The sequence below is a fragment of the Enterobacter cloacae complex sp. AR_0002 genome, assembly GCF_001922365.1.
GTDB classification, from domain to species: domain Bacteria; phylum Pseudomonadota; class Gammaproteobacteria; order Enterobacterales; family Enterobacteriaceae; genus Enterobacter; species Enterobacter hormaechei_C.
Genome location: NZ_CP018814.1, coordinates 4,703,834 through 4,818,390, shown reverse-complemented (window position 1 = coordinate 4,818,390; position 114,557 = coordinate 4,703,834). Strand labels below are relative to the sequence as shown.

The window sequence follows — 114,557 nt, the reverse complement described above, 5'->3', positions numbered from 1 at the left end:
CTGGAAAACCAGCCGGCGGTGAAACAGGCGGCGACCGAAGTGCGTAACGCATGGCTTGCCCTGCAACGTACCAAAATCGTCAGCCCGATGACCGGCTACGTTTCCCGTCGTTCCGTACAGCCAGGGGCGCAGATTAGCACCACCACGCCGCTGATGGCGGTCGTTCCGGCGAACAATCTGTGGGTCGATGCGAACTTCAAAGAGACCCAGCTGGCGCATATGCGTATCGGCCAAACCGCAACTGTGGTCAGCGATATTTACGGCGATGACATCAAGTACACCGGGAAAGTGGTCGGTCTGGACATGGGGACCGGCAGCGCGTTTAGCCTGCTGCCTGCACAGAACGCCACCGGCAACTGGATCAAAGTGGTACAGCGCTTGCCTGTGCGTATCGAACTGGATCCTAAGCAGCTGGCAGACCATCCGCTGCGAATTGGCCTTTCCACGCTGGTGACGGTCGATACCGCCAACCGCGACGGTCAGATCCTCGCAAGCCAGGTGCGCAGTACGCCAGCTTATGAAAGTAACGCCCGTGAAATTAGCCTCGATCCGGTCAATAAGCTGATCGATGACATCGTGAAGGCAAACGCCGGTTAAGCCGAAGGTGAGCGTTATGCAACAGCAAAAGCCGCAAAAACCGCTGGAGGGGGCGCAACTGGTCATTATGACCATTGCGCTGTCGCTGGCGACATTCATGCAGGTGCTGGACTCCACCATCGCAAACGTGGCGATCCCTACGATCGCCGGGAACCTTGGCTCATCGCTGAGCCAAGGGACCTGGGTCATTACCTCGTTCGGGGTGGCGAACGCCATCTCCATTCCCATCACCGGCTGGCTGGCGAAGCGCGTCGGTGAAGTGAAGCTGTTCCTTTGGTCGACGATCCTGTTCGTGCTGGCCTCCTGGGCCTGCGGCATGTCCAGTAGCCTGACGATGCTGATTTTCTTCCGCGTCATCCAGGGGATTGTCGCCGGGCCGTTGATTCCGCTGTCGCAGAGTTTGCTGCTGAACAACTATCCGCCCGCCAAACGCTCCATCGCGCTCGCGCTGTGGTCGATGACGGTGATTGTCGCCCCAATTTGCGGGCCAATCCTCGGCGGCTATATCAGCGATAACTATCACTGGGGCTGGATCTTCTTCATCAACGTGCCCATCGGTGCGCTGGTGGTACTGATGACGCTACAGTCTTTGCGTGGTCGCGAAACGCGGACTGAACAGCGGCGGATCGACGGCATCGGGCTGGCACTGCTGGTTGTCGGCATCGGCAGCCTGCAAATCATGCTCGACCGCGGCAAAGAGCTGGACTGGTTCGCCTCTACGGAAATCATCGTGCTGACGGTGGTCGCTGTGGTGGCCATCAGCTTCCTGATTGTCTGGGAGCTGACGGACGATAACCCGATAGTCGACCTCTCGTTGTTTAAATCGCGAAACTTCACCATCGGCTGCCTGTGTATCAGCCTCGCCTATATGCTCTACTTCGGCGCGATTGTTCTGCTGCCGCAGCTGTTGCAGGAGGTGTACGGCTATACCGCAACCTGGGCGGGGCTGGCCTCCGCGCCGGTGGGGTTAATTCCGGTTCTGCTGTCGCCGATTATTGGCCGTTTCGCCCATAAGCTCGACATGCGCAGGCTGGTGACGTTCAGCTTCATCATGTACGCCGTGTGCTTCTACTGGCGCGCGTATACGTTTGAACCGGGAATGGACTTTGGCGCCTCCGCGTGGCCACAGTTTATTCAGGGCTTCGCCGTAGCGTGCTTCTTCATGCCGCTGACCACCATTACGCTTTCCGGCTTGCCGCCTGAGCGGATGGCGGCGGCATCGAGCCTGTCGAACTTCACCCGTACGCTGGCGGGCTCCATCGGGACATCGATCACCACCACGCTGTGGACCAACCGGGAATCGATGCACCATGCTCAACTCACCGAAGCGGTGAACCCGTTCAACCCTAACGCTCAGCAGATGTATAGCCAGCTTGAGGGGATGGGGATGACGGAGCAGCAGGCGTCCGGCTGGCTTGCCCAGCAGATCACCAACCAGGGGCTGATTATCTCGGCAAACGAGATTTTCTGGATATCGGCGGGGATCTTTATCGTCCTGCTGGGGCTGGTGTGGTTTGCCAAACCACCGTTTGGGGCCGGTAGCGGGGGCGGTGGGGCGCATTAGCCCTCATTACAGGACGCCTTACCCGGCCTACGATCGTAGGCCCGGTAAGCGCAGCGCCACCGGGCAACTTCTACGGTTGTCCAAAACGCGACAGCGATTGTCAGTTCCGATAAAGCAGCGCGCCTGAAATCGATTCACGATAGTGAAAAGACAACAGGAGCGCACCATGCTGAACACACCCGCCGACAAATACCAGCCTTACCCCACCCTTTCGTTGCCCGACCGCCGCTGGCCGGAGCAGATTATCACCTGCGCCCCGCGTTGGCTCTCGACCGACTTACGCGACGGTAACCAGGCGCTGGCCGAGCCGATGGACAGCGCGCGCAAGCTGCAATTCTGGGATCTGCTGCTGACCTGCGGGTTTAAAGAAATAGAAGTCGCCTTCCCGTCCGCCTCGCAGACGGACTTTAATTTTGTACGTCAGCTGATTGAGGAGAACCGCATCCCGGATGACGTCACCATTCAGGTGTTAACGCAGGCGCGGGACGATCTTATCCATCGCACTTTCGACTCCCTGCGCGGCGCGAAGCAGGCCACCGTTCACCTGTATAACGCTACCGCCCCGCTGTTCCGCCGTCTGGTATTCGGCATGGAGAAAGCGCAAATCGTCGAGCTGGCGACGCGCGCGACGCGCCTGATTCGTCAGCTGTGTGAAGAGAACCCTGACACCCGCTGGCAGTACGAATACTCCCCGGAAACCTTCTGCTTTACCGAACCGGAGTTTGCGCTGGAGATTTGTGAAGCCGTGGCGGAGATCTGGCAGCCGTGCGCGGCGCGTCCGATGATCGTCAACCTGCCCGCTACCGTCGAAGTGAGCACGCCGAACGTCTATGCTGACCAGATCGAGTATTTCTGCCGCCACTTCAGCCGCCGCAGTGACGTCTGTATCAGCGTACATCCGCATAACGATCGCGGAACGGGCGTCGCCAGCGCGGAGCTGGCCGTCATGGCCGGGGCTGACCGCGTGGAGGGCTGCCTGTTTGGCAACGGTGAGCGCACGGGCAACGTCTGCCTGGTGACGCTGGCGATGAACCTCTACAGCCAGGGCATTAGCCCGAATCTGGATTTCAGCGATATGAATCGGGTGGTTGAAACGGTAGAAACCTGCAACCAGCTGCCCGTCCATCCGCGCCATCCGTGGGCGGGTCGTCTGGCTTACACCGCCTTCTCCGGCTCGCACCAGGATGCCATCAAGAAAGGTTTCGATGCCCGTAAGCCTGGCGAACGTTGGGAGATGCCCTATCTGCCCGTCGACCCGCAGGATATTGGCTGTACCTATGAAGCGGTGATCCGCGTGAACAGCCAGTCAGGAAAAAGCGGAAGCGCCTGGCTTATTGAGCAAAACCACGGCCTGAAATTGCCTCGCGCCCTGCAACAGGATTTTAGCCAGCACGTGCAGCAGGAAACGGATAACCATGGAAAAGAGATGACGCAGAATGCGCTCTGGCAGCTGTTCCGCGCCCGTTACGGCCTGGTGGCGAGCCCGCCATTAGCGCTGCAATCGTACCGCAGCGACAGCCAGCAGGACGGCCAGCTGCGGCTGACGGCAAGCGTCGCCACGCATGGGGGCACCCGCCAGCTGGAAGGCCAGGGAAACGGTTTGCTCTCCGCCGCCGCTCACGGCTTAAGCCGCTGGATCAACGCGTCGTTTGTGATCAAGGATTATCACGAACATACGTTAGGCGAACGCAGCGACAGCCGCTCGGTGGCCTATATCCGCTGCCTGTTCCAGGATGGGACCAGCCGCTGGGGCGTGGGCATCGACAGCGACGTGGCACGCGCGTCGATTCAGGCGCTTTTTAACGCGGTCAGTCGTTCCTGAAGTAATCGCTGGGTGAGAGACCCATTACCCGGCGAAACATTGCCGTAAAGGCGCTGTGGCTGCCATACCCCAGATCCAGCGCCACGCGTAATACCGGCTGGCCCTGCGCCAGCCGCACTAAGGCTTCCAGCAGTCGCGCCCTTCTCACCCATTCGCCGTAGCTCAGGCCTGTCTGCTGCTGAAAATGACGGTTCAGCGTGCGTTCGCTCATCCCCACAATACCTGCGGCCTGGGCGCTGCTCCAGCTTTCTCCCGGGGCCATTCGAATCTGCTGGCAGAGATGGCGCAGCGCTTCGCTTTCCGGCTCGGGCAGGTGAAACGGCAGCACCGGCATGAGACGAATTTCATCGAGGATCAGCTCATAAACACGTTCATCGCGGCTTCCGGGTGCGTAAGATTCAGGAAGCGTGAGGGAGGTCAGGATCAGCTCGCGCAGCAGGGGCGAGATCTGCACGATCTGGCAGGTCGCCGGGAGATCGGCGCGCGCCAGCGGGTCGATAAACAGCGTGCGGGCGGCAACGTTGCCGGTGATGCGCAGGGCGTGCTGCGTACCCGCAGGTAGCCAGACGCCGCGACCGGGCGGCACCACCCAGCAGCCGGATGCGGTATCCACCCGCACGACGCCGGTGAGGCTGTGCAGGAGCTGCGCGCAGTCGTGCTGATGCCACGGCTCGCTGTCGCCATGAGCATAATCATGCGAAAACGGCACAAGCGGGCGATGGGTAAAGGAGAAGGTGGTGGTTGTCGTCATCAGGATTGTAGGCCCGGTCAGCGAAGCGCCACCGGGCATCCACAGGCACGATACTAAATGTGCAGTTCCTGAAGTTTTTCTTTTGGCAGGGCCAGCTCGTCGTTGCTGTTTACACGAACATCACGTTCGATGATATGACGGGCAATCTCCTGAGCTTCTTCCAGAGAGTGCATCTGGTAAGTGCCGCACTGGTAAACGTTCAGCTCAGGGATCTGGTTCTGCTCTTTCACCTTCAGCACGTCTTCCATCGCCGCTTTCCACGCATCCGCGACGCGTTTCTCTTCAGGCTGACCAATCAGGCTCATGTAGAAACCGGTTCGGCAGCCCATCGGAGAGATATCGATGATCTCCACGCCGTTGCCGTTCAGGTGGTCGCGCATGAATCCGGCGAACAGGTGTTCCAGCGTGTGAATGCCTTTCTCTGGCATCACTTCTTTATTCGGCACGCAGAAGCGCAGGTCGAAAACGGTGATCGTGTCGCCGTGCGGCGTGTTCATGGTCTTCGCCACGCGGACTGCTGGTGCTTCCATACGGGTATGGTCGACAGTAAAGCTATCTAATAACGGCATACGTCACCTCCGATAGTGATTTTTTTTAAAATAAACTGAACTCTTCTACAGAATGCGCGTCTGAGTATATGAAAGACGCGCATTTGTTATCATCATCCCTGAATTCAGAGATGTATATTTTGGCCACAGCGATGTGGCCTTTTTCTTTTGGTTCAGGCCTGCTTCGCCAGAAACGCCTCAAACGACTCCGTATCCGCCGCTTCGACCTCTTTCTGACGCACAACGGACGCATCGCGCTCTGCCACAAAATCCGCTTCGCTCAGGATCTCTAACGGCTCCTGCATCAGCATCTCACGGTACTCCGCTGAGAGTGAACGCCCTGTGCCACCAATTCCCTGCTCAATCATAGAACGCAGAATACGTGCTGAGAATGTCAGTTCCGGGTTATCAAAGCTTTCAACCAGTTCGTCGCAGACCTTCTGGTAAGCTTCGCCGCCGTACACGCTATCCAGCGTCTGGGCTACGCGCTTCAGGTCATGGAACAGATCCTTCCCTACCTTAGACAGTGGGAACTGAGCCGTTTCACAGCCAATACCTAACGTCAGGCCCGGCTTGCGCCCTTCCAGAATCACGCGATTCCAGTTGGCACGGGTACACAGCAGTTCGTCGGAACTCATTTCCGGCGCATCCGCCAGTACGCACCAGACCATAAACAGGTCAAGGAAACGAACCTGCTGCTCGTCAACGCCAATCGGTGAGAACGGGTTGATATCCAGCGAGCGCACTTCAATGTATTCGATCCCGCCGCGCTGTAGCGCATCCGACGGCGTTTCACCGCTGCGCGTCACGCGCTTCGGACGAATCGGCGCATACAGTTCATTTTCAATCTGCAACACGTTGGTGTTAATTTGCAGGCGTTTGCCGTCTTTTTCGAGGCCGATTTTTTCGTACTCTTCCGACGGGGTTTTTATCGCCCGCTTCAAGCCTGCCACATATTCGTGCAGATCGTTAAACGTAATTCCGAGATTGCTTTGCGATTTATTGGTATAGCCAAGGTCGCTCAGGCGCAGGGAGGTCGCGTATGGCAGGTAATACATGCCACATTCGGTCTTCTCGAACGGTAGCGTGGTCGGTTTCCCTTGCAAGAACGATGAACAGATAGCCGGGGACGCGCCGAACAGATACGGAATAACCCAGCCAAAACGGTAGTAGTTGCGGATCAGGCGGAAGTAGCCCGCGGAGATCGCTTCTTTATCCGTTTCACCGCACTTCGCCTGCCAGAACGCCATCGGCAGAGAAAAGTTGTAGTGCACGCCAGAGATCGTCTGCATCAATGCGCCGTAGCGGTTTTTCAGTCCTTCGCGATACAGCGTTTTCAGCCGACCAATATTCGAGGTGCCGTACTGCGCCAGCTCGATATCCTGCCCCTGCTCGATATAGCACGGCATGCTGAGCGGCCACATACGCTCGTCGCCGAGGTTGCGGGCGGTGAAGCGATGCACGTCGCGCATGATCGTCAGCATATGATCAATATCACCGTCTACTGGCGTGATGAACTCCAGCAGCGCTTCGGCGAAATCGGTTGTGATCCATTTATGTGTCAGCGCCGAGCCTAACGCCTTCGGGTGTCCCGTAGTCGCTAAGCTACCATCCGCATTTACGCGCAGCGTTTCGCGCTCAAGCCCACGCTGAATCCCCTTCAGTGCCTGAGGGTGATTTTCCAGCCAGGCCAGCGCCTGTGATACGTCCGGGATCAATTTGACCTCCCGCCTGTCAAAAAATTGTCACTCAGCATAATTGTAATGGTTGACGATTGAAGGTCGCGAATTCATTCCACCAATTAGTGCCACCACGTCATACCCTGTAGTGTTACCCATGCCAGTAAAACATAGCGTAACGCCTTGCCAAGGCACAAAAAAAAGAGCACCGGTCCCCAGGAGATGCGCATCCATCCCGCCAGCAGACACAGTAAATCGCCTATTACAGGCATCCAGCTTAATAACAGCGTGGCAGCGCCATAGCGTTTTAGCCAGCCCACTGCCTTTTCCTGCCAGCGAGATTTTTCGCGTAGCGGAAAGAAACGTCCAAGAATAACGTTAGTCAGCCCTCCAAGGCTATTACCCATTGTTGCTATTAAGACCAGCAACCAGGGCTGACTTACGCCGGACAACAGCATCGCCACCAGCACCACTTCCGAATTCCCCGGTAAGAGGGTGGAGCTTAAAAAACTGCTGGCGAATAATGAAGCGAGTGACAGCGCGTCACTCACAGTAAGCGAACGTCCACCGCCGCCATTCCGGCATCACGTGCGGCCTGAATACCAAAATCAGCATCTTCAAACACCACGCATTTTGCAGGTGGAACACCCATTAATTCTGCACAGAGCAGGAAGGTATCCGGTGCGGGTTTGTGATGCTTAACATGATCGGCGGCAACGACGGCAGAAAAATAGTGGCGCAGGCCAAGGTGATTGAGTAGCGCTTCAGCAATCGCGCTCTCGCTGCCCGTACCGACAGACATAGGACGACGGCCGTGCCACTCCTTGACGACGTCAATGAGTGGTAAAGGCTGCACGGTGTCTAACAGTATGGCTTTTACCGCGTCGGTTTTTTCACGCGCGAGCTGATGAGGGTCGAGATCGGCCTGATTCAGCTCAATCACGGCCTGTGCGATACGCCAGGTGGGCGATCCGTTGAGGGCAATCATCGCCTGTAAATCGAAACGCATACCGTAACGGCCCAGGACTTCGGTCCAGGCCTGACGATGCGTGGGTTCGGTATCCAGGAGGGTGCCGTCCATATCGAAGATCAGACCGTCATACTGTGCGTACATCGTGCTCTCGCTAAACGATTAACAAAGCATTACTTTATCGTAAAAGGGGATTTTTGTCGCTGACAGAGAGCGTGATTGCTGACGAAACGTCGAAGGAATGAACAAAGAAGGAGAAGATGGTGCATCCGGGAGGATTACTCGGCTTACGCCTCGCCCTGCGGGCCGTTGCTAAAGCAACGTTATCCTCCCTGGTGCTTGCGATTAACTCGCAGACCTTAAAACAACAGCATCGCTGTTATCCAGGAGAATATGGTGCATCCGGGAGGATTCGAACCTCCGACCGCTCGGTTCGTAGCCGAGTACTCTATCCAGCTGAGCTACGGATGCATCGGGATTTACTACTGTTACTGCTGATACTCGGTATCGCTTCAAAAGCAACACAAAGTAAAATATGGTGCATCCGGGAGGATTCGAACCTCCGACCGCTCGGTTCGTAGCCGAGTACTCTATCCAGCTGAGCTACGGATGCATCGGGATTTACTGCTGTACTTCTCGATACTCATATCACTTCAAAAGCAATATGAAGTAAAAAATGGTGCATCCGGGAGGATTCGAACCTCCGACCGCTCGGTTCGTAGCCGAGTACTCTATCCAGCTGAGCTACGGATGCATCGGGATTTACTACTGTACTGCTCGATATTCATATCACTTCGAAAGCAATATGAAGTAATAGATGGTGCATCCGGGAGGATTCGAACCTCCGACCGCTCGGTTCGTAGCCGAGTACTCTATCCAGCTGAGCTACGGATGCAAAATGGCGGTGAGGCGGGGATTCGAACCCCGGATGCAGCTTTTGACCGCATACTCCCTTAGCAGGGGAGCGCCTTCAGCCTCTCGGCCACCTCACCACACAACGCCTCTTTCGAGTGCTTCGAGCAACTCGTTAAGAGCTTCTCGTCGCTGCGTGGCGCATATATTACTTTCTGGGACTTATAAGTCAAACAATTTTCCACATGCTTTTTTCGTTTGCACAATTCGCACGCAATTCGCATGTAAAAGCCGCAAAGAGAGTGTTTTATAAGCGGATTTTGCAGGCATCTTCACAGAATTCTGTTGAGAGAAGCGCGTCATTTGGATGAGATAAGGTTATGAGAGTGGTCAAAAACGAAGCGTTTGAAATAGAACGGTAACTTTATGCAGGAAAAATAACAGGAGGGTTGCGTCTCGCCCGACAGCGAGACGCGACAATATCAGTAACTGGACTGCTGGGATTTTTCAGCCTGGATACGCTGGTAGATCTCTTCACGGTGGACAGATACTTCTTTAGGAGCGTTAACACCAATACGTACCTGGTTACCCTTTACCCCTAAAACTGTCACGGTGACCTCATCCCCAATCATGAGGGTCTCACCAACTCGACGAGTCAGAATCAGCATTCTTTGCTCCTTGAAAGATTAAAAGAGTCGGGTCTCTTGTATCCCGGCATTATCCATCATATAACGCCAAAAAGTAAGCGATGACAAACACGTAAAGTGTAAGCAGTCACGGCATCACATTCTGTTAAACGTAAGTTTAGCCGATATACACAAACTCAACCTGACTTTATCGTTATCGATAGCGCAGTGAGCAAGACGCCATAACGTTACCGCTATGGCGTCTGCTTGTGCTTTGTAGTTATTACAGTTTCGCGCTTACCCAGCTTTCAACGCTGGCTAATGCCGCGGGAAGTGCCGCCGCATCCGTACCACCGGCTTGCGCCATGTCCGGACGACCGCCACCTTTGCCACCCACCTGCTGGGCGACCATGCCAATCAGTTCCCCTGCTTTGACACGATCCGTCACATCCTTAGAGACGCCCGCAATCAGAGAAACCTTACCCTCTGCGACCGTTGCCAGCACGATAACCGTCGAACCAAGCTGGTTCTTCAGATCGTCGACCATGGTACGCAGCATCTTAGGCTCAACGCCCGCCAGATCGCTGACCAGCAGTTTGACGCCCTTAATGTCTACCGCTTTGCTGGAGAGGTTTGCGCTCTCCTGCGCCGCAGCCTGTTCTTTCAGCTGCTGGAGTTCTTTTTCCAGCTGACGGGTACGATCCAGCGCGACACGCACTTTTTCGCCCAGGTTCTGGCTATCGCCTTTCAGCAGCTGCGCGATCTCGTGTAGCTGGTCGCTCTGCGCATGCAGGCTGGCAATTGCGCCTTCCCCGGTCACCGCCTCAATACGACGCACGCCTGCCGCCGTCCCCGACTCGGAAACGATGCGGAACAAGCCGATGTCACCGGTGCGGGATGCGTGAGTACCGCCACACAGTTCGGTAGAGAAGTCGCCCATGCTCAGCACGCGAACGCGGTCGTCATATTTCTCGCCAAACAGCGCCATCGCACCTTTCTTCTTCGCTGCCTCGAGATCCATGATGTGGGTTTCGATTGGCAGGTTACGGCGGATCTGGGCATTCACCAGGTCTTCCACCGCACGAATTTCAGATGGCTTCATCGCTTCAAAATGTGAGAAGTCGAAACGCAGCACTTTGTCATTAACCAGAGAACCTTTCTGTGCAACGTGCGTACCCAGCACTTCGCGCAGGGCTGCGTGCATCAGGTGGGTTGCCGAGTGGTTCAGACGAATGCGCGCGCGGCGAGCTTCGTCAACGTTGGCCTGAACGCCCTCGCCCACTTTCAGAGAACCGGAAACCAGTTTGCCCTGGTGACCAATCGCCTGACCGTATTTCTGGGTATCGCTTACGCTGAAGCTGAAGCCATTGCCTTTCAGTTCGCCTTTATCGCCAACCTGACCGCCCGATTCCGCATAGAACGGCGTTTTATCCAGGATAACAACCGCGTCCTGACCCGCGCTAATGCTGTCTACGGCTTTACCGTCAACAAACAGCGCGGTTACGTTGCTGGTCAGGGCCAGCTCTTCGTAGCCTTTAAATTCAGACGCGCTATCAACGCGGATCATCGCGTTGTAGTCTGCGCCAAAACCGCTGGATTCACGCGCACGACGACGCTGCTCTTCCATTGCGGCTTCAAAGCCTGCTTCGTCAACTTTGATGTTGCGCTCGCGGCAAACGTCCGCCGTCAGGTCAACCGGGAAGCCGTAGGTGTCGTACAGGCGGAAAGCGGTTTCGCCATCCAGCGTGTCGCCCTTGAGTTTCGCCAGCTCGTCGTCCAGCAGCGCCAGACCGCGCTCCAGCGTACGGGCAAACTGCTCTTCTTCGGTTTTCAGAACCTGTTCAACCTGCGCCTGCTGGCGTTTCAGCTCGTCGCCGGCAGAGCCCATCACGCCAATCAGTGGCCCAACGAGTTTATAGAAGAAGGTGTCCTTCGCGCCCAGCATGTTGCCATGGCGGATCGCACGACGAATGATACGACGCAGCACATAGCCACGGTTTTCATTTGACGGGATAACGCCGTCAGCAATCAGGAACGCACAGGAACGAATATGGTCTGCGATAACGCGCAGTGATTTGTTGCTCAGATCGGTTGCGCCCGTTACCTCAGCAACGGCTTTGATCAGGGTGCTGAACAGGTCAATCTCATAGTTGGAGTTAACGTGTTGCAGAACGGCCGCGATACGCTCAAGGCCCATACCGGTATCTACGGACGGTTTTGGCAGCGGCTCCATGGTGCCGTCGGCCTGACGGTTGAACTGCATGAAGACGATGTTCCAGATCTCAATATAGCGATCGCCATCTTCTTCCGCGCTTCCCGGAGGGCCGCCCCAGATGTGGTCGCCATGATCGTAGAAGATCTCGGTGCACGGACCGCAAGGGCCGGTGTCGCCCATCTGCCAGAAGTTATCAGACGCGTAAGGCGCGCCTTTGTTGTCACCGATACGGATGATACGTTCGCGAGGGATACCCACTTCTTTTTCCCAGATGTCGAACGCTTCGTCATCGGTCTCATACACGGTCACCCACAGACGCTCTTTCGGCAGATTGAACCAGTTTTCACCGGTCAGCAGTTCCCACGCGTATTGAATGGCGTCGTGTTTGAAGTAGTCGCCGAAGCTGAAGTTACCCAGCATTTCGAAGAAGGTGTGGTGGCGCGCGGTGTAACCGACGTTTTCCAGATCGTTGTGTTTACCGCCCGCACGCACGCAACGCTGTGAGGTTGTGGCGCGGGAATAATTACGCTTGTCGAGACCAAGGAACACATCCTTGAACTGGTTCATCCCGGCGTTGGTAAACAGCAGAGTCGGGTCATTGTTCGGTACCAGGGAGCTGCTGGCAACAACCTGGTGTCCCTTACTATGGAAAAAATCGAGAAACGCCTGACGGATCTCAGCGGTGCTCTTGCTCATAATTATCCTGAAATCAAGCTAACGAAATGTCGCAGCAGATCTGTATCTGTAAACAGTTGGACGGACCAGCTACTGGAAAAAGTGGGAATAAGATAAGTTTTCTTTAGTGGGAAGTAAAATCCCGCATGCGTTCAATCGGTAAAATTACGCCAGATATCCTGAATATCTTCCATCAGGAAGCCGCGGTAGAGCAAAAAGCGCTGGATTTTAACTTTTTCTGAAAATTCACGCGGCAGCGGCTCACCGTACTTTCGTACCGCCTGCTCACGCGCCAGTTCGCACCAGTCAATTTCACTTTCGCGCATGGCTTTTTCAATCGATTCACGGGCAACGCCTTTCTGGTTCAGCTCCTGGCGGATACGCGCTGGCCCATAGCCTTTACGACCACGGCTGGCAAGAAAGCGAGCGGCAAAACGGCCGTCATCCAGATAGTGATGCTCGTAGCACCAGGCAACCACGCGGTCATAATCTTCCGCGGTGGCATCAATGTCTTCCGGACCGTTTTTGCTCATGACGGGCGCTGACAGTTTCCGCCGCAGCTCCTGTTCGCTATGGTCACGCACGGCAAGAATACGCACGGCCCGATCCAGCAAGCGTGAGTAGGCTGGTCGGCGTGATGTCGGTTCACTCATAAAAAACCTGTCGATTCAGAAATGCAAAAAGGGCCGCATCAGCAGCCCTTCATTTTTATCCGAGAGGATTAAAAGTCTTCGTTGGTTTCTTCAGCATCCGCGCCGTCGACCACGAAATCAGGTTTAGAGTCCTGGTTGTTCAGCAGGAGTTCACGCACCTTCTTCTCAATCTCTTTCGCCGCCGCCGGGTTCTCTTTCAGCCAGGAGATAGCATTAGCTTTACCCTGACCAATCTTGTCACCGTTGTAGCTGTACCATGCGCCCGCTTTTTCAATCAGCTTCTCTTTCACGCCCAGGTCAACCAGCTCGCCGAGGAAGTTGATACCTTCGCCGTAGAGGATCTGGAACTCAGCCTGTTTGAACGGTGCTGCGATTTTGTTCTTCACAACCTTCACGCGGGTTTCGCTACCGACTACGTTATCCCCCTCTTTCACCGCGCCGATACGGCGGATATCCAGACGGACAGAAGCGTAGAATTTCAGAGCGTTACCGCCGGTGGTAGTTTCCGGGTTACCGAACATTACACCAATTTTCATACGGATCTGGTTGATGAAGATCAGCAGCGTATTGGACTGCTTAAGGTTACCCGCCAGCTTACGCATCGCCTGGCTCATCATACGTGCCGCGAGGCCCATGTGAGAGTCACCGATTTCACCTTCAATTTCCGCTTTTGGCGTCAGCGCCGCAACGGAGTCGACGATGATCACATCAACCGCACCTGAGCGCGCCAGCGCGTCACAAATTTCCAGTGCCTGCTCGCCGGTGTCCGGCTGGGAGCACAGCAGGTTGTCGATATCAACGCCCAGTTTACGGGCATAGACCGGGTCCAGCGCGTGCTCGGCATCGATAAACGCACAGGTTTTACCTTCGCGCTGTGCCGCCGCAACAACCTGCAACGTCAGGGTGGTTTTACCCGAGGATTCCGGACCGTAGATTTCTACGATACGGCCCATCGGCAAACCGCCAGCGCCCAGTGCGATATCAAGAGAAAGCGAACCAGTGGAGATAGTTTCCACATCCATGGAACGGTCTTCACCCAGGCGCATGATGGAGCCTTTACCGAATTGCTTTTCGATCTGGCCCAGTGCTGCCGCCAACGCTTTCTGTTTGTTTTCGTCGATAGCCATTATTACTCCTGTCATGCCGGGAGAAGCAACTGCGCTTCACCATGGACTTCTGTTCTGTTGAGGCAATTATACTGTATAGTCATACAGTATCAAGTGTTTTGTAGAAATTGTTGCCAGAGCGTTTTTAACGCGTATTCCGTTGCCTGACGACGCACGCTTTCGCGATCGCCGCTGAAGCATTCCCGGCGGGTGATCCCTTCACCTTTTGAGGTGGCAAAGCCAAACCAGACGGTGCCGACAGGCTTCACGTCGCTGCCGCCGTCCGGCCCCGCGATACCGCTGATGGAGATAGCGTAATCTGCGCGCGCCTCTTTCAGCGCGCCAATCGCCATCTCGATCACCACCGGTTCGCTGACCGCGCCATGCTGCTCAAGCGTAGCTTCACGCACGCCAATCATCTGCGCTTTAGCCTCGTTACTGTAGGTCACAAAGCCGCGTTCAAACCAGGCGGAACTGCCAGCAATATCGGTAATTGCTTTCGCCACCCAGCCGCCGGTGCAGGATTCTGCGGTCGTGAGAGTCGCGCCGCGCTGTTTCAGCGCCAGCCCCACCACTTCGCTTAGCTGCATCAATTCATGGTCAGTCATTCTCGCTCCAGGCCTTAGAAAAACATGCAGCACAAGATAGCACTTTCTCATCAAATATGGGGATGCGCGTCGGGTTTTACGAGGGGGCTTCAGAAAAAAGCCGATGCGGGCGCACCGGCCAGAGAGACGCTTATTTCATGCTGTTAGCGAGGGTGTCCACATTGTGGCGAAACGCCTTGACGTAGGTGTCCGCCACGCCGCCCTTCGCGGACAGCGCTTCCGGGTAAAGTTCACCGCCCGGCTGGGCGCCCGTGGCGGTCGCAATCTGCTTCACCAGACGCGGGTCAAGCTGGTTTTCCATGAACCAGGTTTTCACGCCGTCAGCTTTAATCTGGTTGATGATCTCCGCTACCTGCGCCGCGCTGGCTTCACCCTCAGACGACAGCCCCTGCGGCGCCATAAACGTCACGCCGTAGGCGCGGCTGAAATAGCCGAAGGCGTCGTGGCTGGTCAGCACTTTGCGCTTCGCCTGTGGGATGTCGCTGAAACGCTTTTTAGCCCAACCGTCCAGCTGAGAGAGCTGCGCAATATAGGGTTTACCGGTAGCTTCAAGCGCCGCCGTATCTTCAGGATCGGCCTTCACCAGCCCTGAGAGAATATTTTGCGCATACAGCGCGCCGTTCGCCGCGCTGTTCCACGCGTGCGGATCGGTCACGGTTTTACCGCCCTCTTCCAGCGTGTGCGTTTTCACGCCGTCCGAGGCAACCACCAGCTGGCCTTTGAATCCAGAAGCTTTTACCAGACGGTCGAGCCAACCCTCCAGCCCCAGCCCATTGACCACCACCACGTCAGCTTTACTCAGCGCCGCGCTGTCTTTGGGCGAGGGTTCGAAAGTATGGGGATCACCGTCCGGCCCCACCAGCGTCGTCACCTTCACACGATCGCCGCCAACCTGCTGCGTGATGTCTCCCAGGATGGAAAAGCTGGTCACCACATTAAGCGTTTTCGCCATTACGCCGTGCGTCATCATGCCGAGCGCGAGCGCCACGGCTAACCCTGTACGTTTCATCGTTTCCCCTTGCGTTAAAAAAGCGCCCGCAGGCTATCCGCCAGCCTGCTGCGCGTGCCAAATAAAACTGAAATAAAGAACAATGCGCTGGCGGTCAGCACAATGGAGGGCCCGGCGGGCAGACTCACTGCCCAGGAAAGACTTAAGCCCAGCCACGCGCAAAAAATACCGCTGATACCCGCCATCAAAAGTAACCCTGGCAGTGTGCGCACCCAGCAGAGTGCCGCCACGGCGGGTAACATCATCAGCCCGACGGCCATCAACGTGCCGAGTACCTGAAAACCGGCCACCAGGTTGAGCACCAGCAGCGCCAGAAACAGACCGTGTAACATCCCGGGCAGCCAGCGCGCGTTCACCTGCAACCACGCAGTATCGAACGCTTCGCTGACCAGCCCACGATAAAAAATCGCCAGCGTGAGGAGCGTGAACATGCAAACGCCCGTCACGAACAGGGCTGACGCGCTATCCACGGCGAGAATGGAGCCAAACAGAAGATGAAGCAGATCGACATTTGAACCGCGCAGCGACACCAGCGTGACGCCCAGCGCCAGGGAACCCAGGTAAAACCCCGCGAAGCTGGCATCCTCTTTAAGAGGTGTACGGCGGCTGACCAGCCCGGCCACCAGCGCAACGGCGATACCGGCAATAAACCCGCCGACAGTCATTGCCAGCAGCGACATTCCGCTGAGCAGATAGCCCACCGCGACACCCGGCAAAATGGCGTGAGAAAGGGCGTCCCCCATCAGGCTCATCCGACGCAGCTGAAGGAATACACCCAGCGCAGTGGTACTGACGGAGAGCGCCAGGCAAACCACCAGCGCGCGCCGCATAAAGCCGTACTCAATAAACGGCTGGAAGAAGAGATGCCAGATCATGCCACCCTCACCCGCTCGGTTTTCCAGTGCGGCGTATCAGCGTCCAGCCGCAACGTTTGTGGGAAGTGGCGCGAGACGCGTTCGCTGTCGTGCAGTACCGCCAGCAGGGTCTGCCCCTGCATATACATCTCCAGCATCAGATCCATCAGCACGTTGCAGGTCGCTTCATCGACGCCAGTGAAGGGTTCGTCCAGCATCACCAGCGGTGCCTGCTGCACTAAAACGCGGGCAAACAGCATGCGCTGGAATTGCCCGCCGGAAAGTTCATCAATAGTGGAGAACGCCATGGACTCCAGCCCCACGCGCTCCAGCGCGCCTGCAATGCGCATGCGGGCATCCCGACGAAAACCGGCAAACAGAGAGATTGCTGGCCAGCAGCCCATGCTCACCACGTCCTGCACGGTCAGAGGAAATTGCGCCTCCAGCGCGTGACGCTGCGCCAGCCAGCCCACCACCGGACGTCTCCCCTGCCAGCGAAACGTACCGCTGACGGGCGGAAGAAAGCCGGCGAGCGTTTTCAGCAGCGTGGATTTGCCGCAGCCGTTGGCCCCGACGATGGCGGTCATGCTCCCGCGTTCAATCACGCCGGACAGCGCGCGCGTAACGGGCTGGCGATCGTAACCCGCCACCAGGTCGTTCATCACGATCATGGCAACGCCACCGCCCAGCGCACGGCCAGGCCGAGAAACAGAATGAGCACCAGCGCCAGCAGCAGCCGAAGCGAGGATGAGAGAGAAAACAGGGACATGGATATCTCATTTCAATAATGTTATAACATAACAATAATGAAAGGCGATTGAGATGTAAACGGCGTAAGTAAAATGGGAGTGTGGCGAAATGTTTCTGCGGGAAACAGGTGCGGGCGGGTGCCCTCACCCCAGCCCTCTCCCACAGGGAGAGGGAGGCATAAAGGGACTTACTGGCTAAACGGTGACGCTGCTGGCACACGCGCCTGAGACACCGCCAGCCCCAGCTGCCACACCGCCATCGCATAGTGCGTGCTGTGGTTGTAGCGGGTAATGGTGTAGAAGTTCGGCAGCCCGAACCAGTACTGATAACCGGTTCCGACATCCAGGCGCAGCAGGCTCACCTGGTCAACATTGCCCAGCGGCTGAGACGGCGTTAAGCCTGCCGCTGCCAGCTGCGCCACGCTGTATTTGGTTTTAAATCCGTTTTCCAGACCAAACGCTTCGCCGTTCGCCTGTACCGCCACCTGGCCGCCCGGCGTCCAGCCATGCGCTTTGAAGTAGTTGGCCACGCTGCCAATAGCGTCTTCGGGATCCCACAGGTTGATGTGACCATCCCCGTTAAAATCTACCGCGTACTGCTTATAGGAGGACGGCATAAACTGGCCGTAGCCCATCGCACCGGCGAACGACCCTTTCAGATCTAACGGATCGTCCTGTTCGTCTCGCGCCATCAGCAGGAAGGTTTCCAGCTCGGAAGAGAAATACTCCGCGCGACGCGGGTAGTTGAAGGAGAGCGTCGCCAGCGCATCGAGGATGCGGGTTTTACCCATAATGCGTCCCCAGCGGGTCTCAACCCCAATAATACCGACGATGATCTCCGGCGGCACGCCATAGACCTGCCACGCGCGGTTCAGGGCGTCTTCATACTGATTCCAGAACACCACGCCATTTTGCACGTTGTCCGGGGTAATAAACTGTTTGCGATAACGCAGCCACGCCCCGTTTGGCCCGGTCGGCACCTGGGCCGTCGGCGCCTGCCTGTCCATCAGGCGCAGCACGTAGTCCAGACGCTTCGCCTGAGACAAAATGGCATGAAGCTGCTGGCGATCAAAACCGTGCTTGCTCACCATTTTATCGATGAACTGTTCGGCCGCAGGGTTATTCGCGAAGTCGCCGCCCATCTGCATCATATTGTGCTGCGGCTCCAGCAGGAATCCTCCGGAAGGCGCGCCCGCCGTTGGCTGAACGGCTTCGGTCTTGGGTTTGCTACTACAGGCGGACAGGAGAATAAGCGCAGGCAACAGCGCTGCATAACGACGCTTGAACATGTGGCATCCATTTAACGAGTTCGGTAAGAACCCAGTATGGTAAAGCATCCCCAACTCCTCAAGGAAGCGGTACGCACCTCCCCAACGCAAATCCGTGCCTTTTTCCACCAAAAATTATTCACCTCACCAATAAACTTTCAAAATAATACATTTTTCTTTCATTGCGAGATCTAACTAACACTTTAAAACCTTTCAAAGTGATTATTATTAGCCGCAGATAGACAAAAACAAACGCCCTACAGGAGAGAAGAATGATAGAAACCATCACCCATGGCGCCGAGTGGTTCATCGGGCTGTTTCAGAAAGGCGGAGAAGTGTTCACTGGCATGGTGACCGGGATCCTGCCCCTGCTGATCAGCCTGCTGGTGATCATGAACGCGCTGATTAACTTTATCGGCCAGCAGCGCATTGAGCGCTTCGCCCAGCGCTGCGCCGGAAACCCGCTGTCCCGCTACCTGATACTGCCCTTCATCGGCACCTTTGTGTTCTGCAACCCGATGACCTTAAGCCTCGGCCGCTTTATGCCAGAGAAGTACAAGCCGAGCTATTACGCCGCCGCCTCCTACAGCTGCCATTCCATGAACGGCCTGTTCCCGCACATCAACCCCGGCGAACTGTTTGTCTATCTCGGGATCGCCAGCGGCCTTACCACGCTTGGCCTGCCGCTCGGCCCGCTGGCGGTGAGCTACCTGCTGGTCGGTCTGGTCACCAACTTCTTCCGCGGCTGGGTGACAGATCTCACCACCGCCATTTTTGAGAAAAAAATGGGCATCCAGCTTGAACAGAAAGTCCATCTTTCAGGAGCCACAGCATGAACCGGATCCGCATTGAGAAAGGCACGGGCGGCTGGGGCGGCCCGCTGGAGTTCGACGCCACCGAAGGCAAAAAGATTGTGTACATCACCGCGGGCACGCGCCCGGCGATCGTCGACAAGTTGCGCGAGCTGACCGGCTGGGAAGCGGTCGACGGCTTCAAGGAAGGCGAACCGCCGGAAGCGGAAATCGGCGTGGCGGTGATCGACTGCGGCGGCACGCTGCGCTGCGGCATCTATCCGAAGCGCCGCATTCCGACGGTAAATATTCACTCCACCGGGAAATCCGGCCCGCTGGCGCAGTACATCGTTGAAGATATTTATGTGTCAGGCGTGAAGGAAGACAACATCACGCTGGTGAATGGCACATCTGCGCCGCAAAAAGCGGCCCCGCGCGAGTACGACACCAGCAAAAAAATCACCGAGCAGAGCGATGGCCTGCTGGCGAAGGTCGGGATGGGGATGGGGTCCGCCGTGGCGGTGCTGTTCCAGTCCGGGCGCGACACCATCGACACGGTGCTGAAGACCATTCTGCCGTTTATGGCATTCGTCTCGGCGCTGATCGGCATCATCATGGCCTCAGGCCTGGGCGACTGGATTGCCCACGGCCTCGCCCCGCTTGCCAGCCACCCGCTCGGCCTGGTGACGCTGGCGCTGATCTGCTCCTTCCCGCTGCTGTCGCCGTTCCTCGGCCCGGGCGCGGTGATTGCTCAGGTTATCGGCGTGCTGATTGGCGTGCAGATTGGTCTGGGGAATATTCCTCCGCACCTCGCCCTGCCCGCCCTGTTTGCCATTAACGCCCAGGCAGCGTGCGACTTTATCCCCGTGGGGCTGTCGCTGGCGGAAGCACGCCAGGAGACCGTGCGCGTGGGCGTGCCGTCCGTGCTGGTCAGCCGCTTCCTGACGGGCGCGCCGACGGTGCTGATTGCCTGGTTTGTTTCCGGCTTTATTTATCAATAAGAGGTGCCTGCCATGACTGTGATTTACCAGACAACCATTACCCGCATCGGCCAGAGCGCGGCGGATGCGCTGAGCGACCAAATGCTGATCACCTTCCGCGAAGGCGCCCCGGCAGATATCGAAGAGTTTTGCTTTATCCACTGCCACGGCGAGCTGAACGGCGAGCTGAAGGCAGGGAGCCAGCTACAGCTGGGCGAGGCGCGCTATGCCGTGACCGCCGTCGGCGACGTCGCTGAACAAAACCTGCGCGAGCTGGGGCACATCACCTTGCGTTTCGACGGCCAGCCGCAGGCGGAATATCCCGGTACGGTTCACGTAGTGGGCCCGGTTCCGCAGGCTGTGACCCCAGGCTGCACGTTAAAATTTATTTCGTAATAAAGGAGAGACACATGAGTCAGGTTGCCGTTGTCATTGGTGGGGGACAAACCTTAGGCGAGTTCCTCTGCCATGGGCTTGCCGCAGAGGGCTACCGCGTGGCGGTCGTGGATATTCAGAGTGAGAAAGCCGCCCGCGTAGCGGACGCCATCAACACCGAGTTTGGCGAAGGGATGGCGTACGGATTTGGTGCGGACGCCACCAGCGAGCAGAGCGTGATGGCGCTGGCCCGCGGCGTGGACGAGATATTTGGGCATATCGACCTGCTGGTCTACAGCGCGGGGATTGCGAAAGCGGCGTTTATCAGCGATTTCGAGCTGGGGGATTTTGACCGCTCGTTGCAGGTGAATCTGGTGGGCTATTTCCTCTGCGCCCGCGAATTTTCCCGTCTGATGATCCGCGACGGTATTCAGGGTCGCATCATTCAGATCAACTCAAAATCGGGGAAAGTGGGCAGCAAGCACAACTCCGGCTACAGCGCGGCGAAGTTTGGCGGCGTCGGGCTGACGCAGTCTCTGGCGCTGGATCTGGCCGAATACGGCATTACCGTTCACGCGCTGATGCTGGGTAACCTGCTGAAATCCCCGATGTTCCAGTCCCTGCTGCCACAGTACGCCGCCAAACTTGGCATCAAAGCTGAAGAAGTGGAGCAGTACTACATCGACAAAGTGCCGCTCAAGCGCGGGTGCGACTATCAGGACGTGCTGAACATGCTGCTGTTTTACGCCAGCCCGAAAGCCTCGTACTGCACCGGACAGTCGATTAACGTCACCGGTGGGCAGGTGATGTTCTGATCGAGCAGGGTGATGCCCTCACCCTCCCCCTCTCCCACCGGGAGAGGGAATATAACAAGGAGCCGATATGGTAACCGCACTCATCACCGTCGCCGCCCTCGCCTGGATCTGCCAGATGGCGTTTGGCGGCTGGCAGATCTACCAGTTTAACCGCGCCTTTGATGCGTTGTGTCAGAAGGGACGCGTCGGCGTCGGGCGTTCCGGGGGGCGCTTTAAGCCGCGCGTGGTGGTTGCCGTTGCGCTGGATGAACACAACCGGGTGAGCGATTCCCTCATCATGCGCGGCGTAACGGTGTTTGCCCGTCCGACCAAAATTCAGGCGATCAACGGCATTTCGCTGCATGAATTACAACCTGATGTGATCTTCCCCCATGATTCACTCTGTCAGAATGCACTATCATTAGCGCTTAATCTGAAACATGGATAATTTCGTTGTGAAAGTTATAAACTTGCGGAATTATCATTTCGCAACGTAAGGAACGAAGCGCCTATGAAACCACGTCAGCGGCAGGCGGCCATACTTGAGCATCTGCAAAAGCAGGGAAAGTGCTCGGTAGAGGATCTGGCCCACTACTTTGACACCACCGGCACGACAATACGCAAGGACCTGGTGTTGCTCGAAAACTCCGGCGCCGTCATTCGTACCTACGGCGGCGTGGTGCTCAATAAAGACGAAGCCGACCCGCCTATCGACCACAAAACGCTGATCAATACTCACCAGAAAGCGCTGATTGCCGAAGCCGCCGTCAAATTTATCCATGACGGCGATTCCATTATCCTCGACGCAGGCAGTACTGTCCTACAGATGATCCCGCTGCTCAGCCGCTTTAATAACATCACCGTGATGACCAACAGCCTGCACATCGTCAATGCCCTGTCAGAGTTCGACAGCGAGCAGACCATCCTGATGCCCGGTGGCACCTTCCGTAAAAAATCGGCGTCGTTTCACGGGCAGCTGGCGGAGAATGCCTTCGACCACTTCAGCTTCGATAAGCTGTTTATGGGCACCGACGGCATCGACCTCAACGCGGGCGTGACTACCTTCAACGAGGTGTTCAGCGTCAGCAAAGCGATGTGCAACGCCGCACGGGAAGTAATTTTGATGGCGGACTCGTCGAAGTTTGGCCGTAAAAGCCCCAACATTGTCTGTAGCCTTGAAAGCGTCGATAAGCTGATTACCGACGCAGGTATCGATCCGGCATTTAAAAAAGCGCTGGAAGCGAAGGGCATCGACGTGATCGTAACCGGAGAGAAAAATGAGTGATTTTCTGTTAAACGCAGGCCGTCAGACCCTGCTGCTGGAGCTACAGGAAGCCAGCCGCCTGCCGGAGCGTCTGGGTGAGGATTTTGTTCGTGCAGCCAACACCATTATCCACTGCGAGGGTAAAGTGATCGTGGCGGGTATCGGTAAATCCGGTCATATCGGCAAGAAGATTGCCGCGACGCTTGCCAGCACCGGCACCCCGGCGTTCTTTGTGCATCCTGCCGAAGCGCTGCACGGCGATCTGGGGATGATCGAAAGCCGCGACGTGATGCTGTTTATCTCCTACTCCGGTTCAGCCAAAGAGCTGGATCTCATCATCCCTCGCCTGCAAGAAAAATCGGTGGCCCTGTTAGCGATGACCGGCAAATCCCGATCGCCGCTGGCGCTGGCCGCGAAAGCAACGCTGGATATTTCCGTTGAGCGCGAAGCCTGTCCGATGCACCTGGCACCGACCTCCAGCACCGTCAACACCCTGATGATGGGCGACGCGCTGGCAATGGCGGTGATGCAGGCGCGCGGTTTTAATGAGGAAGATTTCGCCCGCTCCCATCCTGCGGGCGCGCTTGGGGCACGTCTGCTCAACAAGGTTCACCACCTGATGCGCACCGACGATGCCATTCCTCAGGTCAAACTCGACACCAGCGTGATGGACGCCATGCTGGAGCTGAGCCGCACCGGGCTGGGGCTGGTTGCGGTATGCGACAATGACCGCCAGGTGAAGGGCGTCTTCACCGACGGCGACCTGCGCCGCTGGCTGGTGGGCGGCGGCAAGCTGGAGGCGCGGGTATCCGAAGCAATGACCCAGGGCGGACTGACGCTGAATGCCGACAGCCGCGCCATTGAAGCCAAAGAGGTGCTGATGAAGCGCAAAATCACCGCCGCGCCGGTGGTGGACGAGCACGGCAGGCTGTGCGGCGCGATCAACCTGCAAGACTTCTACCAGGCGGGGATTATTTAACCCTTCAGCCCCAGACGTTTCGCCAGCCTGTGGAGGTTGGCGACGTCCATCTCCAGCGCCCGCGCGCACGCCGCCCAGCTGCGGTTATTCTGCTCCAGCGCGCGGGTGATCATCTGACGCTGGAACGCATTCGTCGCCTCGCGCAGGTTTTCGTTCACGCTCTCAGGTATCACCGGCTTCACGGACGGCGTCGTTTCCTCATGCAGCGCGAAATGGCGCGCATGAATTACCACTTCATCCCCCGAACGCGTAGCCCGCGCCAGCACCACCGCGCGGTGAATCGCATGTTCCAGTTCACGCACGTTACCCGGCCAGCCGTAGCTCAGCAGGTGCGTCCTCGCACCGGGGCTTAGCACCACGCGGGAAAGCCCCATTTTGAGCCGACACTGTTCGCAGAAAAAGCCCGCCAGCAGCACCACATCCTCGCCCCGCTCGCGCAGCGGCGGCACCGTGAGCGGGAACACGCTCAGACGGTGGAACAGATCGGCGCGGAAATTCCCCGCCAGCACCTCTTCGCGCAGATCGCGGTTCGTCGCCGCCAGCACGCGCACATCCACGCGTAAGCTGCGATCGTCTCCCACGCGTTGAATATCGCCATACTGCAACACCCGCAGCAGTTTGGCCTGGAGCGAAAGGGAGAGTTCGCCAATTTCATCGAGGAACAGCGTGCCGTTATCGGCCATTTCGAACTTGCCGCTGCGGTTGCTGATCGCCCCGGTAAAGGCCCCTTTGACGTGTCCGAACAGCTCACTTTCCGCCACGCTTTCCGGCAGCGCCGCGCAGTTGAGATAGACCAGCGGATTCACCGCACGGGGCGAGGCTTCGTGGATCGCTTTCGCCACCAGCTCTTTACCGGTGCCGGTCTCCCCGAAGATCAGTACGTTCAAATCAGACGCGGCGACAATCTCAATCTCTTTTTTGAGCTGCGCCATGCCTGGCGAAAGGCCGATCATTTCGGTGTGCGCCACCTGCTCAAACGCCGTCGGGCTACCCGGAAGAATATTCTGGCTCTCCAGCTGTTCTATCAGCAGGGCGTTGTTCAGCGCCCCGGCCGCCAGCGCAGCAATCAGCCGTAGCTCTTCGTCGCTGAAGGTATCGAACTGATCCGGCGACATGCCGTCGAGGGTTAACGCACCAATCAGGTTCTGCCCGGCAAACAGCGGCAGGCCGATACAGGCGTGCACCTTCAGGCTCTCCTGCCCGGGGATCAGGCCGTCGTAAGGGTCGGGCAGATCGCTGTCCGCCGGGAAACGCACCACGTCACCCGCACGGGCGATGGTTTCCAGACGCGGGTGGCCCTCCAGGGTAAAGCGCCGCCCGAGTACGTCCTTCGCCAGACCGTCGATAGCCAGCGGAATAAACTGCCGCCCTTCGTAACGCAGCAGCGCCGAGGCATCGCAATCCAGCACGTGACGCAACGTGGAGATCAGCCGCTGAAAGCGGTCCTGATGACCAATACCGGTTTGCAGTTCTATGGCGATCTTCGCCAGCACATCTACGGAAAAGCTCATCTCTGCCTCACTGTCATTTTGACAATACATAGTGTCATATTGACAATTTTTAAGATAGTCAAAATGACTACCTATTTGGGAGCATCAAAATATAAATACATTATTTTCAATAATTTAAAAAGTTGGCACGCAACTTGATATATGACAGTCATCTTATTTGAAAACGCCGTATTAAGTTGAGGTTGCTATGTCTATTCTGGTTAAAAATAACATTCATTGGGTGGGTCAACGTGACTGGGAAGTACGTGATTTTCACGGGACGGAATACAAAACGCTGCGCGGTAGCAGCTACAACAGCTATCTCATTCGTGAAGGTAAAAACGTCCTGATCGATACCGTCGATCACAAATTCAGCCGCGAGTTCGTGCAGAACCTGCGCAGCGAAATCGATCTGAATGAGATCGACTACATTATCATCAACCACGCGGAAGAGGATCATGCCGGGGCGCTGACCGAGCTGATGTCCCACATTCCGGATACCCCGATCTACTGCACCACTAACGCCATTGACTCCATCAACGGCCACCACCACCATCCGGAGTGGAACTTCCACACTGTGAAAACCGGCGACACGCTGGATATCGGCAACGGCAAACAGCTGATCTTCGTGGAAACCCCAATGCTGCACTGGCCGGACAGCATGATGACCTACATGACCGGTGACGCGGTGCTGTTCAGTAACGACGCCTTCGGCCAGCACTACTGCGACGAACGTCTGTTCAACGACGAAGTGGATCAGACCGAGCTGTTCGAACAGTGCCAACGCTACTACGCCAACATCCTGACCCCGTTCAGCCGTCTGGTCACGCCAAAAATCACCGAGATCCTCGGCTTCAACCTGCCGGTGGATATGATTGCCACCTCCCACGGCGTGGTATGGCGTGAAAATCCAACCCAGATTGTCGAACTGTACCTGAAGTGGGCGGCGGACTATCAGGAAGACCGCATTACGATCTTCTACGACACCATGTCCAACAACACCCGCATGATGGCGGACGCCATTGCCCAGGGCATCAACGAAGTTGACCCGAACGTGGCGGTGAAAATCTTCAACGTGGCGCGCAGCGATAAGAATGAGGTATTGACCAACGTCTTCCGCTCCAAAGGCGTGCTGGTGGGTACCTCCACCATGAATAACGTGATGATGCCGAAAATTGCCGGACTGGTGGAAGAGATGACCGGCCTGCGCTTCCGTAACAAACGCGCCAGCGCCTTTGGTTCACACGGCTGGAGCGGCGGCGCGGTAGACCGTCTCTCCACCCGTTTACAGGATGCCGGTTTTGAGATGTCCCTGAGCCTGAAGGCGAAATGGCGTCCGGATCTCGACGCGCTGGAAATCTGTCGCCAGCACGGTCGCGACATTGCCCGCCAGTGGGCGCTTGCGCCACTGCCGGAAACCGCACCCGCCGCGGCTGTTGCGCCGGAAGCCGTAGCAGAAGCCGCTCCTGCCGCTGCCGACCTCGGCCCTTGCATGCAGTGCAGCGTCTGCCAGTGGATTTACGATCCTGAGCTGGGCGAGCCGTTGCAGGATGTCGCGCCGGGTACGCCATGGAGCGAGGTGCCGGACAACTTCCTCTGCCCGGAATGTTCCCTCGGGAAAGACGTCTTTGATGAACTGGCAACGGAGGCAAAATGAGCCACGGCATCGTCATTATCGGCTCGGGCTTTGCCGCCCGCCAGCTGGTGAAAAATATCCGCAAACAGGATGCTAACGTGCCGTTGACGGTAATCGCCGCCGACAGCATGGATGAGTACAACAAGCCTGATTTAAGCCACGTCATTAGCCAGAATCAGCGCGCCGACGATCTCACCCGCCAGACGGCGGGGGAGTTTGCAGAACAGTTTAACCTGCGTCTGTTTCCGTACACCTGGGTGACCGATATCGACGCCGACGCCCACGTGGTGAACGCGAAAGATAAAACCTGGCACTACGACAAGCTGGTGCTGGCGACGGGGGCATCGGCGTTTGTGCCGCCGGTTGAGGGCCGCGAACTAATGGTCACGCTCAACAGCCAGCAGGAGTATCAGGCCAGCGAGACCCTGTTACGCGACGCCACGCGGGTGATGATTGTCGGCGGCGGGCTGATTGGCACTGAGCTGGCGATGGACTTCTGCCGGGCGGGAAAATCCGTCACCCTGGTTGACCACGCGGCCAGCATTCTGTCAGCGCTGATGCCAGCAGAAGTAAGCAGTCGCTTACAGCATCGTCTGACCGACATGGGCGTGCATCTGCTGCTGAAATCGCAGTTGCAGAGCCTGAGCAAAACCGAAACCGGCATTTGTGCGACGCTCGACTGCAACCGCAGCGTGGAAGTGGATGTGGTAATTGCGGCGACGGGGTTGCGCCCGGAAACCGCGCTGGCGCACCGCGCGGGCGCAGAGATCAATCGCGGCGTGAAGGTGGACAGCTACCTGCAAACCACCCAGCCGGATATTTATGCCCTGGGCGACTGCGCGGAAATTAACGGCCAGGTGCTGCCGTTCCTGCAACCGATTCAGTTAAGCGCCATGTTCCTGGCGAAAAACCTGCTCGGCGGCAACGCCCCGGTGAAATTACCCGCCATGCTGGTGAAGGTAAAAACGCCGGAACTACCGCTGCATCTCGCAGGTGAAACGCAGCGTCAGGATCTGGACTGGCAGATTGCCCTTTCGCCTCAGGGCATGGTGGCGCGCGGCACCGATACTGCCGGTCAGATGCGCGCCTTTGTGGTCAGCGAAGACAGAATGAAGGAGGCCTTCGCGCTGCTGAAATCGTTACCTGCTTAACCCTCGTCATGCCGGGCGGCGCTCCGCTTACCCGGCCTACAGTACTGCCACGCTTACTTAACCTTTGGATTTTATTGTCCACCGCCCCGATGTCCCGGGGCTTTTTTTATGGCTACCCTTTCAGCGTCAGGAGCGCACCACCAGCGCGTCATAACCGCGCCAGCGGTAGTTCGCCATCGAGATCAGCCAGCAGGCGACAAACAGCCCGACCACCACAAATCCGGCATCGCCCAGGTTATCGTTCACCGCGCCAATCAGATCCCACACGCCGCCGCTGAGGGAGAACTTGTCCATCAGCAGACCCAGCGCTTCCAGGCCGCCGATAAACAGCGCCACTACCACCGAAGTGCCGGTGATGGTCATGTTGTAGTACAGCTTGCGCTGCGGCTTGTTAAACGCCCAGCCGTAGGCACCCACCATCAGCAGGTTATCGAGCGTATCCACCAGCGCCATGCCGCTGGCGAAGAGCGCCGGGAAGATCATGATCGACCACACCGACATCCCGCTGGAGGCGCTGGCGGCGGAGATCCCCAGCACGCCGATTTCGGTGGCCGTGTCAAAGCCGAGGCCAAACAGGAAACCGACCAGGTACATCTGCCAGCTTTTATTGACGAGGCGGAAGGTTTTGCCGAACAGCCAGTTCATGACGCCACCCTGTGCAGGCAGCGTGATGTCGCCCTGCACCGGCTTGCCGTGTTTCAGTGCCTGAAAACTGCGCCAGACGCCGCGCAGGATCACCATATTCACCAGCGCCATCGCCAGCAGGAAGGTGGCGGAGACGGCGGTGCCAATCAGGCTGCCGGTTTCGTGGAACCATGCCATGTTTTTCTGAAACGCCGTGGCGGTAGCGGCGATAGCAATGGAGGCCAGCACCACGATGGTGGAGTGTCCGAGGGAAAACCATGCGCCCACGCCGGACGGGCGCTTGCCCTGCTGCATCATCTTACGCGTCACGGTATCAATCGCGGCGATATGGTCGGCATCCACCGCATGACGCAGTCCGTAACACCAGGCCAGCAGGCTGGCCGCCATCAGCGCCGTAATGTCGCTAAAGGTGTGCCACGCCAGCCCCCAGGCCAGCAGGTTAGCCATCCCGAGAGCCAGCAGCAGGCACGCTGCACGAGGTTCATTGCGTAACAGTCGTAACATTTTAAGTCCTTTGTAAACATGATCGGGCGGCAGCAACCACCGCCTGCCCGAAGGAGATCGCTCCGTCACCTGCGGGCAGGCGCGAAGGAAAAAGAAGCGTGAAATCAGAAAGGTAATGACGAAGGCGCGCGCGCAGCAGGCGGTTGTGAAGGACGCCGCCGCTGAAGCACACCGTAGAGAGCGACCGTCGGCGGGCATGCGTTGCCGCCAGTTCGCTCAGCCCTTTTGCCAGCGCATCGTGAAAGGCCCAGGCGCGCTCGCCGGGCTCCGCCCGCCAGGCCAGCCACTGCTGCCAGAACAGCGCAAGGTTATCCGTCTGGAGCGTCACCGGATGATCAACCCCTGCACAGCGTTCGGCCAGCGCCTCCAGCCGGCACGCGGCTTCGCCCTCATAGCGTTGCGTTTCAATGCCCAGCGCACAGGCCACGGCGTCGAACAGACGACCACAGGAGGAGGCCCGCGGCGCATTGATACCGCGCGACACCGCCGTTGCCAGCAGCGGCCAGTTTTGACGCTGTACCGCCTCCGTTTCCGGGTACTGCTGCCAGTCAGGTACGAACGCCAGACAGTGGGCGAGCAAATTGCGCCACGGCTGTTTTGCCGCCAGATCGCCACCCGGTAGCGCAACGGCTGGCAGACCGCCCAGCCGTTCGCAGTCGCGATAGTTCACCCGCAGGCACTCGCCGCCCCACAGCGCGCCGTTCTCGCCCATGCCGATCCCGTCCAGCGTCAGGGCAATAACATCCCCGCCGTCGAGCGGCCAGCCGTTCTCCGCCAGACACGCTACCGCATGCGCATGATGATGCAGCACGGTCTCAACGGGCAGCGCTTGCGTCCGGGCCCACTGTCGGGCGTGATATCCCGGATGGGCATCGCACACCACACGCTCTGGCTGGAAAGCGTAGATCTCCTGCATCGTCGAGAGCGCACTGCGCCACTGCGCCTCTACGCCCTCGTCGCTCAGATCGCCAAAATGCTGGCTCAGCACCGCCTGGTTGCCACGTACCAGGCAGAAGGTATTTTTCATCTCCGCGCCGGTGCATAACATGGGCGGGATGTCGCGGAATCCGGCGGGCAATGTGATGGCATCCGGCACAAAACCGCGTGCGCGACGCAACATCGTGCCCTCCTGGTCCATCACTGAATCATCCATCCGTTGCAGGATGTCGCGGTTGTGCAGCAGGAAGCCGTCAGCGATGTCACTGAGTTCTTCCAGCGCCTGCTGGTTGCTTATGGCGGGTGGATGGCCACTGAGGTTGGCGGAGGTCATCACCAGCGGACGCTGACAGTCCAACATCAGCAAATGCTGGAGCGGGTTCGCAGGCAACATCACACCAACCGTATTCAGCCCCGGCGCAATCTCCTCAGGAAACGCAGGAAGGCAGGCTTTTGGCGTCAGCACAATCGGCGCAGCGGGTGAACGTAACAGCGTCTGGATGGCCTTCGGCAGATCGTTCGCATGCGGGATCATCACCGCCAGCGGCCTGGTCGGGCGCTGCTTGCGTGCCCGTAATTTCCGAACCGCCTGCGGGTTAAGCGCGTCGCAGACCAAGTGAAAACCGCCCAGCCCTTTGACCGCCACAATCCCGCCGCCTTCCAGCATCGCCACCGCCGCGCTTAACGCCGATTCGCGGGCAGCAGCAGCCTCCCCGGCTCGCCACTCCAGCTGCGGCCCGCAGTCCGGGCAGGCCACTGGCTGGGCGTGAAAACGCCGATCAGCCGGGTTGCGGTACTCCGTTTCACAGGGCACACAGAGCGGGAATGGCGCCATTGACGTGGCCGGGCGATCATAGGGCATGGCGCGGATAATGGTAAACCGCGGCCCGCAGTGGGTGCAGTTGATAAACGGGTAGCGGTAGCGACGTTCGCGGGGATCGCGCATCTCCGCCAGGCACGCGGGACAGGTGGCGGCATCCGGGACGATTTGCGTGTCCATCGCCCCGCGATCGCTGTGGCGGATGGTAAAGTCCTCAGGCATGTCCGCCCAGGTGAACGGCTGCGTTTCAACGCGATCGATGCGCGCCAGCGGTGGGCAGTCCTGATGCAGCCTCGCGGTAAAGTCCCCCCCATTACCCGCGAGACGCACCAGGACACCCTCTCCGTCGTTGCAGACATCGCCCACAAGCTTCAGCCGGTGCGCCAGCTGCCAGACGAAGGGCCGAAACCCCACGCCCTGCACCTTGCCGCGCACCCGCAGCTGAACGCCGTTGCTGCTCATACGGTTCAGAACAGCAGTGATGACGAGGTGTCGAACGCCGCGCGGCGACGTTTTTCGGCACTCATCTGTTCGAGCTTGCCTCGATCGACGCAAACCAGCGCATGCGTCGGACAGGCTTCCATACACGCCGGACCGGCGTCGCGGTGGTAGCAGAGGTCACATTTATTGGCTTCGGCTTTCTCCGCGCGCACGCTCAGCCCGATACCGCTGTTGCGAACCACCGGGCGAACCACCACCTCCATCGCGCCATACGGACACGCCACCACACAGGTTTTGCACCCGATGCAGCGCTCCTGCATCACATGCACGAAGCCTTTCTCGCGCTTAATCGCCCCGTTCGGACAGACGTTGGCGCACGGCGCGTCTTCACACTGGCGACAGATAGCGGCGGTAGAAATATTCACGCCTTTAATGACGTGGATGCGCGGCAGAAAGGTATCAGGGGTGAGAGAGGCGCAATCCTGCTCTGCCTGATGGGACACCACGCACGCCACTTCACAGGTACGGCAACCAATGCATTTGCTGGCATCGGCCATAATAAAACGGTTCATCTGCTTCTCCGGCATAACTGTTATGCGCGAAGCTATTCATAAACCGTGCCAATATTTAATTCGTTGATTTTAAAGCGAAATAAAAAGAAGTAGTTCTGTCATCGTCATTAGTGACGATGACAGATGTCGACGTCAGCGATGCGGGCCGTCAATAACGGAGTCGCGCAGGATAAGCTCGCCGGAGAAGGTTTGCTGAAGCTTAAACTCACCGCCGTCGAGCATGAAAATCAGGCGGCTGATGGTCTCCTGGATCATCTCCGTTACCGGAATACGCACGCTGGAGAGGGACGGCACGATATAGGGCGCGATTGCCACGTCGTCAAAGCCGATGACGGACACCGCGCCCGGTGTGGCGACGCCGCTCTCGTGCAACTGCCTGATGGCGCCAATCGCCATATCGTCGTTACTCGCCACCAGCGCGGTAAACGCTTCGCCGCGGGTGAGCAGCTGAGAGACCGCCGTCGCGCCGCTGGCCGGGCTCCACTTCCCTTCGGCGATCAGCGCGTCACGAACTGCAATCCCGTGCTGCGCCAGCGCGTCCCTGTAACCGGAAAGACGCTCCACCCCGGTGGGTGAATCCAGCGAACCGGTGATAAACGCAATCTCCCGGTGGCCTTTCGCGATGAGCTGCGATACCGCGTCCTGACACGACGCTTTATGATCGGACCAGACGCTGTGGCTGCTGTTTTTCCGCAAACGGCGGTTGAGCACCATGATCGGCTGCTCGCATTTCTCAATGATCTCGTCCAGCGCTTCCACGCTCAGAAAACGCGGGTAGATGATCACCGCGTCGCAGCGCATGTCGAGCAGGTACTGGATCGCCTCGCGCTCCTCTTCGGCGCTGTGCTTGCCGTCCGCCAGGATCAGCTGGCGCCCCTTCTCTTCCGTCATCCGCGCGGCGTTAAACAGCAGCTCGCTAAAGTAGACCCCATGGTACAGGGTGTTCGTCACCACCAGCCCCAGGGTCTGGGTGCGTTTGGTCGCCAGGTTTCGCGCCAGCAGATTGGGGCGATACCCGCTTTCTTCGATGGCCTGAAACACGCGGTCTTTCGTCTCCTGGCTGACGTAACCGTTCCCCGACAGCACCCGGGAGACCGTCGCTTTCGACACGCCTGCCCGCTTCGCCACTTCCAGCATGGTGGTCATAGTGTTATTCCATTCAAAACCGATGAGCCGCAGTGTACTTCACCGCAGAAAAATTGTCGCAGCGACGTTATCACGCTTTTTACGGCCACGAGTGATCGTCATCACGAAACGAAAAAATGCATAAAAAGTGGTCTTGTTTCGTTAAAAGAAACTCATGATGATTATGTGAAACCGGTTTCCTACACTTCTCACAACGATAACAGGATCACATCCGATGGCAAAAAATTACGCTGCGCTGGCAAACGACGTTGTTAGCGCGCTGGGCGGTAAAGAGAACATCGTCGCCGTCACCCACTGCATGACGCGCCTGCGCTTCGTTCTGAAAGACGAAAGCCTTACCGACACCGCGCGCCTGAAAAGCATCAGCGGCGTGCTCGGCGTGGTGCGCAACGACAACCAGTGCCAGGTGATCATCGGCAACACCGTGTCCCAGGCATACCGTGAAGTGGTGAGCCTGCTGCCCGCCAACCTGCAACCTGCCGTAGCGGAAGGTCCACAGAAGCTCACGCTGCGCCGGATTGGCGCCGGGATCCTCGACGCGCTGATCGGCACTATGTCTCCGCTGATCCCGGCGATCATCGGCGGGTCGATGGTCAAGCTGCTGGCGATGATCCTTGAGATGACCGGCGTGCTGGGCAAAGGTGACCCGACGCTGACGATCCTGACCGTTATCGGCGACGGCGCGTTCTTCTTCCTGCCGCTGATGGTGGCGGCTTCCGCAGCGGTGAAGTTCAAAACCAACATGTCCCTGGCAATCGCCATCGCGGGCGTGCTGGTTCACCCGAGCTTTATCGAGCTGATGGCCAAGGCCGCGCAGGGCGAGCACGTTGAGTTCGCGTTCATTCCGGTGACGGCGGTGAAATACACCTATACCGTTATCCCGGCGCTGGTGATGACCTGGTGCCTGTCGTACATCGAACGCTGGGTGGATCGCATTACCCCGGCGGTGACGAAAAACTTCCTCAAGCCGATGCTGATCGTGCTGATTGCCGCCCCGCTCGCCATCGTGCTGATTGGCCCGCTGGGGATCTGGATCGGCAGCGCCATCTCCGCGCTGGTCTACACCATTCACGGCTATCTGGGCTGGCTCTCCGTTGCCATTATGGGCGCGCTGTGGCCGCTGCTGGTGATGACCGGGATGCACCGCGTGTTTACGCCGACTATCATCCAGACCATTGCCGAAACGGGCAAAGAAGGGATGGTGATGCCGTCGGAAATCGGCGCCAACCTGTCGCTCGGCGGTTCATCGCTGGCGGTAGCGTGGAAAACCAAAAACCCGGAGCTGCGCCAGACGGCGCTGGCCGCGGCGGCCTCCGCCATCATGGCGGGGATCTCTGAACCGGCCCTGTACGGCGTGGCGGTACGCCTGAAGCGTCCGCTGATTGCGAGTCTGATCAGCGGCTTTATCTGCGGCGCGGTGGCAGGAATGGCCGGTCTTGCCAGCCATTCGATGGCGGCGCCGGGGCTGTTTACCAGCGTGCAGTTCTTCGACCCGGCCAACCCGATGACCATCGTCTGGGTGTTTGGCGTGATGGGTCTGGCAGTGGTGCTGTCGTTTGTGCTGACCCTGCTGTTAGGGTTTGAGGATATCCCGGTAGAAGACGAAGCCGAAAAAGCACGCGCCCTGCAAACCGCACCGGTACAGAACAAAGCAGCAGAAGCATAAACTGAAAGCGAGGTAAGAATGTCTGTTTTTCCACAAGGATTTTTATGGGGCGGCGCGCTTGCCGCCAACCAGAGTGAAGGGGCTTACCGTGAAGGCGGCAAAGGACTGACGACGGTCGATATGATCCCCCACGGCGCAAACCGCCTGGCGGTAAAAGTCGGCAAGGAAAAACGGTTTTCGTTGCGGGACGACGAATTCTACCCGAGCCACGAGGCGATTGATTTTTACCATCGCTACAAAGAAGACATCGCCCTGATGGCGGAGATGGGCTTTACGGTGTTCCGCACCTCGATTGCCTGGAGCCGCCTCTACCCGAACGGCGACGAACCGCTGCCGAATCAGGAAGGCATTGCCTTCTACCGCGCGGTGTTCGAGGAGTGTAAAAAGTACAACATCGAGCCGCTGGTCACGCTCTGCCATTTCGACGTGCCGATGCACCTGGTGACGGAGTACGGCTCCTGGCGCAACCGTAAGATGGTGGATTTCTTCGCCCGCTACGCCCGCACCTGCTTTGAAGAATTTAACGGGCTGGTGAAATACTGGCTGACCTTCAACGAAATCAACATCATGCTGCACAGCCCGTTCTCCGGCGCGGGGCTGGTGTTTGAGGAAGGTGAAAACGAAGATCAGGTGAAATACCAGGCTGCGCACCACGAGCTGGTGGCGAGCGCGCTGGCGACCAAAATTGCCCACGAGGTAAACCCGGAAAACCAGGTCGGCTGCATGCTGGCGGGCGGCAATTTTTACCCCTGGTCCTGCAAGCCGGAAGACGTGTGGATGGCGCTGGAGAAAGACCGCGAGAACCTGTTCTTTATCGACGTGCAGGCGCGCGGCAGCTATCCGGCCTACTCCGCCCGCGTGTTCCGCGAGAAAGGCGTGGTGATTGTCAAAGACCCGGGCGACGATGAACTGCTGAAAAACACCGTCGACTTTGTCTCGTTCAGCTATTACGCCTCGCGCTGCGCGTCGGCGGACATGAACGCGGGCAACACCAGCGCGGCGAACATCGTGAAGTCCCTGCGTAACCCACACATTCAGGTGAGCGAGTGGGGCTGGGGCATCGACCCGCTCGGCCTGCGCATCACCATGAACATGATGTACGACCGCTACCAGAAGCCGCTGTTCCTGGTGGAAAACGGCCTCGGGGCGAAGGACGTCATTGATGAAAACGGCGAGATCAACGACGACTACCGCATCAGCTACCTGCGCGAGCACATCCGCGCGATGGGCGACGCGATTGAGGACGGCGTTCCGCTGCTGGGCTACACCACCTGGGGCTGCATCGACCTGGTCTCGGCCTCAACCGGGGAGATGAGCAAGCGCTATGGATTTGTCTACGTCGACCGCGACGACGCCGGGAACGGCACGCTGGAACGGAAACGCAAGAAATCGTTCGGATGGTATAAGAAGGTGATTGCGAGTAACGGGGGGGATCTCGAGTAGCCTGTTGCCCTCACTCCAGCCCTCTCCCACAGGGAGAGGGAGATGGGTTTGGTAGGCCGGGTAAGGCGAAGCCGCCACCCGGCACTGCTCAGAGCGGAGAAAAACCTCCATCTCCAACCCACCCGGCAAGCCGTGAATACACCCCCTCCACCGCCTCTTTCACCGGCGGCGTCATCGGGTAATAAAACCCGACAATATCCGGCTGAATGCCCAAAAACAGCACCTCGCCCACGTCGTCTTTGATCTGATCCACCAGGTAGTTCAGCGGCATATTGTGGGTGGTCATCATAAACATCTCGGCGATGTCGTCCGGGTCAATCAGGCGGATCTCGCCGGGGTTAAGCCCCATATCGGTGGCATCGACGATTAACAGCCTGTCCGGATGCAGTTCACGGATGGCGACCACGTCGTTTTCCGGCGCGCTGCCGCCGTCAATCACCACCCAGTTGCCCGGCGGGTTTGCGGCGCACAGTTCCGCCAGCAGCGGACCCGCGCCGTCGTCGCCCATCATGCTGTTGCCGACACACAGTAAAACGTCAGTCACGTAATCTCCTCACCATCAGGTAGATGGCGCTCTCCTGATGAATATCGTGCAGCATGCCGAGCAGCGTTTTGCTCCACGCCTGCTGCGCCGGGGTTTGTACGCTCAGCGCCGCGTCAAAGGCGTTAGCGAGCATCGCAATGTGGTTGGCGTCGATGACGATCTCGCCATACTTCGGCACGCCCTCCATCTTGCGCCGCGCCGTACTGCCCTCCTCCAGCGTGGCGATCCACGCCAGGTATTCCGGCCACGGGCAGGTTAACGCCGCCTCCAGGCAGTCGATCACCCCGAGGTGGTGCCCAATCGCCAGGCTGTAATAGACCACCTGCTGCGCCGCATCCGGCGTGGCATCGTTCTCATCAATAAACTTACGGCTCAGCTGGCTGAACACCACCGTTTCACTCATCGGATACGCGCCTCATCCACAATGTTGTTCAGGTTCGCCACGATCTCATTGAGACGCGGATCGTTCTCGGCCTCCAGCCAGCGCGCTACCTGATGGTCGCCCTGGCTGAGCAGACGCAGATAATCGTCGGCAATCTGGCGTCCGTAGCGGTAGCCCGCCAGCCTGCGTGCCGTGCGGTCGATCTTCACCCGCAGCGGTTGCACCATATCCGGGTGCAGGATAGTGGCTGGCTGGTTGTCCAGCTCGCCTGGCTCGCGGGCGTGGATCTTCTGCTCCAGCAGGCCGAGCGCCATGGCAAAACCGTACAGCGTGGCGGCGGGCGTCGGCGGGCAGCCCGGAATGTAGACGTCCACCGGCACGATTTTGTCGGTACCGCCCCAGACGCAGTAAAGATCGTGGAAGATGCCGCCGCTGTTGCCGCAGGCACCGTAGGAGATGCAGATTTTCGGATCCGGTGCAGACTGCCAGGCGCGTAGCGCAGGCGAGCGCATCGTGCGGGTGACCGCGCCGGTGAACAGCAGGATATCCGCGTGGCGCGGGGACGGCACCACCTTGATGCCGAAGCGCTCGGCGTCAAACAGCGGCGACAGCGTAGCGAAGATCTCAATCTCGCAGCCGTTGCAGCCACCGCAGTCCACGCGATAGACGTAGGCCGAGCGTTTGATTTTTTTCAGCAGCGACGCCTTCATGCTGGCGATGGACTCCTCCACCGTCAGCGGCACCGGAATGCCGTTAGCGTCGCGCGGGCCGAGTAAGTTTTCCATCAGCTGGCCTCTCTCATATGGCGGGTTAAATCGATGCGGTCAGACGGCAGCAGGCATTTCTGACGCTTGCACTCCGGGCAGGTTTCGAAGCTTTCACGGTGATGCTCCGCGCGGACGTCGCCGTTGTGCTTCAGCAGCGCGATGGCGTAGTCGATCTCTTTTTGCACGGCGAACGGACGCTTGCAGACGCGGCAGTTGCACAGCGCAAAGCGCGATTGCTGGAGGAAGTCCTCTTTTTTCCACACCGCCAGCTCGTACTCCTGAGACAGGCGAATGGCGACCGTCGGGCAGACCTCCTCGCAGCGGCCGCAGAAGATACAGCGCCCGAGGTTAAACTGCCAGGCCAGCTCGCCGGTTTTCAGGTCCGTTTCCACCGTTAAGGCATTCGACGGGCAGGCGTTGACGCAGGCCGCGCAGCCGATGCACTGCTGCGGGTTGTGCTCCGGCTTGCCGCGAAAGTTTTTATCAACCGGGATCGGCTCCAGCGGATAACTGCTGGTCTGCGCGCCGGTTTTGATCACTTTTTTGATAAAGGTAAACATGGCGAATCCTTATTTCAGCGGCGAGTTCTTACGTTCGATGCTGTAGCGCTCAAGCTCTTTGTACGGCACCACCTGGCTTTTCTTCTTGCGCACGTCCACGACGGTCATGCGGTCGGTGCAGGAGTAACACGGGTCGAGGCTGCCGATGATCAGCGGCGCGTCAGAGACCGTGTTGCCGCGCAGCATGTAGCGCAGGGTTGGCCAGTTGGCGTAGGTCGCCGCACGGCAGCGCCAGCGGTAGAGCTTCTGGTTGTCGCCAGTCATGCTCCAGTGGATGTCGTCCCCGCGCGGCGCTTCGGCAAAGCCGAGGGCAAAGCGGTTTGGAATGTAGGTGAAGCCTTCCACCATCAGCGGGCCGCCCGGCAGGTTGTCCAGACCAAAGTCGATCATGTTCAGCGCGGTGAACACCTCGTTGATGCGCACCTTCAGACGGGAAATGACGTCGCAGCCCTGCTCGCTGTGCACGGTCATCGGCAGCAGGCCGTAGCCGACGAACGGGTGATCGGCGCGGGTGTCGCGGGCGTGGCCGCTGGCGCGCACCATCGGACCAACGTTACTGAAGTCGCGGGCGATTTCCGGGTCAAGACGACCAATCCCGACGGTGCGCTGCTCAATGTTGGGCGTGCTGAGCAGCATATCCACCAGCTCCTGCACGTCCCGGCGCATCTGCTGCGCTAGCTGGCGGGTCTGGATCATGTCGTCTTTCAGCAGGTCGCGGCGGATCCCGCCGATCAGGTTCAGGCCGTAGGTTTTACGCGCCCCGGTAAGGATCTCCGCCATCTTCATCGACGCCTCGCGCACGCGGAAGAACTGCATAAACCCGGAGTCAAATCCGACGAAATGGCAGGCCAGGCCGAGGTTCAGCAGGTGCGAGTGCAGGCGCTCCACCTCCAGCAGAATGGCGCGGATCATCTGCGCGCGTTCCGGCACCACGATCCCCATGCCGTTTTCCACCGAGGTGGTGTAGGCGGTGCTGTGGGCAAAGCCGCAGATGCCGCACACGCGGTCAGAAAGAAACGTGACTTCGTTGTAGCCCATGCGGGTCTCCGCCAGCTTCTCCATGCCGCGGTGGACGTAGAACAGGCGGTAGTCGGCGTCGATAATGTTCTCGCCGTCGACGAACAGGCGGAAGTGGCCCGGTTCGTCAGAGGTAACGTGCAGCGGGCCAATCGGCACCACGTTATTCTTCTTGCTGCCCAGCTCGTTGATGAACTCGTAGGTTTCGCTGTCGGTGGTTGGGGCCGGGCGCTGGCGGTAGTCCATGCTGTCCTTGCGCAGCGGATAGAGTTCATCCGGCCAGTCGTCCGGCAGCACCAGGCGACGCTCGTCAGGCAGGCCAACCGGCATCAGGCCGTACATGTCGCGCACTTCGCGCTCGCCCCAGACGGCGGCAGGCACGCGCGGCGTGACGGACGGGTATTCCGGTTTATTCGGGTCGACCTCGACGCGCACGGTGATCCAGCACTTCTCGCCCTGCTCCATCGACATCACGTAGTACACCGCGTAACTGCCGCACAGCTGGCGCTCGTCGTTACCGAACAACACCGACAGCCAGCCGCCCTGCTGGTAGTAGAGAAACTCCACCACTTCCGGCAGATAGTTCACCTTAATGGTGACGGTGATCTGGTCTTTGGTTTGCCAGGACTCCTCCAGCACCACGCCCGGGAAAGCCTGATGCAACGCGGCGAGATACTGCTGACCTTTCTTTTCTTCAGACATAAACACTCTCTTTAATCACGCCACCAGCAAGGAGACGAACGCTAAAAATGCAAAACCAAAACCAGCCCAGGTAATGCGTGACGTTTCGACAAAACGCAGGCGCGCCATGCTGTTTTCAAACAGGGCAATGACCAGCACGCCGATAAGCAGCTTGAGCACAGCCACCACCACGGCCAGCAGCAGGCCGCCCGCAGAGAAGTGCGTCATCTGCCCCCACGGGAAGAAAACGCCGACGAACATCTGCAACACCACCAGCTGCTTGAGACTGATGCCCCACTTCAGCATCGCAAAGCCGTAGCCGCTGTACTCGGTGAGCGGCCCCTCCTGTAATTCCTGCTCCGCTTCCGCGAGATCGAACGGCAGCTTGCCCATCTCGATAAACGTGGCGAACGCGCAGGCGCAGAGCGCCAGCACCAGCGGGAGCGAACGTGAAACCGGCCAGTGGTAAACGGTGTCGGTGATAAAACTGATGTGGGTCGAGCCTGCAACCTGCGCGGCGACCCACAGCCCCAGCAGCAGAATTGGCTCAACCAGCACGCCGAGCATCGCCTCGCGGCTGGCGCCGATACCCGTAAACGGGCTGCCGGTGTCCAGGCCCGCAATCGCAAAGAAGAAACGCGCGATGGCGAAGAGGTAGATCAGCGTAATCAGATCGCCCAGCACCGGCAGCGGCGACGCCACCGTCACCACCGGCAGCGCGGTGGCGATGGTCAGCATCACGCCCACCATCACAAACGGCGTCAGGCGGAACACCCAGCCCGCGGCATCCGGCGCGACGCTCTGACGGGAGAGCAGTTTGAAGAGATCGCGGTACTCCTGGAGCACGCCAGGTCCGCGACGGTTGTGCAGCCGGGCGCGCGCCACGCGCGTGATGCCCGACAGCAGCGGCGCGGCGGCGAACAGCACCAGCGCCTGAAGAATTGCCAGTAACAGACTCATGTCAGGCTCCTCGTGAAATGACAATCACCACCAGCACCGCCAGCTCGATCAGCGCCAGGCGGCGGAACAGTACGGGCACGGCGGCCCCCTGCCAGCCCGGCACCCAGCCCACCGGGTTCAGCCAGTGGCGCAGCTTCAGCACGGCGGCAAAGTTCTCTTTCACCGGCATGGCGAAACCGTGGGCGGTGATGACCATCGACTGCTCGTGTTCGTAGCCGCAGGCCCACGCCGCGCCGCGCGAGCGGGAGGCGAGACGGTCGCGTCTGAAGAACAGCATCAGCACGAACGGCAGGAGCGGCGCGGCAATCAGCAGCAGCGCCATCATCGGCTGGGAAACGACGGTATGCGCCGTGACCAGCGGCAGCGGAATAGCGTGGCCCAGCAGCGGCAGCAGCCACGGCGCGGCAACCCCGCCCGCGATGCAGCACAGCGCCAGCGCGACCACGCTGGTGGTCATCAGTACCGGGGCGCAGCAGGCGTTTTCCGCTTCTCGGGTGCGCGGCGCGCCCAGGAAGGTGACACCGTAAACTTTAGCCATACACATCACCGCCAGCGCCCCGGTGATCGCCAGGCCCACCGCCAGCAGCGGGCCGAGTAAACGCCCGATAAACGCCTCGCTCTGGCCGAGGGCGAAGAAGGATTGATAAATCACCCACTCGCCGGCAAAGCCGTTCAGCGGCGGCAGCGCAGCCATCGCCATCAGCCCGACCAGCATCGCCAGCGAAATGACGGGCATTTTTTTGCCAATCCCGCCGAGCTTCTCAATATCGCGGTGCCCGGTGCGGAACCAGACGCTGCCCGCGCCGAGGAACAGGGTGCTTTTAAACAGGCTGTGGTTGATAAGGTGATACAGACCGCCAATAAACCCGGCGGCAATCAGCGCCGGCTGGTTGAGCGCCAGCCCGGTGACGCCTGCGCCCATGCCGAGCAGGATAATCCCGATGTTCTCCAGGGTGTGGTACGCCAGCAGACGCTGGATGTTGTGCTCCATCAGCGCGTAGAGGCCACCGACGAACGCGGTGATCATCCCCGCAATCAGCAACGCCACGCCCCACCACAGCGGCGGCTGATTGCCCGTCAGGGTTATCGTCAGGATGCCGAACAGACCGACCTTCATCACCACGGTGGAGAACAGCGCAGCGGCCGGGGCTGAGGCATTGGCATGCGCCTGCGGCACCCAGCCGTGCAGCGGGATTATCCCGGCCAGCAGGCCAAAACCGACTACGCCCAACAGCCAGACGTCGTTGCCCAGCGGCTGGCCGTTAAGCGCGGCGAAATCCAGCGTGCCAAAACGCTGCCACACCAGCCAGCAGGCCAGCGCCAGCAGCAGCGTGCCGAGACGTCCGAGCGCAAACCACAGCTTGCCGGAGGCGCTGCATCCGGTCAGGAACACGCCGCACAGGGCCATGATTTCAGCCATCACCACCAGCGCGCCGAGGTTGCTGGCGACAACGGTACAGACCGCGGCGGCCATCAACAGGTTAACCAGCAGGCCGTTGGCTTTGGTGTGCTGATGGCGGTGCCAGTCGATATTAAACAGGCTGATAAACAGCCCGCACAGGCCAAAGGTTATCAGCCAGATGGCGTTCAGCGGCGTAAGCTCAACGGCGTGGTGAATCAGCGGGATGAGGGTGTCGACGGATTGCCCGTCGATCAGGACAACCCCGCCCGCCGCCAGCGTCATCAGGCTGCCGACCGCCCCGCCGATACCAGCAATCACGCCGCTCAGCGTTTTATGGAAGGCGAGGAGCAGCGCCAGGACAGCGGCGGCGGCAAACCAGGCCACGCCGCTGGTCATCATAACTATCGCGTTCATTTCGCCCCCTCGTTAAGCGCCCGCAGCAGCGAAAGATCGCCGACGTCGGTATTGATGGTCAGCTCGCGCTTGCGTTTGCTGGTGCGAGCGATGTCGCGGATGTTGACCAGGACCAGCGCCCGGGTCGGGCAGGTCCGCACGCAGGCCGGACCCTGCTCATCGAAGCTGCACAGGTCGCACTTCACCGCAACGGCGCGAATGCCCGGCACCCAGTCCAGCAGCGTGCTCACGCGTGCCGGAGCCGGCGGCGCAGGCGGCGCTTTCGGGGTATTGGCATTCGCCGGAATATGCAGCGGACGGCTGCCGGAAAACTCAATGGCGCCGAACGGACAGGCGATGCCGCACAGCTTGCAGCTCACGCACAGGCTTTCGTTCAGCTGTACCGCGCCGTCAACGCGGGTGATGGCATTGACAGGACAAACGCCCGCGCACGGGGCGTCTTCACAGTGGTGACAGAGCTGCGGGGCAGACTCTTTCTCATTACGCATGACGCGCAGGCGCGGCATGGACTGTAGCCCGTGCAGGCGGTGCGTTTCCGAGCACGCCGCCTCACAGGTCCGACAGCCAATACAGACCGTCGAGTCAGCAATTACAAAACGGTTCACCGGGTCATCCTCTGGTGATGGTCATTTTTGACGAAAAAAAACTGTCTTATCGACACTTCTCGACACTCGCTTTTCAGGCCACGTTCGCGGAGGATTTTCCGTCGATCAGCTGTTTCAGGTTGATCGGCTGATCGTGCTCAACGGCGGCGTAGAGGCCGTTATAAACCGGCGCTATTTTCTCCAGATAGTGCTCCAGCACCTGCTGGCGATCGCGGTTGCTGACGTGACCGTCCACCATGCCGTCGGCCATCAGTTGAGCTTTCGCAATACACTGTTTTTCACCCTCTTTTGTCTCAACGTAATACTCAATGGTGTGGCTGTTGAAGCTCTCCGCCAGGGTGACAAAAATCGTGAAGTGACCAAACAACACAAAGCGCATGTCCCCCTGCGCCGCGCAGCTCATGGCATGGTGCAGACGGGCTTTTGACAGGGTGATCCCCTGAATCAGAGAGTTGCAGTAGAGGTGCCACTGATCCTGAAGCTGCTGATGACGTTGCGCGATGTAATCCGCTTTTTCGCTAATTTCCCAAATAGTCATAAAAGGTATCCGGTTAATGGAGTTAGCGGCTGTTAAGCAGTTTTCGTGCCAGTTTTTAATATGTTGATTTAAATATCTTTTAACAAGATACGTACTGTCACCGCCGCGGTGTCGACGTGTCATTTCGACAGCGTTGACATCGTCACGCCGTAACGCAAATCAAGCTGGCACTGTTATTGCATTGAAGGGGCAATTCATTAAGGAGGCGTCATGCACGAAATCACCCTCTGCCAGCGGGCACTGGAACTTATCGAACAGCAGGCTGTGCAGAACCATGCGAAGCGCGTGACCGGCGTCTGGCTGAAGGTCGGGGCGTTTTCCTGCGTCGAGACCAGCGCCCTCACCTTCTGTTTTGAGCTGGTGTGCCGCGGCACGCTGGCGGAAGGTTGCGCACTGCATATCGAGGAGCAGCAGGCGGAGTGCTGGTGCGAACAGTGTCAGGAGTACGTCACGCTGCTGTCATCGAAGGTACAGCGCTGTCCACAGTGCCAGAGCAGCGGGCTGCGCATCGTGGCGGATGACGGTATGCAGATCCAACGCCTCGAAATCGAGAAGGAGTAAAGTATGTGTAGTACCTGCGGTTGCGCTGAAGGCAACCTGTATATCGAAGGGGATGAACACCGCCCCCACTCCGCGTTTCGCTCCGCGCCCTTTTCCCCTGCCCCGCGTCCCGCGGCGGCACTGACCGGCATCACCTTCGCGCCGCAGCGTTCCGACGCGGGTGACCTGCATTACGGCCGCGGCGAAGCGGGCACCCACGCGCCGGGCATCAGCCAGCGCCAGATGCTGGAGGTGGAGATTAACGTGCTGGATAAAAACAACCAGCTCGCCGTCCGCAATCGCGCCCGCTTTGCCGCGCGCGAACAGCTGGTGCTGAACCTGGTCTCCAGCCCCGGCTCCGGTAAAACCACGCTGCTGACCGAAACCCTCAAACGGCTGAATAAACGTGTCTCCTGCGCCGTTATCGAAGGTGACCAGCAAACGGTAAACGACGCCGCGCGCATCCGCGAAACCGGTACGCCTGCGATTCAGGTCAACACCGGGAAAGGGTGCCATCTGGACGCGCAGATGATTGCCGACGCCGCCCCGCGCCTGCCGCTGGCGAACAACGGCATCCTGTTCATTGAAAACGTCGGCAACCTGGTCTGCCCGGCAAGCTTCGACCTCGGCGAGCGGCATAAAGTGGCGGTACTCTCCGTGACCGAAGGGGAAGACAAGCCGCTGAAGTATCCGCATATGTTTGCCGCCGCCTCCCTCATGCTGCTGAACAAAGTCGACCTGCTGCCGTACCTGAATTTCGACGTGGATAAGTGCCTGGCTTACGCCCGCGAAGTGAACCCGGACATTGAGATCCTGCTGGTTTCCGCCACGCGCGGCGACGGGATGGACGCCTGGCTGAACTGGCTGGAGAACGAACGATGTGCATAGGCGTCCCCGGAAAAATTCATTCCATCGACGGCAATCAGGCTAAAGTGGAGGTATGCGGCATCCTGCGCGATGTCGACCTGACGCTGGTAGGCAGCCACGATGAGACCGGTGCATCGCGTCTCGGCCAGTGGGTGCTGGTCCACGTAGGTTTTGCCATGAGCGTGATTAATGAGGAAGAAGCCCGCGACACGCTGGACGCGCTACAGAATATGTTTGACGTCGAGCCGGACGTGGGCGCCCTGCTGTATGGGGAGGAACGATAACACATGCGTTACGTTGATGAATATCGCGCGCCTGAGCAGGTGTTGCAGCTTATCGATCGCCTGAAGTCCCGCGCGTCGCTGCTGGACTACACGAAAGAAAAACCGCTGCGGATCATGGAGGTGTGCGGCGGACACACCCACGCCATCTTTAAATTTGGCCTCGACCAGCTGCTGCCGGAGAACATCGAATTTATCCACGGCCCCGGCTGCCCGGTGTGCGTGCTGCCGATGGGGCGCATCGACAGCTGTCTCGACATCGCCAGCCGCCCCGGTGTGATTTTTTGCACCTTTGGCGATGCCATGCGTGTACCGGGAAAAAATGGCTCGCTGCTCCAGGCGAAGGCGCGCGGCGCGGACGTGCGGATCGTCTACTCACCGATGGATGCCCTGACGCTGGCGATGGCTAATCCTGAGCGTAAGGTCGTCTTTTTCGGGCTGGGTTTTGAAACCACCATGCCCGCCACCGCCATTACCCTCCAGCAGGCGAAAGCCCGCAACGTCACAAACTTTTACTTTTTCTGCCAGCACATCACGCTTATTCCCACGCTGCGCAGCCTGCTGGAAGCGCCAGATAACGGTATCGACGCGTTTCTGGCACCGGGCCACGTCAGCATGGTGATCGGCACAGAAGCCTACGGTTTTATCGCTGAACAGTACAATCGTCCGTTAGTGGTGGCTGGTTTCGAGCCACTTGATCTACTGCAAGGCGTGACCATGCTGGTTGAGCAGAAAATAGCGGCCCTGAGTGCGGTGGAAAATCAGTATCGCCGCGTGGTGCCCGATGCAGGTAACAGACGGGCACAGCAGGCAATAGCCGACGTGTTTAGCGTCGAAGGCGACAGCGAGTGGCGCGGACTGGGGCTGATTGCCGAATCCGGCGTACACCTGACGCCCGCGTATCGCGCCTTCGACGCCGAAGCGCATTTCCGACCGCAGCCGCAGCAGGTGTGCGACGATCCCCGCGCCCGCTGTGGCGACGTACTCACCGGAAAATGCAAACCTTATCACTGCCCGTTATTTGGCAACGCCTGTAACCCGCAAACCGCGTTTGGCGCGCTGATGGTCTCTTCAGAAGGGGCATGCGCCGCGTGGTATCACTATCGCAACCAGGAGTGTGAAGCATGAACACGGTGGAAATGGCGCACGGAAGCGGTGGACAGGCGATGCAGCAGCTGATTAACCGGCTGTTTATGGACGCCTTTAACAATCCCTGGCTCGCCGAGCAGGAAGATCAGGCGCGCATTGCGCTCTCAACCCTCACCGCACACGGTGACAGGCTGGCGTTCTCTACCGACAGCTACGTGATTGACCCGCTGTTCTTCCCGGGCGGCGATATCGGCAAGCTCGCCGTCTGCGGCACGGCAAACGACGTCGCCGTCAGCGGCGCGATCCCCCGCTACCTCTCCTGCGGGTTTATCCTCGAAGAAGGGTTACCGATGGAAACGCTCACGGCGGTGGTCAACAGCATGGCGCACACCGCCCGCGAGGCGGGGATCGCCATCGTCACCGGGGATACCAAGGTGGTGCAGCGCGGCGCGGCGGATAAGCTTTTTATCAACACCGCCGGGATGGGGGCGATCCCCGCCGATATTCACTGGGGCGCTCAACAGCTTTGCGCAGGCGACGTGCTGATTGTCAGCGGCACGCTGGGCTGCCACGGGGCAACCATCCTGAACCTGCGCGAAGGCCTGGGGCTGGACGGGGAACTGCGCAGTGACTGCGCGGTACTCACGCCGCTGATCCAGACGCTGCGCGACATGCCGGGCGTAAAAGCCCTGCGCGACGCCACGCGAGGCGGCGTGAATGCCGTGGTGCACGAATTTGCCGCAAGCAGCGGCTGCGGAATTGAGCTGACCGAGCGCGGCCTGCCTGTCAAAGGCGCCGTGCGCGGGCTATGCGAGCTATTAGGGCTAGACCCGCTTAACTTTGCCAACGAAGGCAAGCTGGTGATCGGCGTGGAACGCACGGCGGCGGAAGCCGTACTTGCACAGCTGCGCGCGCATCCATTAGGGAAAGACGCGGCCATCATCGGCGACGTGGTTGAGCGCAAAGGGGTGCGCCTGACCGGGCTTTACGGCGTGAAGCGCACGCTGGATCTGCCGCACGCTGAACCGTTACCCCGTATTTGCTAGACCGCATCAATAGCGGTCAGCGCCGAACGTCTCTTTTTGCCAGTTTCTATTGGAAAGCAACAATGCCGTATACACCGATGAGCGATCTTGGACAGCAGGGCCTGTTTGACATCACGCGCACACTTTTACAACAGCCCGACCTCGGCGCACTGAGCGATGCCCTGACGCGGCTGGTCAGGCAATCTGCGCTGGCGGACAGCGCCGCCATTGTGCTCTGGCATAGCGCAACCCACCGCGCGAGCTATTTCTCAACGCGTGATAACGGCAAAATCTTCGAATATGAAGATGAAACGTTTCTTGCCCACGGCCCGGTGCGGCGTATTCTCTCCCGCCCGGAAGCGCTGCACTGCAATTTTGACCAGTTTCGCCAGGCCTGGCCGAAGCTGGCAGAGAGCAACCTTTACCACCCTTTCGGCCACTACAGCATGCTGCCGCTGGCGGTGGAAGGGCAAATTTTTGGCGGCTGCGAGTTTATCCGCGATACCGACCAGCCCTGGAGCGAGGCGGAGTACGAACGCCTGCACACCTTTACCCAGATTGTGGCCGTTGTCGCGGAGCAGATCCAAAGCCGCGTCACCAATAACGTGGACTACGACCTGCTGAGCCGCGAGCGCGATAACTTCCGCATTCTGGTTGCCATCACCAACGCCGTGCTCTCCCGCCTGGACATGGATGAGCTGGTCAGCGAAGTATCAAAAGAGATCCATCACTATTTTAAAATCGATGCCATCAGCATTGCGCTACGCGGCAACCGGAAAGGCAAGCTGAACATCTACTCCACCCACTACCTTGATGAAGCTAACCCGGCGCACGAGCAGAGCGAAGTGGACGAAGCGGGAACGCTGTCCGAGCGGGTATTTAAAAGCAAAGAGATCCTGCTGCTCAATCTCAATGAACAGGATCCGGTAGCCCCCTACGAGCGGATGCTCTTCAACACCTGGGGCAACAAGATCCAGACCCTGTGCCTGCTGCCGCTGATGTCCGGCAACACCATGCTCGGCGTGCTCAAACTGGCGCAGTGCGATGAAGCCGTATTTACCACCGCCAACCTGAAGCTGCTGCGCCAGATCGCCGAGCGCATCTCCATCGCGCTGGATAACGCCCTCGCCTATCAGGAGATCCACCGCCTGAAGGAGCGGCTGGTGGACGAAAACCTGGCGCTGACCGAGCAGCTCAACAACGTGGACAGCGAGTTTGGCGAAATCATCGGGCGCAGCGATGCCATGTACAGCGTGCTCAAGCAGGTGGAGATGGTGGCGCAAAGCGACAGCACGGTGCTGATCCTCGGTGAAACCGGTACCGGGAAAGAGCTGATTGCCCGGGCGATCCACAACCTGAGCAACCGCAACAGCCGCCGGATGGTGAAGATGAACTGCGCGGCGATGCCTGCTGGCTTACTGGAAAGCGACCTGTTCGGCCACGAGCGCGGTGCCTTTACCGGCGCCAGCAGCCAGCGGCTGGGCCGTTTTGAGCTGGCGGATAAAAGCTCTTTGTTCCTCGACGAAGTGGGCGATATGCCGCTGGAGCTCCAGCCCAAGCTGCTGCGCGTGCTGCAGGAGCAGGAGTTTGAGCGCCTCGGCAGCAACAAGCTGATCCAGACCGACGTGCGTCTGATTGCCGCCACCAACCGCGATCTGAAAAAAATGGTCGCAGACCGTGAGTTCAGAAGCGATCTCTACTATCGCCTGAACGTGTTCCCGATCTGCCTGCCGCCGCTGCGCGAGCGCCCGGAAGATATTCCGCTGCTGGTGAAAGCCTTTACCGCGAAGATTGCCCGCCGGATGGGGCGAAATATCGACAGTATTCCTGCCGAAACGCTACGCACACTCTCGGCGATGGAGTGGCCGGGGAACGTGCGCGAGCTGGAAAACGTCATTGAACGCGCGGTCCTGTTGACGCGCGGGAACGTGCTTCAGCTGTCCCTGCCGGAGGTTTCTCTTGCGGAAACGACCGTGGCCGCAACCGAGGTTGCGAAGGATGGAGAGGATGAATATCAGCTCATTTTGCGCGTGCTCAGGGAGACCAACGGCGTGGTGGCCGGGCCGAAAGGCGCGGCGCAACGGCTGGGGCTGAAGCGTACCACCCTGCTCTCGCGCATGAAGCGTCTGGGAATCGATAAAGAGAGCCTGAATTAACCCGTCATTCCGGCGCCGTATATGGCGCCGCCTTTCATCACTCTGCGTAATTGTCTCACATTGACACAATATATTTTCCTCTGTATAAAATTCCGCCTTAATAATGCGTTTCATTTGCATCAAAATAATTTTAATGAAGGTAGCGTTTAATGAAAAAGGTTCTCTGCGCGTTAGGCCTGGCGGTTGCATCAATGAGTACAGCTCTGGCTACCACGTACCCGCTCACGATAGAAAACTGCGGGTATAAAGAAACCTTCACCAAAGCGCCGGAACGCGTTGTGGCCCTGGGGCAGAATACCGTCGAGATCCTGCTTCTGCTGGGTCTGGAAGATAAGGTGAAAGCCAGCGCGTTCTGGCCGACCAAAGTATTGCCGCAGCTGGCTGAGCAGAATGCAAAAATCAAAACCCTGACCGTCGAAATTCCGACACTTGAATCCATTCTTGCGCAAAACCCTGATTTTGTTCCTGCACAGCTGCCGCTGCTGCTCGGACCGGAAAGTAAGGTCGCAAAACGCGAAGACCTGGCCACCGTTGGGGTAAACAGCTATTTATCTCCGGGCATGTGCGCCACCAAAAAAGCCGCAGGGGACATGTACGGCAGCCGCCAGACGCTGTGGGACATGACCTACCTTTATCAAGAGATTGAGGATTTCGCCAAGATTTTCAACGTGGAAGCGCGCGGTCAGGCCGTTATCGCCGACTTCAAAAAACGTGAAGCCGACCTGCGCCAGGAGTTTGGCAAAAACAACAAAGACCTCTCCTTTGTTTTCTGGTTCTCAAGCTCCTCACCTTCGGCTGATGCCTATGTCGGCGGCAAAAACAGCGCCTCTGGCTTTATTGCTAACGTGCTGGGCGGCCATAACGCCATTACCTCTGAGACCGAATGGCTGACCGTGGGCTGGGAAAGTATTATTGCCGCTAATCCGGACGTGATTGTGGTCTCCAGCCTGGATCGTAACCGCTGGGCGCTGGACAACGCCGAAGAAAAAATCAAATTCCTGAAAAGCGATCCAGCCGTCAGCCAGATGGAGGCGGTGAAGAAGGGTCATATTGTGGTGATGGACGGCCAGGCCATGAACCCGACGATTCGCACGCTTTACGGTGCTGAGCAGGTCGGCGAACAGCTCAGAAAACTGGGACTGAACTGATGACCACCGCCGTACTTCAGATGCGGCAGGGGGTGCTCCTGACCACGTCATGCCTGCTCGCCTTCGTGCTGTTGTTTCTGGTGATCGCCCTTGGCGTCAGCATCGGTGAGTTGTCTATCCCGCTCAATAACGTGTTCTACGCCATCAGCAATAAGCTGGGGCTGACTGACGTTCCGCTCAACCGCATCTACGAGAGCGTCATCTGGGACTTTCGCCTCAGCCGCGCGCTGGTGGCGGCCTGTTGCGGAGCCGGGTTGGCCATCTGCGGGGCCGTATTGCAGAGCCTTTTGAAGAATGCGCTGGCGGAACCTTACGTGCTCGGCGTGTCGGCGGGAGCGTCAACCGGGGCGGTGTCAGTCGTCGTATTGGGTCTCGGCACCGGCGCAGTATCGCTTTCTGCGGGCGCGTTTGCCGGAGCCTTCGCCGCCTTTGCCTTCGTCGCCTTCCTGACCAACGGCGCGCGCGGCGGCAATGAACGCACGATCCTGGCGGGCGTAGCGGCCTCTCAGCTGTTTAACGCCATTACCGCCTATACCATCAGCACCTCTGCCAGCGCGCAACAGGCGCGCGACGTGATGTTCTGGCTGCTGGGCAGCTTTAGCGGCGTACGCTGGCCGGAATTCCAGCTGGCGCTGGTAGTGGTACTGGCGGGGCTGGCCGTCTGTCTTTATTATTCCCGTGCGCTGGACGCCTTTACGTTCGGTGATGATGCCGCCGCCTCGTTGGGCATTGCCGTGCCCTGGGTGCGCCTGGCCTTGTTTACCACCACCGCCCTGATCACCGCGACCATCGTCAGCATGGCGGGCTCTATTGGTTTTGTCGGGCTGGTCGTGCCGCACGTTATGCGTTTCCTGTTCGGGCCGCTGCACCGCACGCTGCTGATAGCCAGCGCGCTGGCGGGGGCGATCCTGATGGTGCTGGCCGACATCGCCTCGCGGATGCTGATTGCTCCGCAAAGCCTGCCGGTTGGCGTCGTTACCGCACTGGTGGGCGTACCGTTCTTCGCCGTGATTATCTACCGCTCAAGGAATAAGTAATGAGCATCTGCGCCGAGAAAATCACCTGGAAGGTAGGTAAAAAGATCATTGTGAATAATGTTTCGCTGACGGTTTCCCGGGGCGAAACGGTGGGCCTGCTTGGCCCTAACGGCTGCGGTAAATCCTCGCTGTTGCGCATACTGGCAGGTCTGCGCCGCCCGGATGCCGGGTGCGTGACGCTGGACGGACAGGACATTGCCCGCATTGCCAAAAAGCAGCTGGCGCGGCGCGTGGCGTTTGTTGAACAGCACGGAATGACCGACGCCAATATGCGCGTGCGTGACGTCGTCAAACTGGGGCGAATTCCGCACCATTCTCCCTTCTCAAACTGGAGCGCGCAGGATGACGAAACCGTCACTGCCGCCCTGCAACGCGTGGATATGCTGGATCGCAGCGAACAGGGCTGGCTGAGCTTATCCGGCGGCGAGCGTCAGCGGGTACATATCGCCCGCGCGCTGGCGCAAACGCCCACCGAGATCCTGCTGGATGAACCGACCAACCATCTGGACATTCATCATCAGATGCAGCTCATGCAGCTTATCAGTGAGCTGCCGGTAACCAGCATCGTCGCCATTCACGATCTTAACCACGCATCCATGTTCTGCGATTCGCTGATTGTGATGCAGCAAGGGCAGATTGTGGCGACCGGAACGCCGCAGGAAATCTTATCCGAGGAACTACTCTGGGACGTCTTCAGGGTGAAAACCAGAATCGAGATCTCGCCGTACCACGGCAAAAAACACATCCATTTTATCGTGTAGGGGTGAGTTAAAACGATGCCTCTTCGCACTGCCAACACCCTCTGGCCGCCCGTTCTGCTGGGCAGCCAGTTTGTGTTTAATATCGGCTTTTACGCGGTCGTCCCCTTCCTGGCGATCTTCTTACGTGACGATATGCTGCTCTCCGGCGGGCTGATTGGGCTGGTGCTGGGGCTGCGCACCTTCTCCCAGCAGGGGATGTTTATTGTCGGCGGCGCGCTTTCAGATCGGTTTGGCGCGAAGAGCGTGATCCTCAGCGGCTGCATTGTTCGTGTGGCGGGTTATTTGCTGCTGGCCTTTGGGCAATCCCTGTGGCCCGTCATTCTGGGGGCCTGTCTGACGGGCGTCGGCGGCGCGCTGTTCTCACCGTCGATAGAAGCCCTGCTGGCCAAAGCGGGAACGCAAAGCGAGGCGAAGGGTAAACGGAGCCGCGCGGAGTGGTTTGCGCTGTTTGCGGTGTGCGGTGAACTTGGCGCCGTTCTTGGCCCGGTGATGGGGGCCCTGCTGACGGAGCTGGGCTTTCGTCAGGTTGCGCTCGCAGGCGCAGGGATATTTATCGTTGCGCTGGTGGTGCTCTTTTTCTGCCTGCCTGCGGCACATCACAGCACGAAGCCGCTGAAAATTCTGCCCTGGTGGACGACGTTCCGTCAGCCGCGTTTCGTCGCCTTTATCATTGCCTACAGTTCATGGCTGTTAAGCTATAACCAGCTCTATCTGGCGCTGCCGGTGGAGATCCAGCGCGCCGGGGGGAACGAAAAAGACCTGGGACCGCTGTTTATGCTGGCATCGGTGCTGATCATTGTTCTGCAATTGCCCCTCGCCCGCTTCGCCCGAAAGGTTGGCGCGGTAAGGATTTTACCGGTGGGCTTTTTGCTGCTCTCCGCCGCGTTTGCCAGCGTGGCGCTCTTTGCCGCGACGGAGCCGCCGGAGGGCTGGCTGCGCCTGCTGCCCTCTGCAAGCCTTGTCACGCTGCTGACGCTCGGACAAATGCTGCTGGTGCCGTCGGCTAAAGATTTGATCCCGCGCTTTGCCGAGGAGTCAACGCTTGGAGCGCACTATGGCGCACTCTCAACCGCCGGCGGCATCGCGGTGCTGGTGGGGAATTTAGGTTTAGGCAGCCTGCTGGACAAGGCGCTGGTGCCCTCGACGGAGGCCATTTACCCGTGGCTGCTGCTGGCGGTGTTTCCACTGTGCAGCGCGGTCGCGCTGAGCGTGATTTGCCGCCCGCTGCGGCGCTGAAGCGCCTATTTTTTAGGTCGATACTTTTCAGGCAGTTCCGGAACCGGACGGCGATCGTCAATAAGGTGGCGAAGAGTCAGAATCGGATGACGCCATAGCATTCGTGGCCCCGCCCAGCGCATCACCTGCTTCATCTCCTCACGTCTGGCGGGCTGATAGCAGTGCACCGGGCACTGTTTGCAGGCGGGTTTTTCCTCACCAAAGATGCATTTATCCAGGCGCTTATCCGCGTAGGCATTCAGCGCCTGATAATGGCCCTCATCCTTTACCGCCTGCGGACAGTTTTTTTCATACAGGGCGATCATTTTCGCGATCGTCTCTTTTTCGCGTGCAATGCGTTTCCCCGCCATTTTATCCCCCCTCAATAACACGCATTCAGAATACCATTTTAAAAAAGGGATTTCAGTCGTTGCATTCTGTTTTCTGAAGGCGCCTTCCAGTCTTCGCTCTTTCCTGACGCGTTTTTACTGTTATTTTATACAGGCAGTCTGAACACACGTTGCCAACAGTTACCGGAGGATCTATGCAAGGAATGGCTATCACCAAACCGTATCGTCACTTAAAAGAGGGTTATTTCAGAAAGCGTCATGAAGATCGTAAAACCAAGATCCCAACGCGTTACAGCGTACACGCAGCCCTGAATCTGAAAGGGGACTGGCTCGAAAAAGCAGGCTTTTTAACCCATTCGCAGGTTCGGGTGGAGGTCGGGCCGGGTAAAATAATTATCGAACTCATTAAAGAGCCGGATGATGGACATCCCGGCCATGTCGTTCAGCGAGAGCAGTAAAAAATAGGGCGTTTTCCGACAGAAAACATAAACCCACGGGGCCCCTGCTGCGTAATGGAATAATTCAGGTTTTTCTTCGGATACAGAAAGAAGTCAGGGAGAATTTCATTCATAATCTCATTTGGTGCGGTTTGCTGACCATTAATGTCATGTATATTTACCGATGTAAAATGGAATGAGTCTTTATTTTCTGTCCATACATAGGAGACATCTCTGCGGATAACGCCAGCAAGTTTATCATTTTTATAATAGGCTCCGCTTAGCGCAATGACGCCAGTCTGCTTCTTCATCGTGTACATGAAGTCCATCGTCAGGTTAGCGCGAATATCCTCATGATAGACGACGATTGACGCTGAACAGGCCTCCGTATTTTCACTGTTTTGCTGGTGTAGACGGTATAGCCATGCGGCCAGTGCGCCAGCGAGGAAGAATACCAGAAACAACAGAACGGTTGCCTTTTTGGTCATCAGAGATGTCCTCTAAAATAGAGCGAAATACATCCGGCATTTGCTTTTATTTCAAAGGGTTCTCTGCAAGCAAGAACGGAAAGCGCCGGAGCATGGCTGGATGAGGAAAAATAGACCCACGGATATTTTTTACAATCAAGCCCCGTGTCTAAAATGATTTTTATAAATCGCCTGAAGTTGCCGACGCCACGAATATCATCGTTTTGCGAGGAAAAATGACAGCCGTTCTGTGTAAGAGTAATTGGATAATCCCTGAAAAAATCTTTTTCCGGGTTATCATGTAAAAGGTATTGAAACGCAAAGAAACCGGCACAAAACGCGATTATCATTAAAGCTGTCGGGAAAATATACTGGCGTAATTGACGCTGTTTTTTCCTCCCACCCGGCATTACGGGAATATTTTCGACAGGTTTATCCTTTGTTTCAACCGGAGAGGTTTCCACTCCCGTCGCTGTCGCTTTTTTTCCGTCATCAACACAGTCCGTGTCAACGCGGGTTACCCTGACATTTTTCTCTATCTGGAATCCTTTTCTCGGCACCGTCGCCACCAGCGTATCGTCCGTCTCTCCTGTGGTCCGGAGCCCGCGTCGAATTATAGAGATATTCTGATAAAGCGTATTTGCCGGAACCAGCATGCCGTCCTCGCCCCAGACTTTATCAAAGAAGTATTTCTGCGTAACGACTTCTGGAAATGATTCTAAAAGAAGGTTCAGACAACGGCTGGCAGGGGTTGTCAGAATTACATTTAAGTCAGGACGGGTCAACGAAATCAGCAAATTCCTCTCTGGACAAAATTTAATTTTATCGTTAATTATCCAGAACATATGCCGCTCGCTTACGATAAACAGAATAGTTAACTGCCGGGGTGAAGTGTAATTATACTCTGCGGTCAACCCTTGTCAAAGCAGGCGGTTATCACTTTTTCCTTCCGCATTTACCTGTTCCGACAGAACATTAATGCCGCGGATAAGGACCAGATTTACAGTCAATCGCAATATTTAATAGTCGGGCCTCTTTTTAAAGTATATTCACCCGCGGGATGAACGTAATAACGAGTAACGGACGCTAAATGCGATGTATGCGTGGATTAACGCTGTACAGCGCGACAGCACCTTGAGTGCCGGATTAGCTACAAGGATGGAATGAGGTACGCATTTTACAGAAAGAGCCCTTTCCTGCTGTTTTCCTGCCATACAGACTTCGTTATCATGGTCGCCATACATCGATGAATGAAACGCAGGATTCATGAGTTCCAATGAGCGGATATGTAACCAGACAACAAAAAAATACAACTCATTGAAATTTAAGAACATGGACACCAGGATTTTATGAGCACACTTGAGAATTTTGACGCCCACACGCCAATGATGCAGCAGTACCTGAAGCTGAAAGCGCAGCATCCGGAAATCCTGCTCTTTTACCGTATGGGCGATTTTTATGAGCTTTTTTATGATGATGCGAAACGTGCGTCTCAGCTGCTCGACATTTCCCTGACGAAACGTGGCGCGTCGGCAGGCGAGCCCATCCCGATGGCGGGTATCCCGCATCACGCGGTTGAAAACTATCTGGCGAAGCTGGTGAACCAGGGCGAGTCTGTCGCTATCTGCGAACAAATTGGTGACCCGGCCACATCGAAAGGCCCCGTTGAGCGCAAGGTCGTACGCATCGTCACGCCGGGAACCATCAGCGATGAGGCCCTGCTTCAGGAGCGCCAGGATAACCTGCTGGCGGCGATCTGGCAGGATGGTAAAGGGTTTGGCTACGCCACGCTGGATATCAGCTCCGGTCGTTTTCGCCTGAGTGAACCGGCTGACCGTGAAACCATGGCGGCTGAACTACAGCGCACTAATCCGGCAGAACTGCTTTATGCAGAGGATTTCGCCGAGATGGCGCTGATTGAAGGTCGCCGCGGCCTGCGTCGTCGTCCACTGTGGGAGTTCGAAATTGATACCGCGCGCCAGCAGTTAAACCTGCAATTTGGCACGCGCGATTTGATTGGCTTTGGCGTGGAAAACGCCCCGCGCGGGCTGTGTGCCGCAGGCTGCCTGTTGCAGTACGTTAAGGATACGCAACGTACCGCCCTGCCCCATATTCGTTCCATCACCATGGAGCGTCAGCAGGACAGCATCATCATGGATGCCGCCACGCGCCGCAACCTGGAGATCACGCAGAACCTCGCTGGCGGCATGGAAAATACGCTGGCGTCGGTTCTTGACAGCACGGTTACCCCCATGGGCAGCCGTATGCTCAAACGCTGGCTGCATATGCCGATCCGCAATACCGAAACGCTGACTGGCCGCCAGCAAACCATTGCCGCATTGCAGGATCGTTACACCGAATTGCAGCCGGTGCTGCGTCAGGTGGGTGATCTTGAGCGTATCCTGGCGCGCCTGGCCTTGCGCACCGCGCGTCCACGCGATCTCGCCCGTATGCGGCACGCGTTCCAGCAGTTGCCGGAACTGCGCGCTCAGCTGGGAGAGATCGACAGCGCGCCAGTGCAAAAGCTGCGCGAAACCATGGGCGAATTTACCGAGCTTCGCGAACTGCTGGAACGCGCCATCATTGATGCGCCGCCTGTTCTGGTGCGGGATGGCGGGGTTATTGCTCCGGGTTACAACGAAGAGCTGGACGAATGGCGTGCGCTGGCCGATGGCGCGACGGATTATCTGGATAAGCTGGAAATCCGCGAGCGTGAACGTCTGGGGCTCGACACCCTGAAAGTCGGCTACAACGCGGTACACGGTTACTATATCCAGATCAGCCGTGGGCAGAGCCACCTGGCCCCGATTCACTACGTTCGCCGCCAGACGCTGAAAAATGCCGAGCGCTACATTATACCCGAGCTGAAAGAGTACGAAGACAAAGTGCTCACGTCGAAAGGTAAAGCGCTGGCGCTGGAGAAACAGCTGTATGACGAGCTGTTCGACATCCTGATGCCGCACCTGGCTGACCTGCAACTGAGCGCCGCTGCGCTGGCCGAGCTGGATGTCCTGGTAAACCTGGCTGAGCGCGCCGACACGCTGAATTACACCTGTCCGACCTTTACTGACAAACCCGGCATTCGCATTACCGAAGGCCGCCACCCGGTGGTTGAGCAGGTGCTGAACGAGCCGTTTATTGCCAACCCGTTGAACCTGTCACCGCAGCGAAGAATGCTGATCATTACCGGCCCCAACATGGGCGGTAAAAGCACCTATATGCGCCAGACAGCCCTTATCGCGCTGCTCGCCTACATCGGCAGCTACGTTCCGGCGCAGAAGGTTGAGATTGGCCCTATCGACCGTATCTTCACCCGTGTGGGTGCGGCGGACGATCTGGCGAGCGGTCGCTCTACCTTTATGGTCGAGATGACCGAAACCGCCAACATTCTGCATAACGCGACAGAGAACAGTCTGGTGTTGATGGACGAAGTAGGACGCGGTACCTCCACCTATGATGGCCTGTCTCTGGCCTGGGCGTGCGCGGAAAGTCTGGCAAATAAAATCAAAGCGCTGACGCTGTTCGCAACGCACTATTTCGAACTGACACAGCTGCCAGAGAAAATGGAAGGCGTGGCTAACGTCCACCTTGATGCGCTTGAGCACGGCGACACCATCGCCTTTATGCACACGGTGCAGGACGGCGCGGCAAGCAAGAGCTATGGCCTGGCCGTCGCCGCGCTGGCGGGCGTGCCAAAAGAGGTGATTAAGCGCGCGCGTCAGAAATTGCGTGAGCTGGAAAGTTTGTCACCGAATGCGGCGGCGACGCAGATAGATGGTACGCAGATGTCACTGCTGGCGGTGCCGGAAGAGACCTCTCCGGCGGTAGAAGCGCTGGAGAACCTCGACCCGGATTCGCTGACGCCGCGTCAGGCGCTGGAGTGGATTTATCGGTTGAAGAGTCTGGTTTAGTTCTCTGCGGTCTTTTGCCCGGTGGCGGCTTCGCCTTACCCGGCCTACAAAACCCGTAGGACCGGTAAGCGTAGCGCCACCGGGCTTTTTTTACAGCAGCGGCGGGATCGTCGGCACCTGCGGTGCTTCATCGATATCCTTCTGCGTCATGCGGAACGCTTCCGGGTAATGCTCGCGGCTGGTACGGCGCAGCGGTTCGGTATCGCGCCAGGTATACAGACAGTGCTGACACTGATATACCGTCCAGACACCTTTCACCGGTGATGTTGCCATCACTTCAATATGTTCATCGGCACAACGTGGACAAATCATTTTTTCCTCCTTATTGACGTGCCGCCAGCATCGCGGTCAGTTTTTCGGCCCAGGCTTTGGTTTCAGGGAGATCCTGTACCGGCTGGCTGTAGTGACCACGGTTGTCCGGGGCAACCGGGGTGGTGGCATCAATGATCAGCTTGTCAGTGATCCCCGCCGGGCTGGAGCCGGGGTCAAGCTCGAGCACAGACATATTCGGTAGCTGCACCAGATCGCCTGCCGGATTGACCTTTGATGACAGCGCCCACATCACCTGCGGCAGGTTAAACGGATCGACGTCTTCATCCACCATAATCACCATTTTCACGTAACCCAGACCGTGTGGCGTGGTCATGGCGCGGAGGCCGACCGCACGGGCAAAACCGCCGTAACGCTTTTTAGTGGAGATAATCGCCAGCAGACCGTGGGTGTACATGGCGTTTACCGCCTGCACTTCCGGGAATTCCGACTTTAGCTGCTGATAGAGCGGTACGCAGGTGGCGGGCCCCATCAGATAATCAATCTCGGTCCACGGCATGCCGAGGTAAAGGGATTCGAAAATGGGTTTGGTGCGGTAAGAGACTTTATCAATGCGTACAACCGTCATATTGCGTCCGCCGGAGTAGTGTCCGGTAAACTCACCGAATGGCCCTTCAATTTCACGTTTCCGGCCTTCAATCACCCCTTCGAGGATCACTTCCGACCCCCACGGCACATCGAAACCGGTCAGTGGAGCCGTCGCAATCGGATACGGGCTTTCGCGTAGCGCACCGGCCATCTCATACTCGGATTGATCGTATTTCAGCGGCGTGGCGCCCATCAGGGTGATGATCGGATCGTTACCCAGCGTAATGGCAATAGGCAGGTCTTCGCCGCGCTCTTCTGCCTTATGCAGATGCAGCGCGATATCATGCATCGGCACCGGTTGCAGGCCGAGCTTACGCTTGCCCTTCACTTCCATACGGTAGATCCCGACGTTCTGTTTGCCGAAGTGATCGGGGTCGAGCGGATCGCGGGAGACAACGCACGCTTTATCGAGATAAAAGCCTCCGTCACCGTCGTTCAGGCGGAACAGCGGCAGAATGTCGAACAGGTTGATGTCTTCCCCGTCCACCGTGTTCTGCGCCCAGGCCGGATTTGCACGACGCTCTGGCGAGACGGGGAATTTGTCCCAGCGACGAATAAACTCGTCGATCTGTTTTTTCACCGGGGTATTCGCTGGCAGCCCCATCGAAATAGCGTGGTTTTGCCACGAGCCGATAGTGTTCATCACCACACGGGCATCGGTGAAGCCGCGAATATTATCGAACCACAGCGCAGGCGCACCATCGCCAATGCGTCCGGTCGCGTTGGCGGCCGCCGCCAGATCCGGCTCGGCGTTAACCTCTTCCTCAATTTTCAGCAGTTGCCCTTGCTCATCGAGCGCCTGCAGGAAGCTTCTCAAATCATCAAATGCCATCTTTATTCTCCTGTGAAAAATGTTTCGCTGCCTGCAAACCTTCCCAGCGTCGGGCTTTTTTATGCTCCAGACCAAACTGGTCGAGAACACGGGTCACGATATGCTGGGTAATGTCATCGGCGGTTTGCGGGTGGTTGTAGTACGCAGGCATAGGCGGCACCATCGCCACGCCCATACGGGAAAGAGCAAGCATGTTCTCGAGATGGATGGTGCTGAGCGGCGTCTCACGGGGAACCAGCACCAGCTTGCGCCCCTCTTTCAACACTACGTCTGCCGCACGCCCTACCAGCCCTTCGGCGTAGCCCGCGCGGATACCCGCCAGCGTTTTCATGCTGCACGGGATGACGATCATGCCGTCGGTGCGAAACGAGCCGGAGGAGATGGTGGCAGCCTGATCGGCCGGGCTATGGACGACATCCGCCAGTGCAGCAACGTCATGCGCAGTGAAGGGCGTTTCCAGCTCAATCGTGGTTTTTGCCCACTTCGACATCACCAGGTGCGTTTCCACCTCCGGCATTTCCCGCAGCGCCTGTAACAACGCCACGCCTAATGGCGCACCCGTCGCGCCCGTCATTCCCACAATCAATCTCATTCAGCACCTCAATTAATTTGTTCGTATACGAACATATTAATTAAACTACGCCTTGATCCTGCTGCTGACAAGATCGTTCGCATACGATCACACTAATCGCTAAAAAACTCTCGCGTTAAAATTCAGCCCAAGAGCGGCTATCATAGAGGGAGTATTTTTCCGTCGGAGTGTCCATGGAGTTAAGACAAGAAGCTTTCCACCTGCTACGTCAGCTTTTTCAACAGCATACTGCCCAGTGGCAGCACGCATTGCCTGAACTGACCAAGCCACAATATGCGGTGATGCGGTCAATTGCTGAAAATCCTGGTATTGAGCAGGTTGCCCTGACTGAAGTCGCGGTGAGCACCAAAGCGACGCTGGCAGAAATGCTGAGCCGCATGGAAGCACGCGGCCTGGTCAGGCGCGAGCACGATCCGGCAGACAAACGCCGTCGGTTTGTCTTTCTGACTGCCGAAGGAGAGGCCCTGCTTGAGAGCAGTAAACCGATTGGAAATGAGGTGGATGAGGCATTTCTGGGGCGCCTTAACGGCGCGGAACGAGAGCAATTTTCAGCGCTCATTAAAAAAATGATGCAGGGTTAAGTCACCCTGACGCGCATAAAATCAATAAATGTTCGCACTTTCGCGGGCACATGCCGGGCATCGGGATAAACGGCATAGATGCCCTGCTGAGCAAACGTGTATGCCGGTAACAGCGAGACCAGTTCCCCCGCATCCAGTGCGTTACGCACCAGCCACTCCGGCAGCAGCGCCACTCCACATCCCGCGAGGGCAAAAGCCATCAGCGCCTGGGCGCTGTCTGCATACAGGCGCGGCGCTTTCTTGATCTCAAAGGAAACCGGATGCCCATCAACACCTCTTACCTGCCAGCGCAGCGGCGACGTTAAACGCTCGTGAATGATCCAGTCCGCTTCCGCCAGTTGTTCCAGCGAGTCAACCGGATGGTTTGCCAGCCAGCCTGGCGTTGCCACGGGCAGGATGGTGAAGGAGGTCATCAACGCGGCGTGGTAGCGCGAATCTGCAAGCGTGCCGAGCCGGATAGCGACATCGAAGCGCTCGGCGATAAGATCGGCATGCAAAGAGGACGAGACATGCCGCACGCGAAGGTCCGGGTGCAACTGGCTAAATTCAGCCAGCAAAGGCACCACCACCTGCGAGCCATATTCGGGCGTGGTGGTGATCCGCAGTTCTCCCGTCAGCCCGGCGTGGTTGGCGCGAACGTCATCCTGCAATCGCTCTGCATCCCGTAACAGCATCACGCTTCGTTGATGAAAGAGCTTCCCCGCCTCGGTCAGCGTCAGGCGTCGGGTGGTTCGCAGCAACAGGGTGACGCCCAGCTCCTCTTCAAGCTGACGAATATGAAAGCTGACCACCGCTTTTGTCAGCCCCATCGCCTCCGCCGCGGCGGTGAAACTGCCGGTGTCCGCTACGGCGATAAACATTGCCGTACGCTGTAAATTAAGCATCGCTTGCCTGGTTAACTGTCAAAATAATGTTGACAGTATATCGTGGTTTGTCGCGTTTATCCGTAACCCGTGGGCCGATACGATACGCCACCTCACCGGAGGAACTTCCATGACGTATCGCAGCAAAATCGCCGTCGTCTTTCTGCTCGGCTTTTTCCTTGATTTGATAAACATGTTTATTGCCAGCGTCGCCTTTCCGGCGATGGCTCGCGCTTTCAATACCACACCTTCCGCGCTTGCCTGGGTAAGTAGCGGATACATTGCCGGGCTGACGCTAGTCATCCCTTTCAGCAGTATCCTGACGCGCCGCGTCGGGCCGAAGCGCGTTATCCTGCTCTCACTGCTTCTCTTTAGCGCGGCCTCCGTTGCGGCGGGTCTCTCATCTTCGCTGGAAAGTCTGATTGCCTGGCGAGTCGTGCAGGGCGCCGGAGGGGGTTTACTGATCCCGGTTGGTCAGGCGCTGACCTGGCAACAGTTTAAGCCTCATGAGCGGGCCAGACTCTCCTCGGCGGTGATGCTGGTCGCACTGCTTGCCCCCGCGTGCTCACCGGCTGTGGGCGGTATGCTGGTTCAGACATTCAGCTGGCGCTGGATATTTTTTGCCACCCTGCCCGTCGTCATTGTCACCTTTGCTTTGGCCTGCGCGTGGCTTAAAACAGAACCGTCGCCGATAACCCCCACCAGGACAGTAAACTTGTCTTTGCTGACGGATCCGCTGTTGCGCTTATCCATGCTTATCTATGTGTGCGTACCCGGCATTTTTATCGGCGTGAACGTAACGGGCATGTATTACCTCCAGAGCGAGGCCAATATGACACCCGCCGCAACGGGCATGCTTATGCTGCCATGGTCTGTGGCTTCGTTTTTGGCTATCACCGCGACAGGACGCTATTTCAACCGTATCGGCCCCCGGCCGCTGGTGGTCATCGGTTGCCTTTTGCAGGCGACGGGCATTCTGCTTTTAGTTAACGTCGGCCCGGCAATGCTGCTACCTGCCGTTGCGTTTGCGCTGATGGGCGCGGGGGGAAGCCTTTGCAGCAGTACGGCTCAGAGCAGCGCGTTTTTGACGATGCGACCGGAAAATATGCCTGATGCCAGCGCGCTATGGAATCTGAATCGTCAGTTGAGCTTTTTTGCGGGTGCCCTGCTGCTGGCGCAGGCGCTGAGCTTCATGCAGGCTTATCTCCCGCCGCTGGCCGCCTGGCACGGGATGTTTGTTTTTGCCGCAGTCATCACTCTACTGCCCGTACTGTACGTCTACCGTCTTAACAACACGCAGTTACTTGCGCAACTGCAACAGGAGCAACCATGACCCATTTCGAACAAGAGATCCTCGACATTCACGTCGCCCTTGAAAACTGGTTAGGTGCAGGCGAAGGCGATCGGGACGCCCTGCTCGCCCGTTTCCGTCCGGATTTTCTGATGGTTCCACCGAGTGGCAACCCGTTAGATCATCACGCGCTTGCCCAATTTTTAAATGCGCAGCGGGGAACCCGACCCGGGCTCAGGATCGGTATTGATGCGTTAACAACGCTTCAGACATGGGACAACGGCGCGGTGCTCCATTACCGGGAGACGCAAACCCGGCCAGGCCAGCCCGTCAACGTGCGCTGGTCAACCGCGGTGCTTAATCAGGAAGGGGATAACATCACCTGGCGTTTGCTGCACGAAACGGCGCAGCCGTAAGGCATAAAAAAGGCCCGTCTCACGACGGGCCTTTTCTGACGAATGGTTGCTTACTCGCGGAACAGCGCTTCGATATTCAGACCTTGCCCTTGCAGGATTTCACGCAGGCGGCGTAGGCCTTCAACCTGAATCTGACGAACACGTTCACGGGTCAGGCCAATCTCACGGCCGACATCTTCCAGTGTCGCAGCTTCATACCCCAGTAAACCGAAACGACGTGCCAGCACCTCACGCTGTTTGGCGTTCAGTTCGAACAGCCATTTGACGATGCTCTGTTTCATGTCATCGTCCTGCGTGGTGTCTTCCGGGCCGTTGTCTTTTTCATCGGCCAGGATGTCCAGCAGCGCTTTTTCGGAGTCGCCACCCAGCGGGGTGTCAACCGAGGTAATGCGCTCGTTGAGACGCAGCATACGGCTTACGTCATCAACCGGTTTGTCGAGTTGCTCTGCGATCTCTTCCGCACTTGGCTCGTGGTCCAGTTTATGGGACAACTCGCGCGCGGTACGCAGATAAACATTCAACTCTTTGACGATGTGGATCGGCAGTCGAATCGTACGGGTCTGGTTCATAATAGCCCGTTCGATGGTCTGACGAATCCACCAGGTCGCGTAGGTTGAGAAACGGAACCCGCGTTCCGGGTCAAACTTCTCAACTGCGCGGATGAGACCTAAGTTGCCCTCTTCAATCAGATCCAGCAGAGCCAGACCACGATTGCCGTAACGGCGGGCAATTTTCACGACCAGTCGCAGGTTACTTTCGATCATGCGACGACGCGAGGCAACATCACCACGCAAAGCACGACGTGCGAAATAGACTTCTTCTTCGGCCGTTAGCAGTGGGGAGTAACCAATCTCCCCAAGGTAAAGCTGAGTCGCGTCCAGCACACGCTGTGTGGCACCCTGCGATAACAGCTCTTCTTCAGCCAAATCGTTATCACTGGGTTCCTCTTCTACTAAGGCTTTTTCGTCAAAAGCCTCTGCTCCGTTCTCATCAAATTCCGCGTCTTCATTTAAATCATGAACTTTCAGCGTATTCTGACTCATAAGGTGGCTCCTACCCGTGATCCCTGGACGAGACACCCTGGCTGGCATGCCCCGTCAATTTATCGCTGCGGTAAATATTGCAGCGGGTTTACGGATTTCCCCTTGTAACGAATTTCAAAATGCAAGCGTGTAGAACTGGTTCCGGTGCTACCCATGGTAGCGATTTTTTGCCCCGCCTTAACTTCTTGTTGTTCCCGGACCAGCATTGTGTCGTTATGGGCGTAGGCACTCAGGTAATCATCATTATGTTTGATGATAATAAGATTACCGTAACCGCGCAGTGCGTTACCGGCATAGACAACGCGTCCGTCTGCGGTCGCGATGATTGCCTGTCCTTTACTGCCTGCGATATCGATCCCTTTGTTGCCCCCCTCAGAGGTAGCGAAGTTCTCGATGATCTTGCCGTCAGTTGGCCAACGCCAGGTGGTAATTGACGAGCTGGCATTCTGACTGCTTGCAGTCGGTACAGTAGAGCTAACCACAGGTGCCGTAGTCGGTGCTGTGACAACAGTCGCAGTACCTTTATTATTCGGCAACATTTTGTTAGCACTCTGATCACCTGAATCCTCAGAATACGTAATTACAGGTTGTGAAGCAACCACCGTGGTGGTTTTTTGTGCAGGGGTGACGCTGTTATTTTGCGCAGTTACGTCGGCTGCTGAAACGGTGTTGCCTGGCGTAAGCGGTGTCCCCGTCGCGTTGCCAACCTGAAGCGTTTGCCCGACTTCCAGAGCATACGGGGCCTGGACGTTGTTTCGCTGTGCCAGATCGCGGAAATCGTTCCCGGTGATCCAGGCAATATAGAACAGCGTATCGCCGCGCTTCACGGTATAGGTACTGCCGCCGGTATAGCTACCTTTCGGAATGTTCCCATACTTACGGTTATACACTATGCGGCCATTTTCAGTCTGAACAGGCTGTTCCACTGGCTGTATCTGCGTAGGCTGCGTAACTGGACGCTGAACCGGCTGGATCTGCGGCGTTTGCTGCGCCGTTGAGGTGCCCATTTTAGGCGGAGGGGTGATCAACATTCCGCTGGACGTGTTACCCGAGCCGCTGGTTCCATTAACGGAACTGACGGGCGCAGGCGCGTTATTTGAACTTGTACAGCCTGCCAGCCAGAGCGAAACCAGTGATAATGCCGCAACACGGCTGATGGTGAATTTTGGGCTTCCCGCGCTCATTTATCCCCCAGGAATGTGTTAACTACCAGTGACTTAAAAATAACCGTGATGGCACGAACCTATCGCGCCACACCATACGCTGAATTTGCCTTAATAACCCTGGAAAAATCCGAGTCTCAGGCCAGCTCGCCCTTAACCAGGGGCACAAAGCGTACGGCTTCCACGGTATCGATAATAAACTCGCCGCCGCGTCGACAAACGCGCTTTAAAAGCTGCTGCTCATCGCCGACGGGCAAAACTAGAATGCCGCCCTCGTCCAGCTGCGAGAGAAGTGCAGCGGGAATTTCAGGTGGCGCGGCCGTGACTATTATGGCGTCAAACGGGGCGCGAGCCTGCCAACCCTGCCATCCATCGCCGTGGCGTGTCGATACATTATGTAAATCAAGCTGTTTCAGGCGACGGCGCGCCTGCCACTGCAAGCCTTTAATCCGTTCCACGGAACAGACATGGTGCACAAGGTGGGCCAGGATCGCGGTCTGATACCCTGAACCGGTGCCAATTTCCAGCACCCGGGAGTCTGGCGTTAACTCCAGAAGCTCCGTCATACGCGCCACCATGTAAGGCTGCGAAATCGTCTGGCCTTGCCCGATGGGCAGCGCCACGTTTTCCCACGCTTTGTGTTCAAACGCCTCATCTACAAACTTCTCACGGGGAACCTGGGCAAGCGCATCCAGCACCTGCTCGTTGGCGATCCCCTGTGCGCGTAATTGTTCCAGAAGAGTTTGTACACGTTTACTTACCATTGCGCGTTCACTCCGACCCGATCTAACCAGTCCGACACCACATCATGCGCGCTATAAGCGGTTAAATCTACGTGCAACGGCGTAACGGAAACGTAACCCTCATCCACCGCAGCGAAGTCGGTGTCTGGCCCGGCATCGCATTTATCTCCCGGCGGGCCGATCCAGTACAGGGTATTGCCGCGGGGATCCTGCTGGGGAATAACCTGATCGGCCGGGTGGCGACTGCCGCAGCGCGTCACGCGGATCCCTTTAATCTCGTCCAGTGGGAGATCCGGCACGTTAATATTAAGGATACGTCCGGTACGCAGCGGCTCGCGGCCAAGCGCACGGAGAATGGAGCAGGTCACCGCGGCGGCAGTGTCATAGTGGGTGTGGCCGTTTAACGAGACCGCCAGCGCCGGGAAACCCAGGTGACGCCCTTCCATCGCCGCGGCCACGGTGCCGGAGTAAATCACATCATCGCCAAGATTTGGCCCGGCATTGATGCCGGAGACCACAACATCCGGCCGAGGGCGCATCAGCGCATTTACGCCCAGAAACACGCAGTCGGTCGGCGTCCCCATCTGGACGGCAATATCGCCATTCTCAAAGGTAAAGGTGCGAAGTGAAGACTCCAGCGTCAATGAGTTAGACGCGCCACTGCGGTTACGATCGGGAGCCACGACCTGCACATCCGCAAATTCGCGGAGGTGTTTCGCCAGCGTCTGAATACCTGGCGCATGGATCCCGTCATCGTTACTCAGCAATATTCGCATAATCACCCGACGTGTTGATAAGTTCCCTGACAACACTGGTGGCAAAGCTACCTGCCGGCAGCCAGAAGCGTAACTCGACGGTTACGTCATCCCACCAGTTCCAGCTCAGCTGTTGCGGGTAGAGGAGCATCGCACGGCGCGCCGCCTCGACCTTTTCCCGCACCAGCAACGATTGTAATTCTGGCGCATCCGCCACCGCTGACTGCTCAGCGGCCAGCGACTCGCCCTGGGTTCCCCAGTCGCCTGAACCCGGCAAGGCGGCGGTAATCATCAGCGTTTTAGCGTCCACGCGCGACTGGACATCGGCCATCTCATCGGCCGTTGCCACAAACCAGCTTCCGCGTCCCGCTAATTGTAGCGCATCGCCGACAACAACTTGATTCGCGTCCGGTTTTTTCAGCCGTTCGCTCACAATCTGATTAAACAACGCACTGCGGGCCGCCGACAACCAAAAACTGCGTTTATTACGATCGCGCACCGGTGCACCGCTTTGCGCCCAGCGCAGCGCACCCAGCAGGTTGCTGCCACCAATGCCAAAGCGCTGTGCGCCGAAATAGTTTGGCACGCCGCGTTCGTTAATGGCCTTCAGGCGTTTTTCAACGTCTTCGCGTTCGGTCACTTCGCGCAACACCAGAGTAAAGGCATTGCCTTTTAACGCTCCCAGACGCAATTTGCGTTTATGGCGGGCGTACTCCAGTACCTTACAGCCCTCAAGCTCAAATTTGCTTAAATCGGGCATGCCGTTGCCGGGCACGCGGGCGCAAAGCCACTGTTCGGTCACGGCATGTTTATCTTTTTGACCGGCAAAGCTCACTTCGCGGGCGTGAATATTGAGGAATTTTGCCAGCGCGTCCGCCACGAAGCGGGTGTTGCAGCCGTTTTTCAGAATGCGCACCAGGATGTGCTCGCCTTCGCCGTCCGGCTCAAAACCGAGATCTTCCACTACCACGAAATCTTCAGGGTTGGCTTTCAGCAGCCCCTTGCCCTGCGGTTCACCGTGCAGATACGTCAGGTTGTCGAAATCCGTCATTTGGCCGCCTTCACCAGCAGCGCCACGGCTTCACAGGCAATGCCTTCGCCACGACCGGTAAAGCCCAGCTTCTCCGTGGTGGTCGCTTTGACGTTGACGTCGTCCATATGGCAACCCAGATCTTCAGCGATAAACACGCGCATCTGAGGGATGTGCGGCAGCATCTTCGGTGCCTGAGCAATGATCGTCACATCAACGTTGCCAAGGGTGTAGCCTTTGGCCTGAATACGACGCCAGGCTTCGCGCAGCAGTTCGCGGCTGTCTGCGCCTTTAAAAGCAGGATCGGTGTCCGGGAACAGTTTGCCAATGTCGCCCAGCGCGGCGGCACCCAGCAGCGCGTCGGTCAGCGCATGCAGCGCCACGTCGCCATCAGAATGCGCCAGCAGACCTTTTTCGTATGGAATGCGCACGCCGCCAATGATAATTGGGCCAACGCCGCCAAAGGCGTGTACATCAAAACCGTGTCCAATACGCATTATGCCTTCTCCTGAGGGGTCGTACGGGTAAGATAAAATTCCGCGAGCTGTAAGTCTTCCGGGCGCGTCACTTTTATATTATCAGCGCGCCCTTCAACAAGCGTGGGGTGGAAACCGCAATACTCCAGCGCCGAGGCTTCGTCCGTAATGGTCGCACCTTCTTTAAGCGCACGCGTTAAGCAGTCGTGGAGTAATTCGCGGGGAAAAAATTGTGGCGTCAGCGCGTGCCATAGATCGACGCGCTCGACGGTGTGGGCAATCGCCGGTTTACCCGGTTCGGCACGCTTCATGGTGTCACGCACCGGGGCGGCCAGAATGCCGCCCACGTTACTGGTTTCGCTCAGGGCCAGCAGACGTGACAGATCGTCGTGATGCAGACAGGGACGCGCGGCATCGTGCACCAGCACCCACTGCGCGTTCCCGGCAGCCTGAATGCCCGCCAGAACGGAGTCAGCCCGCTCTGCGCCGCCGTCAACGACGGTAATCTGAGGGTGATTCGCCAGCGCGAGCTGAGCAAAACGTGCATCGCCGGGGCTGATGGCAATAACAACGCGTTTCACCCGAGAATGCGCCAGCAGCGCCGCCACGGCGTGCTCGAGGATCGTTTTATCGCCAATTGAGAGGTACTGCTTAGGACATTCTGTCTGCATGCGCCGGCCAAAACCTGCGGCCGGCACCACGGCACAGACGTCCGAAAAAGTTGCTGCCATGTCGTAATCCTGGGCCTGATTATCGATTGTTTTGTGCGGAGCCCTGATTGCGTTTAGACGCATCCGGAACCAGGCGATAAAACGTTTCGCCCGGCTTAGTCATACTGAGTTCATTGCGCGCGCGCTCCTCAATCGCCTCCTGGCCGCCATTGAGGTCATCAATTTCAGCAAAAAGTTGATCGTTACGCGCTTTAAGTTTGGCGTTTGTCGCCTGCTGTGCCGCGACGTCATCGCTCACCCGGCTGTAGTCGTGCAGTCCGTTTTTGCCGAACCACAGCGAATATTGCAGCCAGACCAGCAAAGCCAGCAACAGCAGCGTTAGTTTACCCATCCTGCCCCCTGAAAAAACGGCATCATCATCCCATAACTTTCCGCTGGACTCTACTGCGGGGTTCTAATTATGCCGTAAGTTAGCCCATCAGCCATAAAAACAGCAGGCCAAAGATGACCACAACGGTGGCGATAGTGATGAGCGTACTATACAGAAGCTTGCCGTTGAAAAGGGAGTGCAGCGCCACGCCCACAACCACCGCAACGGGCATCAGCGCCAAAAAGAAAGGCCAGGTATAGAGGAAGAAAAAGAGGGTGTTACCACCGTAGATCAAAAACGGGATACCCAGCGCCAGTAGCCACGATACGAAGCCGACTATCGCCCCAGGGAAGGACCAGGTCGTCTCGTCGTCGGTCGTTAACGGTTCCGACCCGGTGGTAATCATGTAGTTTTCACTGTTGCGCATAGCTAATCCTGTGACCGTGACTCATCGCTCGGGAAGACAGCTCCCGAACGATACCGTCTCAGGATCTGATAATATCGTCCCGTCTGAGCAGGTCTAATAATTGGCTTACTAAATTTGTTACCAATTGTTGACCTTCCAGATGAATCTCAGGGGATTCAGGCGCTTCGTAAACGGAGTCAATGCCGGTGAAGTTTCGCAGCTCTCCCGCGCGGGCTTTTTTGTACAGCCCTTTAGGATCGCGCGCTTCGCAGATTGCCAGCGGGGTATCCACAAACACTTCAATAAAGCGATTCTGCCCCACGCGCTCACGCACCATCTGACGTTCGGCGCGGTGCGGTGAGATAAACGCCGTCAGCACCACCAGCCCGGCATCCGCCATCAGGCTGGCGACTTCCCCCACCCGACGAATGTTCTCTTTACGATCTTCATCGCTGAACCCTAAATCGCTGCACAGGCCGTGACGCACGTTGTCGCCGTCCAGCAGGTAGGTGCTCACCCCCTGCTGATGCAGCGCCTCTTCCAGTGCGCCTGCCACCGTGGATTTACCGGAGCCAGACAGCCCGGTAAACCACAGCACAACCCCACGGTGACCATGGAGCTGTTCGCGCTGGGCGACGGTGACCGGATGAGGATGCCAGACGACGTTCTCATCATGGGTGGCCATCACTTGCCTCCCAGCAGATCGCGTGCGCCCCAGTGCGGGAAGTGCTTACGCACCAGCGCGTTAAGCTCCAGCTCAAACGCGCTGAACTCAGAGGCCACGGCAGCCTGCGCGTCAGGCTCGCGCACCATGCCGGCACCGACGGTAACGTTAGTCAGGCGGTCAATGAAGATGAGCCCGCCCGTAACAGGATTCTGCTGATACGGATCCAGCACCAGCGGCTCGTCGAAGGTCATATCCACCAGACCGATGCCGTTCAGCGGCAGCTCGCTCACGTCACGGTGGGTCAGGTTGTTGATGTCCACCTGAAACTGAATGCCGTCCACGCGGGCGCGGGTTTTCTTGCCGGCGATTTTAATGTCATAGCTCTGGCCTGCGGTCAGCGGCTGTTCCGCCATCCACACCACGTCTACGGATGCGCCCTGCACCGCCGCCAGCGTTTCCTGCGCGTCGACCAGAAGGTCGCCGCGGCTGATATCAATTTCGTCTTTCAGTACCAGGGTTACCGCTTCACCTGCTCCGGCTTCCTCCAGATCGCCATCAAAGGTGACGATTCGGGCAATGGCCGATTCCACACCGGACGGCAGCACCTTCACGCGCTGGCCCACCTTCACCGCGCCGGACGCAATGGTGCCCGAGAAGCCGCGGAAATCGAGGTTCGGACGGTTCACGTACTGCACCGGGAAGCGCATCGGCTGGGTATCAACCACGCGCTGAATTTCAACGGTTTCCAGCACTTCCAGCAGCGTCGGGCCGCTGTACCACGGCATGTTCCCGCTCTGAGAGGCGACGTTATCCCCTTCCAGCGCCGACAGCGGCACAAAGCGAATATCGAGGTTGCCCGGCAGCTGTTCAGCAAAGGTCAGGTAGCTCTGACGGATCTCGTCGAATCGCGCTTCGCTGTAGTCCACCAGATCCATTTTGTTCACCGCCACCACCAGGTGTTTGATCCCCAGCAGCGTAGAGATAAAGCTGTGACGACGAGTCTGATCCAGCACACCTTTACGGGCGTCGATCAGCAGGATCGCCAGATCACAGGTGGACGCGCCGGTCGCCATGTTACGAGTGTACTGCTCGTGCCCCGGGGTGTCGGCGATAATAAATTTGCGCTTTTCGGTAGAGAAGTAGCGATAGGCGACATCAATGGTAATGCCCTGCTCGCGCTCCGCCTGCAAGCCGTCTACCAGCAGCGCCAGGTCGAGTTTTTCGCCCTGGGTGCCGTGGCGTTTACTGTCATTGTGCAGGGAAGAGAGCTGATCTTCGTAGATCTGGCGCGTGTCGTGCAGCAGACGTCCTATCAGGGTGCTTTTCCCGTCATCAACGCTGCCGCAGGTCAGGAAACGCAGCAGACTTTTGTACTGCTGGGCGTGCAGATAAGCTTCTACGCCGCCTTCATCGGCAATTTGTTGGGCAATAGTCGTATTCATGGCGGCTCCTTAGAAATAACCCTGACGTTTCTTCAGCTCCATGGAGCCTGCCTGGTCGCGGTCAATCACGCGGCCCTGTCGCTCACTGGTGGTCGATACCAGCATCTCCTCGATGATCTCCGGCAGCGTCTGCGCACTGGATTCCACCGCGCCGGTCAACGGCCAGCAGCCGAGAGTACGGAAACGGACCATCTGTTTTTTGATCACTTCGCCCGGCTGTAAATCAATGCGATCGTCGTCGATCATCATCAGCATGCCGTCGCGCTCCAGCACCGGGCGCTCGGCCGCCAGATACAGCGGAACGATCTCAATATTTTCCAGATAGATGTACTGCCAGATATCCAGCTCGGTCCAGTTGGAGAGCGGAAAGACGCGAATGCTTTCGCCCTTGTTGATCTGGCCGTTGTAGTTGTGCCACAGCTCCGGACGCTGGTTTTTCGGGTCCCAGCGGTGGAAGCGGTCGCGGAAAGAGTAGATACGCTCTTTGGCGCGGGATTTCTCTTCGTCACGGCGCGCGCCGCCGAAGGCCGCATCAAAACCGTATTTATTCAGCGCCTGCTTCAGCCCTTCGGTTTTCATGATGTCGGTATGCTTGGCGCTGCCGTGCACGAACGGGTTGATACCCATCGCCACCCCTTCCGGGTTTTTGTGCACCAGCAGCTCGCAGCCGTAGGCTTTGGCGGTACGGTCACGAAACTCGTACATCTCGCGGAATTTCCAGCCGGTATCCACGTGCAGCAGCGGGAACGGCAGCGTACCCGGATAAAACGCTTTACGCGCCAGGTGCAGCATGACGCTGGAATCTTTACCGATGGAGTACATCATCACCGGGTTAGAAAACTCGGCGGCCACTTCGCGGATAATGTGGATACTTTCCGCTTCGAGCTGCCGCAGGTGAGTAAGTCGTTTTTGGTCCATAACCGTTCCTTAAGCCAAATTTATAACAGAAGCGCCAAAGCCTTCTGTGTCGGTTGTGTGTTGGAACCAGGCGAGCGTGCTGTGCAGCTGCACCACTTCTCCCACCACAATCAGGGCGGGCATTGGGGCGTCTTTCGCCAGGGTTGCAAGGTCTTGTAAAGTGCCGATGGCGACATGCTGATCGACGCGTGTCCCGCGGGAGATCACCGCTACCGGCGTCGCCGCATCGCGACCGTGCTGAATAAGCTGTTCGCTGATGTCAGCCGCTTTCATCGTGCCCATATAAATCGCCAGCGTTTGTCGGCTCTGGGCGAGATGCGACCAGTCAAACGGCGTGCTGTCGGCTTTATAGTGCCCGGTCACAAAGGTCACGCTCTGGGCGTAATCGCGATGGGTCAGCGGAATACCTGCGTAGGCCGTGACGGCAGACGCCGCCGTAATGCCGGGAACCACCTGGAACGGGACGCCCGCTTCGGCTGCCGCCTGCAACTCCTCGCCACCACGACCGAAGATAAACGGATCGCCCCCTTTCAGGCGCACCACGGTTTTGCCCGCTTTCGCAGCGGCAATCAGCATTTGATTGGTGTCGTGCTGCGGCACGGAGTGCTCGCCGGCACGTTTGCCGACGCAGATTTGCTCCGCGTCACGGCGGATCAGCTCGCGAATACCGTCGGTGACCAGGTGGTCGTAGAACACGACATCCGCATCCTGAAGAACCTGGAGGCCACGCAGCGTGAGCAGCCCGGCATCGCCCGGCCCGGCGCCCACCAGAATGATCTCCCCGCCCGTACTGCCGGGGTTATCCAGTTCGTCTTCGAGGATTTGTTGCGCCGCCGTCTCGTTACCGGCCTGCATCAGGCTGGCAAAGCGGCCGCGAAACACACGCTCCCAGAAGCGACGGCGTTCCGTCACGCTGGTCAGACGCGTTTTCAGATGGTTGCGCCAGTAGCTGGCCTTCTCCGCCATGCGTCCGAGGCTGGTCGGCAGCAGCGCTTCGATTTTTTCTCTCAGCACGCGCGCCAGCACCGGGGCGGTGCCGCCGGAGGAGATCGCCACCAGCAGCGGCGAGCGGTCGACAATCGACGGGAAGATAAATGAACATAACGGCTGGTCGTCTACCACGTTCACCAGGCGGTGACGGGCCTGGGCTGCGTCGGAGATTCGGCTGTTGAGCGCCCGATCTTCGGTTGCCGCAATCACCAGTACCACGCTGTCGATCTGAGACTCTGCAAAATCCGCCTCTGCAACGATCTGCACCTGCGCCCCGGCGCGTTGCAGGAAGGCGATTTTGCGATCGGCAATTTCACCCGTCCCGACAACCAATACCGGTCGGTCTTTTAAGGCAGCAAAAAGGGGGAGATAGTCCACAGGCAACAACTCACTAACAACCACGAATAAAGGGACTATAGGGGGCGGCTTAGATCGAATGAAATTACGAATTGGAATGAGTAGTTACTCAATGGAATAACGCCGTGGAAAAGCAAATATCAAAAAGTGCTTAACACGCGAAATTTCGGGCATTTAAGAGCAATTCAAATTGTGTCTACCCGATCACAGTTTCATACTATGCGGGTTAAAATTTTGCTCTGTTTTTAAGGACTCACTATGTTTTCCGCAATGCGCCACCGATTCGTTGCCCTGGCGCTCGGCGTTTGCTTTATCCTTCCGGCTCAGGCAAAAAATCCATCTTACGGTGAAATAGCCAGTATGCAGGCGCGGCATATTGCGACGGTCTTTCCGGGCCGTATGACCGGAACCCCAGCCGAGATGCTCTCGGCAGACTATATTCGTCAGCAGTTTGCGGATATGGGCTATGAAAGCGACATTCGCGCTTTCCACAGCCGCTACATCTATACCACTCGCAATAAAACGCAAAACTGGCATAACGTAACTGGCAGCACGGTTATTGCGGCGCACGAAGGAAAGGCGGCTGAGCAGATTATTATTATGGCGCACCTTGATACCTACACGCCGTTGAGCGATGCCGATGTCGATAATAATCTCGGCGGGCTGACGCTTCAGGGACTGGATGATAATGCGGCGGGTCTGGGCGTGATGCTTGAGCTGGCCGAACGCCTGAAGAATATTCCGACGAAATACAGCATTCGCTTTGTTGCGACCAGCGGCGAAGAAGAAGGAAAACTCGGCGCTGAGAATCTCCTTAAGCGCATGAGCGCTGAGGAGAAGAAAAATACGTTGCTGGTGATTAACCTCGATAATCTGATCGTGGGGGATAAGCTCTATTTTAATAGCGGACAGAGCACGCCGAGCAGCGTACGTAAACTCACCCGCGACCGCGCGCTGGCGCTTGCCCGCACGCATGGCGTCTATGCCGCGACAAATCCGGGCGGTAACCCAGAGTATCCTAAAGGCACAGGCTGCTGTAATGACGGTGAAGTGTTTGATAAGGCGGGCATTCCGGTGCTGTACGTCGAGGCGACGAACTGGGCGCTGGGCAAAAAAGATGGCTATCAGCAGCGCAGCAAATCGAAAGCCTTCCCGGACGGGACCAGCTGGCATGATGTGCGGCTGGATAATCAGCAGCACATTGATAAAGCGCTGCCGCAGCGGATTGAGCACCGCAGCCGGGATGTCGTGAAAGTGATGCTGCCGCTGGTGAAGGAGCTGGCGAAAGCGGGGAAAGCCTGAGGCCGTTAAGCATAGTGCGGCCTTATGCCCTCACCCCAACCCTCTCCCACGGGGCTGAGGGTTCCCCACAAAATAATGCCTGCACAGACGGCCCCCTCTCCCTTGAGGGAGAGGGCTGGGGTGAGGGGGAACATACGGCTCTGGTGGTCATTCCGTTCACTTTATGTTCCTTGCTACTCTGTCACGACATGACCGGTGAACGTGCCAGGGTGGCTCAGTCGCCACCACCCTGGCGACCCGGGCTTCCGGCGGAAAATCGCCGCTTCGCGGTGCCTCCGGCTTTTTCCTTCCGGCTTATCGGGGACGGGCGGAGGTAACATCCCTGTAAAGCCCGCCCTCTCGGCGCATCCCTGCGCCTCGCCCCGGCCTACAGGAAACGCCTCAGCGATTTACAGCCGGACCGAGGCATCGCTGAAAGCCCTCAGTTATTCTGAGGCAACGTTATCGCTTTTGCTTTCAAATTACTGGGGAACCACCCACGGGGAGAGGGAGAATTAAGCCGTTGTAGGCCCGGTAAGCGCAGCGCCACCGGGCGAAAAAACATTACCCTTCGTGCAGCCCGCACTCGCGCTTCAGCCCGAAGAATCGCGTATCTTCTTCCGCCATTCCCGGTTCCCATTTACGCGTGGTGTGGGTGTCGCCTACCGACAGGTAGCCTTGATCCCACAGCGGATGGTACTTCAGCCCGTGCTTTTGCAGATACTGGTACACCGTGCGGTTATCCCAGTCGATGATCGGCAGCACTTTGAACACGCCGCGCTGCACCGCCAGCACCGGCAGCGTTGCCCGGCTCCCGGACTGCTCGCGGCGCAGGCCCGCAAACCAGGTCTGAGCGTTCAGTTCTTTTAGCGCCCGGTTCATCGGCTCGACCTTGTTGATCTCATTGTATTTCTCAATGCCCTCAACGCCCTGCTCCCACAGCTTGCCGTAACGCGCCTCCTGCCAGGCCGCGCTTTCCGTCGCACGGTAGACTTTCAGGTTCAGCCTGAGCTTATCCGTCAGCTCGTCGATAAACTGATAGGTCTCCGGGAACAGATAGCCGGTATCGGTGAGGATCACCGGAATGTCCGGACGGATCTGATTCACCAGATGCAGACTGACCGCCGCCTGAATGCCAAAGCTCGACGAAAGCACATAGTCTCCCGGCAGGTTTTCCAGCGCCCACGCCACGCGCCCTTCGGCGTCCAGCTTTTCCAGTTGGGCGTTAGTTTCTGCGAGTGCCAGAATGCGTTCGACTTTTGGCAATGCGTTAAGCGCGTTTAGATCGAGTACGGACATAATTACCTCTCGTGGTTACTCCCAGAAATCCCTTGCGGGATCGAGCACCGGGCGAATGATGCCCGCACGTACCGTAAAGTCGCCGAAGCCTTCACCCGCTTCGCGCTCTTTCGCCCAGCGTCCGATAAGCACGTCGAGGGAATCGAGAATTTCCGGCTCGGTGATGTTCTCGCGGAACATACGCGGAATACGCGTCCCGATACGGTTACCGCCCAGGTGCAGGTTATAGCGACCCGGCGCTTTCCCTACCAGACCGAGTTCGGCCAGCATCGCGCGACCGCAGCCGTTCGGGCAGCCCGTCACGCGCATAACAATATGCTCGTCCGGAATACCATGTTTTTCCAGAATCGCTTCCACTTTATCAGTGAAGGACGGCAGGAAACGCTCGGCTTCGGCCATCGCCAGCGGACAGGTCGGGAACGACACGCAGGCCATCGAGTTTTCACGCTGCGCGCTCACCGCATTCATCAACCCGTGCTCGCGGGCCAGCTCTTCAATTCTCGCCTTTTCGCTTTCCGGCACGCTGGCGACGATCAGGTTCTGGTTAGCGGTGATACGGAACTCGCCTTTGTGGATCTTCGCGATTTCCAGCAGGCCGGTTTTCAGCGGACGGCCCGGATAATCAAGAATACGGCCGTTTTCGATAAACAGCGTCAGGTGCCATTTATTATCGATACCTTTAACCCAGCCGATGCGATCGCCGCGACCGGTAAATTCGTAAGGGCGGATCGGCTCAAACTTGATGCCCGCGCGACGCTCCACTTCTTCTTTGAACGTCTCGACGCCTACGCGCTCCAGAGTGTATTTGGTTTTCGCGTTTTTACGATCGGTACGGTTACCCCAGTCGCGCTGGGTAGTAACCACCGCCTCAGCCACTGCCAGCGTGTGCTCCAGCGGCAGGAAGCCGAACTCGCTCGCGGTGCGGGCGTAGGTTTTCTTGTTCCCATGCTCAATGGACAAACCGCCGCCCACCAGCAGGTTAAAGCCGACCAGCTTGCCGTTTTCGGCAATCGCCACGAAGTTCATGTCGTTGGCGTGCAGGTCGATATCGTTCTGCGGCGGGATCACCACCGTGGTTTTGAACTTACGCGGCAGGTAGGTCTGACCGAGGATCGGCTCTTCATCGGTGGTGGCGACTTTCTCCTGATCGAGCCAGATCTCCGCATAGGCGCGGGTACGTGGCAGCAGATGTTCGGAGATTTTTTTCGCCCACTCGTACGCTTCGGCGTGCAGTTCGGACTCGTACGGATTCGAGGTGCAAAGCACGTTACGGTTCATGTCGTTGGCGGTCGCCAGCGCGTCCAGACCCACGGAGTGCAGCATCTGGTGAACCGGCTTGACGTTCTTCTTCAGAATGCCGTGGAACTGGAAGGTCTGACGGTTGGTCAGACGAATGCTGCCGTAAATCGTGTTGTCATGGGCAAACTTGTCGATCGCCTGCCACTGTTTGGTGGTGATGATGCCACCCGGCAGACGACAGCGCAGCAGCATCGCGTGACGCGGCTCCAGCTTCTGCTCGGCACGTTCGGCGCGGATATCGCGGTCGTCCTGCTGGTACATACCGTGGAAACGGATCAGCAGGAAGTTGTCGCCTTTGAAACCGCCGGTCAGGCCGTCATTTAAATCTTCGGCAATGGTACCGCGCAGGTAGTTGCTCTCTACCTTCATGCGCTCGGCATCAGACAGTTTGCCTTCGACCACCAGTGGGCCAGGATGTTTTTCGCTCATTAGTAGACATCTCGCTGATAACGGCGCTCTACGCGCAGCTCACTTAAAAATTCATCCGCCGTTTCGGCATCCATACCGCCGAATTCGGCAATCACTTCCAGCAGTGCCTGCTCAACGTCTTTCGCCATGCGATTGGCGTCGCCGCAGACATAAATGTGGGCACCGTCATTGATCCAGCGCCACAGCTCTGCGCCCTGTTCGCGCAGTTTGTCTTGTACGTATACTTTTTCTTTCTGGTCACGAGACCAGGCCAGATCGATGCGGGTCAGCACGCCCTCTTTGACGTAGCGCTGCCATTCAACCTGGTAGAGGAAATCTTCGGTAAAATGCGGGTTGCCGAAGAACAGCCAGTTTTTACCCGGTGCCTCGTCCGCTGCACGCTGCTGCATAAAGGCGCGGAACGGTGCGATGCCGGTGCCCGGGCCAATCATGATCACCGGCGTTTCCGGGTTCGCCGGCAGACGGAAGTTGTCGTTGTGCTCGATAAAGACGCGCACCTCGCCCTCTTCTTCCACGCGGTCGGCCAGGAAGCCCGAGGCCCCGCCCGCCCGCGCGCGGCCTTCGATGTCGTAACGCACCACGCCAACGGTGATGTGGACTTCGTTTTCCACTTCCGCCTGTGAGGAGGCGATGGAGTAAAGACGCGGCGTCAGTGGACGCAGCAGGCCGATCAGCGCGTCGGCATCCAGCTGTGCCGGTGAGAAACGCACCATATCGACAATCGGCGTTGTCGCCGCGTATTGCTGTAACTTCGCCTTATCCCCGACCAGCGGAAGGAGCGATTCGCTGCGGGTTAAGGTGGCGTAGTTTTCAACGATGTTGGCGGTGTTCACCGTCAGCTCGAAATGCCACTGAAGCGCCTCAGAGAGCGGTAAGGTTTTACCCTCCACCTGGACCGGCTCCGTGCCTTTCAGCCACAGCAGTTCGACCAGCTCTTTCACCAGCGCCGGATCGTTCTGATACCAGACGCCCAGCGCATCGCCAGGCTGATAACGCAGGCCGGAGTCACCGAGATCGATTTCGATATGGCGCACGTCTTTTTCCGAATCACGGCCCGTGATTTTCTGGTTTACCGACAGGCTCGCCGTCAGCGGCGCCTCTTTCGTGTAAGGGCTGGTGTGGATTTCGTTGACGGTGCCCGCTGCGGTAACGGCGGCCTGCGCTGGCGTCTCTTTCGGGACGCGGGCCTTCAGCACCTCAACGATGCGCGCCCGCCATTCGGCGGCGGCGGCCTGGTATTCGACATCAGCGTCTACGCGATCCAGCAGGCGCTCTGCACCCAGCTCCGCCAGCTTGCTGTCGAAATCTTTACCGGACTGGCAGAAAAATTCATAGGACGTGTCACCGAGGCCGAAGACGGCAAAGGCGGTGCCCTCGAGCTTTGGCGCTTTTTTCGAGAACAGGAACTTATGCAGCGCGACGGCTTCTTCCGCAGGCTCGCCTTCGCCCTGCGTTGACGCCACCACCACCAGCAGTTTTTCTGACGCGATCTGTTTGAATTTATAATCCCCGGCGTTGACCAGGTTAACGTTCAGCTTCGCGGCGAGCAGGTCATCACGCAGCGCTTCGGCCACACGACGGGCATTACCCGTTTGCGAAGCGGAGATAAGCGTGATGGCAGGAATTTCAACGGCCGTTGGCGGGACGCCAGCCACAGCACCCGGCTGCTGGTTCAGCATTCCCCAGAAATAGCCGGAGACCCAGGCGAGCTGGGTGGGTGAAAAATCGGAAGTCGCGGCCTGGAGGCGCGCCAGTTGCTCCGGGTTAAGGGGAAGCAAATTTGAAGGTGGGGCCTGTGTTGTCATGCGTCGTTATGTTCCAGTAGCAAAGCGGACTTTAAGCGAATAAATCCAAACTGAAGATAAGGTTAACGGCGGAGATAATAACAATTAAAGAAGGGATGGAAATAATAAATAACCAAATGGACTAACCTGTTTTAGTTATCGTTCTTAACGATAAAAGCGATTAAACAACTGTCTGAAATAAAACAACAAAAGTCGATAAACACCATGAATACGAGGCGGCGACAGTTCAGAGCCGTTTTAGTTAATGATAAAAATTGTGCTTTCCGGTACTATGCGGCGGTTTTTTCCGCATTCCTGAGAGCTATGATGTCCACCACACTGTTTAAAGATTTCACCTTCGAAGCCGCACACCACCTTCCACACGTTCCTGCCGGGCACAAATGTGGCCGCCTGCATGGACACTCGTTTATGGTGCGTCTTGAAATCACCGGTGAAGTCGATCCCCATACGGGCTGGATCATGGACTTTGCCGAACTGAAGGCCGCGTTTAAGCCGACCTACGATCGTCTCGATCACTACTATCTGAATGATATTCCGGGCCTTGAAAACCCGACCAGCGAGGTGCTGGCGAAATGGATTTGGGATCAGATGAAACCGCTGGTGCCGCTGCTGAGTGCGGTGATGATCAAAGAGACCTGCACGGCAGGCTGCGTCTACCGCGGGGAGTGAATCTCCTCCGTTTCGGCCTCATGAGGCACGAGCGGCGTAAACTCGTAGAGCACCAGCGCATTACTCTCCAGTGATTCACTCAGTTGCCAGCCGTCATAAAGGCGTTCATCGCGTACGGAAAGCGTTGGACGCGCTTTATGCGCTATCCAGCGCCACATCTCTTCATCAGGGCCGCTTTCGCTACCAACCCCTTCAAGCAACGGATAGAGCGCGCCGTTGTGCTGATCAAACAGATGGCATTTAATTCGCCATTTACCGCGCATTCCCTTCAGGTGTAAATGATACTGCTGGCGAAAACGCTGGATGAAGGCTTCTTCACTGGATAGGAGTGGATTAAAAACCACCACATTACGCAGCAACAGCTGATAACCATTGCGATGGCGCGTAAGCAGGACACGCTTATCATTGACCAGCACCTCGCCCCGCAGACGTTGCCAGAGCCAGAGTACCCAATAAACCGGACGCGGCAGACCATGGTTATACTGTAGCGCAAGGCTTGAGGTATCGATGGTGTTGTTCGCACGGGCTTCTCCCTGAAGACCCGAATTGAGCCAGAATCCCGCCAGCCAGACCTGCTCCGAAAGCCCGAGCAGGTTCTGCATCAGCAGCGCCCCACGGAAAAACCAGCCGTTTGTCGCCCGCGTGTTGCCGGTGAGGGTATTCCAGGAGAGAAGCCAGACGGGAAGCGAACATTTTCGCAGGCGAAGGGCAGCGAGGATCTGGCGGACCTTCAGTATCGGATAATTTTCCGTTGAGGAGAGAGGGGTTACCTCCAGCTGCGCGGGATCGAGAAGTTCATTGGCATCGGCAGAACAGGCAAGAAAATCGGCCTGCATCAGGATGGCTGAACTGAACAGGGTATCGTCGCTTACGCCCGCGCTGACGGGGGCAAATCGGTGCCATAAACCAAACTTTGCCTGCGGAAGATAAGTTCGTATTGCCTTTTGCTGGGCCAGCCAGACCTGCTCCCGGGTCTCCTCACTCGCCTGTGTTGACCAGTGCATGACGAAGTGCCAGCCCGCGGTGATCTCTGGCGCAAAATGATTAACCGACTGTTGTAAAAAGCGGGTGAGAAGATCGCGGCGGGTCGTTACGCCGGTGTGCAGTAGCACCGTCCACTGCTTTTTTGCCAGCCAGGTGAAGAGCTGATGCAGATTGTACCAGCAGGCGTAGCCTGCCATCTGGGGGTCATCCCACCCGGTAGCAAACAGACGACTGCTGAGAAAAGGTTCGGCGATATCAATTCCCTCAATGGGAATAGCCTCATTTATCGCCTCCAGATTTTGTCGAACGTCCTCACGGAGCAAATCGTCGAGCTCACGCAGGGTAATGACCACCCGCATACGGCGCAGCGAGGCAGAAAGAGGATTGAGCTGCTCAAGATCCAGTCTCTGCTCCTGCTGCGGGTGAACGACGAGCGGCGAGGCACCCCAACCGCGCGCCACCGGTTCATTGAGCAGGCTAAACAGCTTGTCCACGGCGACCGGATAGCGCTGCTCACGCCTGTCCGCCCGAACACGTGCCGCCTCCGGGTGCTGGCGTCGGGCCTTACGAAACTCACCCGGAGACATATTGTGAACACGCCTGAACCGATCGCTCATCATGCGCGTGCTGGCGAAACCCTGCTCAAGCGCAATCTGGTGCAGCGGTCGGTTCGTCAGCCGGAGAGCGTTGGCCGCCTTTTCCAGCCGCAGGCGGGTGATGTACTGCATGAAACTGATCCCCACCTCCTTGCGAAAGAGACGAGAGAGCCAGGCTTCAGAAACATATTCACTCGCGGCGATTTCCGCAAGCGTAATACGGCGGGAATAACTGGCATTGATTCGCTCTATCACCCGGGCGATGCGTTTGCTGTGCGCTGAGGAAAGTTCCCGGGACAGCATACGGGCGGGCTGTTGAAAGCGGCTGGTCAGCAACAGCAATATCTCGCTCAGCCAGCGGTACGCCTCCAGCCGGTAGCGGTGCGGGTCGTTGATGAGGGTGACCACAAGAAGCTGGCGCAGCAGATCGCGAAGCGCATCGCATTGGGGCCAGACGCCTCCGGCTTCTGCCGGTACAGCATAATCATGGGCAAAAAAATCATTGCAGAGCTGGACGACCCAGCGCCCGGAAAGGGTTACGCGCAGGGTGACATTTGCCGTTTCGCTCGTGAACTGCCAGCGCCGATGACGGTTTATGATGGCAAGGGTATTGGCCTCCAGGGTGTCACGTCCCGCATCGGTGTTCAGCTCTGCCCGCCCTTCCAGCATCCAGAGCAACGTTAGCGTATCGCCTTCATCCTCCACGCAGTGGCGAATGTCCTGAATCTCTATCCAAAACTCATCTCCCCGTTGCGCCATCTTACCCCTCACCAAAGACAAATAATGACCTGCTCTTTTTTGTCATAACTGAATTGTATGAAAAACAATCAAAACAAAGCCGTCGCTTTACAACAAAAAATTGCATTTTCAGGCAGTACGATCGTCATAGACTCGAAATTATCATCGTTTGGCAGAAAAAGGATAACAAAAATGACACATCCAATTATCGAAGCTCTGCGTGGCAACGAAGCTCGGTTCACTGAATTACGGCGCTATTTTCATCAGCATCCTGAAATTGGTTTTGAGGAGCACAATACGAGCGATCGCGTTGCAGCGCTGCTTCAGGAATGGGGATATGAGGTTCATCGCGGGCTGGCGAAAACCGGTGTGGTCGGCACACTGAAGGTGGGTAACGGGCATAAACGCCTGGGCCTGCGCGCCGATATGGATGCGCTGCCAATGCAGGAAAACAACGGCAAGGCGTGGAGTAGTACCGTTGAGGGTAAATTTCACGGCTGCGGTCATGACGGCCACACCACAACGCTCCTGTATGCAGCGGAGTACCTGGCACGCACCCGCAATTTTAACGGCACGCTGCACCTTATTTTTCAGCCCGCGGAAGAACTTCTGTATGGCGGACGCGTTATGGTAGAGGACGGTTTGTTTGACCTGTTCCCCTGCGACCACATCTTTGGTCTGCACAATATGCCGTCACAGCCCCTCGGAAAAATTGGTCTGCGCGATGGCGCCATGATGGCCTCTTCCGACACTCTTCATATTGAGGTTAACGGCGTGGGTGGTCACGGCGCGGTGCCAGAACATACCGTTGACGCCACCCTGGTTGCCTGTCATATCACTATCGCGTTGCAGTCGATTGTTTCGCGCAACATTACCCCCTTCCAGCCAGCCGTCGTTACCGTAGGCAGCATTCAGGCCGGGCACGCCCCCAACATTATCAACGACAAAGTATTGATGAAACTTACCGTGCGCACGCTGGATGAACGCGTGCGGCAAACCGTGCTACAGCGTATCCATGATATCGCCGTTGCACAGGCGGAAAGTTTCAATGCGACGGCCACCATTCGACACATTAACGGCAGCCCGGTACTGAAAAACAATCCGCAAGCCAATGAGATGGTGCGCAACGTCGCCACCGATCTGTTCGGTCAGGATTCCGTCGCGGAGGTGAATGCGTTTATGGGCAGCGAAGACTTTGCTTTCATGCTCGAGAAAAATCCCAATGGATGCTATTTCACCCTTGGCGCCGGCGATGAGCCGGACCGCTGCATGGTACATAACCCGGGTTACGACTTTAACGACAACATTCTCCTCACCGGCGCGGCGCTGTGGGCCGCACTGACCGAACACTATCTGCGCTGATTCGCACCTTCCCGGGAGGGCTGCACTATGAGTACCGTTTCCCTGACAGGCGCATCCGCCTACGCCGGTAACGATCGGCTGCTGGCGGGTATCGTCATGAGCGTTCTGACATTCTGGCTGTTTGCCCAGTCGGTTATCAACGTGGTTCCGGCCATGCAGAATAGCCTCGATATTGCCCTCGAAACCCTTACGCTGGCCGTCAGCCTTAGCGCGTTGTTCAGCGGCTGTTTTGTCGTCGCCTGCGGTGGGTTTGCCGATAAGTTTGGGCGCATGCGACTGACCATGATTGGCCTGATCCTGAGCATGATCGGGAGTGGTCTGCTGTTCACTTCATGGGAGCCCGTCCTGTTTCTGTTGGGAAGAGCGATACAGGGGCTATCAGCGGCCTGCATCATGCCCGCCACGCTGGCGCTGATTAAGACCTGGTATGACGGTAAAGCACGCCAGCGGGCCATCAGCTTTTGGGTTATCGGCTCCTGGGGCGGCAGTGGCCTGAGCTCGTTTGTGGGAGGCGCCATCGCTACCACGCTGGGCTGGCGCTGGATATTTATTTTCTCCATGGTGGTGGCTCTGGCCGCGCTATTGCTTATCCGCGCCACCCCGGAAAGCCGCAGCCCTGATGCGTGTCGACACAAACTGGATATCAGCGGCCTGGTGAGTTTTGTCCTTATGCTGGTGCTGTTCAATCTGTTTATCAGCAAAGGACACAGCTGGGGCTGGAGCAGCAGTTTATCGCTTCTTGTACTGTGTGGAGCCGTGATTGCACTGATGTGCTTTGTCGTTACCGGGCGGCGAAAAGGCGATGCGGCGCTGATCGATTTCGCCCTGTTTAAAAACCGGGCCTATAGCGCCTCGGTATTCTCAAATTTCCTGCTCAACGGCTGCATTGGCACCATGATGATCGCCAGCATCTGGTTGCAGCAGGGCCATCATCTGTCACCACTACAGACAGGCATGATGACGCTGGGGTATCTGGTTACCGTACTGGCGATGATCCGGGTGGGTGAAAAACTGCTTCAGCGCTATGGCGCCAGGCTGCCGATGATGACCGGCCCGCTGCTGACCGCAACAGGTATTTCGCTGATTTCATGCACCTTCTTAAGCAAAGAGGTCTACATTGTTACCGTTTTTCTGAGCAATATTTTATTCGGGCTGGGGCTCGGATGTTACGCCACGCCCTCAACGGACACGGCGGTAATGAATGCCCCTGAAAACAAAGTGGGGGTGGCTTCAGGGATCTATAAGATGGGCAGTTCCCTGGGCGGCGCAATGGGTATCGCGGTCACCGCATCGCTGTACGCGCTATGGCTGCCGATGGGAACGGCCAGTGCCGCGCAGTATGCCTTGCTTTTCAACAGTGCGATTTGCCTTGGGTCGGCAGTCGTGACCTGGGCTTTACTGCCAACAACAAAAGCCCCGCGTTAAGCGGGGCCACAAAAGTATCAGGCAATGTTCAGATATTTGTGCGTCTGCATCGACAGCCGCCAGTTGCGGGCGATACAGGTTTCAATGCACAGACGGGTCGCATCGTCTTTCTGGCTGATAGGCTGTAGCGCGATCACGCGCTGCTTTTCGTCCGTCAGCGTCGCCAGCAGTTCATCCAGCGCTTCGATGTCACGCACGCGCCCCACCGGATGTTTGATCTCATCAGCACGCTCAAGCGCCTGCGATAGTACGTCATACCCGCCGCGCATATTCACTTTCGGTGAAACCGTTACCCACGTTGAATGGGAGCAGCGCACTTCATGGGTACCGCTGGTTTCAATCTGACAGCTATAGCCGTTCTTTTCGAGCAGTTCGGTGAGCGGCATCAGATCATGAATGCAGGGTTCCCCGCCGGTGATCACCACGTGCCGCGCCGTCCAGCCCTGACGACCAATAATGGCAAGCAGATCTTCCGCGCTGCCCGCGCCCCATTTATCGCTCTCTTTGGTTTTCGCCAGAATGCTGAACAGCGACACTTCCCGATCTGCGAGCTTATCCCACGTATGTTTGGTATCACACCAGGCGCAGCCAACCGGGCATCCCTGTAAACGAATAAAGATAGCGGGAACGCCGGTAAAGTAACCCTCGCCTTGAAGGGTCTGGAACATCTCGTTAATCGGGTACTGCATAGTCAACTCTGTTAAGGGGATAAACGATAAGTATCGCAGATCCCCGTCAGATGATCATGCTCCATCGGTGCTTTGCGCGCCAATTGCCGCCATAAACCGTTCCGTAATTTGCTGTGGTCGGGTGATCGCCCCGCCGACGACAACCGTGTGCGCCCCCAGCGCCAGACACCTGGCCGCGCGATCGGGGGTATTCACGTTACCTTCGGCAATCACGGGGATCGTGACGGCAGACAGCACCTCTTTCAAAAACGCGCAGTCATTTTCCGGTAGCGAATGGCCCGCGGTCTCCGCCGTATAACCGTAAAGGGTGGTTCCGACACAATCAAATCCCAGCGCCTGCGCGGTCACGGCCTCCTGCACGGTGGCAATATCCCCCATCAGCAGCAGCGACGGGTAACGGGTGCGGATCTGCGCGATCAGCATGTCCAGCGATACGCCACCGGGCCGTTTCCGGGCGGTCGCATCCAGCGCAACGATCTCCGGGGCGACCGCCATCAGCTCATCCACTTCTTTGAGCGTCGCGGTGATGAACACCTCGCTGTCCGGATAGTCTCGTTTGATGATGCCGATGACCGGCAGTGAGACCAGCCCTTTGATAGCCACGATATCCACCACGCTATTGGCGCGGATCGCAGCGGCACCGCCCTGGGCCGCCGCCAGCGCCATTCGCGACATAATAAACGGGCTGTGCAGCGGTTCGTTTTCCAGCGCCTGGCAGGAGACGACCAGTTTTCCTTTCAGGTTATCCAGTACAGTTTTCATTACGATAAGATCTCTTCCACTTCGTTTTTGATAATGGTGACGTGCGGGCCATAGATGACCTGAACCCCGTTACCGCGCACGATGACGCCGCGCGCGCCGGTCGCTTTCAGTGCAGATTCATTGACTTTGCTACCGTCTTTCACCGTGACGCGAAGGCGCGTGGCGCAGCAGTCAACGTCATCCAGATTGTCTTTTCCTCCCAGCCCGGCGATCACCGCCGCGGCGCGCTCGCTTTGCGGCAGGGTAGCCTCGTCAACCAACGCCTCCTTTTCACGGCCCGGCGTGGCAAAATCAAAACGTTTGATCAGATAGCGGAAGGTACAGTAGTAAAGGAAGAACCACGGTACGCCCACCAGCGGGACGAACATCCAGTTAGTTTTCGCTTCCCCCTGCAAAATGCCGAACAGCACGAAATCAATAAACCCGCCGGAGAAAGTTTGTCCGATGGTGATGTGCAGAATGTGCGCGAGCATGAACGCCAGCCCGTCAAACAGCGCATGCATGACGTACAGCACAGGGGCAATAAACAGGAATGAGAACTCGACAGGCTCAGTAATGCCGGTCAGGAAAGAAGTTAACGCCGCAGAAAGCAGCAGCCCGGCGACGCGCTTCTTATTCTCCGGCCTGGCCGTGTGGTACATCGCAAGGCAGGCGCCCAGCAGGCCAAACATCATGGTAATAAAGCGCCCGGACATGAAGCGCGACGTGCCCTCATAGAAATGCTGCGTGTTCGGGTCGGCGAGCTGGGCGAAGAAGATCCGCTGCGTGCCCTCAACCAGGTGACCGTTAACGATTTCACTGCCGCCAAGCGCGGTGGTCCAGAACGGAAGATAAAAGATGTGGTGCAGACCAAACGGGCCAAGCATGCGCAGGATAAAACCGTACAGCAGGGTGCCCAGATAGCCGGTGGCATCCACCAGCCCGCCGAGGCCAAAGATCAGCTTCTGAAAATGCGGCCAGACCACGATCATCAGCGCGCCGACGAGTATCGCCGCCAGCGAGCTGATAATGGGAACGAAGCGTGAGCCGCCAAAAAACCCCAGGAATTGCGGAAGCGCGATTTTATTAAACCGATGATGCAGCGCGCAGGTCACCAGACCAATAACCACGCCGCCAAACACGCCGGTTTCCAGCGTCTGAATGCCCAGCGTCATGCCCTGCCCTGCGGCCCCCGGATTTTCAAGGGCCAGCTTTCCGGTCAGGATCAGCAGGGCATTGATAGTGGCATTCATCACCAGATAAGCGAGCAACGCCGCCAGCCCTGCCGTGCCTTTATCATTTTTCGCCAGCCCAACGGCGACCCCAACAGCAAACAGTACCGACAGGTTTGCAAACACAATCGAGCCTGCGCTGCTCATGATGGTAAAGATGGCCTGTAGCCAGCCAACGTCTAAAAATGGATACGCGGTAAGCGTATTCGGATTCGATAGCGCCCCGCCGATCCCCAGCAACAGACCTGCTGCGGGCAGTATGGCGATGGGTAACATAAAGGATTTGCCAAAGCGCTGCGCTTTTTCAAACCATCCGCCGGAAGACGCTCCGCTGAACATTTGCATCATTTTTTATCCCCCTGGTTGTTGATGAAAATTTTTACCACATATATTTTTAATTGTGAAAATTACCACCAAAAACCAGGACACCGATCATACTTTTTCGAAATGACTGGCATCTCTCCCCCGCTTTCCGCCACACTAGTTGGCAGAGAAACGCATTAAGGATCTAGCATGTCGGACCATGAAAACCTGCTGCTGAAGCTACGCCAGGAGGCTTCCGGGTACAGCCCAACGCAACAAAAACTGGGGGAGTTTGTCCTCAACGATCCTGCCAGGGTGCTCTACCTGACGATCACCGAGCTGGCGCGTGAAAGCGGCACCAGCGAGGCCAGCGTCACACGCCTTTGCCGCACGCTGGGCTGTAAGGGATATAACGAATTTAAAATGGCGCTTGCGCTGGATATTCAGCAGGGTTTGCCGGAGCGTCAGGCAGGAGATGCAATAGATAACGTGGTGGATGAGTCTGTCCAGGCGCTGCAAGATACCGCAAAACTCCTCGACCGGGCCCAGCTTGAACAGGCGACACTGGCCCTGCATCAGGCGCAGTCAGTGCAAATTTACGGAGTGGCGGCCAGCGCGATTCTGGGGGAATATTTGCATTACAAGCTCCTGCGGCTGGGCAAACCCGCGCAGCTGTTTAGCGATATGCATCGCGCGGCCATGAATGCGGCAACGCTGTCTGACGAGACGCTGGTGGTCGCTATCTCAAGTTCGGGATCGACCCGCGATTTACTCCACGTCGTGAAGCTAGCCCGCAAGCGGGGCGTTAAGGTACTGGCGCTCAGCAATACGCCCCGCAGCCCGCTGGCCTCCCTGAGCGATTTACAGCTGGTTGCAGCCAAACCCGAGGGACCGCTGAGCGCGGGTGCGCTCAATGCCAAGGTTGGCGTGATGCTGCTGGTTGAACTGCTAACCACTTCCCTTATTGCAGTAGACAGCCATTACGGTGACGTTAGCCAGCAAACGGCAAGCGCCACGTTGCCGCTTCTGCTATAGAAAACAAAAAACCCGCCGAAGCGGGTTTTTTCGTAAGAACGAAGGTTCAGGCTTATGCCTGGCCTTTGATCTCTTTACGACCGTTGTAAGGTGCTTTTTCGCCCAGCGCTTCTTCGATACGAATCAGCTGGTTGTATTTAGCAACACGGTCAGAACGGCTCATAGAACCGGTTTTGATCTGGCCAGCAGCGGTACCAACAGCCAGGTCAGCGATGGTAGCGTCTTCAGTTTCGCCAGAACGGTGAGAGATAACCGCGGTGTAGCCAGCGTCTTTCGCCATTTTGATCGCAGCCAGCGTTTCGGTCAGAGAACCGATCTGGTTGAATTTGATCAGGATGGAGTTAACGATACCTTTCTCGATGCCTTCTTTCAGGATCTTGGTGTTGGTTACGAACAGATCGTCACCAACCAGCTGGATTTTGTCGCCCAGTACTTTGGTCTGGTATGCGAAACCATCCCAGTCAGACTCGTCCAGACCGTCTTCGATAGACACGATTGGGTACTGTTTGGTCAGGTCTTCCAGGAAGTGGGTGAACTCTTCAGAGGTGAACGCTTTGTTGCCTTCGCCAGCCAGAACGTATTTACCGTCTTTGTAGAATTCAGATGCTGCGCAGTCCATCGCCAGGGTGATGTCTTTGCCCAGCTCGTAGCCTGCTGCTTTAACCGCTTCAGCGATAACAGCCAGTGCTTCTGCGTTAGAACCCAGGTTTGGCGCGTAGCCGCCTTCGTCACCAACAGCCGTGTTCATACCTTTAGCTTTCAGAACTTTAGCCAGGTTGTGGAACACTTCAGAACCCATACGTACCGCTTCTTTCAGGGTTTTCGCGCCAACTGGCTGAATCATGAATTCCTGAATATCAACGTTGTTGTCTGCGTGCTCACCACCGTTGATGATGTTCATCATTGGTACAGGCATAGAGTATTTGCCTGGGGTGCCGTTCAGTTCAGCGATGTGCTCGAACAGTGGCATGCCCTTAGCTGCTGCTGCCGCTTTGGCGTTCGCCAGGGAAACCGCCAGGATTGCGTTCGCACCGAAGTTAGATTTGTTTTCAGTACCGTCCAGATCGATCATGATCTTGTCGATGCCAGCCTGATCTTTAGCATCTTTGCCAACGATAGCCTGAGCAATAGGACCGTTAACAGCGCCAACCGCTTTCAGTACGCCTTTGCCCATGAAACGGGATTTGTCGCCATCACGCAGTTCCAGCGCTTCGCGGGAACCTGTAGAAGCACCTGATGGAGCCGCTGCCATACCGACGAAACCACCTTCCAGATGAACTTCAGCTTCAACGGTCGGGTTACCACGGGAGTCGATGATTTCACGACCGATGACTTTAACGATTTTGGACATTAGATTTTCCTCAGTACAAGTTAAACTAAAACTCCAGACAAACAACGCGTACCAAAGGTACGCGTTGCCGTTCTAACTTTTTTTACTTCGCCTGACGCTTCTGGTACTCGCTGGCGGCTTTCACGAAGCCTGCAAACAGCGGATGCCCGTCACGCGGCGTTGAAGTAAATTCCGGGTGGAATTGGCAGGCCACGAACCACGGATGGTTAGGCACTTCGATGATCTCGACTAACTGATCATCCCCGGAACGGCCCGCAACACGCAGACCCGCAGCTTCAATTTGTTTCAACAACATGTTGTTGACTTCATAGCGGTGACGATGGCGCTCGGTGATGACCGGCTCGCCGTACAGCTTGCGTACCACGCTATCGTCGGACAGCTGGCAGGCCTGTGCGCCAAGACGCATGGTGCCACCCAGATCGCTCTTCTCGGTACGGACTTCGACGTTACCGTCTTCGTCGCGCCATTCCGTAATCAGCGCCACAACAGGGTACTTACAGTCTGGCACAAATTCCGTAGAGTTCGCGTTTTCCATTCCCGCTACGTTGCGCGCAAATTCAATCAGCGCAACCTGCATACCCAGGCAGATACCGAGGTATGGAATATTGTTTTCACGCGCATAGCGTGCAGTGGCGATCTTGCCTTCAACACCACGGTAGCCGAAGCCGCCAGGGATGAGAATCGCATCCAGATCTTTGAGAATTTCGACGCCGCGCGTCTCCACATCCTGCGAATCAATCAGCTTGATGTTCACAGAGACGCGATTCTTCAGACCACCGTGTTTCAGCGCTTCGATAACTGACTTATAGGCATCTGGCAGTTCGATGTACTTGCCGACCATACCGATAGTCACTTCGCCGCCCGGATTGGCTTCTTCGTAAATTACCTGCTCCCATTCAGACAGGTTAGCTTCCGGACAGTTCAAGCTGAATCGTTTACAAATATAATCGTCCAGACCCTGTGATTTCAACAGGCCCGGGATTTTATAAATGGAATCGACATCTTTCATTGAAATAACGGCTTTTTCAGGCACGTTACAGAACAATGCAATTTTCGCACGTTCGTTCGCCGGAATCGCGCGATCGGAACGGCAAACCAGGATGTCAGGCTGAATACCGATGGAGAGCAGCTCTTTAACAGAGTGCTGAGTCGGTTTGGTTTTCACTTCACCTGCTGCCGCCATGTAAGGCACCAGCGTCAGGTGCATGAACAGCGCGTGCTCACGACCAATATCTACCGCCAGCTGACGAATCGCTTCGAGGAATGGCAGGGATTCGATATCCCCCACGGTACCGCCGATTTCAACCAGCACAACGTCATGCCCTTCGCCACCGGCAAGGACACGCTCTTTAATGGCGTTAGTGATGTGTGGGATGACCTGCACGGTCGCGCCCAGGTAGTCACCACGGCGCTCTTTACGCAGAACGTCAGAGTAGATACGGCCAGTCGTAAAGTTGTTACGACGGGTCATTTTGGTACGGATGAAACGCTCGTAGTGGCCAAGATCCAGATCGGTTTCAGCGCCGTCTTCAGTAACGAACACTTCCCCGTGTTGGGTTGGGCTCATGGTGCCAGGATCGACGTTGATGTACGGATCCAGTTTCATCATGGTCACATTGAGGCCACGGGCTTCAAGAATGGCTGCGAGGGAGGCTGCGGCAATGCCTTTACCCAGAGAGGATACGACCCCGCCGGTCACAAAAATATAGTTCGTTGTCATGCTGAACCTGAGAAGTTAGGGTGAAACGATGGAATAACCAGGACGGGAAAGTAGTATACCCGAACACGACGAGCGCCACAAACTTTCATTCTCCGTCTCCATTCCAGGCCATGACAAACATAAGGAGTGAGAAAATAGCCCCTTTTGGGTAAATGTTTTTGACGCAAATCAAGCGCTTGTCATTTAAAAAATCACACAAATTGCGCTTGATCGCAAAATCTCGTTAGAGATCATGTTCCTGGCGTTTTACTTCCTGCCAGACTTCTTCCATCGCGTCGAGGTCAATCCCGCTCATTTCCAGGCCGCGCGAGGCCACAATCCGCTCAACTTCGCGAAAGCGTCGTTCGAATTTAATGTTCGCTTTTTGCAGGGCGGTTTCCGCTTTTACACCGAGGTGGCGTGAAAGGTTGACGGTTGCAAACAGCAGATCGCCCATCTCCTCTTCCAGCTTTGCTTCATCCACAACGGCCTGCTGCGCTTCATGCATCACTTCGTCGATCTCTTCGTGTACTTTTTCCAGCACCGGGCCGAGAGAGGTCCAGTCAAACCCTACCGCCGAGCAGCGCTTTTGAATTTTGTGCGCGCGCATCAGCGCGGGAAGGTTCAGGGGAATGTCGTCCAGCGCCGAGTGCTGGGATTTTTCAGCGCGTTCAGCGCTTTTTATCTGCTCCCAGCGCGCCAGCACTTCCACACTGTTACCTGCGGAGGCATCACCAAAGATATGCGGATGACGACGCTCCAGCTTGTCGCTGATAGCGGCGCAGATATCGTCAAAGTTAAAGCGCCCCTCTTCCTGCGCCATCTGCGCGTAGAACACCACCTGGAACAGCAGGTCGCCCAGCTCACCGCGCAGATCGTCGAAATCCTCTCGCGAAATGGCGTCCAGCACTTCGTAGGTCTCTTCCAGCGTGTAAGGCGCAATGGTGGCGAAAGTCTGCTCTTTATCCCACGGGCAGCCGTTTTCCGGGTCGCGCAGGCGTTTCATGATGCCGAGCAGGCGGTCGATTTGAGTCATAACAGATTCCATTAAATGCCTGAGCCGGGTGGCGGCGTTGCCTTACCCGGCCTACAGAAGAGGATGTTTAGCCGCCGTGCAGACGACGCGCGTCAATCACATCCGGCACCTGGTTCAGTTTGCCGAGTACGCGGCCCAGCACCTGAAGGTTATAGATTTCGATAGTCATATCGATGGTGGCAAGCTGCTCGCGGGTATCGCTGCGGCTGGCAACGCCCAGCACGTTGACCTTCTCGTTGGCGAGAATGGTGGTGATGTCGCGCAGCAGGCCGCTGCGGTCGTTGGCAGTGACGCGCACCACCAGCGAGTAACCCGCCGAGTAGCTCTCCCCCCAGACGGCTTCCACGATACGTTCCGGCGCATGCGATTGCAGCTCTGCAAGCTGGTCGCAGTCGGAGCGGTGAATCGAGATCCCGCGCCCCTGGGTGATAAAGCCGACAATATCATCTCCCGGGATCGGCTGGCAGCAGCGGGCAATGTGGTGCATCAGGTTACCCACCCCTTCAACCACCACGCGGCCATTGTCCTTGCTGCGCTGCTGCGGAGCATAGGTTTTCTGCTGGAGCTGTTTCAGGGCTGCCGCATCCTGCTCTGCCGCGCTTGGCTTGTTGAACTGCGCTTGCAGGAAGTTCACCATCTGGTTCAGGCGGATATCACCGCCGCCAATCGCCGCTAACAGTTCGTCGAGCTCGTTGAAGTTGTAGCGCGGCAGCAGGAACTTCTCCGCTTCTTTCAGGCTAATGCCAATATGTTCCAGCTCGTCGTCCAGGATCTGGCGACCGGCAAGGATGTTCTTGTCACGATCCTGCTTACGGAACCAGGCGTGAATTTTTGAGCGCCCACGGCTGGTGGTAACGTAACCGAGGTTCGGGTTCAGCCAGTCGCGGCTTGGGTTTGGCTGCTTCTGGGTGATGATTTCAATCTGATCGCCCATCTGGAGCTGGTAGGTAAACGGTACGATACGTCCGCCGATCTTCGCCCCGATGCAACGGTGCCCCACATCGCTGTGGATGTGGTAGGCGAAATCGAGCGGCGTGGAGCCTGCCGGCAAATCCACCACGTCCCCTTTCGGGGTAAAGACGTAGACGCGATCGTCGAAGACCTGACTGCGCACTTCGTCGAGCATTTCGCCGGAGTCGGCCATCTCTTCCTGCCACGCAATCAGCTTACGCAGCCAGGCGATACGGTCCTCGTGACCGGAGCGACCGCCGCCGGAGGTACCCTCTTTATATTTCCAGTGCGCCGCCACGCCCAGCTCGGCGTCTTCGTGCATCTGTTTGGTACGGATCTGAATTTCCACCGTTTTGCCGCCAGGGCCGAGCACCACGGTATGAATAGACTGATAGCCGTTTGGTTTCGGGTTCGCGACGTAGTCATCGAACTCATCCGGCAGATGGCGGAAGTGAGTATGCACTATCCCCAGCGCGGCATAGCAGTCCTGAAGACGCTCCGCCACGATACGCACCGCGCGCACGTCAAACAGCTCGTCAAAGGCGAGGTGTTTCTTCTGCATTTTGCGCCAGATGCTGTAGATGTGCTTTGGACGCCCGTAGACCTCGGCGCGCACATTCTCCTCTTTCATCGACTGGCGCAGCCCGCTGACAAATTCCTCGATATAGTGCTCGCGGTCAATGCGGCGTTCGTGCAGCAATTTTGCAATGCGTTTGTATTCCGCCGGATGCAGGTAGCGGAAGCAGTAATCTTCCAGCTCCCACTTCAGTTGCCCGATACCCAGACGGTTCGCCAGCGGCGCATAGATATTCGTACACTCTTTGGCGGCCAGGACGCGCTCGTCTTCCGGCGCATCCTTTACTTCACGCAGATGGGCAACCCGTTCGGCCAGCTTGATCACCACGCAGCGGAAATCATCTACCATCGCCAGCAGCATACGACGAACGTTATCCACCTGCTCGGAAGAGACAGAGTCAGTTTGCGCGGCTTTAAGCTGACGAATGGCTGCCATATCACGCACGCCGTGGATGAGCGCCACGACGGACTGGCCGACGCTTTCACGCAGGACGTCTTCCGTCACTACGTCGGCGTCCGCCAGGGGGAACAGCAGTGCGGCCTGTAGCGTTTCGATGTCCATGTTCAGCATGGAGAGAATTTCAACCATCTCCACGCCGCGCCACAACAGCAGTTCAGCGTCCGGATGCCCCTGCGTTGTGCGTAAACAATAGGCCCAGGTTTCGGTTAAGCGTTCACACGACTGCTGGCTGGAAATCCCCAGACTTGCGATCCATTTTTGAGGGTCAAACTCACCAGCTTTATTTAAATGTGCACTTCTTACCGCAACCATCGTCCTCTCCTTTAGGGACAAGGGCCTGTCGAAGTCGACAAGCCAAACTCATTAGATGTGCTCGAACAACACCATCAATTCCAGATGACCAGTGTGCGGGAACATGTCCAGCATTGCCAGACGCCGAATCTGGTAACCCCCGCTCAATAATGCTTCGCTGTCACGGGCAAGCGTCGCCGGGTTACAGGAAACATAGACCACGCGTTCAGGCGCGAGTTTAATTATATGCTGCATCACGCCTGGCGCACCTGCGCGCGCCGGATCGAGCAGGATCTTATCAAAGCCCTGCTTAGCCCACGGTTGCTGAGTGACATCATCCTCAAGATTTTGATGAAAGAATGTCACATTTTGCAAACCGTTCTGTTGGGCGTTCTCCTGGCCTTTCGCCACCAGCGCCTCAACGCCTTCCACTCCGACCACGCTTGCTGCTCTGCGGGCCAGCGGCAGGGTAAAGTTCCCCATGCCGCAGAACAGATCGAGCACCCGGTCAGTGGGCTGTACGTCGAGCCATTCCAGCGCATTCGCCACCATCTGCTGGTTCACGCCGTCGTTGACCTGGATAAAATCCCGCGGGCTGAACGTTAAGCGTAGCCCGTCTGACGCATACCAGGGCGCTTCTCCGCTGACCTGCTCAAGTATCTCGCTTTGCGGCGCGAGGAAAAGCGCAAGCTCATGAGAATGCGAAAAGCGTTCCAGTTTTTCGCGATCCGTCTTTGACAGCGGCGCGGTGTGGCGCAGCACCATCAGCGGGCCACTGTTGGCCAGCACCAGTTCGACATGGCCGAGCGAACGCACGCCATCCAGCGATGCAAGACAGTGGTGCACGTCCGGGAGCAATGCCTCAAGATGGGGCACCAAAACAGGGCACTGCGTGACAGAGACGATATCGCTGGAGCCGGCTTTGCGAAACCCCATCTCCAGCCGCTCGGTTTTGGGCTGGTAGCTGAGGCTCAGGCGAGCGCGGCGACGGTAGCCCCAGGGCCGATCGGCAATGATGTCATTCACGTCGTGCCCGACCAGGCGGGCCAGCGCGCTGCTTTTACTTTTTTGCTGTAATTCCGTGCTGGCATGCTGTTGCTGGCAGCCACCGCAGACGCCAAAATGGGGGCAGCGAGGCGTCACGCGCTCCGGGCTATCATTAAGACGGCGCTTGACCTGACCGCGCGCATACTGACGTTTGTCTTCCGTCAGCGTAATATCTGCACGTTCTCCTGGCAGCAAACCTGTGATAAACAGTGTTTTACCCTTGTGACGCGCCACCCCCTGTCCAAAAGGATCGAGGTCAGAGGCTTCAACAGTTATGATCTGACGCGTCGTCACGCGTCGTTTTGCAGAGTAGAATTGCGCCATCGCCGAGATTGTTCTCAAATAAACATAATTAGCCTGATTGTCCCATAACGGAACTCCATGACCAACTACAGCCTGCGCGCGCGCATGATGATTTTGATCCTCGCTCCTACCGTTCTCATCGGTTTGCTGCTGAGCATTTTCTTTGTGGTGCATCGCTATAACGATTTGCAGAGACAGCTTGAAGATGCCGGGGCCAGTATTATCGAACCGCTGGCCGTCTCCAGCGAGTACGGCATGAACCTGCAAAACCGTGAATCCATTGGTCAGTTAATCAGCGTATTGCACCGCCGTCATTCAGAGATCGTACGCGCCATTTCCGTTTATGATGAGCATAACCGTCTGTTCGTCACCTCGAATTTCCATCTGGATCCCACGTCGCTGAAAATCCCGGATGGTACCCCCTTCCCGCGTCATCTTACGGTGTTGCGGCGAGGCGATATCATGATCCTGCGCACGCCGATTATCTCCGAAAGCTATTCACCCGACGAATCTGCCCAGTCCGATGCGAAGTCCAGCAATAATATGCTGGGATATGTGGCGCTGGAGCTGGATCTCAAGTCGGTACGGCTCCAGCAGTACAAAGAAATATTCATCTCCGGCGTGATGATGCTGTTCTGCATCGGCATAGCGCTGATCTTCGGCTGGCGACTGATGCGCGACGTCACGGGGCCTATCCGCAACATGGTGAATACCGTTGACCGGATCCGCCGGGGTCAGCTCGACAGCCGCGTGGAAGGCTTTATGCTCGGCGAGCTGGATATGCTGAAAAACGGCATCAACTCAATGGCGATGTCGCTGGCGGCTTATCACGAAGAGATGCAGCACAACGTTGACCAGGCCACCTCTGACCTGCGCGAAACGCTGGAGCAGATGGAGATCCAGAACGTGGAGCTGGATCTGGCGAAAAAACGTGCTCAGGAGGCGGCGCGTATTAAGTCTGAATTCCTGGCGAACATGTCGCACGAGCTGCGCACGCCGCTGAACGGGGTGATTGGCTTTACCCGTCTGACGCTCAAAAGCGAGCTTAACCCAACTCAGCGTGACCATCTGCATACCATTGAACGCTCAGCCAATAACCTGCTGACCATTATTAACGACGTACTGGACTTCTCGAAGCTGGAAGCGGGCAAGCTGATTCTGGAGAGTATCCCCTTCCCGCTGCGCAGCACGCTGGATGACGTGGTCACGCTTCTTGCCCACTCATCGCATGATAAGGGGCTGGAACTGACGCTCAATATTAAAAATGATGTGCCGGATAACGTCATTGGCGACCCGCTGCGCCTGCAACAGGTCATTACCAATCTGGTGGGCAACGCGATTAAGTTCACCGAGAGCGGCAACATCGACATTCTGGTCGAAAAAAGGGCGCTCAGTAATAACAAAGTCCAGATTGAAGTGCAGATCCGGGATACCGGCATTGGTATTCCGGAGCGCGATCAGACGCGTCTGTTCCAGGCTTTCCGCCAGGCCGATGCGAGCATTTCCCGTCGTCACGGCGGAACGGGCCTGGGGCTGGTGATCACCCAAAAGCTGGTGAAAGAGATGGGAGGCGATATCTCCTTCCACAGCCAGCCTAACCGGGGCTCAACCTTCTGGTTCCATATCAACCTTGATCTTAACCCGAACGTGCAGACCGACGGCCCGGTCACCGGGTGCCTGAAGGGGATGCGTCTGGCCTATGTGGAACCGAACGCCGCGGCGGCGCAGTGTACGCTGGATGTATTAAGCAGCACGCCGCTGGAGGTCATCTACAGCCCGACCTTCTCCGCGCTGGCGAACGATCATTACGATATCCTGTTGTTGGGGATTCCGGTGACGTTTACCGGAGAACTGACCATGCAGCAGGAACGCCTGGCGAAGGCGGCCTCAATGACGGACTACCTGCTGCTGGCGCTGCCGTGCCACGCCCAAATCAACGCCGAAGAGCTGAAAAACGACGGAGCGGCGGCGTGTCTGCTGAAACCCCTCACCGCCACACGGCTGTTACCTGCGTTGACCGAATATTGCCGTCTGACGCATCAGTCCCTGCCGCTGGAAAATGACGAACATAAGCTGCCGATGACGGTGATGGCCGTGGACGATAACCCGGCGAACCTGAAGCTGATTGGCGTGCTGCTTGAGGATCAGGTTCAGCACGTTGAGCTGTGTACCAGCGGCGCCGAAGCCGTGGAACAAGCCAAACAGATGCAGTTCGACCTGATCCTGATGGATATTCAGATGCCGGGCATGGATGGCATCCGCGCCTGCGAGTTGATTCGCCAGCTTCCGCACCAGCAGCAGACGCCGGTGATTGCCGTGACGGCGCACGCGATGGCGGGGCAAAAGGAGAAACTGCTGGGTGCGGGCATGAACGATTATCTGGCGAAACCGATCGACGAAGAGAAGCTGCACAGCCTGCTGCTGCGCTACAAGCCGGGGCACATTGGCGGGACATACACCATTACAGCTGAATCGCCGGAGATCAGCGTTAACCAGAATGCCACGTTTGACTGGCAACTGGCGCTGCGCCAGGCGGCAGGCAAACCCGATCTGGCCCGCGATATGCTGCAAATGCTGGTGGACTTCCTGCCTGAGATCCGTAACAAGGTTGAAGAACAGCTGGTGGGTGAAAACCCCGAAGGACTGCTGGAAGCCATTCATAAACTGCATGGCAGCTGCGGCTACAGCGGCGTACCGCGGTTGAAAAATCTCTGCCAGTTGCTTGAACAGCAGCTCCGCGCGGGTACGCCAGAATCCGATCTCGAACCGGAGTTCCTGGAGCTGCTGGACGAGATGGACAACGTGACGCGGGAAGCAATGAAGGTGTTGGGGAGCTAAGACCAAAGCCCGGTGGCGCTTCGCTTACCGGGCCTAAAGGAGCACGAACGTTAACGCGACATCCCCTGCCCCATCTTTATCACCGCCGCAATATTCCTTGCGGCCATCTGTACATTCTGTTGCGCATTTTCCAGCGCATCCTCCAGCGAGCAGATGGTGTAAATCACGCTGAATACGGCATCCAGTCCGTGCTCATGCACCACGCCAACATCCGCCGTCAGGCTGCCGGCAATGCCAATAACCGGCTTGTTATAGCGTTTCGCGACTCTCGCCACGCCAACGGGCACTTTTCCGTGGATCGTCTGGCTGTCGATACGCCCTTCGCCCGTGATCACCAGATCGGCGTCCGCGACCTGTTCATCGAGATGCAGGGCATCGGTGACAATCTCAATCCCCTGACGGAGCTGTGCGCCGCAAAATGCATACAGCGCCGCCCCCATTCCGCCAGCCGCACCGCCGCCCGCCAGGTTTAAGACGTCAATATCCAGATCCCGGGCGATAATTTTTGCGTAATGCGCAAGCGCGTTGTCCAGCGTCCTGACCATCTCCGGCGTCGCCCCTTTCTGCGGACCAAATACCGCAGAAGCGCCAGTCTCGCCGATCAGGGGGTTGGTTACATCGCAGGCCACTTCAATTCGACAGTCTGCCAGCCGCTTGTCCAGCCCGCTAAGATCGATATGCGCAAGGCTTGTCAGTTCGCCGCCGCCCGGCCCAACGGGCTGCGCTTTCGCATCCAGCAGTTTTACGCCCAGCGCCTGCACCATGCCTGCGCCACCGTCATTGGTCGCGCTGCCTCCAATGCCAATAATGATATGCTTAACGCCCGCATCCAGCGCATGACGGATCAGTTCCCCGGTTCCCCAGGAGGTGGTGATTAACGGGTTACGCTTTGCAGGAGCAACAAGCTCCAGACCGCTCGCTGCCGCCATCTCGATAAAGGCGCTTTTCCCGTCTCCGGATAACCCGAAAAACCCTTCCACGCGTTCACCCAAAGGCCCGGTAACAGGAACATGGACAAGACGCCCATGCGTGGCTGCCACCATCGCTTCCACCGTCCCTTCGCCACCATCGGCAACCGGTAATTTGACATAGTGCGCTGACGGGAAAATTTCGCGAAAACCGACCTCTATCGCTGTTGCCACCTCCAGCGCGCTCAAGCTTTCCTTATACGAGTCCGGAGCGATAACAATTTTCATAAGCCATCCTTACGCATGTTAGTTACGTTAAGCATACACCACGTAAGGGACCACTCATGGGAGCGGTCCCAATGAGCTTATCGTACCATGCACGGACGTTTATTGTCGAATCTCCACTCTGAGATCAGGTATTGCATCGCCAGCGCGTCATCACGCGCGCCAAGGCCGTGTTTCTGGTAAAGCTCATGCGCTTTCATGACCTGGTCCATATCCAGCTCAACGCCCAGCCCCGGCGTAGCAGGAACTTGCACCATGCCGCCTTTGATTTCAAACGGCTGTTTGGTCAGGCGCTGGTTGCCCTCCTGCCAGATCCAGTGGGTGTCGATGGCGGTAATGTTGCCCGGCGCAGCGGCCGCCACGTGGGTGAACATCGCCAGCGAGATGTCGAAGTGGTTGTTGGAGTGGGAGCCCCAGGTCAGGCCGAACTCATGGCACATCTGCGCCACGCGAACCGAGCCCTGCATCGTCCAGAAGTGCGGGTCTGCCAGCGGAATGTCCACCGATTGCAGCGAGAGCGTGTGCCCCATCTGACGCCAGTCGGTCGCGATCATGTTGGTGGCGGTTGGCAGCCCGGTGGCGCGACGGAACTCCGCCATTACTTCACGTCCGGAGAACCCCTGCTCGGCGCCGCACGGATCTTCCGCGTAGGCCAGCACGCCTTTAAGCTGCTTACCGATTTTGATCGCCTCATCAAGCGACCAGGCACCGTTCGGATCCAGCGTGACGCGCGCCTGCGGGAAGCGCTTCGCCAGCGCGGCGATCGCCTCTGCTTCTTCTTCACCCGCCAGTACGCCGCCTTTCAGCTTGAAGTCATTAAAGCCATATTTTTCATACGCGGCTTCCGCCAGGCGCACCACCGCGTCCGGGGTCATCGCTTCATCGTGACGCACACGATACCAGTCGCATTTTTCGTCCGGCTGGCTCTGGTACGGCAGCGGGGTGAGTTTGCGGTTGCCGATAAAGAACAGGTAGCCGAGCATTTCCACTTCGCTGCGCTGTTGGCCGTCGCCCAGCAGGGAGGCGACATTGACGCCCAGATGCTGGCCCAGCAGATCCAGCATCGCGGCTTCAATGCCCGTGACCACATGGATAGTGGTGCGCAGATCAAACGTTTGCAGACCACGGCCACCCGCATCACGATCGGCAAAGGTCGTGCGCACGCGAGTCAGCACATTTTTGTACTCGCCCAGCGTTTTACCCACCACCAGCGGAATGGCGTCCTCCAGCGTTTTACGGATCTTCTCCCCGCCCGGGATTTCACCGACACCGGTATGCCCTGAGTTGTCCTTGATCACCACAATATTACGGGTGAAGAACGGCGCATGGGCGCCGCTCAGGTTCATCAACATGCTGTCATGTCCCGCGACAGGAATGATCTGCATGGAGGTAACTACAGGGGTAGAAAATGTGCTCATCGTTCGATCCTTTTATCAGTGACGTCCAAATACAGGGCGCTTACGGTCAAATGTCCAGCCGGGGATAAGGTACTGCATCGGGCCTGCGTCGTTGCGCGCGCCGCCCGGCAGTTTTTTATACGCTTCATGCGCCTTGTGGATCTGATCCCAGTCAAGCTCCACGCCCAGCCCCGGCGCATCCGGCACAGCAATTGTGCCGTTTTTGATTTCAAGTGGATTTTTGGTCAGGCGCGCTTCGCCTTCCTGCCAGATCCAGTGCGTATCGATGGCGGTCGGGTTGCCCGGCGCCGCCGCGCCAACGTGGGTAAACATCGCCAGCGAAATGTCGAAATGATTATTGGAGTGGCAGCCCCAGGTGAGGCCCCAGTCATCGCACAGCTGCGCCACGCGCACCGCGCCGGAAAGGGTCCAGAAGTGCGGGTCCGCAAGCGGTATGTCCACTGCATTCAGCATCACCGCATGGCCCATTTCGCGCCAGTTTGTGGCGATCATGTTGGTCGCAACCGGCAGCCCGGTAGCGCGGCGGAATTCGGCCATCACCTCGCGGCCAGAAAAGCCCTGCTCGGCGCCGCACGGATCTTCCGCGTAGGTCAGCACGTCGCCCAGCCCTTTGCACAGCGCGATAGCTTCATCCAGCAGCCAGGCGCCGTTCGGATCGACGGTGATGCGTGCCTCCGGGAAGCGTTTTTTCAACGCGCGCACGCTGTCAATCTCCTGCTCGCCCGGCAGAACGCCGCCTTTCAGCTTGAAGTCTTTAAAGCCGTAGCGATCCTGCGCCGCCTCTGCCAGGCGTACCACCGCTTCGCCAGAGAGCGCCTCCTGATGACGCAGGTGATACCACTCGTGGCTGCCCGGCGAGCGTTCCAGATACGGCAGATCGGTTTTCGTCCGGTCTCCAACGTAGAACAGATAGCCCAGCACCGTTACCGCATCACGCTGTTTGCCTGGCCCCAGCAGTTCGCAGACCGGCACGTTCAGCGCCTTGCCCAGTAAATCGAGGAGAGCCGCCTCCAGCGCCGCCACCGCGTTAACTCGCAGTTCAAACGTCCAGGCGCCTTTGCCGAAGGTATCAAAATCCGCCGACTGGTTGCCCTTATGCACCCGCTGAACCACCTTGTTCAGGCGGGCGACCTCCTGCCCAACCACCTGCGGGATAGCGTCGACCAGCGTCTGGTAAATCACCTCTCCGCCAGGCGCTTCCCCGACGCCGGTATTCCCTGCGCTGTCGGTCAGCACCACAATGTTGCGGGTGAACCAGGCGTTATGCGCGCCACCAATGTTGAGCAGCATGCTGTCCTGCCCCGCCACCGGGATGACCTTCATCTCCGTCACGATCGGGCTTGATTGCGTTGTCATCATCCGCGCTCCCCAACAGGTTTCAGTTCGATTCGTTTGATGTCACCCACCAGCACCAGGTAACTGAGTACCGCCACCAGCGCATGGACGCCTACATAAATCAGCGCACCATTGAAGGAGCCGGTGGTGCCGACGATGTAACCGATAGCGATTGGGGTGACAATGCCGGAAATGTTGCCAAACATGTTGAACAGACCGCCGCTCAGGCCGCTGATCTCTTTCGGCGCGGTATCTGCCATCACCGCCCAGCCCAGTGCGCCAATGCCTTTACCGAAGAAGGCCATCGCCATAAAGCCGATAATCATCCACTCCGCGCTGACGTAGTTACAGAACACCATGGTCATGGAGAGCAGCATGCCGAGCACGATTGGCGTTTTACGCGCAATATTCAGCGAACCGGTACGACGCATCAACCAGTCGGAGATGACCCCGCCAAGCACCCCACCCACGAAGCCGCAGATGGCCGGCACGGAGGCGACAAACCCCGCCTTCAGAATCGACATGCCGCGCGCCTGCACCAGGTAAACCGGGAACCAGGTGATGAAGAAGTAGGTTAAGGCGTTAATGCAATACTGGCCGAGATAGATACCGATCATCATTCGTGAGCCGACGAGTTGTTTGATCTGCCCCCATTTCTGGCTGAACGGGACCTTAGCTTTCTGGGTTTTCTGATCCATGTTGATCAGCGCCCCTCCTTCAGCAATGTAGTCCAGCTCTTTCTTGTTCACGCCCGGATGCTGGTTTGGTTCGTGGATCACTTTCAGCCAGATGAAGCTGATGACGATCCCCAGCCCGCCCATGAAGAAGAAGACGTGTGACCAGCCCACCTCATGCGTCAGCCAGCCCATGATTGGCGCGAAAATAACCGTCGCAAAGTATTGCGCCGAGTTAAAGATCGCTACCGCCGTTCCCCTCTCCTGCGCCGGGAACCAGGCGGCCACAATACGGCTGTTGCCAGGGAACGATGGCGCTTCCGCTAAGCCCACCAGGAAGCGGAGGGTAAAGAGCGCAATGATAATGCCGAAGCCGCTAAAGATATCCACGAAGCCCTGTAACAGGGTAAACATCGACCAGATGAAAATGGACCAGAAATAGACCCGTTTTGAGCCAAAGCGGTCCAGCAGCCAGCCGCCAGGGATTTGGCCGATTACGTAGGCCCATGAAAATGCGGAGAAAACATAACCCATACCCACCGGATCAAGTCCGATGTCCTTTGCCATCTCAGAGCCGGCAATGGATAACGTGGCACGGTCGCCGTAGTTGAAAGAGGTGACGATAAACAGCATCACCACTATCCAGTAGCGGGCGTTGGTGCGCTTCTCAGCGCTGCTCGCCGCGTGGCTTAATGTACTCATTGTTGCACTCCTGAAACATAGCTTTCGCCTGGTTCATTCTGTACAGCACCTGTAGGGTAATCAGAATGAGAGATTTGTGTTTGGTTTTGGTACGGCCAGAAGCCGTTTTATAGTGACGGGAAAAGTATATGAAGGAGTGACCGGTTCTCTCACCGTGCAGGAACACAACATTGACGGGCGTGGGGAACGTGGTTTGGGGCATAAGCCCAAAGTGGTGGAAGATACTTCACGGAATTGAGGATAGGATGCGGCTTCGTTGCCGGGTGGCGGCTTCGCCTTACCCGGCCTGGCGTTCGTTTAGTACAGGGTTAGTTCAGGAGCGTGGCCCAGTGTTCAACCCAGGGATTTGACTCGCTTTCTGGCTCAGGGTGTTCACCTGCATCAATCAGCAACATCTCTCCGACGCGCTGAGCGCTCTGTTCCTGCAACAGCGCGTCGAACTGCTTACCGCCGCCGCAGAAATTGGCGTAAGAGCTATCGCCGAGGGCAATGATGCCATAGTGAACATCTGGCTGATAACCAAGCTGGTCTTTAATGCCCTGGAAAAGCGGGACGATGCTGTCCGGTAGATCGCCCTGCCCGGTGGTGGAGGTCACCACCAGGATGTATTTATCTTTATACTTTTCCCAGTCCGCCAGCTCCGGATCTTCATAGACCGTTGCTTTATGGCCCTGGTTTACGAGGATTGCTTCCGCTTCCTCCGCCACCAGCAGCGAGTTGCCGTACATTGTGCCGACAAAAATGCCTACTTCAGCCATGCTTTGCTCCCGTAATTATTGCGCTTGCTGTTCATCCTGAACGTTGCCTGCGGCAAACTCAACCCTTTCATTTTCGGGGAGTTGTCCCAGCCAGCCAAACTGTGACAGCGCCTGCATCCAGACCTTGTCCAGCCCCGCGCGAATAGTCAGCGGTTCGCCGGTAAACGGGTGCGTCAGGCGTAGCTCGCTGGCGTGCAGCATCAGCCGGTTACAGCCAAAGTGCTCGGCCGCGCTGCGGTTCTGGCGCAGATCGCCGTGCTTGCTGTCGCCGATAATGGGGTGGCGCAGATGTGCAAGGTGACGGCGAAGCTGGTGCTTGCGCCCGGTTTTGGGCAAAAGCTCCACCAGACTGTATCGCGTGGTCGGAAATTTGCTGGTCGCCACCGGCAGTTCTGTGGTCGCCATACCACGATAGTCGGTCACCGCTGGCTGCGGGCCTTTATCGTCGCGGGCAAATTTATCGGCGATTTTATCCAGTTCCTCCACCAGGGGATAATCAAGCGTGGCGGAATCCATCAGCCAGCCACGCACGATGGCGTGGTAGCGTTTCTGGATCTGGTGCTGTTCAAACTGCTGCGCCAGCAGGCGCCCGGCCTCACTGGAAAGCCCCATCAGCAGAACACCAGAGGTTGGCCGATCGAGACGATGGGCAGTAAAAACGTGCTGACCGATTTGATCGCGCACGGTTTGCATGACCACCACTTTCTCATCGCGATCGAGCCAGCTACGGTGCACCAGCCAGCCGGACGGTTTATTCACCGCCACTAACCACTCATCCTGATAAAGGATCTCAAGCGTCATGCATCGTCACCGGCGAAAAGCGCATCCAGCTTCTCCAGCTCCACCAGCATCATAGTACGCGCCGGGTGGGTCGCTTCCAGCGCCATTTCGTAATAGGGAGAGACGGCAAAAGACGCGGGCAACGCGTGGCCACCTTCCAGCAGCGCATGCATACGCGGAATTAAGACCCACTGGAGCCACTCGAACGGGTCCAGCGTATCCAGACAAAACGGTTGGGTGCTGGCGAACGCGTCTGGCTGCGGCGCGTTATCCTGCCACAGCTGATGCTGGCGCATAAGGGCTTCGATGGCGTGCAACTGCGCACGAACGCTGTCATGATGCGACATATATACCTCAACTGAAAAACGGAATGGCGCGAAGCATAGCATTGCGGAAGACAGAAATAAAAAAGGGAGCACTGTAAAAACAGTGCTCCCGGTTCGTTTCGCAGCATTCCAGCTACAATACGTGCTCCCTGCTCATCCGTGACAACTTTTCCTGATGCCCGAAGGCCTGGTCATCCCTTTACCTTTTGCTTCCTGCTCACATCGTCCTGATGTGTAGGTTTCATCCTGAAACGTCCTGGCCATCCTGACCCACCGACCATCCTGACCGGCTCTCGTTCTCCTTCCTGGAGGTGTCCCTTACGCATCCTGCGTGATCCACTTTGCTTCATCCTGAAGCCTTCCTGCGGCGTCATCCTGACGTGTCCCTGGTAAGAAACGCCATCATCCTGATGTTCGTTTCTCGTGTCGGCATCCTGTCGACACAGATAGAATCCGCTATTCTGCTTCGTCTTACAACCCACCTTGTGAGCAATGTAAGCCAGGCGAAACGGGGGATTTCCTTTCAGAAAACCACTAACTTATTGAAAGAGAAGTTAATATTAATCTGAAATTCCTAAGACAATGCTAATTGTTTCGGCGATGTCTCACAGCGCGTGTAAGAGATCTCTCACACGCCCAGTAGCATCATGGATTACAGAAGAGGCTCAATTCGGGTAAGGAAATCCGCAAGTGAAGGCGCGAGAACGTCGCGATTGCGGGTGCCGAGCGTCTCTTTAATGACCTCGCCAGACAGGTTGCAGACAGAAATGACGTCCAGTTCACTGTCGAGCGTCGCAATAAAGAGAGTCGGAGAGAGCTTAAGCCGTTTTTGCGTGACCAGGTGACCAATGAGGTTTTCCTGAACGCGTTGCAGATCGTCTTCGCTCCAGGTTTGCAGCAGCGTCAGCGGCTGTCCTGCAAAACATGCAGTCATATCCCCGGCAAACTGCGTGGTATAAAATGCATGAAGCGCAGGTTGTATCACAAGGTCCATCGCGCGTTCAACAGCATTTACATTCTGCTCGCCCATGAACGGTTTCGGTTGCCAGATAACGTAATCATCCTGCGAAGCGATAATGCACGGTGACGGCACGCCACATAAGTCAGTACTTTGCGGCCACGTCCCCCGCTTTTCATGCCAGGCATCGCAATAGCGGGTCGTGAAGGACGTCAGGGCATTTGCAGTTTCGATATCCACCGATTTCTCTCTTCTTGTAAGACAGGATAAACTCAGCCCATAAGTGTACCTGTAAAGTGGCTATGAAACATGTCTTACGAAAATCATCAGGCGTTAACGGGCTTAACGCTGGGAAAATCGACCGATTACCGCGACACCTACGATGCAAGCCTGTTGCAGGGCGTGCCGCGCAGTCTGAACCGCGATCCGCTCGGGCTGCACGCTGACGCGCTGCCGTTTGTCGGCGGCGACATCTGGACGCTGTACGAACTCTCCTGGCTGAATGCGCGCGGTCTGCCGCAGGTGGCCGTGGGCCACGTCGAGCTGGATTACGCCAGCGTAAACCTGGTCGAATCCAAGAGCTTTAAGCTCTATCTCAACAGCTTTAACCAGACCAAATTTAACAGCTGGGACGAGGTGCAACAGACGCTTGAACGTGATTTAAGCGCGTGCGCGCAGGGGAACGTAACCGTCTCGTTATACCGTCTGCATGAGCTGGAAGGTCAGCCCATCGCCCATTTCCACGGCACCTGCATCGACGATCAGGACATTGAGGTGGAAAGCTATGAATTTAGCAGCGACTACCTGGAAAACGCGGCGGGCGGAAAAGTGGTCAACGAGACGCTGGTCAGCCATCTGCTGAAATCCAACTGCCTTATCACCCATCAGCCGGACTGGGGCTCGGTACAGATCCAGTACCGCGGCCCGCAGATTGAACGTGAAAAGCTGCTGCGTTACCTGGTGTCATTCCGTCATCACAACGAATTCCACGAGCAGTGCGTGGAGCGCATCTTCAACGACATCCAGCGTTTCTGCCAGCCCGAAAAGCTGAGCGTTTACGCCCGCTACACCCGTCGCGGCGGCCTGGATATCAACCCGTGGCGCACCAATAGCGATTTTGTGCCTGCCACCGGACGACTTGTGCGCCAGTAAGATAAATATTTTCACAATATGCGGGCGGTATTCCGCCCGAAGTGTTGTGAAACGTCATAAGCCAGGGCTATTGTAATCAACAGGGAAAGACGATAATCGTCCCATAAGGAGCTCACTTGATTACACATATTAGCCCGCTTGGCTCTATGGATATGTTGTCGCAACTGGAAGTGGACATGCTTAAACGCACCGCCAGTAGCGACCTTTATCAACTGTTTCGTAACTGTTCACTTGCCGTACTGAACTCCGGAAGCCTGACCGACAACAGTAAAGAGCTGCTGTCCCGCTTCGAAAGTTTTGATATCAACGTGCTGCGCCGCGAGCGCGGGGTGAAGCTCGAAGTGATCAACCCGCCGGAAGACGCTTTTGTCGACGGACGTATTATTCGCTCACTTCAGGCCAACCTGTTTGCCGTGCTGCGCGACATTCTGTTTGTTAACGGACAGATCAGCAATGCCGGACGTTTCCAGCATCTTGACCTGGAAAGTTCCGTTCATATCACCAACCTGGTCTTCTCCATTCTGCGTAACGCCCGTGCCCTGCACGTGGGCGAAGCGCCGAACATGGTCGTCTGCTGGGGCGGTCACTCCATTAACGAAACCGAATACCTGTATGCCCGCCGCGTAGGGACGCAGCTCGGCCTGCGCGAACTGAATATCTGTACCGGTTGCGGTCCTGGCGCGATGGAAGCGCCGATGAAAGGCGCGGCAGTAGGACACGCACAGCAGCGCTATAAAGAAGGCCGTTTTATCGGCATGACCGAGCCATCGATCATCGCCGCTGAGCCGCCTAACCCGCTGGTTAACGAACTGATTATTATGCCGGATATCGAAAAACGTCTTGAGGCGTTTGTCCGTATCGCGCACGGCATCATCATCTTCCCGGGCGGCGTAGGCACGGCGGAAGAGCTGCTTTATCTGCTGGGGATCCTGATGAACCCGGCCAACAAAGATCAGGTTCTGCCGCTGATCCTGACCGGCCCGAAAGAGAGCGCCGACTACTTCCGCGTGCTGGACGAGTTTATCGTGCATACGCTGGGCGAAGATGCGCGCCGTCACTACCGCATTATTATTGACGATGCCGCAGAAGTGGCCCGTCAGATGAAAAAAGCGATGCCGCTGGTGAAAGAGAATCGTCGTGATACCGGGGATGCCTACAGTTTTAACTGGTCCATCCGTATCGCACCGGATCTTCAGATACCCTTCGAGCCGTCGCATGAGAACATGGCGAACCTCAAACTCTATCCGGATCAGCCGGTGGAAGTGCTGGCTGCCGACCTGCGTCGCGCCTTCTCTGGCATCGTGGCGGGGAACGTGAAAGAGGTAGGGATCCGCGCAATTGAAGAGTTCGGGCCGTATAAGATCCACGGTGACCCGGAGATGATGCGCCGCATGGATGACATGTTGCAGGGCTTTGTCGCTCAGCACCGCATGAAGCTTCCAGGCTCTGCCTATATTCCGTGTTACGAAATCATCAAGTAAAGCGACATTTTTCTCCTCTCAAGCCGGATCGTCATCCGGCTTTTTTATTAGTGATGCAATTCATAGCGATCTTCAATGTTATTAACAAATCTGACGCCTGCGCAAACGATTACCTCGATTTTGAAACCGTAAATAATCAGCCTTAATCGAAATTACCCGCCAGAAAATCCTAAAATCCCATTTCTTTACAGCGAAAGACACCTATCTCGCGGGTCGACCTTTTCGAAAACATGTCGTTAATGGTAGCCTTCGCGCCCGTAAATTCTCTTTGATGTTTTTTTAACAGATAAATGGTCTAAAGATACCCACATCACAAGTGGATTATTGCATTTGGGATCGCGATCACTGATAGATTCATAACTAGAATGTATCTTTCCGCCCGCCAATAGTTACGGGCAAAAATTATTAAAAAACCGTCACTGAACGAATTTCATATTACCGTCAGGCACTTTTTCATCGGATTTGACTAAAAACCTGACAATTTGCTTCCTCCAGGAGATACAGATGGAAACCACTCAAACCAGCACCGTTGCTTCGATTGAATCCCGAAGCGGTTGGCGCAAAACGGATACCATGTGGATGCTTGGCCTGTACGGCACAGCAATCGGCGCTGGTGTACTGTTCCTTCCTATCAACGCAGGTGTCGGCGGTATGATCCCGCTGATCATCATGGCCCTCATCGCTTTCCCGATGACCTTCTTTGCACACCGCGGCCTGACCCGCTTCGTGCTGTCCGGTAAAAATCCGGGCGAAGACATCACTGAAGTCGTTGAAGAACACTTCGGCGTCGGCGCAGGTAAGCTGATTACCCTGCTCTACTTCTTCGCGATTTACCCGATTCTGCTGGTGTACAGCGTTGCTATCACCAACACCGTTGAAAGCTTTATGATGCACCAGCTTCAGATGACCCCGCCGCCGCGTGCGATTCTGTCCCTGATCCTGATCGTCGGTATGATGACCATCGTGCGCTTCGGCGAGCAGATGATTGTGAAAGCGATGAGCGTGCTGGTGTTCCCGTTTGTTGCGGCTCTGATGGTGCTGGCTCTGTACCTGATCCCACAGTGGAACGGCGCTGCGCTGGAAACCCTGTCTCTGAGCAGCGCATCCACGACCGGCAACGGTCTGCTGCTGACCCTGTGGCTGGCGATCCCGGTGATGGTATTCTCCTTCAACCACTCGCCAATCATCTCTTCCTTCGCAGTAGCGAAGCGTGAAGAGTACGGCAATGGCGCAGAGAAGAAGTGCTCCAGCATCCTGGCTCGCGCGCACATCATGATGGTACTGACCGTAATGTTCTTCGTGTTCAGCTGCGTGCTGAGCCTCTCCCCGGCGGATCTGGCGGCGGCGAAAGAGCAGAACATCTCTATTCTGTCTTACCTGGCAAACCACTTTAACGCACCGCTGATTGCGTGGATGGCGCCGATCATCGCGATTATCGCCATCACCAAATCCTTCCTGGGCCACTACCTGGGCGCACGTGAAGG

Annotated in this window: 107 protein-coding genes and 5 tRNA genes (2 of these 112 running past the window's edge); 39 read left to right on the top strand and 73 right to left on the bottom strand. The window is 57.4% G+C overall.

Annotated elements, in window-relative coordinates; all coding sequences use genetic code 11:
• The 3 genes from emrA to leuA form a co-directional block, all read left to right on the top strand.
• Positions 1–597, top strand: partial view of a multidrug efflux MFS transporter periplasmic adaptor subunit EmrA gene (emrA, locus tag AM329_RS23950; protein ID WP_022651722.1) — the 3' portion only. Its footprint begins 576 nt before the window's first position; the window shows 597 of its 1,173 coding nt (coding positions 577–1,173); its start codon lies beyond the left edge, outside the window; it ends in the stop codon at positions 595–597.
• Between the two features lie 16 nt (positions 598–613).
• Entirely contained in the window at positions 614–2,161 is a 1,548-nt protein-coding gene (emrB, locus tag AM329_RS23945; RefSeq protein WP_006811709.1) for a multidrug efflux MFS transporter permease subunit EmrB, read from the top strand.
• Between the two features lie 166 nt (positions 2,162–2,327).
• Complete coding sequence (gene leuA, locus AM329_RS23940; RefSeq protein WP_032610003.1) at positions 2,328–3,983, top strand: 2-isopropylmalate synthase; 1,656 nt, start codon at positions 2,328–2,330, stop codon at positions 3,981–3,983.
• Here the strand turns inward: leuA and AM329_RS23935 are convergent.
• The 19 genes from AM329_RS23935 to mltB all read right to left on the bottom strand — a co-directional run bounded on the left by AM329_RS23935 (position 3,970) and on the right by mltB (position 18,567).
• Positions 3,970–4,734 carry a helix-turn-helix domain-containing protein gene (locus AM329_RS23935; RefSeq protein WP_003862181.1) on the bottom strand — a complete coding sequence of 255 codons (765 nt, stop codon included), beginning with the start codon at positions 4,732–4,734 and terminating at the stop codon, positions 3,970–3,972. The two genes, leuA and AM329_RS23935, sit on opposite strands and share 14 nt — an antisense overlap.
• 53 nt (positions 4,735–4,787) lie before the next feature.
• Positions 4,788–5,303, bottom strand: coding sequence for an S-ribosylhomocysteine lyase (luxS, locus tag AM329_RS23930; RefSeq protein WP_003862180.1), 516 nt, complete (start codon positions 5,301–5,303; stop codon positions 4,788–4,790).
• 152 nt (positions 5,304–5,455) lie between these two features.
• Positions 5,456–7,000: a glutamate--cysteine ligase gene (gene gshA, locus AM329_RS23925; RefSeq protein WP_022649137.1), complete on the bottom strand. Its 1,545-nt coding sequence runs from the start codon at positions 6,998–7,000 to the stop codon at positions 5,456–5,458.
• A gap of 83 nt (positions 7,001–7,083) precedes the next feature.
• Complete coding sequence (locus AM329_RS23920; RefSeq protein ID WP_017692791.1) at positions 7,084–7,512, bottom strand: YqaA family protein; 429 nt, start codon at positions 7,510–7,512, stop codon at positions 7,084–7,086.
• Positions 7,509–8,075: a fructose-1-phosphate/6-phosphogluconate phosphatase gene (gene yqaB, locus AM329_RS23915; protein WP_015571665.1), complete on the bottom strand. Its 567-nt coding sequence runs from the start codon at positions 8,073–8,075 to the stop codon at positions 7,509–7,511. The genes AM329_RS23920 and yqaB overlap by 4 nt, the downstream gene beginning before the upstream one ends.
• A 250-nt stretch (positions 8,076–8,325) precedes the next feature.
• Positions 8,326–8,402, bottom strand: a tRNA-Arg gene (locus tag AM329_RS23910).
• 65 nt (positions 8,403–8,467) lie between these two features.
• Positions 8,468–8,544: transfer RNA gene (locus tag AM329_RS23905), tRNA-Arg, on the bottom strand.
• A 64-nt stretch (positions 8,545–8,608) separates the two neighbouring features.
• A tRNA-Arg gene (locus tag AM329_RS23900) sits at positions 8,609–8,685 on the bottom strand.
• Positions 8,686–8,749: 64 nt separating this feature from the next.
• Positions 8,750–8,826: transfer RNA gene (locus tag AM329_RS23895), tRNA-Arg, on the bottom strand.
• A 4-nt stretch (positions 8,827–8,830) separates the two neighbouring features.
• Positions 8,831–8,923: transfer RNA gene (locus AM329_RS23890), tRNA-Ser, on the bottom strand.
• 342 nt (positions 8,924–9,265) lie between these two features.
• Positions 9,266–9,451, bottom strand: a complete 186-nt coding sequence (gene csrA, locus AM329_RS23885) for a carbon storage regulator CsrA (protein ID WP_000906486.1) — start codon at positions 9,449–9,451, stop codon at positions 9,266–9,268.
• A gap of 241 nt (positions 9,452–9,692) precedes the next feature.
• Entirely contained in the window at positions 9,693–12,320 is a 2,628-nt protein-coding gene (gene alaS, locus AM329_RS23880) for an alanine--tRNA ligase (protein ID WP_022651724.1), read from the bottom strand.
• A 131-nt stretch (positions 12,321–12,451) separates the two neighbouring features.
• Entirely contained in the window at positions 12,452–12,952 is a 501-nt protein-coding gene (gene recX, locus AM329_RS23875; RefSeq protein ID WP_017382782.1) for a recombination regulator RecX, read from the bottom strand.
• Between the two features lie 68 nt (positions 12,953–13,020).
• Complete coding sequence (gene recA, locus AM329_RS23870) at positions 13,021–14,079, bottom strand: recombinase RecA (protein ID WP_015571667.1); 1,059 nt, start codon at positions 14,077–14,079, stop codon at positions 13,021–13,023.
• Positions 14,080–14,168: 89 nt separating this feature from the next.
• A complete protein-coding gene (pncC, locus tag AM329_RS23865; protein WP_003862172.1) occupies positions 14,169–14,666 on the bottom strand; it encodes a nicotinamide-nucleotide amidase in 498 nt (165 codons plus the stop codon).
• A gap of 130 nt (positions 14,667–14,796) precedes the next feature.
• On the bottom strand, positions 14,797–15,675 hold the full coding sequence (locus AM329_RS23860; RefSeq protein WP_032610005.1) for a metal ABC transporter substrate-binding protein: 879 nt from the start codon (positions 15,673–15,675) through the stop codon (positions 14,797–14,799).
• Positions 15,676–15,689: 14 nt separating this feature from the next.
• A complete protein-coding gene (locus AM329_RS23855) occupies positions 15,690–16,550 on the bottom strand; it encodes a metal ABC transporter permease (protein WP_032610006.1) in 861 nt (286 codons plus the stop codon).
• The gene (locus AM329_RS23850) at positions 16,547–17,200 is read right to left on the bottom strand and encodes a metal ABC transporter ATP-binding protein (RefSeq protein WP_022651726.1); all 654 of its coding nucleotides are present in this window, start codon (positions 17,198–17,200) and stop codon (positions 16,547–16,549) included. The genes AM329_RS23855 and AM329_RS23850 overlap by 4 nt, the downstream gene beginning before the upstream one ends.
• A 266-nt stretch (positions 17,201–17,466) precedes the next feature.
• Positions 17,467–18,567 carry a lytic murein transglycosylase B gene (gene mltB / locus AM329_RS23845; protein WP_057979986.1) on the bottom strand — a complete coding sequence of 367 codons (1,101 nt, stop codon included), beginning with the start codon at positions 18,565–18,567 and terminating at the stop codon, positions 17,467–17,469.
• A 251-nt stretch (positions 18,568–18,818) separates the two neighbouring features.
• Here mltB and srlA point away from each other — a divergent pair, with 251 nt between their 5' ends.
• The 7 genes from srlA (at position 18,819) to gutQ (ending at position 23,729) form a co-directional block, all read left to right on the top strand.
• The gene (srlA, locus tag AM329_RS23840; protein WP_003862164.1) at positions 18,819–19,382 is read left to right on the top strand and encodes a PTS glucitol/sorbitol transporter subunit IIC; all 564 of its coding nucleotides are present in this window, start codon (positions 18,819–18,821) and stop codon (positions 19,380–19,382) included.
• Complete coding sequence (locus AM329_RS23835) at positions 19,379–20,338, top strand: PTS glucitol/sorbitol transporter subunit IIB (protein WP_032610009.1); 960 nt, start codon at positions 19,379–19,381, stop codon at positions 20,336–20,338. Before srlA ends, AM329_RS23835 begins: the two co-directional genes overlap by 4 nt.
• A 12-nt stretch (positions 20,339–20,350) precedes the next feature.
• Positions 20,351–20,713, top strand: a complete 363-nt coding sequence (gene srlB, locus AM329_RS23830) for a PTS glucitol/sorbitol transporter subunit IIA (protein WP_022651730.1) — start codon at positions 20,351–20,353, stop codon at positions 20,711–20,713.
• 14 nt (positions 20,714–20,727) lie between these two features.
• Positions 20,728–21,507, top strand: a complete 780-nt coding sequence (srlD, locus tag AM329_RS23825; protein WP_032610012.1) for a sorbitol-6-phosphate dehydrogenase — start codon at positions 20,728–20,730, stop codon at positions 21,505–21,507.
• Between the two features lie 67 nt (positions 21,508–21,574).
• The gene (gene gutM, locus AM329_RS23820) at positions 21,575–21,934 is read left to right on the top strand and encodes a transcriptional regulator GutM (protein ID WP_023323656.1); all 360 of its coding nucleotides are present in this window, start codon (positions 21,575–21,577) and stop codon (positions 21,932–21,934) included.
• A gap of 63 nt (positions 21,935–21,997) precedes the next feature.
• Positions 21,998–22,771, top strand: coding sequence for a DNA-binding transcriptional repressor (locus AM329_RS23815; RefSeq protein WP_022651731.1), 774 nt, complete (start codon positions 21,998–22,000; stop codon positions 22,769–22,771).
• Positions 22,764–23,729, top strand: a complete 966-nt coding sequence (gene gutQ, locus AM329_RS23810) for an arabinose-5-phosphate isomerase GutQ (RefSeq protein ID WP_015571677.1) — start codon at positions 22,764–22,766, stop codon at positions 23,727–23,729. The genes AM329_RS23815 and gutQ overlap by 8 nt, the downstream gene beginning before the upstream one ends.
• On the opposite strand, the gene norR is transcribed toward gutQ, so the two are convergent.
• Positions 23,726–25,240, bottom strand: coding sequence for a nitric oxide reductase transcriptional regulator NorR (gene norR, locus AM329_RS23805; RefSeq protein ID WP_032610014.1), 1,515 nt, complete (start codon positions 25,238–25,240; stop codon positions 23,726–23,728). The genes gutQ and norR overlap by 4 nt on opposite strands.
• A gap of 187 nt (positions 25,241–25,427) precedes the next feature.
• On the opposite strand from norR, the gene norV reads away from it, so the two are divergent.
• Entirely contained in the window at positions 25,428–26,876 is a 1,449-nt protein-coding gene (norV, locus tag AM329_RS23800) for an anaerobic nitric oxide reductase flavorubredoxin (protein WP_022651734.1), read from the top strand.
• A complete protein-coding gene (norW, locus tag AM329_RS23795) occupies positions 26,873–28,006 on the top strand; it encodes an NADH:flavorubredoxin reductase NorW (RefSeq protein ID WP_032610015.1) in 1,134 nt (377 codons plus the stop codon). The genes norV and norW overlap by 4 nt, the downstream gene beginning before the upstream one ends.
• A 126-nt stretch (positions 28,007–28,132) precedes the next feature.
• Here norW and AM329_RS23790 read toward each other — a convergent pair whose 3' ends face one another.
• From AM329_RS23790 to AM329_RS23775, 4 genes are all read right to left on the bottom strand, one after another.
• Positions 28,133–29,155 carry a HoxN/HupN/NixA family nickel/cobalt transporter gene (locus tag AM329_RS23790; RefSeq protein ID WP_032610016.1) on the bottom strand — a complete coding sequence of 341 codons (1,023 nt, stop codon included), beginning with the start codon at positions 29,153–29,155 and terminating at the stop codon, positions 28,133–28,135.
• A 1-nt stretch (position 29,156) separates the two neighbouring features.
• Positions 29,157–31,373: a carbamoyltransferase HypF gene (hypF, locus tag AM329_RS23785; RefSeq protein WP_032610018.1), complete on the bottom strand. Its 2,217-nt coding sequence runs from the start codon at positions 31,371–31,373 to the stop codon at positions 29,157–29,159.
• 5 nt (positions 31,374–31,378) lie between these two features.
• Complete coding sequence (hydN, locus tag AM329_RS23780; protein WP_032610021.1) at positions 31,379–31,924, bottom strand: electron transport protein HydN; 546 nt, start codon at positions 31,922–31,924, stop codon at positions 31,379–31,381.
• A 132-nt stretch (positions 31,925–32,056) separates the two neighbouring features.
• Complete coding sequence (locus tag AM329_RS23775; RefSeq protein WP_032610022.1) at positions 32,057–33,070, bottom strand: LacI family DNA-binding transcriptional regulator; 1,014 nt, start codon at positions 33,068–33,070, stop codon at positions 32,057–32,059.
• Positions 33,071–33,284: 214 nt separating this feature from the next.
• On the opposite strand from AM329_RS23775, the gene ascF reads away from it, so the two are divergent.
• Together ascF and AM329_RS23765 are read left to right on the top strand one after the other, a co-directional pair.
• Positions 33,285–34,736 (top strand): PTS cellobiose/arbutin/salicin transporter subunit IIBC, encoded by a 1,452-nt coding sequence (gene ascF, locus AM329_RS23770; RefSeq protein ID WP_023314719.1) that lies wholly within the window; start codon positions 33,285–33,287, stop codon positions 34,734–34,736.
• A gap of 18 nt (positions 34,737–34,754) precedes the next feature.
• Positions 34,755–36,179, top strand: coding sequence for a 6-phospho-beta-glucosidase (locus tag AM329_RS23765; RefSeq protein WP_032610023.1), 1,425 nt, complete (start codon positions 34,755–34,757; stop codon positions 36,177–36,179).
• Between the two features lie 88 nt (positions 36,180–36,267).
• On the opposite strand, the gene hycI is transcribed toward AM329_RS23765, so the two are convergent.
• The 9 genes from hycI to hycA all read right to left on the bottom strand — a co-directional run bounded on the left by hycI (position 36,268) and on the right by hycA (position 44,049).
• A complete protein-coding gene (gene hycI / locus AM329_RS23760) occupies positions 36,268–36,723 on the bottom strand; it encodes a hydrogenase maturation peptidase HycI (protein WP_003862145.1) in 456 nt (151 codons plus the stop codon).
• Positions 36,716–37,126 carry a formate hydrogenlyase maturation HycH family protein gene (locus AM329_RS23755; RefSeq protein ID WP_003862143.1) on the bottom strand — a complete coding sequence of 137 codons (411 nt, stop codon included), beginning with the start codon at positions 37,124–37,126 and terminating at the stop codon, positions 36,716–36,718. The genes hycI and AM329_RS23755 overlap by 8 nt, the downstream gene beginning before the upstream one ends.
• Positions 37,123–37,890, bottom strand: coding sequence for an NADH-quinone oxidoreductase subunit B family protein (locus AM329_RS23750; RefSeq protein WP_032610025.1), 768 nt, complete (start codon positions 37,888–37,890; stop codon positions 37,123–37,125). Before AM329_RS23750 ends, AM329_RS23755 begins: the two co-directional genes overlap by 4 nt.
• The gene (locus AM329_RS23745) at positions 37,890–38,432 is read right to left on the bottom strand and encodes a formate hydrogenlyase complex iron-sulfur subunit (protein WP_003862138.1); all 543 of its coding nucleotides are present in this window, start codon (positions 38,430–38,432) and stop codon (positions 37,890–37,892) included. Before AM329_RS23745 ends, AM329_RS23750 begins: the two co-directional genes overlap by 1 nt.
• A gap of 9 nt (positions 38,433–38,441) precedes the next feature.
• On the bottom strand, positions 38,442–40,151 hold the full coding sequence (gene hycE, locus AM329_RS23740; protein ID WP_032610027.1) for a formate hydrogenlyase subunit HycE: 1,710 nt from the start codon (positions 40,149–40,151) through the stop codon (positions 38,442–38,444).
• Positions 40,152–40,166: 15 nt separating this feature from the next.
• Entirely contained in the window at positions 40,167–41,090 is a 924-nt protein-coding gene (locus AM329_RS23735; RefSeq protein ID WP_032610029.1) for a respiratory chain complex I subunit 1 family protein, read from the bottom strand.
• 1 nt (position 41,091) lies between these two features.
• Entirely contained in the window at positions 41,092–42,906 is a 1,815-nt protein-coding gene (gene hycC, locus AM329_RS23730) for a formate hydrogenlyase subunit 3 (protein ID WP_032610030.1), read from the bottom strand.
• A complete protein-coding gene (locus AM329_RS23725; RefSeq protein ID WP_017692772.1) occupies positions 42,903–43,511 on the bottom strand; it encodes a 4Fe-4S dicluster domain-containing protein in 609 nt (202 codons plus the stop codon). The genes hycC and AM329_RS23725 overlap by 4 nt, the downstream gene beginning before the upstream one ends.
• Positions 43,512–43,584: 73 nt before the next feature.
• Positions 43,585–44,049: a formate hydrogenlyase regulator HycA gene (gene hycA / locus AM329_RS23720; protein ID WP_022651744.1), complete on the bottom strand. Its 465-nt coding sequence runs from the start codon at positions 44,047–44,049 to the stop codon at positions 43,585–43,587.
• 210 nt (positions 44,050–44,259) lie between these two features.
• Here hycA and hypA point away from each other — a divergent pair, with 210 nt between their 5' ends.
• From hypA to AM329_RS23665, 10 genes are all read left to right on the top strand, one after another.
• The gene (gene hypA, locus AM329_RS23710; RefSeq protein WP_022651745.1) at positions 44,260–44,610 is read left to right on the top strand and encodes a hydrogenase maturation nickel metallochaperone HypA; all 351 of its coding nucleotides are present in this window, start codon (positions 44,260–44,262) and stop codon (positions 44,608–44,610) included.
• Between the two features lie 3 nt (positions 44,611–44,613).
• Complete coding sequence (gene hypB / locus AM329_RS23705; RefSeq protein WP_023323665.1) at positions 44,614–45,477, top strand: hydrogenase nickel incorporation protein HypB; 864 nt, start codon at positions 44,614–44,616, stop codon at positions 45,475–45,477.
• Positions 45,468–45,740 (top strand): HypC/HybG/HupF family hydrogenase formation chaperone, encoded by a 273-nt coding sequence (locus AM329_RS23700; RefSeq protein ID WP_022649170.1) that lies wholly within the window; start codon positions 45,468–45,470, stop codon positions 45,738–45,740. Before hypB ends, AM329_RS23700 begins: the two co-directional genes overlap by 10 nt.
• Positions 45,741–45,743: 3 nt before the next feature.
• Positions 45,744–46,865 carry a hydrogenase formation protein HypD gene (gene hypD, locus AM329_RS23695; RefSeq protein WP_032610032.1) on the top strand — a complete coding sequence of 374 codons (1,122 nt, stop codon included), beginning with the start codon at positions 45,744–45,746 and terminating at the stop codon, positions 46,863–46,865.
• Complete coding sequence (gene hypE / locus AM329_RS23690) at positions 46,862–47,872, top strand: hydrogenase expression/formation protein HypE (protein ID WP_003862131.1); 1,011 nt, start codon at positions 46,862–46,864, stop codon at positions 47,870–47,872. Before hypD ends, hypE begins: the two co-directional genes overlap by 4 nt.
• Positions 47,873–47,934: 62 nt before the next feature.
• Positions 47,935–50,007, top strand: a complete 2,073-nt coding sequence (gene flhA, locus AM329_RS23685; RefSeq protein ID WP_023323668.1) for a formate hydrogenlyase transcriptional activator FlhA — start codon at positions 47,935–47,937, stop codon at positions 50,005–50,007.
• A gap of 149 nt (positions 50,008–50,156) precedes the next feature.
• Entirely contained in the window at positions 50,157–51,155 is a 999-nt protein-coding gene (locus AM329_RS23680; protein ID WP_032610033.1) for an ABC transporter substrate-binding protein, read from the top strand.
• The gene (locus AM329_RS23675; protein ID WP_022651750.1) at positions 51,155–52,192 is read left to right on the top strand and encodes an iron ABC transporter permease; all 1,038 of its coding nucleotides are present in this window, start codon (positions 51,155–51,157) and stop codon (positions 52,190–52,192) included. Before AM329_RS23680 ends, AM329_RS23675 begins: the two co-directional genes overlap by 1 nt.
• Positions 52,192–52,953, top strand: coding sequence for an ABC transporter ATP-binding protein (locus AM329_RS23670; RefSeq protein WP_032610036.1), 762 nt, complete (start codon positions 52,192–52,194; stop codon positions 52,951–52,953). Before AM329_RS23675 ends, AM329_RS23670 begins: the two co-directional genes overlap by 1 nt.
• Before the next feature lie 15 nt (positions 52,954–52,968).
• Positions 52,969–54,189, top strand: coding sequence for an MFS transporter (locus tag AM329_RS23665; protein ID WP_032610037.1), 1,221 nt, complete (start codon positions 52,969–52,971; stop codon positions 54,187–54,189).
• Positions 54,190–54,194: 5 nt separating this feature from the next.
• On the opposite strand, the gene AM329_RS23660 is transcribed toward AM329_RS23665, so the two are convergent.
• Positions 54,195–54,539, bottom strand: a complete 345-nt coding sequence (locus AM329_RS23660; RefSeq protein WP_032610039.1) for a nitrous oxide-stimulated promoter family protein — start codon at positions 54,537–54,539, stop codon at positions 54,195–54,197.
• Between the two features lie 173 nt (positions 54,540–54,712).
• Between AM329_RS23660 and AM329_RS23655 the strand changes: the two genes are divergently transcribed.
• Positions 54,713–54,976: a SymE family type I addiction module toxin gene (locus tag AM329_RS23655; RefSeq protein ID WP_032610040.1), complete on the top strand. Its 264-nt coding sequence runs from the start codon at positions 54,713–54,715 to the stop codon at positions 54,974–54,976.
• Here AM329_RS23655 and AM329_RS23650 read toward each other — a convergent pair.
• Positions 54,961–55,443 carry a hypothetical protein gene (locus tag AM329_RS23650; protein ID WP_023314733.1) on the bottom strand — a complete coding sequence of 161 codons (483 nt, stop codon included), beginning with the start codon at positions 55,441–55,443 and terminating at the stop codon, positions 54,961–54,963. The two genes, AM329_RS23655 and AM329_RS23650, sit on opposite strands and share 16 nt — an antisense overlap.
• Positions 55,443–56,267, bottom strand: coding sequence for a transcriptional regulator (locus AM329_RS23645; RefSeq protein WP_032610277.1), 825 nt, complete (start codon positions 56,265–56,267; stop codon positions 55,443–55,445). Before AM329_RS23645 ends, AM329_RS23650 begins: the two co-directional genes overlap by 1 nt.
• Positions 56,268–56,771: 504 nt before the next feature.
• Between AM329_RS23645 and mutS the strand changes: the two genes are divergently transcribed.
• Complete coding sequence (gene mutS, locus AM329_RS23640; protein WP_023323671.1) at positions 56,772–59,333, top strand: DNA mismatch repair protein MutS; 2,562 nt, start codon at positions 56,772–56,774, stop codon at positions 59,331–59,333.
• 90 nt (positions 59,334–59,423) lie between these two features.
• Here mutS and AM329_RS23635 read toward each other — a convergent pair whose 3' ends face one another.
• The 3 genes from AM329_RS23635 to AM329_RS23625 are packed head-to-tail and all read right to left on the bottom strand — an operon-like array spanning position 59,424 to position 61,675.
• Positions 59,424–59,645, bottom strand: a complete 222-nt coding sequence (locus AM329_RS23635; protein WP_003862116.1) for a non-oxidative hydroxyarylic acid decarboxylases subunit D — start codon at positions 59,643–59,645, stop codon at positions 59,424–59,426.
• A gap of 10 nt (positions 59,646–59,655) precedes the next feature.
• Entirely contained in the window at positions 59,656–61,083 is a 1,428-nt protein-coding gene (locus tag AM329_RS23630; protein WP_023314736.1) for a non-oxidative hydroxyarylic acid decarboxylases subunit C, read from the bottom strand.
• Positions 61,073–61,675, bottom strand: coding sequence for a non-oxidative hydroxyarylic acid decarboxylases subunit B (locus tag AM329_RS23625; RefSeq protein ID WP_003862111.1), 603 nt, complete (start codon positions 61,673–61,675; stop codon positions 61,073–61,075). Before AM329_RS23625 ends, AM329_RS23630 begins: the two co-directional genes overlap by 11 nt.
• A 173-nt stretch (positions 61,676–61,848) precedes the next feature.
• On the opposite strand from AM329_RS23625, the gene AM329_RS23620 reads away from it, so the two are divergent.
• On the top strand, positions 61,849–62,256 hold the full coding sequence (locus AM329_RS23620) for a MarR family winged helix-turn-helix transcriptional regulator (protein WP_022651767.1): 408 nt from the start codon (positions 61,849–61,851) through the stop codon (positions 62,254–62,256).
• Here AM329_RS23620 and AM329_RS23615 read toward each other — a convergent pair.
• Positions 62,253–63,140, bottom strand: a complete 888-nt coding sequence (locus tag AM329_RS23615) for a LysR family transcriptional regulator (RefSeq protein WP_003862107.1) — start codon at positions 63,138–63,140, stop codon at positions 62,253–62,255. The genes AM329_RS23620 and AM329_RS23615 overlap by 4 nt on opposite strands.
• A gap of 109 nt (positions 63,141–63,249) precedes the next feature.
• On the opposite strand from AM329_RS23615, the gene AM329_RS23610 reads away from it, so the two are divergent.
• Together AM329_RS23610 and AM329_RS23605 are read left to right on the top strand one after the other, a co-directional pair.
• The gene (locus tag AM329_RS23610) at positions 63,250–64,452 is read left to right on the top strand and encodes an MFS transporter (protein ID WP_032610041.1); all 1,203 of its coding nucleotides are present in this window, start codon (positions 63,250–63,252) and stop codon (positions 64,450–64,452) included.
• Complete coding sequence (locus AM329_RS23605) at positions 64,449–64,826, top strand: DUF4440 domain-containing protein (protein ID WP_023314738.1); 378 nt, start codon at positions 64,449–64,451, stop codon at positions 64,824–64,826. The genes AM329_RS23610 and AM329_RS23605 overlap by 4 nt, the downstream gene beginning before the upstream one ends.
• A gap of 50 nt (positions 64,827–64,876) precedes the next feature.
• Here the strand turns inward: AM329_RS23605 and rpoS are convergent, their stop codons facing one another.
• Both rpoS and nlpD read right to left on the bottom strand, forming a co-directional pair.
• Positions 64,877–65,869 (bottom strand): RNA polymerase sigma factor RpoS, encoded by a 993-nt coding sequence (gene rpoS, locus AM329_RS23600; protein WP_013098493.1) that lies wholly within the window; start codon positions 65,867–65,869, stop codon positions 64,877–64,879.
• A 59-nt stretch (positions 65,870–65,928) separates the two neighbouring features.
• Positions 65,929–67,002: a murein hydrolase activator NlpD gene (gene nlpD / locus AM329_RS23595; protein ID WP_306173475.1), complete on the bottom strand. Its 1,074-nt coding sequence runs from the start codon at positions 67,000–67,002 to the stop codon at positions 65,929–65,931.
• On the opposite strand from nlpD, the gene AM329_RS26360 reads away from it, so the two are divergent.
• Positions 66,944–67,075 carry a peptidase gene (locus AM329_RS26360; protein ID WP_306173474.1) on the top strand — a complete coding sequence of 44 codons (132 nt, stop codon included), beginning with the start codon at positions 66,944–66,946 and terminating at the stop codon, positions 67,073–67,075. The two genes, nlpD and AM329_RS26360, sit on opposite strands and share 59 nt — an antisense overlap.
• A 94-nt stretch (positions 67,076–67,169) precedes the next feature.
• Here AM329_RS26360 and AM329_RS23590 read toward each other — a convergent pair whose 3' ends face one another.
• The 11 genes from AM329_RS23590 to cysG all read right to left on the bottom strand — a co-directional run bounded on the left by AM329_RS23590 (position 67,170) and on the right by cysG (position 75,878).
• Entirely contained in the window at positions 67,170–67,796 is a 627-nt protein-coding gene (locus tag AM329_RS23590; protein WP_032610042.1) for a protein-L-isoaspartate(D-aspartate) O-methyltransferase, read from the bottom strand.
• On the bottom strand, positions 67,790–68,551 hold the full coding sequence (gene surE / locus AM329_RS23585; RefSeq protein WP_017382816.1) for a 5'/3'-nucleotidase SurE: 762 nt from the start codon (positions 68,549–68,551) through the stop codon (positions 67,790–67,792). Before surE ends, AM329_RS23590 begins: the two co-directional genes overlap by 7 nt.
• The gene (gene truD / locus AM329_RS23580; protein WP_032610043.1) at positions 68,532–69,581 is read right to left on the bottom strand and encodes a tRNA pseudouridine(13) synthase TruD; all 1,050 of its coding nucleotides are present in this window, start codon (positions 69,579–69,581) and stop codon (positions 68,532–68,534) included. Before truD ends, surE begins: the two co-directional genes overlap by 20 nt.
• Positions 69,578–70,057, bottom strand: coding sequence for a 2-C-methyl-D-erythritol 2,4-cyclodiphosphate synthase (ispF, locus tag AM329_RS23575; RefSeq protein WP_003862097.1), 480 nt, complete (start codon positions 70,055–70,057; stop codon positions 69,578–69,580). The genes truD and ispF overlap by 4 nt, the downstream gene beginning before the upstream one ends.
• The gene (gene ispD / locus AM329_RS23570) at positions 70,057–70,767 is read right to left on the bottom strand and encodes a 2-C-methyl-D-erythritol 4-phosphate cytidylyltransferase (protein WP_032610044.1); all 711 of its coding nucleotides are present in this window, start codon (positions 70,765–70,767) and stop codon (positions 70,057–70,059) included. The genes ispF and ispD overlap by 1 nt, the downstream gene beginning before the upstream one ends.
• Before the next feature lie 19 nt (positions 70,768–70,786).
• Positions 70,787–71,098, bottom strand: coding sequence for a cell division protein FtsB (gene ftsB / locus AM329_RS23565; protein WP_003862095.1), 312 nt, complete (start codon positions 71,096–71,098; stop codon positions 70,787–70,789).
• Between the two features lie 79 nt (positions 71,099–71,177).
• Positions 71,178–71,504, bottom strand: a complete 327-nt coding sequence (locus AM329_RS23560; protein ID WP_006811767.1) for a DUF3561 family protein — start codon at positions 71,502–71,504, stop codon at positions 71,178–71,180.
• A 58-nt stretch (positions 71,505–71,562) separates the two neighbouring features.
• The gene (gene cysC / locus AM329_RS23555) at positions 71,563–72,168 is read right to left on the bottom strand and encodes an adenylyl-sulfate kinase (protein WP_023314740.1); all 606 of its coding nucleotides are present in this window, start codon (positions 72,166–72,168) and stop codon (positions 71,563–71,565) included.
• Positions 72,168–73,592 carry a sulfate adenylyltransferase subunit CysN gene (gene cysN, locus AM329_RS23550; protein ID WP_032610045.1) on the bottom strand — a complete coding sequence of 475 codons (1,425 nt, stop codon included), beginning with the start codon at positions 73,590–73,592 and terminating at the stop codon, positions 72,168–72,170. Before cysN ends, cysC begins: the two co-directional genes overlap by 1 nt.
• A 9-nt stretch (positions 73,593–73,601) precedes the next feature.
• The gene (gene cysD / locus AM329_RS23545) at positions 73,602–74,510 is read right to left on the bottom strand and encodes a sulfate adenylyltransferase subunit CysD (protein ID WP_006811770.1); all 909 of its coding nucleotides are present in this window, start codon (positions 74,508–74,510) and stop codon (positions 73,602–73,604) included.
• A gap of 9 nt (positions 74,511–74,519) precedes the next feature.
• Positions 74,520–75,878: a siroheme synthase CysG gene (gene cysG, locus AM329_RS23540; RefSeq protein ID WP_022651777.1), complete on the bottom strand. Its 1,359-nt coding sequence runs from the start codon at positions 75,876–75,878 to the stop codon at positions 74,520–74,522.
• A gap of 237 nt (positions 75,879–76,115) precedes the next feature.
• On the opposite strand from cysG, the gene AM329_RS23535 reads away from it, so the two are divergent.
• Positions 76,116–77,159, top strand: a complete 1,044-nt coding sequence (locus tag AM329_RS23535) for an aminopeptidase (protein WP_023314743.1) — start codon at positions 76,116–76,118, stop codon at positions 77,157–77,159.
• Positions 77,160–77,702: 543 nt separating this feature from the next.
• On the opposite strand, the gene cysH is transcribed toward AM329_RS23535, so the two are convergent.
• From cysH to cysJ, 3 genes are read right to left on the bottom strand one after another with little or no spacing between them, the layout of a single operon-like run.
• Positions 77,703–78,437, bottom strand: a complete 735-nt coding sequence (cysH, locus tag AM329_RS23530) for a phosphoadenosine phosphosulfate reductase (protein ID WP_032610046.1) — start codon at positions 78,435–78,437, stop codon at positions 77,703–77,705.
• Between the two features lie 15 nt (positions 78,438–78,452).
• A complete protein-coding gene (gene cysI / locus AM329_RS23525) occupies positions 78,453–80,165 on the bottom strand; it encodes an assimilatory sulfite reductase (NADPH) hemoprotein subunit (protein ID WP_003862696.1) in 1,713 nt (570 codons plus the stop codon).
• Positions 80,165–81,970, bottom strand: a complete 1,806-nt coding sequence (cysJ, locus tag AM329_RS23520; RefSeq protein WP_023314744.1) for an NADPH-dependent assimilatory sulfite reductase flavoprotein subunit — start codon at positions 81,968–81,970, stop codon at positions 80,165–80,167. The genes cysI and cysJ overlap by 1 nt, the downstream gene beginning before the upstream one ends.
• A gap of 303 nt (positions 81,971–82,273) precedes the next feature.
• On the opposite strand from cysJ, the gene queD reads away from it, so the two are divergent.
• Positions 82,274–82,639 carry a 6-carboxytetrahydropterin synthase QueD gene (gene queD / locus AM329_RS23515; protein ID WP_006811776.1) on the top strand — a complete coding sequence of 122 codons (366 nt, stop codon included), beginning with the start codon at positions 82,274–82,276 and terminating at the stop codon, positions 82,637–82,639.
• Here the strand turns inward: queD and AM329_RS23510 are convergent.
• Positions 82,624–84,978 (bottom strand): helix-turn-helix domain-containing protein, encoded by a 2,355-nt coding sequence (locus AM329_RS23510; protein ID WP_032610047.1) that lies wholly within the window; start codon positions 84,976–84,978, stop codon positions 82,624–82,626. The two genes, queD and AM329_RS23510, sit on opposite strands and share 16 nt — an antisense overlap.
• Before the next feature lie 171 nt (positions 84,979–85,149).
• Here AM329_RS23510 and AM329_RS23505 point away from each other — a divergent pair, with 171 nt between their 5' ends.
• Both AM329_RS23505 and AM329_RS23500 read left to right on the top strand, forming a co-directional pair.
• On the top strand, positions 85,150–86,319 hold the full coding sequence (locus tag AM329_RS23505) for a M20 aminoacylase family protein (protein ID WP_023314746.1): 1,170 nt from the start codon (positions 85,150–85,152) through the stop codon (positions 86,317–86,319).
• Positions 86,320–86,346: 27 nt separating this feature from the next.
• Positions 86,347–87,744, top strand: a complete 1,398-nt coding sequence (locus AM329_RS23500; RefSeq protein WP_032610048.1) for an MFS transporter — start codon at positions 86,347–86,349, stop codon at positions 87,742–87,744.
• Between the two features lie 17 nt (positions 87,745–87,761).
• On the opposite strand, the gene queE is transcribed toward AM329_RS23500, so the two are convergent.
• The 3 genes from queE to AM329_RS23485 are packed head-to-tail and all read right to left on the bottom strand — an operon-like array spanning position 87,762 to position 90,754.
• On the bottom strand, positions 87,762–88,433 hold the full coding sequence (gene queE / locus AM329_RS23495) for a 7-carboxy-7-deazaguanine synthase QueE (protein ID WP_006811780.1): 672 nt from the start codon (positions 88,431–88,433) through the stop codon (positions 87,762–87,764).
• A 54-nt stretch (positions 88,434–88,487) separates the two neighbouring features.
• Positions 88,488–89,195, bottom strand: a complete 708-nt coding sequence (locus AM329_RS23490) for an N-acetylmannosamine-6-phosphate 2-epimerase (protein WP_032610049.1) — start codon at positions 89,193–89,195, stop codon at positions 88,488–88,490.
• Positions 89,195–90,754: a PTS transporter subunit EIIC gene (locus AM329_RS23485; RefSeq protein WP_032610050.1), complete on the bottom strand. Its 1,560-nt coding sequence runs from the start codon at positions 90,752–90,754 to the stop codon at positions 89,195–89,197. The genes AM329_RS23490 and AM329_RS23485 overlap by 1 nt, the downstream gene beginning before the upstream one ends.
• A gap of 165 nt (positions 90,755–90,919) precedes the next feature.
• Between AM329_RS23485 and AM329_RS23480 the strand changes: the two genes are divergently transcribed.
• Positions 90,920–91,744, top strand: coding sequence for a MurR/RpiR family transcriptional regulator (locus AM329_RS23480; protein ID WP_032610051.1), 825 nt, complete (start codon positions 90,920–90,922; stop codon positions 91,742–91,744).
• 52 nt (positions 91,745–91,796) lie between these two features.
• Here AM329_RS23480 and eno read toward each other — a convergent pair whose 3' ends face one another.
• The 5 genes from eno to rlmD all read right to left on the bottom strand — a co-directional run bounded on the left by eno (position 91,797) and on the right by rlmD (position 99,479).
• Positions 91,797–93,095 (bottom strand): phosphopyruvate hydratase, encoded by a 1,299-nt coding sequence (gene eno, locus AM329_RS23475; protein WP_006811784.1) that lies wholly within the window; start codon positions 93,093–93,095, stop codon positions 91,797–91,799.
• An 82-nt stretch (positions 93,096–93,177) separates the two neighbouring features.
• A complete protein-coding gene (gene pyrG / locus AM329_RS23470; protein WP_003862718.1) occupies positions 93,178–94,815 on the bottom strand; it encodes a glutamine hydrolyzing CTP synthase in 1,638 nt (545 codons plus the stop codon).
• Positions 94,816–95,038: 223 nt separating this feature from the next.
• Complete coding sequence (gene mazG / locus AM329_RS23465; RefSeq protein WP_032610052.1) at positions 95,039–95,830, bottom strand: nucleoside triphosphate pyrophosphohydrolase; 792 nt, start codon at positions 95,828–95,830, stop codon at positions 95,039–95,041.
• Between the two features lie 67 nt (positions 95,831–95,897).
• The gene (gene relA / locus AM329_RS23460; RefSeq protein ID WP_003862722.1) at positions 95,898–98,129 is read right to left on the bottom strand and encodes a GTP diphosphokinase; all 2,232 of its coding nucleotides are present in this window, start codon (positions 98,127–98,129) and stop codon (positions 95,898–95,900) included.
• A gap of 51 nt (positions 98,130–98,180) precedes the next feature.
• A complete protein-coding gene (gene rlmD / locus AM329_RS23455) occupies positions 98,181–99,479 on the bottom strand; it encodes a 23S rRNA (uracil(1939)-C(5))-methyltransferase RlmD (RefSeq protein WP_032610053.1) in 1,299 nt (432 codons plus the stop codon).
• Between the two features lie 57 nt (positions 99,480–99,536).
• Between rlmD and barA the strand changes: the two genes are divergently transcribed.
• On the top strand, positions 99,537–102,296 hold the full coding sequence (gene barA / locus AM329_RS23450; protein WP_003862726.1) for a two-component sensor histidine kinase BarA: 2,760 nt from the start codon (positions 99,537–99,539) through the stop codon (positions 102,294–102,296).
• Positions 102,297–102,346: 50 nt separating this feature from the next.
• On the opposite strand, the gene AM329_RS23445 is transcribed toward barA, so the two are convergent.
• From AM329_RS23445 to syd, 8 genes are all read right to left on the bottom strand, one after another.
• Positions 102,347–103,492: a glycerate kinase gene (locus tag AM329_RS23445; protein WP_032610054.1), complete on the bottom strand. Its 1,146-nt coding sequence runs from the start codon at positions 103,490–103,492 to the stop codon at positions 102,347–102,349.
• Between the two features lie 77 nt (positions 103,493–103,569).
• Positions 103,570–104,907: a glucarate dehydratase gene (gene gudD / locus AM329_RS23440; RefSeq protein WP_032610055.1), complete on the bottom strand. Its 1,338-nt coding sequence runs from the start codon at positions 104,905–104,907 to the stop codon at positions 103,570–103,572.
• A 15-nt stretch (positions 104,908–104,922) separates the two neighbouring features.
• On the bottom strand, positions 104,923–106,263 hold the full coding sequence (locus AM329_RS23435; protein ID WP_003862733.1) for an enolase C-terminal domain-like protein: 1,341 nt from the start codon (positions 106,261–106,263) through the stop codon (positions 104,923–104,925).
• A complete protein-coding gene (gene gudP, locus AM329_RS23430) occupies positions 106,263–107,618 on the bottom strand; it encodes a galactarate/glucarate/glycerate transporter GudP (protein WP_003862734.1) in 1,356 nt (451 codons plus the stop codon). The genes AM329_RS23435 and gudP overlap by 1 nt, the downstream gene beginning before the upstream one ends.
• 308 nt (positions 107,619–107,926) lie before the next feature.
• Positions 107,927–108,376, bottom strand: a complete 450-nt coding sequence (locus AM329_RS23420; protein WP_023295346.1) for a flavodoxin — start codon at positions 108,374–108,376, stop codon at positions 107,927–107,929.
• A gap of 15 nt (positions 108,377–108,391) precedes the next feature.
• A complete protein-coding gene (gene truC / locus AM329_RS23415) occupies positions 108,392–109,177 on the bottom strand; it encodes a tRNA pseudouridine(65) synthase TruC (protein ID WP_003862739.1) in 786 nt (261 codons plus the stop codon).
• Positions 109,174–109,503: a YqcC family protein gene (locus tag AM329_RS23410; RefSeq protein WP_023323686.1), complete on the bottom strand. Its 330-nt coding sequence runs from the start codon at positions 109,501–109,503 to the stop codon at positions 109,174–109,176. The genes truC and AM329_RS23410 overlap by 4 nt, the downstream gene beginning before the upstream one ends.
• Before the next feature lie 631 nt (positions 109,504–110,134).
• Entirely contained in the window at positions 110,135–110,680 is a 546-nt protein-coding gene (gene syd / locus AM329_RS23400; RefSeq protein ID WP_032610056.1) for a SecY-interacting protein, read from the bottom strand.
• Positions 110,681–110,749: 69 nt separating this feature from the next.
• On the opposite strand from syd, the gene queF reads away from it, so the two are divergent.
• From queF to AM329_RS23385, 3 genes are all read left to right on the top strand, one after another.
• A complete protein-coding gene (queF, locus tag AM329_RS23395; RefSeq protein WP_032610057.1) occupies positions 110,750–111,592 on the top strand; it encodes an NADPH-dependent 7-cyano-7-deazaguanine reductase QueF in 843 nt (280 codons plus the stop codon).
• 116 nt (positions 111,593–111,708) lie between these two features.
• Complete coding sequence (gene ppnN / locus AM329_RS23390; RefSeq protein ID WP_003862748.1) at positions 111,709–113,073, top strand: nucleotide 5'-monophosphate nucleosidase PpnN; 1,365 nt, start codon at positions 111,709–111,711, stop codon at positions 113,071–113,073.
• A gap of 504 nt (positions 113,074–113,577) precedes the next feature.
• On the top strand, positions 113,578–114,557 hold the 5' portion of the coding sequence (locus AM329_RS23385; RefSeq protein ID WP_003862749.1) for an HAAAP family serine/threonine permease. 310 nt of this gene lie beyond the right edge of the window; the window shows 980 of its 1,290 coding nt (coding positions 1–980); it begins with the start codon at positions 113,578–113,580; the stop codon falls past the right edge of the window.

What these genes read in the sequence shown, in the direction of transcription:
- emrB (WP_006811709.1), top strand. Translation starts at nt 614, where the DNA reads ATGCAACAGCAAAAGCCGCAAAAACCGCTGGAGGGGGCGCAACTGGTC.
- leuA (WP_032610003.1), top strand. Translation starts at nt 2,328, where the DNA reads ATGCTGAACACACCCGCCGACAAATACCAGCCTTACCCCACCCTTTCG.
- AM329_RS23935 (WP_003862181.1), bottom strand. Translation starts at nt 4,734, where the DNA reads ATGACGACAACCACCACCTTCTCCTTTACCCATCGCCCGCTTGTGCCG.
- luxS (WP_003862180.1), bottom strand. Translation starts at nt 5,303, where the DNA reads ATGCCGTTATTAGATAGCTTTACTGTCGACCATACCCGTATGGAAGCA.
- yqaB (WP_015571665.1), bottom strand. Translation starts at nt 8,075, where the DNA reads ATGTACGCACAGTATGACGGTCTGATCTTCGATATGGACGGCACCCTC.
- csrA (WP_000906486.1), bottom strand. Translation starts at nt 9,451, where the DNA reads ATGCTGATTCTGACTCGTCGAGTTGGTGAGACCCTCATGATTGGGGAT.
- alaS (WP_022651724.1), bottom strand. Translation starts at nt 12,320, where the DNA reads ATGAGCAAGAGCACCGCTGAGATCCGTCAGGCGTTTCTCGATTTTTTC.
- recX (WP_017382782.1), bottom strand. Translation starts at nt 12,952, where the DNA reads ATGAGTGAACCGACATCACGCCGACCAGCCTACTCACGCTTGCTGGAT.
- recA (WP_015571667.1), bottom strand. Translation starts at nt 14,079, where the DNA reads ATGGCTATCGACGAAAACAAACAGAAAGCGTTGGCGGCAGCACTGGGC.
- pncC (WP_003862172.1), bottom strand. Translation starts at nt 14,666, where the DNA reads ATGACTGACCATGAATTGATGCAGCTAAGCGAAGTGGTGGGGCTGGCG.
- AM329_RS23860 (WP_032610005.1), bottom strand. Translation starts at nt 15,675, where the DNA reads ATGAAACGTACAGGGTTAGCCGTGGCGCTCGCGCTCGGCATGATGACG.
- AM329_RS23855 (WP_032610006.1), bottom strand. Translation starts at nt 16,550, where the DNA reads ATGATCTGGCATCTCTTCTTCCAGCCGTTTATTGAGTACGGCTTTATG.
- AM329_RS23850 (WP_022651726.1), bottom strand. Translation starts at nt 17,200, where the DNA reads ATGATCGTGATGAACGACCTGGTGGCGGGTTACGATCGCCAGCCCGTT.
- mltB (WP_057979986.1), bottom strand. Translation starts at nt 18,567, where the DNA reads ATGTTCAAGCGTCGTTATGCAGCGCTGTTGCCTGCGCTTATTCTCCTG.
- srlA (WP_003862164.1), top strand. Translation starts at nt 18,819, where the DNA reads ATGATAGAAACCATCACCCATGGCGCCGAGTGGTTCATCGGGCTGTTT.
- AM329_RS23835 (WP_032610009.1), top strand. Translation starts at nt 19,379, where the DNA reads ATGAACCGGATCCGCATTGAGAAAGGCACGGGCGGCTGGGGCGGCCCG.
- srlB (WP_022651730.1), top strand. Translation starts at nt 20,351, where the DNA reads ATGACTGTGATTTACCAGACAACCATTACCCGCATCGGCCAGAGCGCG.
- srlD (WP_032610012.1), top strand. Translation starts at nt 20,728, where the DNA reads ATGAGTCAGGTTGCCGTTGTCATTGGTGGGGGACAAACCTTAGGCGAG.
- gutM (WP_023323656.1), top strand. Translation starts at nt 21,575, where the DNA reads ATGGTAACCGCACTCATCACCGTCGCCGCCCTCGCCTGGATCTGCCAG.
- AM329_RS23815 (WP_022651731.1), top strand. Translation starts at nt 21,998, where the DNA reads ATGAAACCACGTCAGCGGCAGGCGGCCATACTTGAGCATCTGCAAAAG.
- gutQ (WP_015571677.1), top strand. Translation starts at nt 22,764, where the DNA reads ATGAGTGATTTTCTGTTAAACGCAGGCCGTCAGACCCTGCTGCTGGAG.
- norR (WP_032610014.1), bottom strand. Translation starts at nt 25,240, where the DNA reads ATGAGCTTTTCCGTAGATGTGCTGGCGAAGATCGCCATAGAACTGCAA.
- norV (WP_022651734.1), top strand. Translation starts at nt 25,428, where the DNA reads ATGTCTATTCTGGTTAAAAATAACATTCATTGGGTGGGTCAACGTGAC.
- norW (WP_032610015.1), top strand. Translation starts at nt 26,873, where the DNA reads ATGAGCCACGGCATCGTCATTATCGGCTCGGGCTTTGCCGCCCGCCAG.
- AM329_RS23790 (WP_032610016.1), bottom strand. Translation starts at nt 29,155, where the DNA reads ATGTTACGACTGTTACGCAATGAACCTCGTGCAGCGTGCCTGCTGCTG.
- hypF (WP_032610018.1), bottom strand. Translation starts at nt 31,373, where the DNA reads ATGAGCAGCAACGGCGTTCAGCTGCGGGTGCGCGGCAAGGTGCAGGGC.
- hydN (WP_032610021.1), bottom strand. Translation starts at nt 31,924, where the DNA reads ATGAACCGTTTTATTATGGCCGATGCCAGCAAATGCATTGGTTGCCGT.
- AM329_RS23775 (WP_032610022.1), bottom strand. Translation starts at nt 33,070, where the DNA reads ATGACCACCATGCTGGAAGTGGCGAAGCGGGCAGGCGTGTCGAAAGCG.
- ascF (WP_023314719.1), top strand. Translation starts at nt 33,285, where the DNA reads ATGGCAAAAAATTACGCTGCGCTGGCAAACGACGTTGTTAGCGCGCTG.
- AM329_RS23765 (WP_032610023.1), top strand. Translation starts at nt 34,755, where the DNA reads ATGTCTGTTTTTCCACAAGGATTTTTATGGGGCGGCGCGCTTGCCGCC.
- AM329_RS23755 (WP_003862143.1), bottom strand. Translation starts at nt 37,126, where the DNA reads ATGAGTGAAACGGTGGTGTTCAGCCAGCTGAGCCGTAAGTTTATTGAT.
- AM329_RS23750 (WP_032610025.1), bottom strand. Translation starts at nt 37,890, where the DNA reads ATGGAAAACTTACTCGGCCCGCGCGACGCTAACGGCATTCCGGTGCCG.
- AM329_RS23745 (WP_003862138.1), bottom strand. Translation starts at nt 38,432, where the DNA reads ATGTTTACCTTTATCAAAAAAGTGATCAAAACCGGCGCGCAGACCAGC.
- hycE (WP_032610027.1), bottom strand. Translation starts at nt 40,151, where the DNA reads ATGTCTGAAGAAAAGAAAGGTCAGCAGTATCTCGCCGCGTTGCATCAG.
- AM329_RS23735 (WP_032610029.1), bottom strand. Translation starts at nt 41,090, where the DNA reads ATGAGTCTGTTACTGGCAATTCTTCAGGCGCTGGTGCTGTTCGCCGCC.
- hycC (WP_032610030.1), bottom strand. Translation starts at nt 42,906, where the DNA reads ATGAACGCGATAGTTATGATGACCAGCGGCGTGGCCTGGTTTGCCGCC.
- hycA (WP_022651744.1), bottom strand. Translation starts at nt 44,049, where the DNA reads ATGACTATTTGGGAAATTAGCGAAAAAGCGGATTACATCGCGCAACGT.
- hypA (WP_022651745.1), top strand. Translation starts at nt 44,260, where the DNA reads ATGCACGAAATCACCCTCTGCCAGCGGGCACTGGAACTTATCGAACAG.
- hypB (WP_023323665.1), top strand. Translation starts at nt 44,614, where the DNA reads ATGTGTAGTACCTGCGGTTGCGCTGAAGGCAACCTGTATATCGAAGGG.
- AM329_RS23700 (WP_022649170.1), top strand. Translation starts at nt 45,468, where the DNA reads ATGTGCATAGGCGTCCCCGGAAAAATTCATTCCATCGACGGCAATCAG.
- hypD (WP_032610032.1), top strand. Translation starts at nt 45,744, where the DNA reads ATGCGTTACGTTGATGAATATCGCGCGCCTGAGCAGGTGTTGCAGCTT.
- hypE (WP_003862131.1), top strand. Translation starts at nt 46,862, where the DNA reads ATGAACACGGTGGAAATGGCGCACGGAAGCGGTGGACAGGCGATGCAG.
- flhA (WP_023323668.1), top strand. Translation starts at nt 47,935, where the DNA reads ATGCCGTATACACCGATGAGCGATCTTGGACAGCAGGGCCTGTTTGAC.
- AM329_RS23680 (WP_032610033.1), top strand. Translation starts at nt 50,157, where the DNA reads ATGAAAAAGGTTCTCTGCGCGTTAGGCCTGGCGGTTGCATCAATGAGT.
- AM329_RS23675 (WP_022651750.1), top strand. Translation starts at nt 51,155, where the DNA reads ATGACCACCGCCGTACTTCAGATGCGGCAGGGGGTGCTCCTGACCACG.
- AM329_RS23670 (WP_032610036.1), top strand. Translation starts at nt 52,192, where the DNA reads ATGAGCATCTGCGCCGAGAAAATCACCTGGAAGGTAGGTAAAAAGATC.
- AM329_RS23665 (WP_032610037.1), top strand. Translation starts at nt 52,969, where the DNA reads ATGCCTCTTCGCACTGCCAACACCCTCTGGCCGCCCGTTCTGCTGGGC.
- AM329_RS23660 (WP_032610039.1), bottom strand. Translation starts at nt 54,539, where the DNA reads ATGGCGGGGAAACGCATTGCACGCGAAAAAGAGACGATCGCGAAAATG.
- AM329_RS23655 (WP_032610040.1), top strand. Translation starts at nt 54,713, where the DNA reads ATGCAAGGAATGGCTATCACCAAACCGTATCGTCACTTAAAAGAGGGT.
- AM329_RS23650 (WP_023314733.1), bottom strand. Translation starts at nt 55,443, where the DNA reads ATGACCAAAAAGGCAACCGTTCTGTTGTTTCTGGTATTCTTCCTCGCT.
- AM329_RS23645 (WP_032610277.1), bottom strand. Translation starts at nt 56,267, where the DNA reads ATGTTCTGGATAATTAACGATAAAATTAAATTTTGTCCAGAGAGGAAT.
- mutS (WP_023323671.1), top strand. Translation starts at nt 56,772, where the DNA reads ATGAGCACACTTGAGAATTTTGACGCCCACACGCCAATGATGCAGCAG.
- AM329_RS23635 (WP_003862116.1), bottom strand. Translation starts at nt 59,645, where the DNA reads ATGATTTGTCCACGTTGTGCCGATGAACATATTGAAGTGATGGCAACA.
- AM329_RS23630 (WP_023314736.1), bottom strand. Translation starts at nt 61,083, where the DNA reads ATGGCATTTGATGATTTGAGAAGCTTCCTGCAGGCGCTCGATGAGCAA.
- AM329_RS23625 (WP_003862111.1), bottom strand. Translation starts at nt 61,675, where the DNA reads ATGAGATTGATTGTGGGAATGACGGGCGCGACGGGTGCGCCATTAGGC.
- AM329_RS23620 (WP_022651767.1), top strand. Translation starts at nt 61,849, where the DNA reads ATGGAGTTAAGACAAGAAGCTTTCCACCTGCTACGTCAGCTTTTTCAA.
- AM329_RS23615 (WP_003862107.1), bottom strand. Translation starts at nt 63,140, where the DNA reads ATGCTTAATTTACAGCGTACGGCAATGTTTATCGCCGTAGCGGACACC.
- AM329_RS23610 (WP_032610041.1), top strand. Translation starts at nt 63,250, where the DNA reads ATGACGTATCGCAGCAAAATCGCCGTCGTCTTTCTGCTCGGCTTTTTC.
- AM329_RS23605 (WP_023314738.1), top strand. Translation starts at nt 64,449, where the DNA reads ATGACCCATTTCGAACAAGAGATCCTCGACATTCACGTCGCCCTTGAA.
- rpoS (WP_013098493.1), bottom strand. Translation starts at nt 65,869, where the DNA reads ATGAGTCAGAATACGCTGAAAGTTCATGATTTAAATGAAGACGCGGAA.
- AM329_RS23590 (WP_032610042.1), bottom strand. Translation starts at nt 67,796, where the DNA reads ATGGTAAGTAAACGTGTACAAACTCTTCTGGAACAATTACGCGCACAG.
- surE (WP_017382816.1), bottom strand. Translation starts at nt 68,551, where the DNA reads ATGCGAATATTGCTGAGTAACGATGACGGGATCCATGCGCCAGGTATT.
- truD (WP_032610043.1), bottom strand. Translation starts at nt 69,581, where the DNA reads ATGACGGATTTCGACAACCTGACGTATCTGCACGGTGAACCGCAGGGC.
- ispF (WP_003862097.1), bottom strand. Translation starts at nt 70,057, where the DNA reads ATGCGTATTGGACACGGTTTTGATGTACACGCCTTTGGCGGCGTTGGC.
- ispD (WP_032610044.1), bottom strand. Translation starts at nt 70,767, where the DNA reads ATGGCAGCAACTTTTTCGGACGTCTGTGCCGTGGTGCCGGCCGCAGGT.
- ftsB (WP_003862095.1), bottom strand. Translation starts at nt 71,098, where the DNA reads ATGGGTAAACTAACGCTGCTGTTGCTGGCTTTGCTGGTCTGGCTGCAA.
- AM329_RS23560 (WP_006811767.1), bottom strand. Translation starts at nt 71,504, where the DNA reads ATGCGCAACAGTGAAAACTACATGATTACCACCGGGTCGGAACCGTTA.
- cysC (WP_023314740.1), bottom strand. Translation starts at nt 72,168, where the DNA reads ATGGCCACCCATGATGAGAACGTCGTCTGGCATCCTCATCCGGTCACC.
- cysN (WP_032610045.1), bottom strand. Translation starts at nt 73,592, where the DNA reads ATGAATACGACTATTGCCCAACAAATTGCCGATGAAGGCGGCGTAGAA.
- cysD (WP_006811770.1), bottom strand. Translation starts at nt 74,510, where the DNA reads ATGGACCAAAAACGACTTACTCACCTGCGGCAGCTCGAAGCGGAAAGT.
- AM329_RS23535 (WP_023314743.1), top strand. Translation starts at nt 76,116, where the DNA reads ATGTTTTCCGCAATGCGCCACCGATTCGTTGCCCTGGCGCTCGGCGTT.
- cysH (WP_032610046.1), bottom strand. Translation starts at nt 78,437, where the DNA reads ATGTCCGTACTCGATCTAAACGCGCTTAACGCATTGCCAAAAGTCGAA.
- cysI (WP_003862696.1), bottom strand. Translation starts at nt 80,165, where the DNA reads ATGAGCGAAAAACATCCTGGCCCACTGGTGGTCGAAGGCAAACTGTCT.
- cysJ (WP_023314744.1), bottom strand. Translation starts at nt 81,970, where the DNA reads ATGACAACACAGGCCCCACCTTCAAATTTGCTTCCCCTTAACCCGGAG.
- queD (WP_006811776.1), top strand. Translation starts at nt 82,274, where the DNA reads ATGATGTCCACCACACTGTTTAAAGATTTCACCTTCGAAGCCGCACAC.
- AM329_RS23510 (WP_032610047.1), bottom strand. Translation starts at nt 84,978, where the DNA reads ATGGCGCAACGGGGAGATGAGTTTTGGATAGAGATTCAGGACATTCGC.
- AM329_RS23505 (WP_023314746.1), top strand. Translation starts at nt 85,150, where the DNA reads ATGACACATCCAATTATCGAAGCTCTGCGTGGCAACGAAGCTCGGTTC.
- AM329_RS23500 (WP_032610048.1), top strand. Translation starts at nt 86,347, where the DNA reads ATGAGTACCGTTTCCCTGACAGGCGCATCCGCCTACGCCGGTAACGAT.
- queE (WP_006811780.1), bottom strand. Translation starts at nt 88,433, where the DNA reads ATGCAGTACCCGATTAACGAGATGTTCCAGACCCTTCAAGGCGAGGGT.
- AM329_RS23490 (WP_032610049.1), bottom strand. Translation starts at nt 89,195, where the DNA reads ATGAAAACTGTACTGGATAACCTGAAAGGAAAACTGGTCGTCTCCTGC.
- AM329_RS23485 (WP_032610050.1), bottom strand. Translation starts at nt 90,754, where the DNA reads ATGATGCAAATGTTCAGCGGAGCGTCTTCCGGCGGATGGTTTGAAAAA.
- AM329_RS23480 (WP_032610051.1), top strand. Translation starts at nt 90,920, where the DNA reads ATGTCGGACCATGAAAACCTGCTGCTGAAGCTACGCCAGGAGGCTTCC.
- eno (WP_006811784.1), bottom strand. Translation starts at nt 93,095, where the DNA reads ATGTCCAAAATCGTTAAAGTCATCGGTCGTGAAATCATCGACTCCCGT.
- pyrG (WP_003862718.1), bottom strand. Translation starts at nt 94,815, where the DNA reads ATGACAACGAACTATATTTTTGTGACCGGCGGGGTCGTATCCTCTCTG.
- mazG (WP_032610052.1), bottom strand. Translation starts at nt 95,830, where the DNA reads ATGACTCAAATCGACCGCCTGCTCGGCATCATGAAACGCCTGCGCGAC.
- relA (WP_003862722.1), bottom strand. Translation starts at nt 98,129, where the DNA reads ATGGTTGCGGTAAGAAGTGCACATTTAAATAAAGCTGGTGAGTTTGAC.
- rlmD (WP_032610053.1), bottom strand. Translation starts at nt 99,479, where the DNA reads ATGGCGCAATTCTACTCTGCAAAACGACGCGTGACGACGCGTCAGATC.
- barA (WP_003862726.1), top strand. Translation starts at nt 99,537, where the DNA reads ATGACCAACTACAGCCTGCGCGCGCGCATGATGATTTTGATCCTCGCT.
- AM329_RS23445 (WP_032610054.1), bottom strand. Translation starts at nt 103,492, where the DNA reads ATGAAAATTGTTATCGCTCCGGACTCGTATAAGGAAAGCTTGAGCGCG.
- gudD (WP_032610055.1), bottom strand. Translation starts at nt 104,907, where the DNA reads ATGAGCACATTTTCTACCCCTGTAGTTACCTCCATGCAGATCATTCCT.
- AM329_RS23435 (WP_003862733.1), bottom strand. Translation starts at nt 106,263, where the DNA reads ATGACAACGCAATCAAGCCCGATCGTGACGGAGATGAAGGTCATCCCG.
- gudP (WP_003862734.1), bottom strand. Translation starts at nt 107,618, where the DNA reads ATGAGTACATTAAGCCACGCGGCGAGCAGCGCTGAGAAGCGCACCAAC.
- AM329_RS23420 (WP_023295346.1), bottom strand. Translation starts at nt 108,376, where the DNA reads ATGGCTGAAGTAGGCATTTTTGTCGGCACAATGTACGGCAACTCGCTG.
- truC (WP_003862739.1), bottom strand. Translation starts at nt 109,177, where the DNA reads ATGACGCTTGAGATCCTTTATCAGGATGAGTGGTTAGTGGCGGTGAAT.
- AM329_RS23410 (WP_023323686.1), bottom strand. Translation starts at nt 109,503, where the DNA reads ATGTCGCATCATGACAGCGTTCGTGCGCAGTTGCACGCCATCGAAGCC.
- queF (WP_032610057.1), top strand. Translation starts at nt 110,750, where the DNA reads ATGTCTTACGAAAATCATCAGGCGTTAACGGGCTTAACGCTGGGAAAA.